Consider the following 111,013-nt stretch of genomic DNA (forward strand, 5'->3'; position numbering starts at 1 on the left):
GTACTGCAGGGGGGACCCTGTGGGAGAGTAGGACGCCGCCGAACAAATATTGCGAAAACCCCCGTACCGTTAATTCGGTACGGGGGTTTTCTGCGTTTAGGCTCAGTGGTATGCGCTATGACCTCGTGATCTTCGACAACGACGGTGTCCTCGTCGACAGTGAGCCGATCTCCAACAGGCTCCTGGCCAGCTATCTCACCGAGCTCGGGCACCCGACCTCCTACGAGGAGTCCCTCCGTGACTACATGGGCTCCGCGATGCACCGCGTCCACGATCTCGTCGAGGAGCGGACCGGGCAGCGGTTGCCGGACGACTTCGACGATGTCTTCCACGCCCGCGTGTTCGCCGCGTTCGAGCGGGAGTTGAAGCCGGTCGCCGGGGCCGTCGACCTGCTGGAGAGGCTGGTCGCGGACGGGGTGCCGTACTGCGTGGCCTCGTCCGGGAGCCATGAGCGGATTCGGGTGGGGCATCGGACGACGGGGCTGGACGAGTGGTTCGAGGAGGAGTGGGTGTTCAGCTCCGAGGACGTGGGGCGGGGGAAGCCCGCGCCGGATCTCTTCCTGTACGCGGCCGAGCGGATGGGTGTCGCGCCGGAGCGGTGTGTCGTCGTAGAGGACAGTCCGCTTGGGGTGCAGGCGGCTGTTGCTGCTGGGATGGATGTGTATGGGTTCACTGCCATGACTCCTGCTGAGCGGCTCTCCGGGGTCACTCAACTCTTTGGTGACATGGGGCAGTTGGCTGACCTGTTGGAATGACCTCGGGCAGCATCGGGGCGCTGACATTTGTCATGCCGAGGTCCGGACGATCGGTTCTACTGGTGGGTCGGGGCCTCGCGGCAAGCTGAGGGCATGACGACGAACACGGGCTCCATGAAGAAGAACTTCGGGCCGCTCCTCGCGGATGTGGCGGTGCCGATCGGGTCGTACTACCTGCTGAAGAGCGGGTTCGGGATGGGCACGGTGGCGGCGCTGGGGTGGAGCAGTGTCGTGCCGGCGGTGCGGACCGTGTGGGGGGTCGTCGCGGAGCGGACGGTCAACGCGTTCGCCGTGCTCATCCTCTTCGTGAACGTCGTCGGGCTGCTGCTCAGCCTCGTGGCCGGTGATCCGCGGCTGATGCTCGCGAAGGACAGTGGGATCAGCAGTGTCGTGGGGATCGGGATCCTCGTGTCCGTGATGATGGGTAAGCCGATGATGACCGCCGGGATGAAGCCCTTCCTGGTGAAGGGCAACCCGGAGCGGGAGGCCGCGTTCGAGCGGCTGTTGAGCGGGTCGGTGGCCTTTCGGCGGGCCGAACGGCGGTTCTCGCTGGTGTGGGGTGTGATGCTGCTCGCGGAGTGCGTCGCGCGGGTGGTCGGCGTGTACACGCTGCCCGTGGACACCATGGTGTGGCTCGGCACGGTCGTGATGATCGGCACGATCGCCGTGACGTCCGTGGTCAGTGGCGGTGTCGCCGTCGGGCCGATGGCGGAGATGATCGACGCGGAGCTGAAGGCCGGGGACGCCCCCGTACCTGCGGTGATGCCCTCGCTGGTCGCCGCTCGGTAAAGCTGAGCAGAATTCATCTTTGGCTGGATCTACCCACGAGTACGCCGGGGCCCTTACGCTCGCCGCCATGACAGATGTGCTGCGGCGCGGTAGGGCCTCTTTGGCGTTCAGCTTCTTCGCTCAGGGCGCCACCTTCGCGCTGCTCGTGACACGCATCCCGGCGATCCAGGACCGGTACGGGGTCTCGGACGGACTGCTGCCCGTCTTCCTGGCCGCCGTGCCGATCCTCGCCGGGGTCGGGAGCGTGACCACCGAGCAACTCGTGAAGCGAATACGGCCCAGCGTGCTGCTGCGCTGGTCCCAGCCCGTCGTCCTCCTGGCGCTGCTCGGGGTCGGGGCGGGCGACAGCATGGCCGAACTGGCCGTCGCCCTGGGCGCGTTCGGGCTCGGGGTGGGTGCGCTGGATGCCTCGATGAACATGCTCGGGGTGAGCCTTCAGCGGACGTACGGGCGAAGCATCATGCTCAGTTTCCATGCCGCGTACAGCCTGGGCGGGATCGTGGGGGCCTCGCTGGCCTGGGCCGGGGCGCACTGGCATCTCGCGTTGTGGGTGTCGTATCTGCCGGTCGTGGTGGTGTTGTTGCCCGCCGCGCTGGTGGGGAGTCGGTGGTACGTCGACGGGGGTGCGCCGGGGAGCGAGGTGGAGGGCGCGGAGGCTGGGCCGCTTGTTTTCAAGTTGCTGCTGCCGTTGTGTCTGGTGATGACCTTCGCCTATATCGGGGACTCGACCGTCTCCAACTGGAGTGCGAAGTATCTGAAGGACGTGCTGGGGAGTTCGGAGCAGGTGGCGACTGTTCCGTACAACGTCTACATGGTGATGTGCCTGGTCGGGCGGGGGATCGGGGACCTGGGCGTGCGGCGGTTCGGGGCGGTGGCGGTGGTGCGGCTGGGGGCTGTGGTGGCCGCGGTGGGGTTCGCCGTGGTGGCCGTGGCGCCGGGGGCCGGGGTCGGGATGCTCGGGTTCACGTTGCTGGGGCTCGGGTTGTGTGTGCTGGTGCCGCAGACCTTTGCTGCGGCCGGGCGGTTGTTCCCGGGGGCTTCGGATACGGCCATCGCGCGGCTCAATGTGTTCAATTACGTGGGGTTTCTGATCGGTTCGCCGTTGGTGGGGGCGCTGGGCGATGCCTGGAGTTATCGCGGGGCGATGCTCGTGCCGATGGTGTTGGTGCTGGTGACGTTGGTGTACGCCCGCTCGTTCGCGCCGCAGGCGGGCCGGTACGGTGACGGGCATGAGCGGGCGCGCACAGCTGATGTGGGACGAGGCAGTAACGGGCTATGACTTCGGCCGGGACCATCCGATGGACCCGGTCCGGCTCGCCCTGACCCGGAGACTCGTCGACGCCTTCGGGCTGGATGAGGTTGTGGACGTGGTGGCGGCCAAGGCCGCTGGTGATTCGACGTTGCGGCTGGTCCATCGGGAGGACTACGTCGAGGCGGTGAAGGCGGCCTCGGCTGATCCGGAGTCGGCCGACGGGGCGTATGGGCTGGGCACGATGGATGATCCTGCCTTTGCCGGGATGCATGAGGTGTCGGCGCTGATCGCCGGGCAGTCGGTGGGGGCGGCGGAAGCTGTGTGGGGCGGGGACGCTCTGCATGCCGTGAACTTCTCGGGTGGGCTGCATCATGCGATGCCTGGGGCTGCTTCCGGGTTCTGTATTTACAACGACGCCTCGTTGGCCATTGCCCGGCTGTTGGAGCTCGGGGCCGAGCGGGTCGCGTACGTCGATGTGGATGTGCATCACGGGGACGGGGTCCAGGCCGCGTTCTGGGAGGACCCGCGGGTGTTGACGATCTCCCTGCATGAGCATCCTCGGACGTTGTTCCCGCAGACCGGGTGGCCGGAGGAGACCGGGGCCGGGAAGGGGGAGGGCTCCGCGGTCAATGTGGCGTTGCCTGCCGGGACCGGGGACGCGGGGTGGTTGCGGGCGTTTCACGCTGTCGTACCGGAGTTGATCGCGGATTTTCGGCCGCAGGTGCTGGTTTCGCAGCATGGGGCCGATACGCATTTCGAGGATCCGCTTGCTCATCTTGCGGTGTCGTTGGATGCGCAGCGGGCTGTGCAGGTGGCGTGTCATGAGCTTGCGCACGAGTACGCCGACGGGAAGTGGGTCGCGCTGGGTGGGGGTGGTTATGCCGTGGTGGAGGTGGTGCCGCGGTCGTGGACGCATCTCGTCGCGATCGCTGCGGGGCGGGAGATCGCGCCGGAGGCGGTGATTCCTGAGGGGTGGCGGCAGGAAGTGTTTGCTCGGACGCGGGAGTTGGGGCCGCAGCGGATGACTGATGGGCGGTGGCCTGTGGCGTACGCCGAGTGGGAGTCGGGGTACGACCCCGCGGATCGGCTTGACCAGGCTGTTCTGGCTACTCGGCGGGCGGTGTTTCCGTTGCGGGGGTTGTTGGCGTAGGTCTGCGGGGGATGTGCGGGTGGGTGGGGGTGGGTGTCGCGGGGATTTTTCGCCCCCGCCGCCCCTACCCGTCCCATCCCTGGGGGCTGCGCCCCCAGACCCCCGCTTCGGCCTGGACGGCCTCGTCCTCAAACGGCTGGATAGTGCCGGCCTGCGTTGAAGAGGCGCCGCCTGTGTCAGGTCATGCCGGGCTGGCTGGAATTGCCGGCCTGCGTTGAAGAGGCGCCGCCCGTATCAAGTCACGCCGGGCGGCGCTGAGTTGTGGCCGCCGGGGACGGCTGGTCAAACCGCCCCCGGCGTTCATGCGTCAGCCCGCCCGGCGTTCTTGCGTCAGGACCCCGGCGTTCGTGTGTCAGTCTCCCCGGCGTTCTTGCGTCTGGCCTCCCGGGTCTCGTGCGTCAGTCCGCCCGAATTTCGTGCGTCAGTCTCCCCGGCGTTCTTGGGTCAGTCCCCCCGGATTTCGTGCGTCCGTCTCCCCGGCGTTCGTCCGTCAGCCGCAGTGGCCCGAGTCCTCTGCCGACGCGTTGCCGATCGTGCCTCCCCAGGCGATGCAGGAGTCGCGGCCGTCGACGTAGACCGGGCCGGCGTAGCTCGTGTACGTACCGGAGTCGACGGACGGGTCGTCCGAGTTGCCTAGGGCGTCCAGGGTCACCGCCATGTTGATCCTGGTGCCGACGGCGTTGCGGACGGTCACGGCGCAGTTCTTGCCGGTGGACTCGTTCCAGGTGACGAAGACCTTGCCGGAGTTGCCGACCGGCGTGGAGTCGATGACCTTGTAGCCGGTGCCGCAGGCGCCGTTGTAGGTGGCGGCGGCTGCCGCCTTGGTCGTGGTTGCCGCCGATGCCGGGGCCGTGGCGGCCGCCGTGCCGGCGAGGGCCAGGACGGTGAGTGCGGCGGCGGTTGTCGTGCGACGGGACAGCTTCATCATGGTGTTCCCCCAGGTGGTGATGTGTCGGTCAACTCGCTTGGGACGGTTGGTCGTTCCGCCCCACGCAAGGTGAGACCCGGGGAGCCGTACGACAGTTGTGGTCCGTTGTGTCACCGTCCTGTCACCGGTGTTACGCCAACCGCGCGGTGTTTCCGGGGTTCCGGCCGTGGCCGGGGCCGCCGTCCGTCACCATCACCCTCGTGTTGAGCACCGGCGCCCTCCGCGCCCATCTGCTGGCCGCGCGGCTGGCCGGGCCCGTGGCCACCTCGCGGGAGGAGAGTCTGCGGAGTTATCGCGCCTTCGCCGCGCGGGACCCCCGGGTGCTGATCGGACTCGATCCCGAATGGACGTGGGGGGAGAGGGACTTGATCGGGTTGATGGCGGACAAGTGTGGGGTTTCGGCCGACCCGACGCACACTTCCGGGCATGATGTGATCGATCCCGAGCGGACGTTGATCGCTTTGGACGCCTTCGCCGATCGGTTGGGGGAGGTAGCGGAGCGGAGTGGGGCCGTGCTTCTCGGGACCGGGCATCCGCATCGACTGCTCGGGTTCTACGCCGCGTTGGCGGACGCCTTGTCGGCGGCGGGATGTGCTGTTCTCACCCCTGCGCAGGGTCTCTCTGTCGACATAACGACCCGGTTCGGTCTACGCACGTACAACCTTGACTACGTACACGGCGTCGCGCTCGTCCGCGAACCGGGCCCCGAACGCTCCGGTCGTGAGCCCGGCGCACACACGCACTCGCCGCTGCCGGTTCGTACCGTGCTGGGTGCGGCGGCGGAGGCCGGCGGGGCGCTTCCGGAGCTGGTGATCGGGGACCACGGATGGGTCTGCGGGGCAGGTCAGCTGGGGTTTGAGGCTATTGGGTTGGCCGATACGGACGACCCCGCGCTCTTCGTGGGGGAGGCCGAGGGGTCGGTGTCCGTCGTCGTTCCACTTGATGACGCCGTGCGGTCCGCTTACTACCGGCCGCTTACCCGCTACGTACTCAATCGAGCGTGTCTGTCACAGTAGGCCGCCGATGGCCGCCGATGGGTGCACCTCTTCCCCACTCGCATCACACGCCCCTACATTGGGGAGTGAGCACGCAACGACGAAGAGTCACCGGAAGGGGAAGCCGGTGACCGTCGAGTGCGGAAGGTTCAGGTGTGTCATGGCTGCAGCTGGCGAGAGGCCTCTGAACGAGGTTCAGTTCCTTACCGTGGCGGAGGTCGCCTCGGTGATGCGAGTGTCGAAGATGACCGTGTACCGGTTGGTGCACAGCGGTCATCTGCCCGCTATCCGGGTGGGGCGGTCCTTCCGCGTCCCCGAGCAAGCGGTACACGAGTACCTTCGCGAGAGTTATGTGGGGGTGGAGACAGCCTGAGGCGATACCTCGATTACGACCTCAGCGCTCGGACGGGTAGGCTGGCCCCTTGTAGGTCGTATGGGCCCATGATGCCCAGCACCGAGTGATGAGAAGTGAGCGAGGGTAGTCGTGGGCTCTGTTATCAAGAAGCGGCGCAAGCGGATGGCTAAGAAGAAGCACCGCAAGCTGCTGAAGCGCACGCGCGTGCAGCGTCGTAACAAGAAGTAGGCGACGCGGCGCCGCGAGAGCGTCTCCTGTGGCCCCCCACCGAATTCGGTGGGGGGCCACAGTTTTGTTCCGGACTTCCGTCGGTCAGGCGGTCATGCGGTCATCACAGCGCAACACCTAACCGCTAGGTTGGCCGCACACGGGTAACTCAGAAGGAAGGCGCTGATCTTGGGGAAGGTCGTGCTCGTGACCGGAGTGGCCCGTCAGCTGGGGGGCCGGTTCGTACGTCGGATCCAGCGGGATCCGCGGGTCGACCGGGTGATCGCCGTGGACGCGGTTCCGCCCGGGCACCATCTCGGGGGCGCGGAGTTCATCCAGGCCGACATCCGGCAGCCCACCATCGCGCGGGTGCTCGCCGAGTCGGGCGCCGACACGGTCGTCCACATGGACGTGACGGGCACCGCCCTGGGCAGCGGCAGCCGGACCACGGTCAAGGAGACCAACGTCATCGGCACCATGCAGCTGCTCGGCGCCTGCCAGAAGTCACCGGTCGTCAAGCGCCTGGTGGTGAAGTCCAGCACGAACGTCTACGGCTCCGCCCCGCGCGACCCGGCCGTCTTCACCGAGGGCACCCCGCCGAAGTCCCTGCCGAGCGGCGGCTTCGCGAAGGACACCGTCGAGGTCGAGGGCTACGTCCGCGGCTTCGCCCGCCGCCGCCCCGACGTCGCCGTGTGCGTGCTCCGCTTCGCCAACATCCTTGGTCCTACGGCCGATTCACCGCTCGCGTCGTACTTCTCGCTGCCGGTCCTGCCGACCGTGTTCGGCTACGACCCGCGGCTGCAGTTCGTGCACGAGGACGACGTGATCGACGTCCTGCGGATCGCCTCGCACGACCCGGAGCGGGGCACGCTCAACAGCGGCACCTTCAACATCGCCGGGGACGGCGTCCTGCTGCTCTCCCAGTGCTCGCGGCGCCTGGGCCGCCCGACCGTGCCGCTGCTGCTGCCGGCGGTCACCTGGGCCGGTTCCCTGGTGCGTACGCTGGGCATGACGGACTTCTCCCCGGAGCAGATCCGGCTGCTCACCCACGGCCGGGTCGTGTCGACGGTGCAGATGCGCGAGACGCTGGGGTACAAGCCGAGGTACACGACCGCCGAGACCTTCGCGGACTTCGCGCGCAGCCAGGGCCCGGGGCTGCTGCCGCCGGAGGTCCTCGCGGGGGCCGTCGACCGGATCGCCGCGCTGTCCCGGCCGGACAGCGGCCACCCCCCGACGCCGAGCGCCAACTGAGGAGCGCATCAACGATGGCGGATGCCAAGGTCATTCCGTTCGACGACGACCGGTCCCGCGCCAACGGCGTGCAGCGGCCGCAGCGGCGCCGGAGCACGGGGAACCGGCGCAAGAACGGCGAGCCCGCGCTGGTCCGTGAGGTCCAGTCCCTGCCGGGGCGGGACTTCGCGCAGGATGATGTTCCTGTGACGCGTGAGGAACATGAGCCGGAGAAGCCGCAGGCCGAGGAGATCCAGAGCCTCCAGAGCGCCCTGGAACGCCGGGTCGCCCACGGCCTGTCGTTCCTGCGGCGCCGGCTCACCGGGGACTACGAGGTCGACGACTTCGGCTACGACGAGGAGCTCACCGACGAGGTCCTGATGCCGGCGCTGCGCCCGCTGTACGAGAAGTACTTCCGGGTCGAGGTCAAGGGCATCGAGAACATCCCGGCGGAGGGCGGCGCGCTGATCGTCGCCAACCACTCCGGGACGCTGCCGCTGGACGGCGTGATGATGCAGATCGCCGTCCACGACAACCACCCGGCGGGGCGGCACCTGCGGCTCCTCGCGGCGGACCTCGTCTTCATGCTCCCGGTGGTCAACGAACTCGCCCGCAAGGCCGGTCACACCCTTGCCTGTGCGGAGGATGCCGAACGGCTGCTGGGGCGGGGGGAGTTGGTCGGTGTGATGCCGGAGGGCTTCAAGGGGATCGGCAAGCCGTTCAGTGAGCGCTACAAGCTCCAGCGGTTCGGGCGGGGCGGGTTCGTCTCCACCGCGTTGCGCAAGGGGACGCCGATCATTCCGTGCTCGATCGTCGGGGCCGAGGAGATCTACCCGATGATCGGCAACTCGAAGACGTTGGCCCGGGTTCTGGGGTTCCCGTACTTTCCGATCACGCCTACGTTCCCCTGGCTGGGGCCGCTGGGTGCGATCCCGCTCCCGACGAAGTGGACGATCCAGTTCGGGGAGCCGATCCCTACGGATGGTTATCCGCCGGAGGCCGCCGAGGATCCGATGCTGATGTTCAACCTGACCGATCAGGTGAGGGAGCAGATTCAGCACACGTTGTACAAGTTGCTGGTGCAGCGGCGGTCGGTGTTCTTTTAGCTTGGTTCCGCAGTTTTTTGGCTGCGGGTCGGTGGGGGCTGGTCGCGCAGTTCCCCGCGCCCCTAAAAGCAAAAGACATGGGCGCCCCTCGTTGGAGGGGCGCCCATCGGGTTAGTTCGCGTCCTCGCTGTCGATGCCCAGGCCCGGCAGCAAGCCCGGCAGCAGTGGTGGCAGCGTGACGTCCGGCTCGGTGATCGATGGCTTGCTCGCGGACGGGGACTCCGTGCCGGAGGCCTTCGGGGGATCCAGGAGGCCGCCCGTGTTGCCGCCGAGGAGGCCGTCGCCGGTGGTGGCGGACGAGCTCGGGGTGCTGGAGTGGCTGGTCTCCGAGGAGCCGTCGGTCGTGCTCGGGGTCGTCGAGCGGTGGGTGTCGGTGGAGCTGCCCGGGGAGGTCCGGTCCGGAGCGCGGTGTTTGCCGGTGCCGGGGGTTGTCGCCGGGGGCTGGGGCAGCAGCGACTGGAGCGGGGCGACCTCTTCGTCTATGGCGTCGAAGACCGAGGAGACCTGGTCGCTGACGTCGCCGAGCTGGACGGGGAGGCGGTCGCGCAGGGCGCCCCAGGCCTCGCGGTGCGAGCGGGAGAACGCGGAGAGGGCCTGGATGGGGCCCAGCGAGTTCGGGTCCTGCTCGTACGCCTCGTGCAGCAGGCGGTGGCCCTCGGACGCGTCGTGCGTCATCCCGGACAGCGTGCGGCGGATCTCGCCGAGCTGCTCGTGGTCGAGGTGGCCGCCGCGGTCCCGCTCGATCAGCCGGCGTGCCTCGCTCAGGCGGTTGGACGCCTGGTCGAGGTAGGCCACACCGCGCTGGTCGTCGCCGTCGGACAGGTAGTTGAGCTTGAAGTCCTCGATGCCGCGCTTCAGGCCGTAGAGCGAGTCACCGGGCAGGGCGCCCGAGCTCGCCGCGGCCACTCCGCCGAAGGCACCCGCCGCGACCCCGACGCTCAGTCCGCCGGCCGCGAGGCCCTTGGTGAGCCGGGTGCGCGGCCGCAGCTTGCCCAGACCGGTGGCCCGGTGCGCACCCCGAGACCGGGGGGAGCGCTGCTCCGGTACCGAGGGTCCGGGTGCCTCGCCTTGCAGCATGGCCTCGAACGCGGCGACCAGCTGAGCCCGCTGGACCACCTTGACCTCGGGGTCCAGCACGGGTTTGGGCAGCTCGCCGAGACCTGCGGCGAAGGCCAGCATGCGGCCCTGCTCGGTCTGTTCCGCAGCAGCCGGGGCCGGGGCCGGTCCTTCGGACTGCTCGGCCGCCGTGCCCTGGTCGGACTGCTCCTCTTCCAGGGCCTGGGCGAAGGCGTTCGCCCGCCGGTGCGCCGATACGTTCGCGATCACTGGCGGCACCTCCTCTCGCGTCATGACGGTCGACTCCCCAGGGGGTCCTGAGGGTTGCACAGCCTGACCGCATCCACACGATCGAGTGATCGGGGAGGGTCAGGTCGTGACCACAGGGAGCCTGTATCCCGCACAACGAGTGGCGCGGCACTTGGGTTACGGACGACGGATGATCCGACCGCGAACTCAACGGACTTTCACTGAGCGCGAGTTGGGCGTTACCGAGCGTATGCCGTCAGCGGGCGTCGTCCGGGAGGAGCCGGGCGAGAGTGCGCACGGCCCGGTACTGGAGGGTCTTGATCGCACCCTCGTTCTTGCCCATCACGCGGGCGGTCTCCGCGACGGAGAGGCCCTGCAGGAAGCGGAGCGTGACGCACTCCTGCTGCTGCGGGTTGAGCCGCCGTACGGCGTCGAGCAGTGCGGCGTTCGACAGGGACTCCAGTACGGAGTCCTCGGGGGAGCGCTCGACCTCGTTGGCGTCGAGCATCTCGCCGGTGGTCACTTCCAGCCGGAAGCGGCTCGACTTGAAGTGGTCGGCTACCAGGTTGCGGGCGATTGTCACCAGCCAGGCGCCGAAGTCACGACCCTGATAGGTGAACGTGCCGATGCGGCGCAGGGCGCGCAGAAAGGTCTCGCTGGTGAGGTCCTCGGCGGTGGCTTTGCCTCCCACTCGGTAGTAGATGTACCGGTACACAGTGTCGCTGTACTGGTCGTAGAGGCGGCCGAAGGCGTCGGCTTCGCCGGCCTGGGCACGCTCCACGAGGTCCATCATCCGGGCGCTGTCGCTGTCAGCGGCCGGACGGCGTGCGGTGGCGGCGCCGGCCGAGCGCCCTCGTCTGCCAACAGCCGCGCCGCCGTCGGCCAGTGCATAGCACGGGCCTACGGGTGCGGTGGTGGCGAAGGCGGCGGGGACGGCGTACGCGGTGGGGACGAAGCCGCGCAACAGGTCTTGGACCGTTGCGCGCAGCGTAGCCAGGCCCGAGGCGTCAACCCCGACGTGTGGGTACACGGGACTCCCAGAGGCAGAGCTTCCATCACGTGCAGTACCGGAACATTCACCCGTCGTAGCGACGGAGGGGTACCGGATTGCGTCTGAGGAGAATAACGCTTCGTGCAGGCACTGCTACACCCAGTTGCTCAAATCATCGATTACGTCGCTTCTGTAACCGGTTGGCGCCCGATCAAGTACCGCAGAGTGACCGGTTGTTGATCAGAACGGTCCGAATTCAGTCAGGGACCGGGGCGTGTTGTGGCCGTGTGCAGCCAACGTGACTGGACAGGGGGTTACGCGGGTACGACCCGTGGATTGGCTGTGTTTACCGCGTCACCGGCGTCGGCGGTGCAATGCGATCGCCGCGGCCGTGCCGCCCGCCACCGCGCCCACGCCGGCCGCCGCCGGGATGCCGACCTTGGCCGCGCGGCGGGCCGTGCGGTAGTCGCGCAGCCGCCAGTCCAACTCCCGCGCGTGCTTGCGCAGCTTGGAGTCCGGGTTGATGGCGTAGGGGTGCCCGACCAGCGAGAGCATCGGGATGTCGTTGTGCGAGTCGCTGTACGCGGCGCAGCGGGACAGGTCCAGGCCCTCCGCCGCCGCCAACGCCCTTACCGCCTCCGCCTTCGCGGGGCCGTGCAGGGGTTCGCCGACCAACTTGCCCGTATAGACGCCGTCGACGGACTCCGCGACCGTGCCGAGCGCGCCGGTGAGGCCGAGGCGGCGGGCGATCACATTGGCGATCTCCACCGGGGCCGCTGTGACGAGCCACACCTTCTGACCGGCGGCCAGGTGCGCCTCGGCGAGGGCGCGGGTGCCGGGCCAGATGCGCTCGGCCATGTACTCGTCGTAGATCTCCTCGCCGATCGACTGGAGTTCGGCGACGCGGTGGCCCTTGACGATGGACAGCGCGGAGTCGCGCGCCTCCTGCATGTGCTCGGGGTCCTCGAAGCCGGCGAGCCTGAACCAGGCCTGCTGCCAGGCGAATCGGGCGAGGTCGCGGGTCTCGAAGAACTTCCGCTTGTACAGGCCCCGGCCGAAGTGGAAGATCGACGCGCCCTGCATGACGGTGTTGTCCAGGTCGAAGAACGCGGCCGCTCTGTCGTCGCCGAGGACCGGGAACTCCGGTTCCTCCGTCGCTTTTTCGTCCGCGCGGGCATCCTGTATGTCCTGCGCGTCCTGCGACGACTTGCGCGCTGCCTCCGCAGAGGCCTCGCCTGCCAACACGCTCCGCGCCGTGGCGGAGCGCCTACGGGGAGTGAGCCATCCGAGAGCGGCCATGTCGTGAGCATAGCCAGTTTGTTCGGTGGTTCCGGAGCCGAGAGGTTCGGAGGCTGTGAACTCTCCGCGACCGGGCCGTTAAAGAAGTGCACCGGTGGCGCGAGAATGGTGTGCATGAGTCATCTCGTCACCCTCATCCGCAAGCCCGGCTGTCATCTGTGCGAGGACGCGCAGCTCGTCGTGGAGAAGGTCTGCGCCGACCTCGGGGTCCCCTGGGAGGAGAAGGACATCACGGAGGACCAGCGGCTGCACGACGAGTACTGGGAGCAGATTCCGGTCGTCCTCATCGATGGGAAACAGCACACCTTCTGGCGGGTGGACGAGGCCCGCCTGCGCCGGGAACTGACCAAGTAGTTCAACGCGCACCCGAACGTCGCTTAGGATCGACGGCGGTTTGGTCTCGGGGGCGGGAATTACGAGGAGTGTGGCGGTTTTGCCCCCTGGAATACGGCTGGGACGCGTGTGCGTGACCCCGGTCACGTTGGCCGGGCAAATCGGACACCATCTTTGTGCACGCGTTCACAAAGACATAGCCTGCTTCCGACGGGGCGGTCTGGGTACGTGTGACCGCCCACAGCCCCGCTCTACCCGCAGGAGCACCGTGGCAACTGGCCGAACTCACCGACCGGCGAGCCGTAGCCGAGGGATTCCCGAGGCCACCGTCGCCCGTCTCCCGCTGTACCTCCGCGCGCTGACCGGACTCTCGGAGCGCTCGGTGCCCACGGTCTCCTCCGAGGAGCTCGCGGCCGCCGCCGGGGTCAACTCCGCGAAGCTGCGCAAGGACTTCTCGTACCTCGGTTCCTACGGCACCCGCGGTGTGGGCTACGACGTCGAGTACCTCGTCTACCAGATCTCCCGCGAGCTGGGCCTGACCCAGGACTGGCCGGTCGTGATCGTCGGTATCGGCAACCTCGGCGCCGCCCTCGCCAACTACGGCGGGTTCGCCTCCCGCGGCTTCCGGGTCGCCGCCCTCATCGACGCGGACCCGGCGATGGCCGGCAAGCCCGTCGCGGGCATCCCGGTGCAGCACTCGGACGAGCTGGAAAAGATCATCAGCGACAACGGCGTCTCCATCGGCGTCATCGCGACCCCTGCCGGTGCCGCCCAGCCGGTCTGCGACCGGCTCGTGGCCGCCGGTGTGACGTCCATCCTGAACTTCGCGCCGACCGTGCTGACCGTCCCGGACGGCGTCGACGTCCGCAAGGTCGACCTCTCGATCGAGCTGCAGATCCTCGCCTTCCACGAGCAGCGCAAAGCCGGCGAGGAGGCCGCCAACGAGGCGGCGCACCCGGCCGCCAAGCGCCGCGGCGACTCCGCCGAGCAGGGCCCTGACGGGGACGTCCCCGCCGTGATGCCGGCATGAGTCTCCTCGTCGTCGGGCTGAGCCACCGCAGCGCGCCGGTCAGTCTCCTGGAGCGGGCCACGCTGAACGCGGACGCCCAGTTCAAGCTCCTCCAGGACACGGTCGCCGCCGAACCGGCCGCCGAGGCCGCGGTGTTGGCCACCTGCAACCGCATCGAGCTCTACGCCGACGTGGACAAGTTCCACGCGGGCGTCGCGGAGTTGTCCACGCTGCTCGCCCAGCACAGCGGCGTCGGACTGGACGAGCTCACTCGTTATCTCTACGTGCACTACGAGGACCGGGCCGTCCACCACCTCTTCTCGGTGGCCTGCGGCCTCGACTCGATGGTCGTCGGCGAGGGCCAGATCCTCGGCCAGATCAAGGACTCCCTCGCCAAGGCGCAGGAACTGCACTCCGCCGGGCGGCTGTTGAACGAGCTGTTCCAGCAGGCCCTCCGCGTCGGCAAGCGCGCCCACTCGGAGACCGGCATCGACCGCGCGGGCCAGTCCCTGGTCACCTTCGGCCTTCAACAGCTCTCTTCCGGTACGGCAGTTGAGGCCTGGGCCAAGGGGAAACGCGCCCTGGTCATCGGCGCCGGTTCCATGTCGTCGCTGGCCGCCGCGACCCTCGCGCGTGCCGGGGTCGCCGAGATCGTCGTCGCCAACCGCACCTCCGACCGCGCCGAGCGGCTCGCCCAGATCATCACGGAGAGCCCCGAAACGGACGTGTCCGCCCGCGCGGTACCGATGGATTCGGTGCCGTTCGAGCTGACACGTGCCGATGTGGCCGTGTCCTGCACGGGCGCCACGGGCCTGGTCCTGACGGCCGACGCGGTCGCCGGAGCGGTCGAGGGCCGGGTCTCACCGGACGCCACCGTCGGTCGTACGGCCGTAGCGGACGTCGTGCGCGAAGAGCTTCCGCCGACCTCCGTCGGGAGTGAGGACGGGTGTCCGCTGGACCTGTCCGCGGTGCAGGGGGCGAGTGGCTTCTCCGTGATGGGGGAGGCCGCCGTGGCCGGGATGGACGCGGCGACGCTGGAGCAGCACGCGGCCTGGGTCGGCGGCAGCGCCGTCGACCGGCGCGAGGCGGCCCGGAGCACGCCCGAGGCCGAGCTCATCACCGAACTCGCCACCATGGCCGCGACCGTCGGGCGCATTCCCGAGCGGCGCAGGCCCGAGCCCGTGGCCCACATCCCGCGCCCCGCGCCGGTGTTGTCGCTCCTCGACCTCGCGATGCCGCGGGACGTCGACGCGGCCGTGCACCGGCTGGCCGGAGTGCGGCTGGTGGACATCGAGTCGCTCGCCGAGGCCTCCGCGGACGCCCCGATGGCTGCGGACGTGGACGCGGTCCGGCGTATCGTCTCCGACGAGGTCGCGGCCTTCGGGGCAGCCCAGCGGGCCGCGCACATCACGCCGACCGTGGTCGCCCTGCGCGCCATGGCCGCCGAGGTCGTCGCGGGTGAGATCGCCCGGCTCGACGGACGGCTGCCCGGCCTCGACGACAAGCACCGCGCGGAGATCACCCAGACCGTGCGACGCGTCGTCGACAAGCTGCTGCACGCGCCGACCGTACGGGTCAAGCAGCTCGCGGCCGAGCCCGGCGGCGCCGGGTACGCGGACGCGCTGCGCACCCTGTTCGACCTCGACCAGGAGACGGTGGCCTCCGTCTCCCGGGCCGTAGAAGACTCTGAGATCAGCAAGAACCGAGGGCCAGCATGAGTAGCAAGGCTTTGAGGCTCGGGACCAGGCGGAGCAGACTCGCCCTGGCCCAGTCCGGGTTGGTGGCGGACGCCGTGAGCCAGGTGACCGGACGGCCCGTCGAGCTCGTCGAGATCACCACCTACGGCGACACCTCCCGCGAGCACCTCGCCCAGATCGGCGGCACCGGGGTCTTCGTGACCGCGCTGCGGGACGCGCTGCTCGGCGGTGAGGTCGACTTCGCGGTTCATTCGCTGAAGGACCTGCCGACCACGCAGCCGGACGAGCTGGTGCTCGCCGCCGTACCGGAGCGCGAGGACCCGCGTGACGTCATCGTCGCCCGGGACGCCCTGAAGTTCACCGACCTGCCCCGCGGGGCGCGCATCGGTACGGGCTCCCCGCGGCGCACGGCCCAGCTGAACGCGTACGCGCGCAGCCACGGCCTCGACATCGAGACGGTCCCGATCCGCGGGAACATCGACACCCGCGTCGGCTTCGTCCGGGACGGTGAGCTGGACGCCGTGGTCCTGGCCGCCGCCGGACTCAGCCGGATCGGCCGCCTCGACGACGTGACCGACTTCCTGTCGGTCGACACGATTTTGCCCGCCCCCGGCCAGGGGGCCCTGGCGATCGAGTGTGCCGCGGACAACGCGGACCTGATCGCGGCTCTCGGTGAGCTCGACGACCCGTTCACGCGGGTCGCCGTGACCGCCGAAAGGTCCCTGCTCGCCGCCCTGGAGGCCGGCTGCTCCGCCCCTGTGGGCGCGCTGGCCGACCTGCTGGCCGACGGGCAGATTGTCAAGGAAATGCGCCTGCGCGGAATAGTCGGCACGACCGACGGTTCGCGTACGGTGCAGCTGTCCACCACCGGTCCCGTGCCCGAGACGCATGACCAAGCACTGGCGCTCGGTCGCGAACTCGCCGCCGAGATGCTTGCCCAGGGCGCGGCCGGTCTGATGGGGGAGCAAGCCAAGTGAGCCCCACCACTCTTCCCGCCGCCGGTCCGGAACACGGGCACGTCACCTTCCTGGGTGCCGGACCCGGAGATCCGGGACTGCTCACACTGCGCGCCGTAGAGGCGCTGGCGAACGCGGACGTTCTCGTCGCCGAGCACGAGGTGCTCGACGTCGTACGTGCGCACGCCCGACCCGGCGTAGCCGTCGTGCATCCGGATCCGGGTCCTTCTTCGGACTCGTTCCCGGGCACAGGCACGCCTCAACTAACGGTTGTTGACGGTGCGTCAACAACCGTTGGCCTACCCGCTGTGCGGGATGCGGCACATCTTGTCATGGAGGCCGCGCGGGGCGGCAGGCGGGTCGTGCGTGCGGTGTCCGGCGACCCCGGACTAGATACGTACGCCGCCGAGGAAATGCTCGCCTGTGTCGCCGCGGGTGTGCCTTTCGAGGTCGTCCCGGGTGTCGCGGCGGCCGTCGGCGTGCCCGCGTATGCCGGTGTCCCGCTGCGGGACGCGCAGGGCGCGGACGTCCGGTTCGTGGACGCCCGTACCGCGTCGGACCGGTGCTGGACGGAGGTGGGGGCGTCGGACGGCACGGTGGTCGTGTCTACGTCCCTGGACTCGGTGGCTTCGGCCGCCGGTGAGCTTGTCGCTGCGGGTCGTAAGCCTGATACGCCTATGACCGTCACAGTGGCTGGTACGACCACTCGTCAGCGGACCTGGTCCGCGACGCTCGGGACGATCGCGCAGACGCTGAAGCAGGCGAAGGTGCTGCCGTCCCCTGATGGCGGCCGGCCGGTGATAGCCGTGGTCGGTGAGCGGTCCGCCGCCGCGCAGCGCGACCAGTTGTCGTGGTTCGAGTCCAAGCCGTTGTTCGGCTGGAAGGTGCTCGTGCCGCGTACGAAGGAGCAGGCGGCTTCGCTCTCCGACCAGTTGAGGTCGTACGGGGCTGTTCCGCACGAGGTGCCTACGATCGCCGTCGAGCCGCCGCGGACGCCGCAGCAGATGGAGCGGGCGGTCAAGGGGCTCGTGACCGGACGGTACGAGTGGATCGCTTTCACCTCTGTGAACGCGGTCAAGGCCGTGCGGGAGAAGTTCGAGGAGTACGGGCTTGATGCGCGGGCGTTCGCCGGGATCAAGGTCGCCGCGGTCGGGGAGTCGACGGCCAAGGCGCTGGTTGCCTTTGGTGTGAAGCCGGATCTGGTGCCGAGTGGGGAGCAGTCCGCGGCCGGGTTGCTTGAGGACTGGCCTCCCTATGACCCCGTTTTTGATCCGATCGACCGGGTGTTCCTGCCCCGTGCGGACATCGCTACGGAGACTCTCGTCGCCGGGCTGATCGAGCTCGGGTGGGAGGTGGATGACGTGACCGCCTATCGGACCGTGCGGGCGTCGCCGCCGCCGGCGGATACGCGGGAGGCGATCAAGGGGGGCGGGTTTGACGCCGTTCTCTTCACGTCCTCTTCCACTGTGCGGAACCTGGTGGGGATCGCCGGGAAGCCGCACAACGTGACCGTGATCGCGTGTATTGGTCCTGCTACGGCGAAGACGGCCGAGGAGCATGGGCTTCGGGTGGATGTGATGGCTCCGGAGCCGTCTGTGCACAAGTTGGCCGAGGCGTTGGCGAACTTCGGGTTGCGTAGGCGGGCGGCGGCTCAGGAGGCGGGGGATCCTGTTACCCGGCCCAGTGAGCGTCGGCCTGGGGCTCGGCGGCGTCGGACGACCTGAGGGTTCGGTTGCGGTGAGTGGGGGCGGGGGTCGCGGGGATTTTTCGCCCCCGCCGCCCCTACCCGTCCCATCCCTGGGGGCTGCGCCCCCAGACCCCCGCTTCGGCCTGGACGGCCTCGTCCTCAAACGACCAGCCCCGTCATGCGGCGGATGGTCGCTGAGACGCGCTTGCACCCGGCCGACTTCATCCTCCCGGCGTTTGTGCGGGAGGGGGTCAGTGAGCCGGTGCCGATCGGGGCCATGCCCGGGGTTGTGCAGCACACCCGGGACAGTCTGAAGAAGGCCGCCGCTGAGGCTGTTGCCGCTGGGATCTCCGGGATCATGCTTTTCGGGGTGCCGGAGGAGTCCAAGAAGGATGCCCTGGGGACGGCGGGCACCGATCCCGACGGGATTCTGCAGGTGGCCCTGCGCGATGTGCGGGCCGAGGTCGGGGACGAACTGCTCGTCATGTCCGATCTGTGTCTTGATGAGACCACCGATCATGGGCATTGCGGGGTGCTGGACGAGTTCGGGCGCGTCGACAATGACGCGACCCTTGAGCGGTATGCCGAGATGGCCCAGGTGCAGGCCGATGCCGGGGCCCATGTCGTCGGGCCCAGCGGGATGATGGACGGGCAGATCGGGGTCGTCCGGGACGCGCTCGACCAGATCGGGCGGGAGGACGTGGCGATCCTCGCCTACACCGTCAAGTACGCGTCGGCGTTCTTCGGGCCGTTTCGTGAGGCGGTCGGGTCCTCGTTGAAAGGGGACCGCAAGACGTATCAGCAGGACCCGGCCAACGCGCGGGACGCGATGCGGGAGTTGGCGCTCGACCTGGAGGAGGGGGCCGACATGGTGATGGTCAAGCCGGCCGGGCCCTACCTCGACATCCTGGCCAAGGTCGCCGAGGTCTCGGACGTGCCCGTCGCCGCGTATCAGATCTCCGGCGAGTACTCGATGATCGAGGCCGCCGCCGAGAAGGGCTGGATCGACCGGGACCAGGCGATCTTCGAGGCGCTCACCGGGATCAAGCGGGCCGGGGCGCGGAACATCCTCACGTACTGGGCGGTGGAGGCGGCGCAGAAGCTGCGCTGACCCGACCGTCGAACGCCCGCTGAACATCCGTCAATTGGCAACGCTTGGAGATCGTTCCGGCGTCGGGGTGATCTCGGTTCCCTCCCTCGGTAGGGTCTGGCGTGAAATCGCTGATGGGTGTGGGGAGTTGTGTCCCGGTTGGCGGCCTTGTGTCCGGTACTTATGCGGATTTGACGCGTCCGCATCAGTGTCCTTACCTTCTGCGCCTGGCCTGATCCGTTCTGGATGGTCCGAACGTCGATCCCTGGGGGACACCATGAGCTATTTCATCGAGGCACTGAAGAAGTACGCGGTATTCAGCGGGCGCGCGCGTCGCAAGGAGTACTGGCAGTTCGGTCTCTTCTTCGCGATCATCGCCCTCGTGCTGGTCGTCCTCGCGCTCGTGACCAAGGCGCCGGCCCTCTTCGGTCTGGTGGGCCTCTACTACGTCGCCCTCCTGCTGCCCGGCCTGGGTGTCAGCGTCCGTCGTCTGCACGACATCGGCCGCTCCGGCTGGTGGCTGTTCTTCTACATCGTCCCGATCGCCGGTCCCATCACCCTGCTGGTGTTCAACTGCACGGACAGCGCCCCCGGCGCGAACGAGTACGGCCCGAACCCGAAGGAAGCCGCCGGGATCCCGGCGCACGTCTGATCGCACGGGTCGTTCTGATCGCACCCGCCACGAGGCCCGTCAGGGCGTGGCCCCCGTCGACACCGACGACGTGGGGCTCACGCCGGACGGGCCTTCGTCGCGTACGCCCATGCCGTCCTTGCATCCCGAGAGCAGCAGCAGCGCGGTGAGTACGGCCGCCGTGGTGGCCAGGACGCGGATGCGGGTGCCGGTGCGGGCGGTGCGGGCGGGCATGGGGTCCCCCTCTGGAAGCGAAGCGTCATCGGGTGCAGCTTGGGCGGTCGCGCGGGGTCCGGTCTACGGCTGTCGCCGGATTCGGGACGCCGGGACCGTCCCGGCCGCGCTGACCTGCGGGGATGTCGGTTGGTGCGGGCACGTCGCGGGACGCCGGGAAGGGCGGTGGGGGCCGTCCCCCCGGACTTGGGCACCATCAAGTCCCGGCGGGAGTTAGGTTGTTGGCCACTGCTCTTGTTGCCCTTTGAATGACCCACTCTTCTGGGAGACGCGCATGCCCGGTGACGCCCTCAGCCAAGACCCCGCCGAGCTGAGAAGGAGGATCGACACCAGCAAGGCCCACCCGGCCCGCGTCTACGACGTCTTCCTCGGCGGCAAGGACAACTACCCCGTCGACCGCGAGGCCGCGGCCGCCGCGCTCGCCGCCAACCCGCGCGGGTATCTCGACGTACGGCACAACCGCGACTTCATGCGCCGCGCCGTGACCCGGCTGTCGCAGGAGCACGGGGTGCGCCAGTTCCTCGACATCGGCACCGGGCTGCCCACCGCGGAGAACGTGCACCAGATCGCGCAGGGCATCGAGCCCGAGTCGCGGATCGTCTACGTCGACAACGACCCGGTGGTCCTCGCGCACGCCCGCGCGCTGCTCACGAGCAGTCCCGAGGGCCGTACCGACTACATCGACGCCGATCTGCGCCGCCCGGCCGACATCCTCGAACAGGCCGCCAAGACCCTCGACTTCAACGAGCCGATCGCCCTGCTGCTGGTGGCGATCCTGCACTTCGTGGAGGACGAGGAGGCGTATCCGCTGGTGCGTGAACTGGTGGACGTGCTGCCGTCCGGCAGCCACCTCGTGCTCAGTCATCTGACCGACGAGATGCACCCGATCCCGGCCCGGGCGGTCCAACGGACCTACACGGAGCGGGGGTTCACCTTCGTATTCCGGTCCAAGGACGAGGTCGAGCGGCTCTTCACCGAGACCCCGGGCGTCACCCTGGACGAGCCCGGTGTCGTCCCGGCGCACAAGTGGCACCCCGGTCCGGCGCCCGCGCCGCCGGTGGTCGAGCAGGCGTATTTCGAGAGTCTCGACGACATCGAGAAGATCACCTACCGGGACATCAACGACGTGACCGACGACGACATCAACGTCTATGGGGCGACCGGCAAGAAGGCCTGACGCCGGGGGCTCGGGGCGGGGGTGTCCGTCCGGATCGCGGAAACCTGTTTGTAGGCGGCACCTACCTTCCTACGCTGTCCGCCATGACCGTCATCGAGCCCGCCCCCGCCCCCGCCGTTCTCCCGCCGCTCGCCGCGCGCGCCCGTGCGATCGGGGGTTCGCCCGTACGGGACATCCTCGCCGTCACCGCCCGCCCCGAGGTGATCAACTTCGCGGGCGGGCTCCCGGCCCCCGAACTCTTCGACACGGCCGGTATCGCGGCCGCGTACCAGGCGGTGTTCGCGGAGACGCCCGCGCGGGCGCTGCAGTACGCGACGACCGAGGGCGAGCCGGTGCTCCGTGCCGCGCTCGCCGAGCGGAACTCGGCGCGCGGGCTGCCGACCGGTGCCGACGACCTCCTCGTCACCACCGGATCGCAGCAGGCGCTGTCGCTGCTCGCGACCGCGCTGCTGGAGCCCGGGGACGTCGTCCTCGTCGAAAGTCCCTGTTATCTGGCGGCACTTCAGGTCTTCGCGTTCGCCGGGGCGCGGGTCGTCGCCGTGCCCAGTGACTCCGCCGGGCTGGACCCCGAGGCACTGGACGAACTCGTCGTCCGGGAGCGGCCCAAGCTGCTCTACACCGTGCCGACCTTCCAGAACCCCACCGGCCGCACCCTGCCCGCCGACCGCCGGGCCGCCGTCGCCGCGGTCGCCGTGCGGCGCGGGCTGTGGATCGTGGAGGACGATCCCTATGGCGAACTCCGCTTCGAGGGCGAGCGGTTGCCGTGGATCGCGGCGCAGGAGGGTGCGGCGGACCGTACGGTGCTGCTCGGTTCCTTCTCCAAGGTGATGGCCCCGGGGCTGCGGCTCGGGTGGCTGCGCGCGCCGGCCGCCTTGCTGCGGGCCTGTGTTGTCGCCAAGCAGGCCGCCGATCTGCACACCCCGACCGTCAACCAGCTCGCCGCCGCGCGGTACTTGGCGGACAACGACCTGGACGCGCATGTGGCGCGGGTGGCCGGGGTGTACCGGGAGCGGCGGGACGCCATGCTCGGGGGTCTTGCCAACGCCCTTCCCGAGGAGTCCAGTTGGGAGCGGCCCGAGGGCGGCATGTTCCTGTGGGCGCGGCTCCCGGAGTCGTACGACACGACGGAACTGGTGTCACGCGTGCTGCGGCAGGACGTGGCCTATGTGCCGGGGGCGCCCTTCTACGCCGGGGAGCCCGACCGGTCGACGATGCGGTTGTGCTTCGTGACGCAGACGCCGGGGGAGATCCGGGAGGGGCTCAGGAGGTTGGGGGAGGGGCTGAGGGAAGGGCTGGGGGATTCCATCTCGGGGTAGTGCGCTTATGGTGGCCGAAGGTCCTTGAATCGGTGAATCCCCTTGGAAACGCGCCGAGTTGAACCCTGGGAGGAAATGCCATGGCACCGGTGCTCGTCGGACGTGAGGGTCTGCTGGCGGGAGAGCGCATCCCGATCGTCGACACCCGCGTCACCTTCGGACGCAACGCGGGGAACACGGTCGTCATCGCCAGCCCGAGCGTCTCGCGTTTCCACGCGGAGATCGTCTTCGACCAGGACGAGGGCTACGTCCTGCGCGACTGCGGCAGCAGCAACGGCACGCAGGTCAACGGGGAGGAGGTGGAGGCCCGGCTGCTGCAGCCCGGGGACGAAATCACCATCGGGGACCAGGAGTTCCGCTTCGAGGTCGCCGACGCGATGCAGACCCTGATGGCGCTCAACCTGCCCCGCTCCGTGACCCACCCGGAGGAAGAGGGTTCGCTGCTGCGGGTCACCGTCGTGGGCGGGGGTCCCGTCGGCCTCTCCATGGCCCTGCTCCTTGAGCACTTCCTCGGCGCGCAGGTGAAGATCACGGTCTACGAGGGCCGTTGGCGCAAGGACGGCCGCCGTGTCGTCTGGAAGAGCGAGGCCGAGGGCAATGTGCGGCGCCAGCAGGTGGTGACGGTGCAGAGCCGGCAGTACCTCGCGTGGCCGCAGTACGTCCAGGAGCGGCTCTTCGACCCCGAGCACTTCACCGAGATGTGGCCCTCGGGCCCGGACTCGATCGGCGACCACCACCCGCGGAACATGCGGATCGCCTACATCGAGGACACGCTGCTGGAGCTGGCGAACGAGAAGCGGGACCGAATACGGCTCATACCGGCCAAGTTCGACCCGGCGGAGCAGCGCGACGAACTCGCCAGCCAGCATGTGCTCGCCATCTGTGACGGCGGCCGGTCGCGCACCCGGGAGCACTTCGCGGCCAGGTTCGGCAAGGCGGACGAGTCGATCTACTCCCTCGACGGGGTCCATCTGCGGGACGTGGTCCTCGGGTTGCGGGTGAAGTCGGAACTCCCCGACCCCATGGCGATCCTGCTGACGGTCGCTCAGAACCGTTTCCTGCTCAACTCGTTGCGCGGCGAGGGCTTCCTCAACATGCGGCTGACCGACACCGAGTTGGGGGAGGTCATCGGCATCGACCCGGTCCGCCGGGTCTTCGAGGAGTGCATCGCCTCGCGCCCGTGCCTGATGAACCGCGACGAGCACGGCGACTTCCAGTGCGCGACCCACGGCACGCTGTTCCTGCCGGCGCTGATCAAGGGATCGCCCTTGTGGAAGCGCGTGCACGAGGGCCTACGGCTCTTCGACGTCTCCGACCAGGATCTGTCCGCGGTCACGAGCTTCCGGCTGGACATGGTGCAACGCCCGCGCTTCTCGGCCGAGTTGCTGCCGCCGACCGTCAACTCGCCCGGTACGTACGGCTTTCTGCTCGGCGACGCGGCCAACGCGATCCACTTCTGGCCGGGCCGGGGCCTCAACAGCGGCCTCGCGTCGGCGATTTCGCTGGCCCGCTCCCTCAACAGCGCCTGGAACGGCCGTCCGTTCCGCGACGCGGACTTCCTACGGCACGAAGCCGCGATGTCGATGCTCCAGTACCGGCACAAGAGCCGCGCCTGGAAGGCCATGGTCACCACCGACGACCAGGGCGTCACCTGGGCGATCAAGGACATCATCGACCACGGCATCGACGGGATCGCGGAGGAACCGGACCGCGAGGCGGACACGGCCACGCTGCTGGCCCGCATGGGTGCCATCCGCGACCGACTCGCCCCCCGCCTGGCGGGCATGCCGGACGACGAGGCGATCCTGGAGAGGCTCCAGACGCTGGAGTCCAGGACCCTGCGCATGCTCGTCCTCAGCGGCGCGTGGGACACCCTGACGATGGGCGGCGAGGAGGTCGACATCGACATCTTCTACGGCCAGGACTCGACGGCGGCGGCCGCGGCGGTGGAGGCGTTGGAGTCGGCGACGCAGCAGTGACCGGAGTTCGGCCGGTGATTTCGTAGGGTGGGGGCATGTCTGACAGTGGCGGCTTCGACCTGGACGAATACCTCGCGCACATCGGTTGGGAGGGTGAGCGGCGGGCCGACCTGGGGACGTTGCGGGGCGTGCATCTCGCGCACATGCGGGGCATCCCGTTCGAGAACCTGGACGCGCTCCGGCGTACGGCTCCCTCGCTCGAACTGCCCGATCTCATGGCCAAGTTGGTGCGCGGTCGGCGCGGTGGCTACTGCTACGAGCACAACACGCTGCTCGCCACCGCGCTGCGGGCGCTCGGCTTCGGGGTGACGTTGCTGGCGGCGCGGGTGGTCGTGGGTGCGGACCGGATGGAGAGCCGTCCGCGTACGCACATGGCGCTGCTGGTGGAGGTACCGGGGGACTCACAGCGGTACCTGGCCGATGTCGGGTTCGGGGCGATCGGGGGGTTGCTGGAGCCGGTACCGGTGGTGGTGGGCGGGGAGTTCGAGGGCGCGGGGCGCAGGCACCGGTTCGTCCAGGTGCCGCACCGGGGGCCGTTGGAACTGCTGGTGCTCCAGGCATACGGAAACGGTGCCTGGGAGCCGCAGTACGCCTTCACCCTGGAGCCCTTCGAGCACGTGGACTTCGACGTCATCAACTGGCACATCGCCACGAACCCGCGCTCCCCGTTCACCAAGGGCCTCTTCGTCCAGCGCGTCACCCCTGACCGTCATCTCCTGCTCCACGGCCGCGTGTTGACCGAGACGCGGGCCGATGGAGCTGTGAGCGAACGGGAGTTGACGGACGAGGGGGAGGTACGGCGGTTGCTGGACGAGGAGTTCGGGATCGCGGCGCCTGAGGGGATGAAGCTGCTCAGCTGATCCGGGGTGGGGGTGCCTGGCGGGTCAGTCCCACCAGAAGGACCACACCCGCTGGTTGAGCACGTCGTGCTGGGCGTACGCGCGCAGGGTCTCGTGATGGCCCTGGATGATGTTGTCGGAGCAGAAGGCGAAGTGCTCGGCGGCGACCGCCTCGGCCTCCTCCCGGGTCGTCGGCGGGGCCGCGACCGACAGCACCAACTGGTCGGAGGTGAGCGCCACGACGCGTATGCCGAAGCGGTCCTCCCAGGAGCGCAGGACGGCGCAGAGCCGGGCCACGTCCCCCTCGTAGTTGATCTGTCCGGTCCAGCCGATCGCCGCCGGGATGTCGGCGCTGCGGCGGGCCGGTACGAGGGCGAGGTGCGGTTCCTTGAGCCAAGTGCCGGTATCCGTAAGGGAGTCGGCGACCTCGGCGGCGCGGGCGTCGGGGTCGGCGGCCGACTCCGTGGCAGGTGCGAGTCCCGGCCACTCGGGGCCGTAGGGGGCGATCAACTCGTCGTACGTGGCCTGCTCGGGGTAGTGCTCGGCGAAGGAGTCCGTGCTGGGTTGGTCGGTGTCCGGGGCGAGTTCGTCCGCCGCGTACTCCTCCCAGAACTCCTCCAGGACCTCTTCGGCGTCGTGGTCCCCGGGATACGACGCCTCGTCGGGCAGCAAGTGCCATTCGTCCAGGGCGCCTTGGTCGCCGCCGAGGTCCAGCAGCACCGGGAGCAGCCCGGCGGCCCGGCGCGCGGACTGGAGAGCGTCGTAGTCCCCGGGCCTCGCCGGCTCGTCCGCACACCACAACAACGGTTCGTCCGCCGGGCCTTCGGCGGTCACGTCGATCAGACTCCCGGCGGGGAGTTCAAGCCCGAGCGACGTGCCGCTCGGGTCGGCCGCCAGCGTCGGCAGCGGGTTGGGAAGGGTCGCCATGCCGGAAACCTTAGAGGCGGGCACTGACAGCCGGGTGGGCAGTCGGGCGATCGGAGCCCGGCACGAGAGGCGGTGCCTGACGGGACCCTATTGGTGGAAGTGTGACACTTTGGCGCGGAGTGTCACACTTCTGTGGCTCAGCTTTGACTTGGCTACTACCGGGTGGCGGTGAACGCAGCCCAGGCGGTGGGGGTGAGTTGGAGCGTCGGCCCGTCGGCTTCCGGGTTCTTGGAGTCGCGGATGTGGATGGTGTGGGGGCAGGCGGCGACCTCGACGCACTGGCCGCCCTCGTCGCCGCTGTAGCTGGACTTCCGCCAGGTGTAGGCGACTTCGAGGCACGCGCCGCCCTCGTCGCTGCTGTAGCTCGACTTGAACCACTCAAGTGCGGTGCTCATTGATCTCCTAGCAGACGGTCCAGCAGGCCCCTGGACTCCTGGGGTGTCAGGGCCTGTGACCGCAGCATCGCATATTTGCGGGCCAGGATGGACACCTCATCCAGGTCGGAAACCCACTGGCTGCCGCGTTGCCCTTCGGTGTAGGCCAGGTGCTGGTGGTCCGGTGTCTCCAGGAGTGTGAAGGGGCCGTTCAGCCCGGCATGCGACGACGCGTTCATCGGCAGGAACTGGAGTGACAGGCCCGGGAGTTCGGCACACTCGCGCAGAAACCGGAGCTGCTCGCGGCGGGCCTCCGGTGTCCCGATGCCGAGGTGTAGCACCGGCTCCCAGATGACGAAGCTCATCGTCGGTGGGTTCTTGCGCTGCAGGATCTCCTGCCGCTCGATACGGCCCGCGAGCTTCGCCGCGATCTCGTCCTCGTCGTAGGCCGGAATGCGTTCCGACAGGACTGCGCGGGCATACTCGGTGGTCTGGAGCAGGCCCGGGATGACCAGCGCGTCGTACCAGGACAGGGAGATGGCCTCGCGCTCCTGCAGCATGTACTCCTCGGCGTAGAGCGGGAATTGGTCGATCTCCGGGAGGTTGTCGACGCCCGCCTCGAACGTCCCCTTCGTGTCGAGGATCCTGTCCAGCGACCTGGCGAGCGGCGGCATCAGCCGGCGCCTGCCCTGCTCGACCGACGCGATGGTCTCCTCGTCGACCAACGCCCGCTCGGCGAGCTGGCGTTGCGTCAACCCGGCGGCCATGCGGGCCGCTTTCACCTGTGCGCCCAGCAGCCGCATCGTCGAGCGGTTCTTCTTGGAGTTCATGCTGTGGTGCTCCCCACATCCACCCGTTCCGGACCCCGCACGGACCCGTACTCCGCCCGTACAAAAAGGAGTCCAGGGCTCACGCCCTGTCAACGCTAGTGACGCTACGCAACTCTTGTCCCGTGAACCTGAGGGAGAAGTTCTTCCGGCGCGAACGCCGGTCCGTTCCCGCCGCGAGGCAGTTCGCTCACGCGTATCTGGCCGAGTGGGGGCTCGCCGGGACCGAGCGCGGCGCCGATGTACTGGTGTGCGTCAGCGAGTTGGCGACCAACGCGCTGGTACACGGGGTGCCGCCGGGGCGTCAGTTCCGGCTGTTGCTGCGGTGTGACGGGTACTCGTTGCGGGTCGAGGTGCATGACAGCGGGGGTGGTGTGCCGCGGGTCGATACCCACCCTCGCGACACCGACGAGGGCGGGCGCGGGCTGCTGCTGGTCGCCGCGCTGGCCGACAAGTGGGGGGTGGGGGAACGGGACTTCGGGAAGGTGGTGTGGGCGGAGTTCGCGTGTGAGGACGGTTGGTCTTCAGGGGCTGATGAAGTCCGGGGTGAGCAGGTCTCGGTAGGGCTCGAAGATCCGGGCCGGGGAGAGCCGGCGGTCGGCGAGTCCGCCGGCGATCAGGTCGAGTGCTGCCAGTGACTCTCTGCGGATGATCAACGGCATTACTATCGCGGCCAGTTCCCGAGCGGCATGGTCGAGGGGCGGCGGCCACGCTCGGTGCAAGGCCGATATGGGGTCGGTCAGATCCTTCCCGTTGCCTTGGTACCTGCCCGGAAGCATCTCGCCGAAATACACGCGAGGCAGCTTGGTCCACAGGTGCAGCAGCAACTCGGTCTGGGCGAACGGGGGCTGGGGCAGCGCGCCGAGGAGTAGCCAGCCGAGGCCGTTCTCCTCGGTCGGCCACTCGCGGGCGACGGCCTGGATCACGAGGTTGTTGTGCACGCTCAGGTGTGCGCCCTGGGCAAGTTGTTCCCGCAGGTAGTCCGTGACATCCGCGCGCGGTCGTCGGACGAACGCGGCGATCCCCGATCGCACCATCGGCTGACCGCCTCGGCGCGATCGAGGGCCGCGTCCACGTCATCGCCGTAGGCACTCTGCGGGGCGAGTTCTTCCGTACCCGGCCCCGGAAGCTGTGCGGTCCCCCGCTCGCGGCGGATCTCCCGGGTGCGGGTCATGACCTCCGCGAGCAGGGCGGTGGCCAGTTGCCGGTCCCGGTCCGTGCGTGCCAGTTGTGAGCTGGTCCGGTCATGCCGGTCGACGGTGCGGGTCAGTTCGGAGTCGATGCTCCGGAGGCGCGGCAGGTCGGGCGGGACCGCCCCCATGGTCAACTCCCGTTCCCGCGCGAGGTGTTCCACCTCGCCGGCGAGTACGACCACCCACACGGACAGCACGGACGCGAGGGCAGAGCGCTTTCACGGTGACGCCCGCGACCTCCATACGCCTCCGCAGGAATTTGGCGAGGGCCGTGTACTCCTCCGTGTCCGCCCGCACCGGGCCGAACTTCCGACCCGGCCGACCGGACGACTGCTGCTCGACCATCTGTCTCCTGGTTCCGGTGGTCCATATGTCCATGGACAAAGGGCATTGTCCGGCAACGCAGGCCCCGTGGTCAGGCGCTTCCGCATCGCGGTTGAGGACAAATCGCCGGGCTGCGCACGCTGCTCGCAGCCCACCCACGGAGAAGCGAGGAACACCCCATGCCCGCGCCCCAACGCACCCGCACCCTCGACCTGTACGGAGCCTGGCTGGGCATCGGACGCGGCGGGCGGGAGGGGTGAGTCCGGGGCGGGCTGAACAGTGCCCGGCGGAACCATGAACTCCGCAAACCGGGGCACAACCCTCCACCCGCACCGGCGGTCACCCGTGATGCCCGGAATCCCCTGCTTCACACGGAGGTTGTGCCATGCCCGCTCCCCGTTCGCTCCGTATCAGCCGCAGGACCCTGCGCGCGGCGTCGGCCCTGAGCCTGGCCGTCGGTGCCGCGCTCGCCGTGACGGTCGCGCTGCCCGCCACCGCCGGAGCCGCGACCGCGTCGGCGACCGTGACGAAGACCGGCGACGGGCGGCTCGTGTACACGGCGGCGTCCGGCCAGACCAACAAGGTGAGCGTCAGGGCGACTTCGAAGGACGGCGTCCACATCGGCTACGTCATCGACGACGTGGTCCCGGTCGCCATCGCGGCCGGCGTCCCCTGCACCCACCCCGCCGCCGGTGACCTCACCAGGATCTCCTGCGAGGTCACCGGCAGGACGAGCGGCAACCCGTACGCCGTCCTCCTGATGTCCCTCGGCGACGGCAACGACACCGTCGCCTACGACAACGCCACCGGCCAGGTCCGCAACTCGGCCCTGCTGAGCCTGGGTTCGGGCAACGACAAGGCGACCGACACGGGCAAGGTCGACGGCAACGAGATCGACGGCGAAGCGGGCGACGACACCATCACGGCCGGCACGAACGCGCTCGTCTTCGGCGACGCCGGCAACGACACGATCCACATCGGCGCCCGGTCCTACGCGTCGGGCTGGACCGGTACCGACACCCTCTACGCCACCGGCGACGGCAGCCGCGTGGACGCGGGCGCGGGCAACGACCTCGTCTACGGCGGCCCGGGCCGCCAGGAGCTGTACGGCGAGGCCGGCAACGACAGGATCAGCAGCGGCACCGGAAACGACCTCCTGTACGGCGGCACCGGCAACGACACCGTGTACGGCAGCGTCGGCGACGACACGATCTACGGCAACGAGGGCGACGACACCCTGTACGGGAACAGCGGCGCCGACACGATCTACGGCAACAGCGGCAACGACCGCCTGTACGGCGGCACGGGCCGCGACACGCTCTCGGGCGGGCCGGGGCGGAACGTCGTACACCAGGACTGACCCGAGCCGAACTCCCTTACGTCCCCGGCTTCCCCAACTTCCGCCGCACCCGCCGTACTTGACGGTTGTCGGCGACGGAGTCGAGGAGGCGCCGCCCGCTCCCGGCCTCGTACGCCGGGCCCTCCAGGCGGAGCACGGTGCCGTCGCGGACGACCGCGTACGCGAGCGGCCCGGCCGTCTTCGGGAGGGATACCGGGTGGCGGCCGGAGGGGAGCTTCAGGCGGGCCGGGAGGCGGAGTTGGGCCGTGGCGGTATCGGTACCGGTATTGGGGAGCAGCTCGGCGTTCACCGCGAGCGTCGCCACGGTGACCTTCACGCGGGCCGGGGCGGAGTCCGCCGTGGCCGCCAGGTACGGCAGGGGGAGCGAACTCCCCTCGCCTCGCTCGGAGTTGGTCGCGGCGACCGCCGCCGTGTCGGGGCCGAGCTTGCGCTGGCGCTGGTCGATGTCGAGGGCGAGCTGGCCCTTGACCGTCCAGTACGGCAGCGCGAGCCGGCCACCCGTCAGCGCCGGGCCCGCCGCCGGGCCGTCGCCCGTCACGCGCACCATCCGGTCCACGCCCAGCAGCTGGACGTACGCCCACACGTCGTGCACGCCCCGCTCCAGCGGACGCCCGCCCGCCAACCGGTCGGGGTCCAGGGACAGTTGACCGGAGGCGATCACCTGCGAACGGCCGTCGCCGAGCGGTCGTAGGCGCAGCTCCAGGTCGCCCTCCGGATACCACCAGTCCTCGCGGTCACGGTCCTTGACCACCAACTCCGCGTAGGCCAGGCGGAACGGATCGGGGACCTCCCAGCCGCCCTCCGCCCCCGGCACGCCTGCCAGCAACTCCGGGTCCAGGTACTGCTTCCCGTCCCGCTCGACGAGAACGAGCGGCTCGCCGTCCCCGCGCAGCAGCTCCAGCGCGACGTCGGCGACCAACCGGCCGTTCTCCCACCGCAGTTCACCGACCTCGCTCCGGGCCTTCACCTCACGGACGCGCTCCGCGAGGGCGACAGCACCGTCGAAGTCACCGGCCTCCAGCAGCGTGGCACGCAGGCGGGACACCGCGGGGAGGCCTTCTCGTACGGCGGCGGGGAACTCCTCGAGCGCCACCTCCCTCGCCGCCTCGAAACGCTGCCGCTGCTCGGCCGGGTCCTCGCGCAGGATCTCCGGCTCGCGGGTGCGGGAGAGGATCTCCACGTGGTAGAGGCGGTGGAGGAGGCGGTTCTGGAGTGCGTCGATGTCGTCGGACGCGGGTGTGGCGTCCTTGAACTGACGGACGATCGTGCGGGTGTTGGGCCAGAAACCGTGCTTCGGGTTGAAACGGTGCTGGGTGTTGTTGCCGCCGTCGTCCCGCTTCATCCAGTAATAGACGGGATAGTCGGCGAGGATCGAAATGCGCTCCGCCTTCAGATAGGCGGCGCTGACGAAGGCGAGGTCCTCAAGGATCCACGGCCCCTCGGGAAAGCGGAGCCCGTTTTCCTCGAGGAACGCGCGCCGGAACATCTTGTGCGGCGACATGCTCTGCATCAGCTCGTCGTTCTCGATCGTGCAGGCGTCCACCGTGCGCCGGAACAACCGCCGGGGCCGCACCATCGTGCTGGACATCTTGCCGAGGACGACGTCCGCGTCGTTCCGCTTCGCGTGCTCGTACAGCCGCTCCAGGGCCTCGGGCCCGAGCGTGTCGTCGTGGTCGACGAACTGGATGTACTCGCCCTTCGCGTGCCGCATGCCGAGGTTCCGGGGCGCGCCCGGCCAGCCCGAGTTCGGCCGGGTGCGCACCTGGACGTTGGGAGCCCCGGCGGCGATCTTCTCCAGGCGGCTCAGCGTGTCGTCGGTCGAGCCGTCGTCGACGTAGATGACCTCGTACTCGTCGGCGGGCAGGCTCTGACCCAGCAGGGACGGCGCGCACTCGTCGACGTACTTCCCGGTGTTGTAGACGGGAACGATCACGCTGACTTTGACTCTCGGCATTCCACGGACCTTACCCGGAGGGCCGACGCGGGGTGGGGTGACCGATACGGTTCTCGCGGACCCGGGGGCCAAGTCGACGTCGACGGTGGCGGTTCCGATGAGGTGGTGATCGTTCTGACCGGCGAGGAATCGTGGTAACTCGTGAAGCGCGAGGTCAGATGCCGGAGACCGTGGTGCACATCGCACTTCCGTCGACGAGCACATTGGTGTCGTAGGACGCGCTTCCCTCGATCTTGAACGACGTCCCTCCGGCGATCTTCGCGGTGAGTGTGCCGATCGTGCCGTCCTTCGCGGTCTCCTCGACCGCGGGGGCGTGCTCCTGCGTCAGTCGCAGACGTACCTCTCGGCCGGCTTCGCTCTGGCTGTCCCCCGAGGCGAATTGGAGAGTGATGGTGCTGCACGTGGTCGAGGCCATGCCCATCACGATTTTCCAGCCCGTGCCATGATCGTTCGGGTTTGTCTCTCCGACGTAGTCGAAGGTGTGCTCCCCCACGCTGACGGTCCTCGGGTTGTTGAAGCCGCCGCAGTCGAACACGTCGTTGTTCGACTGGCAGAGGGTCCAGAGGGACACGCTTTCCGGACGGCTGGGCCGGGTCGGGGTGTCGTCGGTCGACGGGGCGCCGTCCGTCGGGTCGTCCTGTGTGGCCGATCCGGAGTCGGGGCTGTCGGTCGTGGCTTCGGTGGAGGGCGTTTCGCTGTCGGCCGGCGTGCTCGCGTCCGACGAATCCCGGGAGTCGCTGGAAGCCGAGGCGGCGGAGCCAACCACGTTGTGGCCGTTGTGACTACCGCAAATGGCCTGGTCGTGACAGACGTTGTCCGTGCAGCCGGCCGTGGTCGGGGCCATCAGGCAGACTGCCACGATCGCGGCAGCAGCTAACCGGCGGCTCACTTCTTCCCGTTGCTGTTGCCGTTGCCGACGGTGTTCCCGTCGTTGTCCTCACCGCAGACCGCCGGGCCGTGGCAGCTGATGTCCCGGCCGCCGCCGTCGTCCGGAGCCACGGCCTTCCACGCTCCGAAACCGGCTGCGGCAACTGCGGCCAACACGGCCAGCGCCTTGATCCAGACAGCTTGTCGCTGTGCGCCGTTCATCTGCTGCGGCATGTGTGGCTCCAGGACGGAAGAGGTGCGGGAGATCACCGTGATGGTCGATTACCGCCAGATTTACCAGTCGTTGCGCATTCCTCCGCACGATTTCAAACCAGGAACGCAGAAAGCGGAAAATGATCAGCCGCACCGCCCGCAGAGCTTCATCAGACGAACGGGCGCCCACTACGACATCCGCCTAGACGGGATCACGTCGGCGTCTTAGCCGTGGCCGGGCCGGACTCGCGGACTCGTGAGAGCGCGAGGTCAGTGCACCCGTCCCTCGAAGCACTCCTTCGCGCCCGGCGCCGCCCCCGTTTTCGCCGCAGGCTGGAAACAAGCCCGCACCACCGTCCCCGGCCCCGTCACCGCCATCAGCGTGTAGACGTACGACTCCGCGTCCACGGCGTTGCCCACCTCCGCGCCGTGCGCCGCCCCCGGCCGCCCCGGCACGCTCATCTCGATGCGGTCGCCGATGCGGCCGCCCCAGGTGCGGGCCCAGGTCGTGCCGCAGACTCGGCTGTGGCGGAGTTCCATCCAGGCTCCGGTGGCCGTCCGGTGCCGGGCGACGGTGTCCGGCTGGGCCGCGCAGCGCATGGCCATCGGGCTGCGGCCCTCGCAGGCCGCGCCGTGGCAGCCCGGGCCGGCGGGGGTGGCCGTGGTGGCGGCGGTGGGGGAGAGGGGTTCGGACGCGCGGGAGTCGGGGAGCAGGAGCAGGGCGAGGACCACGGCGGTCACGGCCACGGCGCAGACGGACGCGAGGACCGCGAGGGTTACGACGCCGCGTTGCTCCGGGACCGGGGGCGGGGGAGGGGGTGGGGAGGTGGGCGTCAGGGGTGCCGCTGTCGCCGCTGGTGGTCGGTCTTGGCTGGTCGCCGCCCGCCCGCTCGCCTCCGCCTCCGCGAGCTCCCACAGCGCCACGCACCGGCCCACCGGTTCGCCCGCGAGGCGGCACAGCTCCTCCACCGCCTCCCTCGGGGGCAGCGTCTTGCCGTTGAGGTACCGCTCCCAGGACGACTTGCTGTACGGCGTCTTCGCGGCGAGGCCCGCCAGGCTCAGGCCGGTCGCCGACCTCAACTCCCGCATCGCCGCGGCCAGTTGGTTCATCCCCTGAGGGCCTTCCAGGTGTGCGGGCCGACCATGCCGTCCACGACGAGACCGGACCGCTTCTGGAACTGCTTGACCGCGTGTTCCGTCAGCGGGCCGAAGATCCCGTCGATACCGCCCGGCGAGATCCCCGCCCTGCGCAGCAGACACTGCGCCTCGGCGACATCGGGCCCGGCGTTGCCCACGGCCAGATTCTCCTGCTGGGTACGGCTGTTGCCCGCGTACCAGAGGCCGTCGGTCCGCTGGATCCGGCAGGGGTACGGCGACGCGGCCGTCGGCGCGGCGAGCGGGGCCGCCGATCGGGTCGTGGCCGTACTCGAAGCCCCGGGGCCGCCGCTGCTGTTGGCGTCCATGATGCGGACCGTCACCAGCACCGCCGACGAGACCGCCAGGACGAGGGTCACCGAGCCCGCCACGATCGCGATACGCAGGGCGCGTCGCTCGGGGGACCGGGGAGCCGGCTCCGGTGACGGCAAGTGGCTTGCCACCAGGGGCTGTTCGGGCATGGCCGTCCAGCCCTCCGCGGCCACCTCCCGCAGTGCCAGCAGACGGGCGGGGTCCTCGCCGCAGACCCGGGCCAGGGCCGCCAGCGCCTCCGCCGGCGGCAGGGAACGGGCGCCCAGATACCGCTCCCAGGACTTCGCGCTGTACCCCGTCCGCGCAGCCAACTGCCGGATGCTCAGGCCGCTGTGGTCCTTCAGGCGGCGCAGGCGTACCACCAACTGCCGTACCCGCGGATCCAGTTCCGCGGGCAGCACTTTCCAACGCGACATGTGTTCCCCCCACTTCGCGTTCAGGGGCCGGGGTCAGCGGTCCCTGCCGCGTCGCATTCTGCATCACTGACACCGCATCGCACGGCTATTCGGTTCCAGCGCGCGGAGGGAATCGGCCATGGTCCGCGAGGGGCCGTCAGGCGTCCCGTCCCGCCGTCCCCGCTGTCGGTGTCCCCGCAGGTCGGAGGCGGTGACGTCCCGTCGAGACGTCACTTCGGCGGCGACTGTGGCGGGGCGGCCCGGGCGGACCGCAGTCTCGTTCCAGCACGACGACCGACTACCTGAAAGAGGAACGCATGCGACCGAATGTCGTGGCCAGGACCCTCGTCAGCCTCACCGCCGTCGCCGGTATCGCGGTCGGGGGCGTCGCGTTCGCCGCCCCCAGCTTCGCCGCGCCGGCCGCCTCCGTACAGGCGTCCGACGTCTCGATCCAGGCGGTGCAGAACTTCGGCCTCTCCACCGCCGAGGCGAAGAAGGTGCAGAACTGGCTGCACACGTACTGGGGTTACACCGACACCATCGACGGCCAGCTCGGCCCGAACAGCTGGAAGGCGTTCCAGCGCAACCTCCAGACCTACTGGGGCTACACCGGCGCCATCGACGGCGACCCCGGTGTCAACACCATCAAGGCGCTCCAGCGGCTCCTGCAGAACTGGGGCTACACCGGCGCGATCGACGGCGACGCGGGCTCCGGCACCCGGGCCGCGTTCAAGAACTTCGCCAACGGCATCTGAGCCGAGGGCGGTTGAGCCGGCGGCCTTTGACGGCAAGGACCTCTGACGGCAAGGGCCGTTCATGAAGGTGGCCCGTCCTCTCGGGGGAGAGGGCGGGCCACCTTCACACGTGCGTGCTGAACACCCTTGTAGCTGCAGCTGCAGCTGTAGTTACAGCTTCTCGGGTGTCCTGATGCCCAGCAGTGCCATCCCCCGCTGCAGCGTCCGCGCCGTCAAGTCCACCAGGAACAGGCGGTTCTCGACGACCTCCGGGGCGTTGTCCGGGGACAGTACGTGGCACTGGTCGTAGAACGTCGTGAGCGTAGAGGCCAGTTGGTACAGGTACGCCGTCAGCTTGTGCGGGGCGTACTCCCTGGCGGCCTCCGCCACCACCTCGCTGAACTGGTCCAGGTGGAGGCCCAACGAGCGCTCCGCCGGGGCCAGTTCCAGCTCCGGGTGGGCCTGCGGGTGGAACTCGCCGGCCTTGCGGAGGATGGACTGGATGCGGGCGTAGGCGTACTGGAGGTACACCGCCGTGTCGCCGTTCAGGGAGACCATCTGGTCCAGGTCGAACTTGTAGTCACGGACCGCGGACGTCGACAGGTCGGCGTACTTCACCGCGCCGATGCCCACGTAGCGGCCGTTGTCGATGATCTCCTGCTCGGTCAGGCCGACCTTCTCCGCCTTGTCCCGGACGACCGCCGTGGCGCGCTGTACCGCCTCGTCGAGGAGGTCCTCCAGCTTCACCGACACGCCCTCACGCGTCTTGAACGGCTTGCCGTCCTTGCCGAGGATCGTGCCGAAGGCCAACTGGTACGCCGTGACGTCGTCGTTGAGCCAGCCGGCCCGGCGGGCGGTCTCGAAGACCATCTTGAAGTGGAGGGACTGGCGGACGTCCACGACGTAGAGGAGCGAGGTCGCCTTGAGGTTGAAGACCCTGTCCCTGATCGCCGACAGGTCCGTCGCCGCGTAGCCGTAGCCGCCGTCGGACTTGCGGACGATCAGCGGGACGCGGTTGCCGTCCGGGCCCTTGATGTCGTCGAAGAACACGCACAGCGCGCCGTCCGAGATCTCCGCGACGCCGGACTCCTCCAGGAGGCGGCAGGTCTCGTCCAGCATGTCGTTGTAACCCGACTCGCCGACGATGTCCGCGTCCCGGATCTCCATGTCCAGCTTCTCGAAGACGGAGAAGAAGTAGATCTTCGACTCGTCCACGAACTTCTGCCACGCGGCGAGGGTTTGCGGGTCGCCCGCCTGGAGGTCCACGACCCTGCGGCGGGCCCGGGTCTTGAACTCCTCGTCGGAGTCGAAGAGTTTGCGCGCGGCCTTGTAGAGACGGTCGAGGTTCGACATCGCCTCCTCGCCGGTGACCTGCGCGTCGGCGTGGTCCAACTCGCCCGGGTGCTCGTCCAGATACTGGATGAGCATGCCGAACTGCGTTCCCCAGTCGCCGATGTGGTGCCGGCGGACCACCGACTCGCCGGTGAACTCCAGGAGTTGGACGACCGCGTCGCCGATCACCGCGGAGCGGAGGTGGCCTACGTGCATCTCCTTCGCCACGTTCGGTTGGGCGTAGTCGATGACCGTCGTGCCGGGGTGGGGGGCGAGGGGTACGCCGAGCCGCGCCGTGTCGTCGGCGTAGCGGGCGGCCAGGGTCTCGGTGATCGCGCGGTCGGTGATCGTCACGTTCAGGAAGCCGGGGCCGGAGACCTCGATGTCCTTGATCACGTCGCCGGTCTCCACGTTCGCGACGACCTGTGTCGCCAGCTCCCGGGGGTTGGCCTTGGCCTTCTTCGCCAGGGCGAGGATGCCGTTCGCCTGGAAGTCGGCTCGGTCGCTCCGTCGCAGCAGGGGGTCCGCGGCGGCCTCCGGCAGGGTTGCCGTGAGGGCGTTCGCGAGGCGCTGGTGGACTAGGTCGGTGAGCGACGTGACCGAGGTCATGGGGTGGGAGCCGTTCTCCTGGTGGGTTTGGTAGACACCCTCAGTATCCCACGGGGGGTAAAGCGAGTTTCTCGGGCGCGGGCCCGGCGGGGGCTGGCCGCGCAGTTCCCCGCGCCCCTTGAGGGCCTCGGGCCTCGCGGCTCTTGAAGGTGGCGGGGGTGTCGTCCAGGCCTCAGCCGCTGCGGGCCCGGTGGGGGCTGGTCGCGCAGTTCCCCGCGCCCCTGGGAGGCGGCTGCGCCGCCGTCCAGGCCTTGGGCCTCGCGGGTCTTGAAGGTGGCGGGGGTGTCGTCCAGGTCTCAGCCGCTGCGGGCCCGGTGGGGGCTGGCCGCGCAGTTCCCCGCGCCCCTTGGAGGCGGCTGCGCCGCCGTCCAAGCCTCGCACCCCTCCACCCCGCGAACCCTGACGCCCTTAAGGGGCGCGGGGAACTGCGCGACAAGCACCCACCGGACCCGCACCCTGCCCACAACCGAAACCACCCACCCCAAACCCACCCCCACCCACGGTCACGCGCTTGGAAAAGGCGTTTTCGTGGAAGTGAGGTCGCCTGGGACAATGAGACGGTCAGTCGTGCGACCGTACCGGCTGCCCGTGCAGAACTGTCAGAAAAAGAGGACGTGCCGATCGTGGCTCAGAGCACCGAGACCACCGACTGGGTCTCCCGTTTCGCGGATGAGGTCATCGAGGAGTCGGAGCGTCGGGCCCCGGGCAAACCGGTCGTCGTCGCGTCCGGACTGTCCCCCTCCGGCCCCATCCACCTCGGCAACCTCCGCGAGGTCATGACCCCGCACCTCGTCGCCGACGAGATCCGCCGCCGGGGCCACGAGGTCCGCCACCTCATCTCCTGGGACGACTACGACCGCTACCGCAAGGTGCCGAACGGGGTCGAGGGGGTCGACGCCGGCTGGGCCGAGCACATCGGCAAGCCGCTGACCTCCGTACCGGCCCCGAAGGGTTCCGCCTACCCGAACTGGGCCGAGCACTTCAAGGCCGCCATGGTCGCCTCCCTCGCCGAGCTGGGCGTGGAGTTCGACGGGATCAGCCAGACCGCCCAGTACACCTCCGGCGTGTACCGCGAGCAGATCCTGCACGCCATGAAGCACCGCGGCGACATCGACGCGATCCTGGAGCAGTACCGCACCAAGAAGGCCCCGCCGAAGAAGCAGCAGTCGCAGAAGCCCGTCGACGACGCCGAGCTGGAGGCCGAGGCCGGGTCCGGCGCGGCCGAGGAGGACGACGGCAGCTCCGGTTCCGCCGGGTACTTCCCGTACAAGCCCTTCTGCGGCAGCTGCGGCAAGGACCTCACCACCGTCACGGCCTACGACGACGACACCACCGAGCTGACCTACGTCTGCACGGAGGACGGCTTCACCGAGACCGTCCTGCTGAGTGAGTTCAACCGGGGCAAGCTGGTCTGGAAGGTCGACTGGCCCATGCGCTGGGCCTACGAAGGCGTCATCTTCGAGCCGAGCGGTGTCGACCACTCCTCCCCGGGCTCCTCCTTCCAGGTCGGCGGGCAGATCGTCGGGATCTTCGGCGGCGAGCGGCCCATCGGGCCCATGTACGCCTTCGTCGGCATCAGCGGCATGGCCAAGATGTCCAGCAGCAAGGGCGGGGTCCCCACCCCGGCCGACGCGCTCCAGATCATGGAACCGCAGCTCCTGCGCTGGCTCTACGCCCGCCGCCGCCCCAACCAGTCCTTCAAGATCGCCTTCGACCAGGAGATCCAGCGCCTCTACGACGAGTGGGACAAGCTGGACGGGAAGGTCGCGGAGGGGGCAGCCCTGCCCGCCGACCTCGCCGCGCACTCCCGTGCCGTGCGCACCGCCGCCGGTGAGCTGCCCCGCACGCCCCGCCCGATGCCGTACCGGACCCTCGCGTCCGTCGCCGACATCACCGCCGGAGCCGAGGACCAGACGCTGCGCATCCTCAGCGAACTCGACCCGGCCGACCCCCTGTCCACCCTCGACGAGGTCCGCCCCCGGCTCGACAAGGCCGAGGCCTGGATCAACACGCACGTCCCCGCCGACCAGCGGACCATCGTGCGCGACGAACCCGACACCGAACTCCTCAAGTCCCTCGACGAGCCCTCCCAGCAGTCGCTACGGCTGCTGCGCGACGGCCTCGCCGACCACTGGTCCCTGGACGGCCTGAGCCACCTCGTCTACGGCGTCCCCAAGGTCCAGGCCGGCTTCTCCGCCGACGCGACCGCCAAGGAACTCCCGCCGGAGATCAAGACCGCCCAGCGGACGTTCTTCGCCCTCCTCTACCACCTGCTCGTGAGCCGCGACACCGGGCCGCGTCTGCCCACGCTGCTGCTGGCTGTTGGACAGGAGCGGGTGCGGAGGCTGCTGGGGGAGTAGCACCCCGGCCAGTCGGATCTACGACGATGAGGGCGCCCCGAGCCGACCAGCTCGGGGCGCCCTCATCGTCGTAGGAGATCGGACCGGGACCGCTTACGCGATGTGGTCCTCCTGGAGTTCCGCCGTGTGGCGGTTGGTGAAGCGCTTGGCCATGCGGTCGGCGTCGCGGTGCGGGAGCGTGATGCCGTAGGTGGCCTCGACGTCGTCGCGGAACTGGCCGCCCGTCGGGTAGCTGCCGTCTATCGACTTCTTGAAGATGAGGTAGTAGTCGTCCTCGGACGGCTCCGTGCCGCCGCCCGCGCCCAGTTCACGGGTACGGCCGGGACCCGCCGGGATCGGGAACGTGCCGGTGTCCTCCGGCGAGGGCTCCGGCTCGGGGAGCGGCGGCTCCTCGAACTGCTGCTGGGGGAAGGCCTGTTGCTGCGGGAACGGCTGCTGTTGCTGCTCGAACCGCTGCTGCTCCTCCTCGTACTGCTGGAACTGCTCGGCCTGCTGCTGCTCCGCGTACCACTGGCGGTAGGCCGAGTCCGGGTCGTACGTCGGGTCGTAGCCGCCCTGGTACGCCACCGTCTGCGGGTCACGCGAGTGCAGCCACGGGTTCTGCGGCTCGGCCTGGTCCCGCGACTGCTCGTGCCGCTCGTTGCCCTCGGCGGCCGGGAGTTGCTCGCGGACTGGCGTCGGGGTGTTCTGGACGGCCGGTGGCGTCGGCTGCTCCTGCTCGCGGACCGGCTCCAACTGCGGGGCCGGGGGCAGCAGTACGGGCTCGATGCCCGCCGCCGCGAGGCCCGAGGGGGCCGTCTCCGCGAGGGGGACGCCGTAGCGCGCCAGGCGCAGCGGCATCATCGACTCCACCGGGGCCTTGCGGCGCCAGGCGCGGCCGAAGCGGGAGTGCAGGCGGGCCTGGTAGACGAGGCGGTCCTGCTCCAGCTTGATGACCTGCTCGTAGGAGCGCAGCTCCCAGAGCTTCATCCGGCGCCAGAGCAGGAACGTGGGGACGGGGGAGAGCAGCCAGCGGGTGAGGCGGACGCCCTCCATGTGCTTGTCGGCCGTGATGTCGGCGATCCGGCCGATCGCGTGCCGGGCCGCCTCCACCGAGACCACGAACAGGATCGGGATCACCGCGTGCATACCGACCCCGAGCGGGTCGGGCCAGGCCGCGGCGCCGTTGAACGCGATCGTCGCGACCGTCAGCAGCCAGGCCGTCTGGCGCAGCAGCGGGAAGGGGATCCTGATCCAGGTCAGGAGCAGGTCGAGGGCGAGCAGGACACAGATACCCGCGTCGATGCCGATCGGGAAGACATACGCGAAGTTCCCGAAGCCCTTCTTCAGGGCGAGCTCGCGCACCGCGGCGTACGAACCGGCGAAGCCGATACCGGCGATGACGACCGCACCGGAGACGACCACACCGATGAGTACCCGGTGCATACGTGTGAGCTGAATGGGTGCGGACACCCGGACTCCCCTCCCCTTACATGTTGTTGCGCGCAACAGGGTGGCACATGTGTGCGGCGTCCCGGGTGCCGGACTGTCAGGAGCCCGGTCCGCGAAGGGGCCGGGCTCCGTCAAAGGGCCTTGCTGACCTGCGAGTTGAGGCCGGCAAATGGACCGGATGTGAAATGTGCGGTCAGCTCTTGTCCGCGGCGGAAGAGGCGGAGGAGGAAGCGGTGGCCGCCGGGGCCTTCGCGTCCGACTTCGCCGCCGACTTGGAGGCGGACGGGGAGGCGGACTTGGCGGGCGACTTGGACGGGGACTTCGAGGGCGTGCTGCTCGCCCCGCCCGAGCCGGAGCCCGAACTCCCGCCCGCGCCCGTGCCGTTGGCCGACGTGACCGCCGCCACCGCCTCCTTCACGGCCTTCTCCGCCGCCTTCGTCAGCGTGTCCGCGCTCGGGGCCTTCTCGCCCGCGAGGCCCGCGCCGTTGTAGTCGATCGTGACGACCACGTTCTCGACCCGCGCCACCACCGTCTGCTGCTTGAAGGCGCCTTCCTTCTTCTTCAGGTCGTAGCGCACCGCCGTCGCCTCGGCGCCCGCGCCCGCGACCGGCTCCGACTTGGCGTTCTTCGCGCCGGTGACGGACTGCGCCTCCTGCACCTGCTTCGCGTAGTACGCGGCGGCCAGCTTGTCGCCCTCGCCCTGCGTCTGCGAGGAGTCGAACCGCAGCAACGACACGTTCAGCCAGCGGAACTGCGAACCCTTGACCCCGTTGTTGTCCAGGCTCGTCCAGGAGCAACTGCCGCGCGACGCCGTGTCGCTGGAGGTGCCCTCCTTGCCCGACTTGGCACCCTTCGGCACCAGCTCGGTCAACGTCTTCTTCGACAGCACCGCACACGGCTCGGGCAGCTTCTGGTACGCCGCCGCCTGCACCGTCGGAGCGGCGGTCGCGTCGGCCGACGTCGTCGCGCCGGGGCCGGTCGTGTCCTTGCCCGCGCCGTCGTCGGAGCCGGAGTCCGAGGAGCAGCCGGCCGCGATCAGCATCACCGGGACGGCGGCCGCGCAGACAAGGAGGCGGCTCAGACGCGTCGCCCGCTGCTGGTCACTGTGCTCTCGCTGTGCTGCTTGATGCATGGTTCCTTCACTCATGACGCTCGTGGTTCCTGCCGTCGGATCGGGTCCGAGGGGCCACGGTACGCGGTGAGTCAGCTGTGCGGTCTCCGTTCACGGCCTTTGCGCGACCCCGCGAACGGCCCTCCCGAACGCCCTAACCGTTGAGCGAGTCGGCCAGCTGCGCGGCCAGTTTCCGCGCCCTGTCCTGCATCTTCTGGCTGTCCGGCACGACACCGACCGTCGCCGGCTGCTCCTCGTACTCGATGGTCACAATGACGTTGGACGTGCGAAACACCACAGTCACCGTGCGCTGCTGAGCCGTCGATCCGGAACTGCTCAACGCGTCGTCGAGGAACGCCTCGTCGCCCAGACCGGAGAGGGTGCGGGGTTCGAGACCGGTGGGGGAGGCGGTGGCGGAGGGGGAGGCCGACGTCGAGCCGGAGGCGGACGCGGAGGACGAGGACGAGGGGGTGGCGGAGGGCGACGCGGAGTCCGAAGCCGACGCCGAGTCGGACGCCGACGCGGAGTTCGACTCCGTGTCCGACGCCGTGGCGCTCGCCGTCGGCTCCGGGAGATCCGCCGCCGTCTCCTTCGTCGCGAAGATCGCCTGCGCCTGGCTGTCGTCGCTCACGGCGTTCTCGTAGGACACCACCCGCTCGAAGTCGACCAGGAGATGGTCGGTCGCGTCCGTGGACTCGACCTTCCAACGGCAGCCGACCTTGCGGTCCGTGTCGTACGTCAGCGTCGCGTCGCCCGCGTACGCCGCCTCGCGCTGCTCCGCGTCGGCGATCTGCTTGATGCCGGGGAGCAGGGTGTCCAGGGTGCCGTGCCCGACCACGCCGCAGGGCTCCGGAAGCGTGCGGTACTTGCCCGGCTGGGCCACCGCGGTCGCCGTGCCGGCCTCGCCCGGGTTCGCGTCGTCCGTCGTACCGCTGTCGGCCGAGCCGCTCGAGCAGCCGGCCAGCAGCGCCACGAGGAGCGCGGCGGTGCCGGGTACGTACGCCTTCCGCTGCACGGTCGGGCTCCTCTCGACAGGGTGTCGGGTGGGTGTTCGGATCGGTGTCGGGCGTGGGGTGCCGGCTGTGTTCGACGCCCCTCGACCCCTTGAACGATCCAGGGTCTGCCAGTGTCCCCGCTGGTTAATCGCTTGCCGCACCGGGGGACCCCCTGGAGACAATGTCTATCGCACGTACAGCCGTTGACGCCGGTCCACTGTCCCTTTCGTTGACCTTGGCGCCGGTTTTGCGATGTATGACTTTTGACTTTTTTTGATGGTTTCCGGGGGAATGAGGACGATATGTCGTACGTGGAGATGCCGGGCGCGAAGGTACCGATCCGCATGTGGACCGACCCGGCGTCGGTCGAGGAGGGCGCACTCCAGCAGCTGCGCAACGTCGCGACCCTGCCGTGGATCAAGGGCCTGGCGGTCATGCCGGACGTGCACTACGGGAAGGGCGCGACGGTCGGTTCGGTCATCGCGATGCGGGGCGCGGTGTGCCCGGCGGCGGTGGGGGTCGACATCGGCTGCGGGATGTCCGCGGTGAAGACGTCACTCACGGCGAACGATCTTCCCGGCGATCTGTCGCGGCTGCGGTCGAAGATCGAGCAGGCGATTCCGGTGGGGCGGGGGATGCATGACAGTCCGGTCGACCCCGGGCGACTGCACGGGCTGGCCACCGGCGGGTGGGACGACTTCTGGGGGCGGTTCGACGGGGTCGCGGATGCGGTGAAGTTCCGGGAGGACCGGGCCACGAAGCAGATGGGGACGCTCGGCGGAGGGAATCACTATATCGAACTCTTGTTCGATACTGAAGGGGCGGTATGGCTCACGCTTCACTCCGGTTCCCGGAACATCGGCAAGGAACTGGCCGAGCATCACATCGGCGTGGCCCAGAAGCTCGCGCACAACCAGGGCCTGGTCGACCGTGACCTCGCCGTCTTCATCGCGGACACTCCGCAGATGGCGGCGTACCGCAACGACCTGTTCTGGGCGCAGGAGTACGCGAAGTACAACCGCACGATCATGATGGCGCTTCTGAAAGACGTGATCCACAAGGAGTTCAAGAAGGCGAAGCCGACCTTCGAGTCGGAGATTTCCTGCCACCACAACTACGTGGCGGAGGAGAGGTACGAGGGCATGGACATGCTGGTTACTCGTAAGGGCGCGATCCGGGCAGGCTCCGGCGAGTACGGGATCATTCCCGGCTCGATGGGCACCAGCTCTTACATCGTGAAGGGTCTCGGCAACGAGAAGGCCTTCAACTCGGCCTCGCACGGGGCGGGTCGGCGCATGAGCCGCAACGCGGCGAAGCGGCACTTCACCGTGCGGGACCTGGAGGAGCAGACGCGGGGCGTGGAGTGCCGCAAGGACTCCGGTGTGTTGGACGAGATCCCGGGTGCCTACAAGAACATCGATCAGGTGATGGTGCAGCAGCGGGATCTTGTCGAGGTCGTGGCGAAGCTGAAGCAGTTCATCTGTGTGAAGGGCTAGGTGCGGGGATGGGCGCGGCGATCGTAGGCCGCGCCCATCGTGCGTCGCTCAGTCCGGCAGTGGCACTAGGCCGTGCAGCAGCTTCCAGCGGCGCGTTTGGCAAGGGCTGTTGGAGTAACCCAGTTCGGCGGCCGCAGCGGCGATGGTCGGTGCCGACAGCAGGATTCGGTCCATCTCAGGTGTCCACTGGATAGGTGGAGGCCTACGTTCCATGCTTGCGGGGCGAATCCAGGAAGCAAGCGACTGGGCGGCGCTGTGCTTACGCTCCAGTGAGATACAGCCCGGGTAGTAGAGCTGGGCTGCCAGCGCCTGGGCGCTCTCCTTCGTGTAAAGGATGTTGTAGATGGCGTCTCGGGTGTTCCGCTTGAGCGTGCGCTCCGATTCCGTGATCTGCTGAGCGTACGAGCACAGACAGGCGCCGATGGCGGTGCTGGCTGTCGTCAGGGAGACGAACGGCAGGCCCTGGCTCGTGTATCCCAGCGATCCGTCTGCGTCGATGATTCCTCGTAGGTAGTCGCGCTTCGAGAACTCGCTTGTGGGCGGGGCAATGCACATTGACTTGCGACCGTAAGGCAGTCCGAGTTCATTGATCCTGGTCCTGGCCTCAAGGGAGCAGACGGTCCAGACCGCAGAGTGCGCGGACTCGGCGAAGTTGGTCGTTCGGGTGCGTTCGGTAATGCTGCTGTAGTACGGCGTCAGCTTCTGGAACTCCCGAAGCAGTTCGACGTCCCGCGCGTTGAGTTCGACGCTCAGACGGCCCTTCTGCCCAGTGCCCTGGTGCAGATGCCCGTCCGCCTGCAAGAACCCGAACATGTAGGCGTACTCAGGGACTGTCAGGTCCATGAACCGGTGAGCGATAGGCTCGCAATCAGCCACAGGGAAGCCCTACTTCCGTGCTGGTCAGGCCCTCGTTCGGGATTGCCGTCCCGGGCGGGGGCCGTCGTGTTGATGTTGTGGCGCGAGCCTAGGTCGACTGTTCGAGCGCCGCGCGGGTGATCGACACGGTTCACCCATGTGGGCTAACCAAGGGGGATGCGGAAAGTCAAGGTGGCGGCCGCTCTGAGATCGCTCTGGGGTCTCTCTGATGCCGCTGTGAATTCGCGTCCTATTGCTGTGAATTCCAGCCAACGTCGCACGTCAAAATGCATACGCCATTCGCGAAAGCATTGATTGCACGCGCCCCTCATTGTTGCCCTCGAAATTCACTGTGATGCTGCCCGGCAGTTGGTCCCACCCCCACCCGCAGCGTCTCGGAGGACAGCACATGCGTGAACAACTGCAGAATCAGGGCGAGTTGAGCCGGCGGACCGTCGTGGCCGCCGGTGCGGTCACCGCCCTCGCGGCGACCGCCCTCGGTACTGCCACCTCCGCGCAGGCCGCGACGAAGGCCGTCGGCGGGCTGAAGGTCGGTGTCGGGAAGGCCGCGTTCACGCCCGGTGCCTCGCTGCTGCCGCTGGACAACTTCACCGCCGTGCACGACGACCTCAACGTCCGTGTCCTGCTGGTGGAGTCCGGGTCCCGGCGGATCGCGCTGGCCGTGCTGGACCTGACCTCGATCAGCGCGGAGGCGGTCGGGTTGATGCGGGACGCGATCACCGCGGCCTCCGGCGTGACCGCCGCGAACATCATGGTCACCGTCACGCACTGCTTCTCCGCGCCGCATGTGCAGGCGAGTTCGTCCTCGGCCGGGGCCGCCGCGTACGTCCAGAACATCGTCGCCGCCACCAGGTCCGCCGTCGCCGACGCCGTGAAGAACCTCCAGGACGCCGAGGTCGGCTACGGCTCCGGTCGAGTTGACGTCAACGTGAACCGCAACGTCCTCACCGCCGACGGCTATTGGCTCGGCGTGAACGAGCAACTGCCCTCGGACAAGGGCGTGTACGTCGCCCGCTTCAACGACCTCGACGGCAACCCGATCGCCGTGCTCACCAACTACAACGTGCAGTCCTGCGTGATGCAGGACTCGGTCATGGCCGACGGCACCCTGCCGATCTCCGCCGACCTCGCCGGCGCGGCCGTAGCGCATGTCGAGACGCAGTACCCCGGCGCCGTCGGCTTCTGGCTGGTGGGCGCGTGCGGGGACCAGTTCCCGGCGTACCGGTCGAAGCGGTACACGATCGACAAGGACAAGGGCTGGACCTACGGCGTCGATCTGCACGACGCCGGGTTCGCGCTGCTGACCGCGCAGGGCGAGCGGCTCGGGAACGAGATCGTGCGGGTGGCGCAGGGGATCAGCAAGTACGAGAGCGGTAAGCAGGTTGTGGTGCGGCTCGTCACCGACGACATCACGACGACCCAGGTCACCGGGCCGCAGGCCAGCGCGCCCACCAAGTCCGTCACCTTCACCCCGACCGGCACCGCCCAGGTACCGCTCTGGGTCTTCCAGGTCGGCAAGGGCGTCTTCGCGGGCGTGGAGCCGGAGTTGTCGACCACGACCGCGAACGCGATCCGTGAGAACTCGTCCTTCTCCAGCACGTTCGTCATGTCGATGTTCGAGGGCGGCGCCAAGAACATGCCCGACAAATGGAATTTCGACCACGTCACCTATGAGGCGGTCGACGGTTTCTACATCAAGGGCACCGCCGAGAAGGCCGTGGCGCGAATCGATCGCCTCATCAAGTCCCTGAACTGAGTCGAGGGGATGAGCGAAATGGCCACAAGGCGTGCATTTTTAGGGCGGGTTCTGGGAATGGCGGCGGTTGCCACCACGGGCCTGGCCGCTTGTGAATCGCATTCGGCGGGCAGCGGGGGCGGCGGGGGTGCTGGTGGACATATGAAAAGCGCCACCGCGATCACCGAGGTCTACGGCGACGGCCAGAAATTCATCGCGGTCGCCGTCGAGTACGACACCGAGATCGACACGTCCAAGCTCTCGGTCTCCTCCTTCGAGGTCGAGGGCCGTACGGTCACCCGTGTCTACGCCAACACCCGCGCGGCGACGGCCGATCGGGGCACCGACGGCACGTACGTCATCGTCGAACTGTCCGCCGACGACGAGGGCGCGCTGCTGTGGGGAGGCGTGGGGTCGGGCGGGGGCGCGCCGGGGACCGCTCAGCCGTCGGCCTCGGCCGGGCCCTCGGCGTCCACAGCCTCCACAAGCAGCCCCTACGTCATCCCCGGTCCGCAGGTGGGCTCGACGGGCGGACCGGCCACCATCAGGGCGGCGAAGGGCGTCGTCACCCAGGTCGGCACCGTCACGGCCAGTGGCGGCACCGGTTACGCCGGCGGCGAGGCCAAGGTCGGTACCAGCAGGACGGTGAACCTGATCGTCGACGACTTCGAGCAGTTCACGTACAAGGACTCGAAGACCGGCAGGTCGCTGCCGTACAGCCTCTACATCCCCAAGGGCTACGACCGGAGCAAGTCCTATCCGCTCGTCCTCTTCATGCACGACGCGAGCCTGATCACCACCACGGTGCGGGCGACGCTGGTGCAGGGCCTGGGCGCGGTGTGCTGGGCATCCCCCGAGGACCAGGCGAAGCGCCCGGCGTTCGTGCTGGCGCCGCAGTACCCGGAGGTGGTCGTCGGCGACGACTACAAGCCGACGGCACTCTTCGACACCACGGTCGACCTGGTCAGGTCGCTGACCGCCGAGTACAGCATCGACACCGATCGCCTGTACTCCACCGGCCAGTCCATGGGCGCGATGATGACCGTCGGCCTGAACATCAAGTACCCCGACCTGTTCGCGGCCTCCTGGGTGGTCGCCGGCCAGTGGCCCTCCGCCCAGGCCGCGCCGCTGGCGGAGAAGAACCTCTGGGTCACCGTCTCGCAGGGCGACACCAAGGCCTATCCCGGCGAGAACGCCATCATGGCCGTCATCGAGAAGGCCGGGACGAAGGTCAGCCGCGCGGTCTGGGACGGCCAGTCCAGTGCGACGGAGTTCGCCGCGGACGTGAAGGCCATGGCGGCCAAGGGCACGACGGTCAACTACGCCTCGTTCAAGAAGGGTTCGACCCTGGCCGGAGGACTGGCGAACGCGCACGGCGTCGAGCACAACTCGACCTGGCCGATCGCCTACACCATCGAGGGCATCCGGGAGTGGATCTTCGCGCGGCGGAAGACCGGCTAGCGGAGACCTGGAGGCTCAACTGCCGGGCCGCGCCTACTTGTTCGGGGCGTGCATCACCGCGTAGATCATCACGAACGCGACGAGGTGGATGCCGAAGAGGAAGTAGCCGAGGAAGTACCAGACCTTGCGTTCGTTCCTGGTCTCCTCGGCCAACCGGCGCTTGTCCAGGGCCTGTTGGGAGTTGTCCGGGCCGGCCGGACTGTTCGGGCCGGCCGGGTCGCCCTCCGCGTCGGGCATCACAGCTCCCGGTGGACCTTGGTGTTCGAGGCCTGGGCGCGGGGGCGGACGACGAGGAGGTCGATGTTGACGTGGCTGGGGCGGGTGACCGCCCAGGTGATGGTGTCGGCCACGTCGTCCGCCGTGAGGGGCTCGGCGACGCCCGCGTAGACCTTCGCCGCCTTCTCCGCGTCGCCGCCGAAGCGGGTCAGCGCGAACTCGTCCGTCTTGACCATGCCGGGCGCGACCTCGATGACCCGCACCGGGGTGCCGACGATCTCCAGGCGCAGGGTCTCGGCGAGGACGTGGGCGCCGTGCTTGGCGGCGACATAGCCCGCGCCGCCCTCGTACGTGCCGTGTCCGGCCGTGGAGGAGACGACCACGACCGTGCCGTCGCCGCTCGCGGTGAGGGCGGGGAGCAGGGCCTGGGTGATGTTCAGGGTGCCGAGGACGTTCGTCTCGTACATCGTGCGCCAGTCGGCGGGGTCGCCGGTCGCGACGGGGTCGGCGCCGAGCGCGCCGCCCGCGTTGTTGATCAGCACGCCGATCTTCTTGAAGGCGGTCGCGAACTCGTCGACGGCGGCACGGTCGGTGACGTCGAGGGCGTACGCCGTGGCCTGGCCGCCGTTCGCGGTGATCTCCTCGGCGAGCGCCTCGATCCGGTCCTTGCGGCGGGCGGTGAGGACGACACGGTAACCGGCCGCGGCGAGCTGCCGGGCCGTGGCGGCGCCGATGCCACCGCTCGCCCCGGTGACGACCGCGATACGGGAGGCGGCGGACGGTGCGGCGGTGGCCATGGGCTGCTCCTGGTGACGGTTCGACGGGATCGTACGTACGACTCCGTCCAGGATAGGCGGGCCCGGTTCCGGGTCAGTTCCCCCTGGGCGCCCACATGATCACGGCCATCCCGGCCAGGCAGATCAGGGCGCCGGTGATGTCCCAGCGGTCGGGGCGGTAGCCGTCCGCGACCGCGCCCCAGGCCAGTGAACCGGCGACGAAGATCCCGCCGTAGGCCGCGAGGATGCGGCCGAAGTGGGCGTCGGGCTGGAAGGTGGCGACGAAGCCGTAGACGCCGAGGGCCATGATGCCGCCGCCGATCCAGAGCCAGCCGCGGTGTTCGCGCACCCCCTGCCAGACCAGCCAGGCGCCGCCGATCTCGAAGACGGCGGCGACGACGAAGAGGGCTGCGGAGCGGAGCACGAGCATGGGCGTCATCAGATCACGCGGGTGTCACCTGATGGACGGCGCCTGTCGCCCGCTCCGCGTGGGATACATCCGTACGACCACGGTGGCGTGGTGCAAGGGCGCGGCGTACTGAGGAGCGGATCGCATGCGGGTACTAGGGGTACTACGGACTCTCGCTGTAGGGGGTGCCGCGCTGGCGGTGATGGGGGCGGCCCCGGGGCACCCGGACATCCCCGGTCCGGAGGCGGATCTCGCCTACCACGGCTCCGCCACCATGACCGGCGGCCGGGTCGACGTGCGGTTCACCCCGCGCAACCACGGTCCGGCCGCGGTGCCCGACGCGACCGTACGGCTGCGCTGGTCGAAGCCGCTCGCGGACGCGCAGACGCTGCCGCAGGGGTGCGCGCGGTCGGGGGAGCGGGTGGTGGTGTGCCGGACGGGGGCGCTGGCCGCGGACGCGGTGGGCGAGCGGATCGAGGTGCGGGTACGGCTGCGGGACGCGTCCTCCGAGGTGCTGCTGGAGCTGGACACGGTGTGGGGCGGGGGCGCGGTGGACGGGAACCGGGCCAACGACCAGCAGCGGGTGCTCGTCCTGGACACCGGTGACACCTACTACTTCTGAGCCACACCCGTAGGACCGAGGAGCCACGCCCGCGACCACGTCGTACGATCTCGATCTCCGCACGGCACGGACGGCACGTGCGGAACGGCACAGGCGACGAGGGGTACGAGATGTCCGGGAACGCGCGGGCGCGGCTGCTGGACGAGTTGTCCTCCGTATCGCGCCGGTACATGGCGTCGTACGCCCTGTTCAACCAGGCCGTCGCCGACCGGCTCGGGCTGCACCCCACCGATCTGCAGTGTCTGAACCTGCTCACGCTGGAGGCCGGGCCCGTCACCACGGGCCGGGTCGCCGAGCTGACCGGGCTGACGACCGGGTCGGCGACGCGGCTGGTGGACCGGCTGGAGCGGGCCGGGTACGTCGTCCGGGAGCGGGACGCGGAGGACCGGCGGCGGGTGCTGGTGGCGACCGTGCCGGAGAAGATCACCGAGTTCGGGCGCATGTGGAACCGGCTCGGCGGCGGCTGGTTCACCCTCTTCGACGAGCTCGGCGACGCCGAACTCGCCGTGATCGTCGGGCACATGAGGCGGACGGTGGAGTTCAGCGGCCAGCAGATCGCGCGGCTGCGGGCGGGGGACGTGTAGCTCCGGGCGTGCCGAAAACCCGTTGAGCGGCGCCGTCGCGCGCCGTTATCGTCCTGCCGAATCCAGTCGTCTGGGTGAGGACGTGCCCTTGTACACCGTGTGAGACCCCCCGAGTGCTGATCTGTCGCGCGTCGCGCCTGTGCGCCGCGCCCCTTTCTGCTGCGGACTTCTCACTGGAACCGGTGTACTTCTGTGCTCGCGACCTGGTTTGTCATGCCCACCCGCCTTCCCCTTGTCCTCCGCCGTTGCCACGCGTGCGCGTCCGAACGCTTCCGGGCGCACGGCAAGTTCCGCGTCAACGCCCACCACAAGCTCATCGACGCCTGGCTCCTCGCGCTCTGCGCCGGCTGCGGGGACACCACGAGAATCACGGTCCTGGAGCGGGCGAACGTGCGCTCCGTACGCCCCGGACTGCTGGACCGGCTGCACGCCAACGACCCTTCCCTGGCAGCCGAGTTGCTCCAGGATCCGGTGCTGCGGCGCCGTAACCGCATCGCCCTCGACTGGGACGGCGCCTGGCGTCTCGACACCGGCGGCACGGAGCACCTGGACCGCGAGGTGATCGACGTGTCGGTGCGTTTCGCGGCGCGGATACCCCTGCGGCCGGTGCGGCTGATCGCCGAGGGGTGCGGTCTGTCGCGGGCCGAGGTCGGGAGGCTGATGACGGAGGGGAGTCTCGTGTCGGCGGTCCGGCTGGACGCCAGACTCACCGGCGACTTCACCTTCACGCTCAAGCGCTGAGGGCTCAGCGCTTCTCGTGAGCGGGGGCCTGCCCCGAGGGACCCCTAGGGGCAGGCTCCACCTCGCGTCTCCACCCGGAAATCCACCCGTGGGTCCGGGAGCTTTCCCGGCTTCGGCGGGAGAGTCGGACTCAGGAAAACGCGAGGCGGGGACACCGCCGGAGACCGAGGAGTGCGACGTCATGACGGACATGGAGCAGGCGCTGACGATCAGCGGGGGCATCTTCGCGGTGATGATGCTGACGCAGTACGGGCGCCGGAAGTACGACCTGCACAAGGTGCTGATGCCGATCGGCACGGTGTCGGCGGTCGGGTACTTCTATCTGAGGGGGCTGCCCACCCAGCACGTCGACGTGATCGTCTATCTCGTGGGCGCCGCGATCGGACTGGCCTGCGGAGTCGTCGCCACGCTCACGACCGGCGTGGAGCGCGACCCGGCCTCGGGCCGCGTCCACACCCGCTGCGGCGCGGGGTTCGTGGCGATCTGGACGGCGGTGGTCGCCCTGCGCGTCGCGTTCATCTACCTCGCCGAGCACAACACCTGGTTCCGCGACCACCTCGGCACGTTCATGGCCGAGCACCAGATAGTCCAGGACGCCATCGCCCCGTTCTTCGTCATCATGGCGCTGGCCATGGTCCTCACCCGGGTGTTCCTGCTGCTGGCCCGCGTGCGCTTCCTGGCACCGGCCGGGGCCGCCCTCAGCCAGGGGTCTTCACCAGTCCGTGGATGAACGCGTACTTCACGGCATGCGCCCGGTCCCGCAGATGCGCCTTGGAGAAGAGGTTGTTGATATGGGTCTTCACCGTGGCCTCGCTCACCACCAGCCGCTCGGCGATGCCCCGGTTGGTCAGTCCCTCGCCGATCAGCGTGAGGACCTCGACCTCCCGGGGTGTGAGGTCCGGGGCGAGTCCGGTGCCCGGCCGTTCGACGGGGGCGCCGCCCCGCGCGGCGGCCGCGACGAGCCGGTCCCGTACGGCGGGGTCGAGCACGGACTGCCCGGCCGCCGCGGCCCGCACCGCGCGGGTGATGTCCTGCCGGCCGGACTCCTTGGTGAGGTAGCCGCGGGCACCGGCACCGAGCGCGGCGAGGATGTACTCCTCGTCGGCGAAGGTGGTGAGCACGACGACGGCGACCTGCGGGAAGCGCTCGGTGAGCAGCCGGGTGGCCTCGACCCCGTCCATCCGCGGCATGTTGAGATCCATCAGGATCACATCCGGGGAGTACGCCTCGGCGGCGAGCACGGCTTCCCCGCCGTCCTTCGCCGTCGCCACGACCTCCACGCCGGGCTGCAGATCCAGTACGGTCGCCAGCGCCTCGCGGACGGCGGTCTGGTCGTCGGCGACGACCACCCGCACGACGGCCTGTTGCTCGCCCGGTACGGAAGGTTCCCGCTCGCCCTGTCGCCCGTCGCTCATCCCGGGATCACCACGCGCACCAGCCATCCTCCTGAGTCGTCGCCGTCCACGATCGGCCCGGCCGTGACCGTGCCGCCCACCAGGTCGAGCCGCTCGCGCATCCCGACCAGCCCCATCCCGCTCCCGGCACCGGCCAACGGCCGCGAACCCTCCGGCGGAGCGGAGTTGACCACCTCGAAGACGGTCTCGTCCGGGAGGTGCTCCCGTCGCTCCACGTACTCCAGGCGCATGCGGACCGGGGCGCCGGGCGCGTACTTGTGCGCGTTGGTCAGCGCCTCCTGGGCGCAGCGCACGATCACCTGGGTGAGGCGGACGGGCAGTTCACGCTCCGGCCCGTCGACGGTCAGCGTACCGGCGTCGGACACGGAGCCGAGCATGGACCGCAAGGTCTCCACCAGCGGCAGCGCGTCCTCGCGCAGGTCCCCGACCGTGCGCTGCACCTCGGTCAGTCCCGAGCGCACCAGGCTCTGCGCGCGCTGGGCCGCCTGCCGGGCCCGCTCGACGTCACCGGACTCCAACAGCGCGTCGGTGACCTCCAGTTGCATGTTCACCCCGGCCAGCGAGTGGGCCAGTACGTCGTGCACGTCCCGGGCGATGCGGGCCCGCTCGGCGAGTGCCTCGGCCCGCGCCTCGGCCCGTGCGGCCAGCTCCGCCTGCTCGGCGGCGGCTCGGGCGGAGCGCAGTGCGTCGGTGTGGGAGCGGTTGGAGATGCCGACCAGCACGCTGACACCGGTGAAGGCGCCCACGATCCACGAGGTGCCGTGGCCGCCCCACGGCAGCAGCAGCACACCCGCGCACAGGACGCTGGTGCATGCCGCGAAGGGCAGCGAGCGGCGGCTGTCGAGGCGGTATCCGGCGTGCCCGGTGACGAAGTACGCGAACAGGGCCGACGCCCCGGAGCGGTCCAGCGCCAGCAGCGCGGCGGCCCCGGCCGACCAGACGCACAGCACCGCGAACTGTGGCCCCGGCGCGAGCCGTCCCTCCGGGATCAGCCGCGTGCACGTCATCAGCGAGACCAGGACGAGCAGACACAGCACGGCGAGCCCGGTCCCGGAGAACCCGATGGGCCGCACCGCGATCGCGCCGACGACGATCGCGGCGACGGTGCCGAAGACCTGGATGGGGTTGTTGTCCGCCGTGAACCACCGGGTCACGGCCTGAGTTCGGTTCACCGCGGCTCTCTTCCCACTGTCGTCCGGCCGCAGCGAAAGCTACCAGCGTGCGGGTCCACCCCGGCCCGTCGGCGCTCAGTGACCATGGTCCGCCGGCGCCGAGCGCGGCAGCAGCCGTACGAGACACAGGCACAGGGCGACGGCCGCGCCGACCACGCCGAGGCTCACGAGGAGTGCATGGGTCGTACCCCCGTCAACTGCCTTGAAATACACGGTGGTCACGGCCGCCGCGCCGATCGCGTTGGCCAGTTGCTGCACCGCGTTGAGCGAGCCGCTGGCGCTGCCCGCCTCGGCCGGTTCGATGTCGCCGATGGTGACGTCGTAGATCGTGCCGAAGCAGGTGCCCATGCCGAGACCGACGAGGAGGAGGGGCGGCACGAGAGGCCAACCCCCGGTCTTGGTACCGGAGTTGGCGACCAGTGCGGTGAGGTAGCCGCAGCCCGCCAGGATGATCAGCAGGCCGGTGGCGGCGAGGCGGCGGCCGTGGCGGTGGACGAGCCGGTAGCAGGCGATCGAGGCGACGACGATGCCGGCGGAGAGCGGGACGAGGCCGAGGGCGGTGCCGGCGGGGGAGCGGCCGAGGCCTTGCTGGAAGTAGAGGGAGATGACGTAGAGGAGTCCGGCGACGGCGGCGAAGGCGACGACGCCGAGGAGGAGGCCGGCGGTGAAGCCGCGGTTGTGGAGGAGGGAGGGGGGGATGAGTGGTTCGGGTGCGGTGCGTTGGCGGTGGCAGAACCCGGCGAAGAGGGCGAGGCCGAGCAGCAGGAGGGCGGGCGCGGGGCCGGTCCAGCCGTGCTCGGAGCCGTAGATGATGCCGCCGAGCAGGCCGAGCATGGCGCCCGCGATCAGGGCGGAGCCGGGGCCGTCGACGGGGGCGGTGCCGTCGCCGGTGTCCTGGGGGAGGAGGCGCAGGGCGGCGAGGAGGGCGGCGCCGCCGAGGAGGAGGTTGATGAGGAACATGGGGCGCCAGCCGAGGCCGCCGAGATCGGCGTCGACGAGGAACCCGGCGAGGATCGGCCCGCCCACCGCCGACAGCCCCATCACCGGCCCGAACAGGCTGAACGCCTTGCCGATCTGGTCCCGCGGCCAGCTCGCGCCGAGGATGCCGAAGCCCTGCGGGATGAGCAGCGCACCGAAGGCGCCCTGCGCGAGCCGGGCGACGACCAGGAAGACGGGGCCGGGAGCGAGCCCGCAGGCGATCGAGGCGACGACGAACCCCGCGAGCCCGGCGAGGAAGACCCGCCGCCGTCCGTACCGGTCGCCGAGCCGGCCGCCGGGGACGAGGAGGACGCCGAGGGCGAGGGCGTAGGAGGCGCCGAGCCACTGGACGAGGGCGGGGCCGCCGCCGAGGTCTCTTGCGATGGTCGGGGCGGCGATGTTGGTGATCGTCGAGTCGAGGAGGTCGAGGACGTCGGCGGCGAGGATGACGGCGAGGATCGCCCAGCGGGTGCGGGCGGGGAGGGGAGGTTTTTCGGGGTGGTTGGGGTGTTCGGGGCGCTCGGGGTGTTCGGGGCCTTCGGGCTCGCCGGGGTCTCCGGGGCCCTCGGGTTCGCCGGGTTCGCCGGGGCCTTCGGGCTCTCCGGAATTGTTTGCGTCGCGCATTGTCTGTGTCACGCAGATAAATGTGTGTGAGGAGCCCCTCGCCGGTCAACCGGATTAACGCGATGGGTTGGTCAGGGCGCGCTCTGGACTCCCTGTACGCCCTGGACGCCCTGCGCGTACGCCGTCGGTGTCACCCCGACCGTCGCCGTGAAGTCCCGGACCAGGTGGGCCTGGTCGGCGTAGCCGAGGTCGGCGGCCAGGCCCGCCCAGTCCACGGGTTCCTCGGCGCCCGCCCGCTCCAGGGCCTCGTGGATGCGGTAGCGCAGGATGACCCACTTCGGGCCGACGCCGACGTACGCGGCGAAGAGGCGTTGCAGCAGCCGTACGGACAGGCCTTCCGCGTGGGCGAAGTCGGTCACGCGGCGGATCGTGCGGTCGGTGCGGATGCGGTCGACCAGGGTGGTCGCGAGGTCGGCCTGCGGGTCGGGCCGGGGGGTGAGGGCGAGGAGGAAGGTGTCGAGGGCGGCGACGCGGGCGGTCTCGTCGGGGAGGTCGAGGACCGTGGCGGGGTCGATGTCCGGGAACACGTCGGGTTGCCGGACCCGCTGCCCGGTCCAGTCGGACACCGGGCGGTCCGGGGCGACGGAACGGAAGGCGCCGGGGCGGAACTTGATGCCGCAGACCCGCCCCCGCCCCTCCAGTTTCTGGGCGAAGAGGCCGTTCGGGATGCCCGCGATCTCGACGAAGGCGTCCTCGTCGGCGAGGCGCTGGAAGACGATGTGCACGGCCGGGTGCGGGACGACGTGGGAGACGTAGGGCTCGGTCAGGTCCCAGTCGATCAGCCAGTAGTGCTCGATGTAGGGGCGGAGGGGTTCGGCGGGTTCGGGGCGGCGGAAGCGCACGCGGGCGAGGAGTTCGGCGGGGTCGACGATTCCTCGGGTGTCGCGGTGCGGGACGGCCATGTACGGATCGTAGAACCGCCCACTGACAGTGCGCGGAATATGTGTGAGGGGGGTGGCCGTTGGAGGGTATAGTTGAATAATCAACAACCTGGAGGGTGAACGACCATGCAGTTCGGGATCTTCAGCGTCGGCGACGTCACACCGGACCCGACCACCGGACGGACGCCGACCGAGCGTGAGCGCATCAAGGCCATGGTCGCCATCGCGCTGAAGGCCGAGGAGGTCGGGCTCGACGTCTTCGCGACCGGTGAGCACCACAACCCGCCGTTCGTGCCCTCGTCGCCCACCACGATGCTCGGCTACATCGCGGCGCGGACGGAGAAGCTGATCCTCTCCACCTCCACCACCCTCATCACCACCAACGACCCGGTGAAGATCGCGGAGGACTTCGCGATGCTCCAGCACCTGGCCGACGGCCGGGTCGACCTGATGATGGGCCGTGGCAACACCGGCCCGGTGTATCCGTGGTTCGGCCAGGACATCCGCCAGGGCATCAACCTCGCCATCGAGAACTACGCCCTGCTCCGTCGCCTGTGGCGCGAGGACGTAGTGAACTGGGAGGGCAAGTTCCGCTCCCCGCTGCAGGGCTTCACGTCGACGCCGCGTCCGCTGGACGACGTACCGCCGTTCGTCTGGCACGGCTCGATCCGCTCGCCCGAGATCGCCGAGCAGGCCGCCTTCTACGGCGACGGCTTCTTCCACAACAACATCTTCTGGCCGGCCGACCACACCAAGCGGATGGTCGAGCTGTACCGGGAGCGGTACGCGCACTACGGCCACGGCACGCCGGAGCAGGCGATCGTCGGGCTGGGCGGCCAGGTCTTCATGCGGCGCAACTCCCAGGACGCGATCCGCGAGTTCCGCCCGTACTTCGACAACGCTCCGGTCTACGGACACGGGCCCTCCCTGGAGGACTTCACCGACCAGACCCCGCTGACGGTCGGTTCCCCGGAGGAGGTCATCGAGAAGACCCTCGCGTTCCGGGAGTACGCCGGTGACTACCAGCGCCAGCTGTTCCTGCTGGACCACGCCGGGCTGCCGCTCAAGACGGTCCTGGAGCAGCTGGACCTGCTGGGCGAGGAGGTCGTACCGGTGCTCCGCAAGGAGTTCGCGGCGAACCGTCCGGCGGATGTGCCGGACGCGCCGACCCACGAGTCCCTCAAGTCCGCCAAGTCCGCTCAGGAGGTGAGCGTCGCATGAAGCTCGTAGTCGTCTCGGCGGGGCTGAGTGTCCCGTCGTCCACGAGGTTGCTGGCCGACCGGCTGGCGAACGCCACGGCGGGCGTCGCGCCGGCGGAGACAGAGGTCGTGGAGCTGCGCGACCTCGCCGTCGAGATCGCCCACAACCTCACCAACGGCTTCCCCGGCAAGAAGCTCGCGGCCGCCCTCGACGCGGTCGCCGAGGCCGACGGACTGATCGCCGTCACGCCGGTGTTCTCGGCGTCGTACAGCGGACTGTTCAAGTCCTTCTTCGATGTGCTGGACAAGGACGCGCTGGTCGGCAAGCCGGTACTCATCGCGGCGACCGGCGGCAGCGCCCGCCACTCCCTGGTACTGGAACACGCCCTCCGTCCCCTCTTCGCCTACCTCCGAGCCGTGGTCGTCCCGACCGGGGTCTACGCCGCCTCGGAGGACTGGGGCGCGGAGGGCCTGCCGGGGCGGATCGAACGGGCGGCGGGGGAGCTGGCAACTCTGATGCAGGGCTTGTCGACAACGCGCCCGGCGAGCGAGCCGACGGTCGTACCGTTCGCGGACCAGCTAGCGGCGCTCAATATCAGCCCGTCCGGCGTTTGAGGACGAGGCCCCTTCAGGGCCGATGGGGGTCTGGGGGCGCAGCCCCCAGGGACGGTCACCCCGACGCACCCGACCGTGAGAAGACGGTAGGAGGACACCCCGGGTTGCGCCCACCTCGGTGAGAGCCAGGTAAAAAGGGTGATCGTAGACCTGCCCCCACCGGTCAACCGCCGGAGGCCTTGGCACACTGGGTGCCGTGCCCCAGACTGTGCTGCTCGCCGAAGACGACCGTGCCATCCGTCATGCCCTGGAGCGGGCCCTGACCCTGGAGGGCTACCAGGTGACCGCGGTCGCCGACGGTGTCGAGGCGCTCGCGCAGGCCCACCGCACCCCACCGGACGTGCTGCTTCTCGACGTGATGATGCCCGGCATCGACGGCCTCCAGGTCTGCCGGGTACTGCGCGCCGAGGGCGACCGCACCCCGATCCTCATGCTGACGGCACTCGTGGAGACCGCCGACCGCATCGCGGGCCTGGACGCGGGCGCCGACGACTACGTCGTGAAGCCCTTCGACGTGGAAGAGGTCTTCGCGAGGCTGCGCGCCCTGCTCCGCCGCACCAGCCCGGTCCCGGCGAACGGCGTCCCCGGCGCGACCACCGCCTCCGGCGCCGCCACGGACGTACTACGGGACGGCCCGCAGTCGGCATACGCGACCACGCCCGCCGACAAGCAGATCACCGCGGCCGGCCTCCGCATGGACCTCCAGGCCCGCCGCGTCTGGCGCGACGAGCGTGAACTGGAGCTGACCCGGACCGAGTTCGAGCTCCTCGAACTGCTCGTGCGCAACGCGGGCATCGTCCTGGACCACTCCACGATCTACGACCGCATCTGGGGCTACGACTTCGGCCCCGGCTCCAAGAACCTCGCCGTCTACGTCGGCTACCTGCGCCGCAAGCTCGACGAGCCCGGCGCGCCGCAGCTGATCCACACGGTGCGTGGCGTGGGTTACGTGCTGCGGGAGGACTGAGTGGGCCGCCTGCGGCGGTTCGTGGCCACCAGGCGACCCAGACTGGTTTCACTCCGCACCACGTTCGTGCTGTCCTTCGCGGCGGTGACCGCGGTGGTCACGCTGCTCGTCGGCGTGCTGTCCTACGGCGCCGCGGCCCGGCTGGTCCGGGTCGACCAGGAGTCCGTGTTCGACCAGGTCGTCCAGGATCTGCAGGACGAGGTGCGGACGCACCAGATGACGACCGAGGACTTCTCCTCCTCCGCGCCAGGTCACGACATCGTGCGGCCGGCCCGTACGGATGTGCAGGTGCTCGGGCGGGACGGAGGGGTCCTCGACAGCGGGAGCCCGGCGCTGCCCGTCACCGGCGACGACCGGGCGATCGCGGGCGAGCGGATCGCCGGGAAGACGGTGGAGCACAAGGACGTCGCCGTCGGCGAGGACGTGTACCGCATCGCGACCGTCTCGCTCGGCGCCGGGCGGGGCGCGGTGCAGGTCGCGCAGGAGTTCAGCGACACGGAGGATCTGCTGCGGGCGCTGCAGCAGCGGACGTTCGTGCTGATGGCGGCGGTGGTCGTGCTGGCCGGGCTGTGCGGCTGGTGGCTGGCGCGGCGCATCACGCGCCGCCTCATCATCCTCACCGCCGCCGCCGAGGACGTGGCCCGCACGCGTCGGCTCGGCGTCCAGGTCCCGGTCACCGGCTACGACGAGGTGGGCCGCCTGGGCCGGGCCTTCGACCGGATGCTCGGGCGCCTCGCGCAGTCGGAGGAGGACCAGCGCCGCCTGATCCAGGACGCGGGCCACGAACTCCGCACCCCGCTGACTTCTCTCCGTACGAACATCTCCCTGCTGCGGCGGATCGACGAGCTGCCGCCCGCCACGCGCGAGGAACTGGTCGCCGACCTCTCGCTGGAGGCCCGCGAACTCACCGACCTGGTCAACGAGTTGGTGGACCTGGCGGCGGGCCAGTCCGACACCGAACCGCCCCAGCAGGTCGACCTCGCCGACATCGCGGAGGACGTGGCGGGTCTCGCCCGTCGCCGCACCGGCCGTGACATCACCGTCCGCGCGAGCGGCGACACGACGACCGACGGCCGCCCCGGCATGCTCCAGCGCGCGATCTCCAACCTCGTCGAGAACGCGGCCAAGTTCGACCGCGCGGGCCAGACCCCGATCGAGATCTCGATCTCGGGCCCGGCCCGCCCGGGTACGGTCCGCGTCGAAGTCCTCGACCGCGGCCCCGGAGTCTCCGAAACCGACCTCTTCCGCATCTTCGACCGCTTCTACCGCGCCGCCGACGCCCGTTCCCTCCCCGGCTCGGGCCTCGGCCTCTCGATCGTCCGCGAGGTGGCGCTGGCGCACGGCGGAGCACCGTTCGCGCTACGACGGGACGGCGGCGGGTCGGTGATCGGGTTCACGGTCGGGGGTGTCGCGGAACCGAGGACGGGACCCGGGACACGCGGCCGGGGCTGAGGAACTGACGCGCCCGGGGCGGGAGTCGACCGGCCGCCGGGTCAGCCGTTGGAGGCCGTACGCCCGAAGCAGCGCTCCAGCTCGTTCAGGTCGTAGAACTTGCTGCCCTTCGAGACGGGACGGCAGCCGGCCTTGAACGCTGTCTCCTTCTCGTTGTAGAGCATCCGCACGAGGTAGGTGCTGCCCTTGCGGAACACGTCCCACTGGATGTTGGAGCCGAGCGGCGCGACGGCCGCTCCCCGCCACGGGTTGCTGCCGTAGGTGTACGGCTTGGCGGTGGTGACGCCCTTCGTACTCCCCGGCAGGCCCATCAGCGCGGCCAGCGGGATGATCTCCTCGGCGTGGGTGAAGCGGAGTTCGGCGCCCAGGTCGCTCGTGCCGTCGCGCTTGGCCTCGGCCTTCTTGAAGAAGTCGTCGAGCAGGACGTTCGCCATCTTGTACGTGATGTCACTGTCCGCGAAGCCCGGCCCCTTCTCGTAGAAGTCCTCGGCGTCGGAGATGTACCCGAACCAGTCGGCGTCGCCCGCCGAGATGTACCGGTCCATGCCCCAGCCCTTGCCGCCCGGGCTCTCCTCGCTCATCGCGGGGGCGATGGCGTACAGGTTGTAGACGGCGGTGGCGGCCTCGACGTCGGTCCCGATCGACGCGAACTCGCCCGCCGTGATCCGGTCCACGAACGCCGGCTTGAACAGCTTCTTCAGTACGTCACGTGCCGCGCGGTGGGTCTTCGGCTGGTCGGTGACTGCCTTGAGGGTGGCCGCGAGGCGCTTGTCGTTGGCGATGTAGTCGCGGTAGGCGGCCCCGCCGTCGGCCTTGTGGAAGTACAGGAGGTCCTTGTCGGTACGGGTCGCGCCGATGAGGGAGGTCAGGTCGGGGTCGGTCTGCGCGAGCGCGGCGCCGTAGAGATTGGCACTGTCGACGGCACGCCCCTGCCCCGAACTGACGACATCGATGGGCTCCTTGTTCTCCGCGATCGACGCGAAGAGGGTCGGCAGCCGCTTCGCCATCCGTACGGCGGTGTCGTGGATCTCCTCCTTGCCGCGCGCGCTGAGGTCGCCGTACCCGACGGCACTCATGGCGGCTTCGAGCGCCTGCGCCTTGGGCCCGAACTCCAGCCCCTTCGCGGTGAGTTGGCCCTCGGCCTGCGCCTTGTCGAGCAGCGCGAGGATCAGATCGCCGTCCGAACTGTCGGTCGCGGAACGGGACCCGTGCCGCGACACGTTCTCGGTGAACACGGGGGTGAAACCGGCCGGGACCTTCTGGTACGAGCGGGAGTTCTGCTCCGGCTGGTACACGGCCTTGGTGCCGTAGCTGTCGGTGTGGGCGTTGCCGTTGCCGGGGGCGGCCTGGGCGGCGAACGGGGTGGCCAGCAGCGCGGATATGCCGAGGACCAGGGCGGGAGTGACACGTCTCATGAGGCGCATGTTTCGCGGGAGACGTGAACGGCAGGTGCACTGGGGGTGACTCCGAGGGCCTGGCTTTCGCGGCGTTTTGGCGGTGCTTTGTCGGCGCTTGTCGGCTGTGCGGGGGGTTGCTGGAGGCTGGGGGTAAATCTAACCGCTGTCCGCTCAGGTGACCGGTTAGAAATAACCACAGCCTGCGGGGAGTAGGCATGTTGTTCGGGCGCGTGGGTTCACGGGCGCAGTGTGCCGTCGGCCGGCGCGAACAGGTGGGCCATCGCCTGCCAGAGAGGCATCACGCGGGGGGTGGTGTGCGGAGTTCGCCGGGAGGGGGACGGCTGGGCGGCGCGGGCGGCCTTCGTGAGGGAGACGGCGGTGTGAGGCATGTCGGTTTCCTTCCGGCGAGTCGTTGACTTCGGCCTTGGCCTTTGACCTTGGCCTTGTGAGATCAACGATGCCGTCGCCGGGCCGCCGCCACGAGGGGGTGGGCTACCTGGTTGGGGGTGCAGCTGGCACCACCATCACGCCGTGCCGTGCAGAATGCACCGCATGTTCGGACCCGCCGCGCTCCAACGCCTGTCCCTGCCCGAGGAGTTCGCCCTGTTGTCGTACGGGGAGAACGGCAGGGTGCCCAACTCCGGTCAGACGGCGGCCGGTTGTGCGGCGGCGGAGCTGGGTGAACTGGCCCTGCGCAGACGGCTGTTGGTCAGGCCGCGGAAGACCAGAAAGCTGGGCGTCGAGATCTACCAGCTCCGCGGTGAGATCGAACTGTCGCCCAACACGGCCCGCACAGGCCTGGCTTGGGCGGACGACCTGCTGTCCGCGTTAGGGGCCCGCGCAGCCGGCCTCGCTCCCCGCCCTCTGACGGTGACCCGCTGGCTCAGGGAGCGCGGGCGGGAAGCGCTGGCATTCCACACAGATGCCCTCACCGAGCGAGGGGTGCTGCGCCACCGCCCCGGCACGCTCCTCACCAGAACCCGACATCACCCGGACCCGGTCCTCCGTACCGCCCTGCTCAACGGTGTCCGCGCCGTCCGTGCCGAACAGGTGCCGCTCGACGAACACATGCTGTTCCTCTGCGACTTGCTGGACGGCGCCGGGCTCACGAAGGACTTCGGGCTCACCCTGACCCGCCCGCAACGCCTCGAACGCGCCCGCGGCATCGGCGCGGCGGGCGCCCTCCCGGAAACCCTGCGGGACACGAGCACCGTGCTGGGCTTCTCGTTGCCGGGCCGGGAGGGCAGGACGATCACGATCGGGGACTGACTGCTGGGCGCCGGTGGCTAGTTGTCCTTGCGGGCCACCCCGCCGTAGATGCCGATCGGCGCGGCGCCGGGGGCCGGGGGCTCCTCGGGGCGCCAGTGGGTGACGCGGACCAGGCCCGGGTCGACGAGGGTGAAGTCGCCGAAGAAGTCCAGGACTTGGGCGTGCGTGCGGAGGTTGAGGGTGGCGGTGGCCCGGTTGTAGACGGAGGCCGCGTCGTGGCGGCCGTCCTCGTGGACGTCGCCCGTGGCGTGCGACAGCACGAGGTAGGAACCGGCCGGCAGCGCGTCGCGCAGGGTGGCGACGATGCCGTAGGGGTCGTCGCCGTCGTCGGACAGGAAGTGGACGACGGCGACGAGCAGGACCGCGACCGGCTGGTCGAAGTCGATGGCCTTGCGGACCTCGGGGTGGTCGAGGATCGAGCGGGGGTCGCGCAGGTCGGCCAGGATGACGGAGGTGTCGGTGTCCTCCATGAGGGCCATCGAGTGCGTGCTGACGATCGGGTCGTTGTCGACGTAGACGATCCGCGTGTCCGGGGCGATGGCGTGCGCGATCTGGTGCACGTTCGGCTCGGTGGGCAGGCCGGTGCCGATGTCGAGGATCTGGCGCACCCCGCCCTCCTCGACGACGTGCCGGACGGCCCGGTGCATGAAGCGCCGGTTGGCCCGCACGCCCTCCCGCACCTCCGGCGCCGCCTTGATGAACTGCTCGGCGGCCTCCCGGTCGACCTCGTAGTTGTCCTTGCCGCCGAGGAAGTAGTCGTACATCCGGGCCGGGTGGGGCTTGCTGGTGTCGATGATCAGTGGCTGCGCGCCACTGCCGTCCCCGCTGGGAGAGGTCATGAGGCCAGGCTCCGTCTTGAAGAGTCGCTGTCAGATCATCATCCTGACACGCCTGCCGCCGGGGTCAGGGCCACACCGGGCAATACGGTTCCCGAAGTTCCCGTCGGTCGTAGGGCGACTTCCGCGAGACCGTCAGGCCGACGCCCCGGGGGATGGCGCGAGTGCCGTGATCTCGCCGGAGCCCCGCTCGATCAGCCGGGTCGGGATGGTGACGGCGCGGGTGGGTGACCGGTCGTCGTCCAGTCTGCGGAAGAGCATCTCGGCGGCTGTCCTGCCCAGTTGCTCGACGTCCTGGGCGATGACGGAGATCCCCGGGCTGAGGAGGTCGGCCAGGGGGAAGTCGTCGAAGCCCACGTGGGCGACGGTGTTCTGCAGGCCGAGGGCGCGCAGGGCTCGTACGGCTCCGATGGTGACGAGGTTCTGGCTGGTGAACAGGGCGGTGGGCGGGTTCGGCAGCGCCAGGAGCTGCCGGGTCGCGGCGATCGCGGATTCCTCGCTGGCCCCCGCGTGCCGGACGATCCCGTCGTCGTACTCGATGTGCCCGACTTCCAGGGCGTGCCGGTAGCCGTCGAAGCGCTGGGCGGCGGTGGAGATGGTCGCGCGGTCGCCGAGGTAGGCGATGCGGCGGTGGCCGGCCTTCAGCAGGTGGTTGACGGCGGTGAGGGCGCCCTGCCGGTTGTCGGAGACGACGGTGTCCGCGTCGAGCAGGCTGGGCTCGCGGTCGACGAAGACCATGCGGGTGCCCGACCGCTGCTCGCTGATCAGATAGCTGTGGTCACGGCCGGCCGGCACGATCACCAGGCCGTCGACCCGCCGGTCGATCAGAGCGCGGGCCAACTCCCGTTCCCGCGCCGGGTCTTCGTCCAGGCTGCCGACCAGCACGAGCACTCCGCGCTCGCGCGCCACGTTCTCGACGGTGCGGCTCAGGGCCGCCGAGAAGGGGTTCGCCGAGTCCTCGACGAGCATCCCGATCGTGGCCGTACGGCCGTCCCCGCGGCGCAGGCTGCTGGCGGTCAGGTTCGGCCGGTAGCCCAGTTTGTCGGCCGCGTCACGCACCCGGGCGACGATGGCCGGATCGACGGTGGGCACCTCGTTGACCACGCGGGAGACCGTCTTGATGGCGACGCCTGCCAGTGCCGCCACCTCACGCATGGTGGGGCGGCTGCGCGGGGACGGCGACGGCGGCTCGCCCAGGGTCATCGTTGTCTCCAACTGATTCCGCGTTACCGACTCGTTGCCGACGCATGTTTACCAGTGTCTTGACGCGCTCGTCCATACGGGCCCACTATCCCGTCGAGTCAACGTTGTCTCAGCGTCGACCAAGGGCCGGCTCGAAAGGGATCACGCCATGAACCTCTCCTCCACCCAGATATCCGGCCTCCGCAGTCGGCGCACCCGGGCGGCAGCCGTCGGCGTCACCATCTGCCTCGGCGCCACCCTCGCGGCCTGCGGTTCCTCCGACTCGGGCTCCTCGTCGTCCGGCAGCGGGAAGGTGGGTGTGTCACTGATCCTGAAGACGCTGAGCAACCCGTACTTCGTGAGCATGGAGAAGGACGCCAAGACGCAGGCCACCAAGGACAAGGTGAGCCTCACGGTCGCGGCGGGCACGTCGGACGGCGACACCCAGACCCAGATCACCGCCATCGACAACGCCGTCTCGCGCGGCGACAAGGGCATCCTGATCACCACCAACGGCGACGCGGTGAACACCGCGCTGAAGCGTGCCAAGCAGGCCGGCCTCTTCGTGATCGCCCTGGACACCGCGCCCAACCCGGCGAACGTCGCGGACATCACCTACGCCACCGACAACGAGCAGGCGGGCAAGCTCGACGGCCAGTACGCGGCGGCGGCCCTGAACGGCAAGCCCGCGGTCATCGCCATGCTCGACCTGTTCAACAACCAGGTCGTCTCGGTGGACATCGACCGCGACCACGGCTTCCTGGAGGGCATGGGCATCGACCCGGGCAGCAAGACCGAGAACGGCAAGGAGGCCAAGTCCGGGAAGTACACCGGCGGTTCGGGCGGCACGTACAAGATCGCCTGTCACCAGCCGACCCAGGGCGCCATCGACGGCGGACGCACCGCGATGGAGAACTGCCTGTCGGCCAACCCGGACATCAACGTGGTCTACGCGATCAACGAACCGGCGGGCGAGGGCGCGTACAACGCGCTGAAGGCGGCGAACAAGGAGAAGAGCGTCGCGATCTACGCGATCGACGGCAGCTGCTCGGGCCTGAAGAACGTCACCAGCGGCAAGTTCGCGGCCGACGCCGTGCAGTACCCGGGGAAGATGGCGGCCCTCGGCGTCAGCTCCATCGCGAAACTGGCCCGCGGCGGCAGCAAGCCCAGCGTCACCAACGGCAAGTCGTTCTACGACACCGGCACGGCGCTGGTCGCCGCGAAGGCCCTCGGCGGGCTGACGGTCCAGTCGCCGACGCAGGCCGCTTCCGCGTGCTGGGGGAGCTGATCCGGTCGGCCGGGTGGGCTGCCCCGTACAAGTACCGGCAGCCCACGCGCATCACACGAGCCCACCAGTCGTATGAAGGCCCGCACGAGGGACAGAACCGGAAGGACCCCCTGTGACCACCCACGTGGACAGTGAAGCCACACCGGCGCCGGCGGAGGACTTCCTCAACCGGCCCGCCACGCCGGCCCAGCGCATCCAGTCGGTGCTGCACCGTCAGCCCGCCCTCAGCCCGGCGATCGTCCTGGTGCTCGCCGCCATCGTGTTCTCCCTCGTCAACGACCGCTTCTACGCGCTGCAGAACCTGTCGCTCGTCGCCCAACAGGTGGCCGTCATCGGCTCGTTGGCCGTAGGCCAGACCGTCATCATCCTCACGGCCGGCATCGACCTGTCCATCGGCGCGGTCATGGTGCTGGCCTCGCTGCTGATGTCGAAGCTCGTCGCGGACAACGGCGTGCCGGGCGTGCTCGCCCTGCTCGCGGGAGCGGCCGTAGCCATCGCCGCGCAGGCCGTCAACGGGCTGCTGGTGACGAAGATCAAGCTGCCGCCGTTCATCGTCACGCTCGGCACCCTCAGCATCTTCACCGCCATCACGCTCATCTACGCCAAGGGCCAGACCGTCTCGCTGCAGCCCGGCAACATCCTCATGTGGAGCGCGGACACGGTCTCCATAGGGCAGTTGAACCTGACCACCGGCGTCCTGCTCATGATCGCCCTGTACGCGGTGATCGGCTACGCGCTGCGCTACACCGCCTGGGGCCGCCACCTGTACGCCGTCGGCGACGACATCGAGGCCGCCCGCCTCGCCGGCATCTCCGTCAACCGGGTGCTGCTGAGCGCGTATGTGGTCGGCGGGTTCGCCATCGCGGTGGGCGCCTGGATCCTGGTCGGCCGGGTCGGCGGCGGCGACCCGAACAGCGGCCTCAACGCCAACCTGCAGTCCATCACCGCCGTCGTCATCGGCGGCACCAGTCTGTTCGGCGGACGGGGCGTGGTGCTCGGCTCGCTGATCGGCGCGCTCATCGTCCAGGTCTTCGTCAACGGTCTGGCGCTGGCCGGGATCGACCCCAACTACCAAGTCCTGACGGTCGGCGTGCTGGTGATCGCGGCTGTCTCCGTCGACCAGTGGATAAGGAGTGTGAAGTCATGACGACTGCCCCCGCCACCACCCCCGCCCCTGTTCTTGAGGCCAAGGGCTTGGTCAAGGTCTTCGGCCGGGTCGTCGGCCTGAACGACGTCGACCTCACCCTCTACCCCGGCGAGGTCCTCGCCGTCATCGGCGACAACGGCGCCGGCAAGTCCACCCTGATCAAGTGCCTCTCCGGGGCGCTCGTCCCGGACCAGGGCAGCATCCTGGTCGACGGCACCGAGGTGAACTTCAAACGCCCGCAGGACGCCCGCGAGGCCGGCATCGAGACCGTCTACCAGACCCTCGCCGTGGCCCCGGCGCTGGACATCGCGAGCAACCTGTTCCTCGCCCGCGAGATACGCCGCAAGGGTGTGCTCGGCTCGGTGTTCCGCATGCTCGACACCGGCGAGATGAAGCGTCAGGCGGCCGACCACATCAAGCGGTTGGGCATCAGCACCCTGCAGAACATCAACCAGGCCGTGGAGACACTCTCCGGCGGCCAGCGCCAGTCGGTGGCCGTGGCCCGGGCGGGCGCGTTCGGCGGCCGGGTCGTCATCCTCGACGAACCCACCGCCGCGCTGGGCGTCCGCGAGACCGGCCAGGTCCTCAAACTCGTCCGCGACCTGCGCGACCAGGGCCTCGGCGTCATCCTGATCAGCCACAACATGCCCAACGTCTTCGACGTGGCCGACCGCATCCACATCCAGCGCCTCGGCGGCCGCGCCGGGGTCATCACCCCGCAGTCCCACTCGATGGAGGACGCGGTGGCCATCATGACGGGGGCGAAGAAGCTTGTTCCGGAAGCCGGGTGACGGGGCGTGGCGGGGGTGAGGAGGCTCGTTCCGGAGGTCGGGTGACGGGCCGTGGCGAGGGTGAAGAAGCTGCTCCCGGAAGTCGGGTGGCAGACAGGGGCGCCACGGCCGACACGTACCGGATCACCGAAGGCCGCCTCGGCGACGAACCCACCGTGACCGTCTCCGCACCGGACGGCTCCGTGCGCGTAGTCCTCGCCCTGCGCGGGGCGACGCTGCTGAGCTGGCAGGTCGCACGCGGAGCGGCCGGCCAGCCCACCGAACTGACCGAACTGACGGACGGCTATCGCGACGAGGCGGAACTGCTCTCGCAGGACGGCGTACGGGCGGGCCTGCTCGCCCCGTTCTCCAACCGTGTCGCCGACGGCCGCTACCACTACGGCGGCCGCGACCACGACCTGCTCCCCGGCCGCGTCGGGGACCGCACGGTCTACCACGGCTTCGCGCGCGAGGCGCCGTTCCGGCTCGTCGGGGCCACCACGACGGCCGACTCCGCGCGGCTGCTGCTGCGCAGCACGAGCATCAGACCGGACAGGCACCCCGGTTACCCCTTCGCGCTCGACCTCGACGTGGAGTACACGATCGGCCGCCGCGAGCTGGGCATCGCGATCAGGGCGACGAACGTAGGGGAGACCACGGCCCCCTACGCATCGGGCTGGCACCCCTACTTCACTCTCTCCCGCCCCGTCGACGACCTGGTCCTGCAGATCCCCGCCCACACCTTGATCCGCACCGATGCCTCCCTCATCCCCCTGCCCGGAAAGGAGGCCCTGCTGCCCCTGGACCGCTGCCCCGACCTGGACTTCCGTACGCCCAGGAGGCTCGGCGACGCGGTCATCGACGCCTGCTTCGCGGACCTGGCCCCCGGACCCGGCGGCCGGACCGAGACGGTACTGGGCGACCCCGCGACCGGAGCCGAACTCCGGGTGTGGCAGCACGGCGGCTACCTGCACGTCTTCACCGGTGACACCCTGGCCCGCGACCGGCGCGCCTCCATCGCCCTGGAACCCGTCGAGGCCCCCACCGACGCCTACAACCGCCCCGAACACGCCAACACCCTGTCCCTGGAGCCGGGTCGGCAGCGGGAGTTCCGCTTCGGGGTCACGTACCGGCCCTCGACGCGCTGAGCTGTCGCCCGAGGGCCCCTACCGGGACATGCTCCTACCGGGACATGCAAAAGGCGGGGTCCGAGAACCCCGCCCACACACCACGAACCCTCACCTCACGGCCACACCAGGCAATAAGGCTGATGCCCCGCCTCATGCAACCGATGGCTGAAGTCCTGCCACTCGTGCAGCAGTTGGTACACATTGAACGCGTCCCGAGGCCCACCCCGGTCCGGCACCGTCGACCAGATGAACGCCGCCGCGCCGACCGCCTCCTCGCCGATTCCGCGGAGCGGGTCGACGACCGTCATCGGGAGTTTGACGACGGCGTAGTCGGGGTGGAGGACGACCAGTTCCAGCGGGGGCACCTTGTTGAGCGGGACGCCCTCGATGCCGGTGAGGACCATCGCGGCCATCGTCTCCGGCTTGATCTTGGTGAACATGCCGTTCATCCCGAGCTCGTCGCCGCCGAGTTCCTCGGGGCGCATCGAGATCGGGACGCGGGCCGCGGTCGCGCCGTCGGGCGCGCCGAAGTATTTGTACGTCACCCCCACCCGACCACCATTCCTGCTCCCCGCCCGCAACTGATCGATCCGACGTTCGATACGTCGCTCATCCCGATCCGACTCACCCGAAACCGAACCCGATCCCGATCCCGAACCAGATCCCATGCCGGGTCCCGATCCCGATCCCGAACTCGCGCCCGCACCGGGACCCAGGCCCGATCCGGGCCCGCCCCGCCGTGCCTCGGCGGCTTCCTCCTCGTCGCGCCGGTGCTTCCCCCGCCGGGCACGCCGAGGACCCAGGTCGTCAGTCCCCTCGCCCAGTCCGCCACCGCGATGCATATCTCCACCCGACTGCTTTTCCAGGACGCGTGACCCTCGCCGCGCAACCCGATCATCGTGTCAGTGACCTCCCCCACGGCCGCCCGCCGAAACGTGCGCTGAAACACCTGTCCGCAGGATCTGCGCAAGCCCTGAACACCGTCGCCCGCATGAGCTGTGTGTGTCTGTGTGTATCAGGTCCCAGTCTCGCAGACGGGTGGGGGCCCCTGCCCGGTCTCCCGCCGCCTACCCTGAGGAGGTCACTGAGTCGCCGGAGCCCAAGAACAGCGGGAAGTCCCGGAAGTCCCAGAAGTCCGAGAAGCCGGAGAAGTCGCAGGTCATGACCGAAACGCCCAGCGGAACCAGCGAAACGCCCAGCGGAGGGGCGAGCGGAGCGCCGCACGCCCTGCCCTATCCCTACGACGCCCCCGTCTCGCAGGCTCTCTTCGACCGTGCGTCGGTCGTCACACCCGGCGGCGTGAACTCCCCGGTGCGCGCCTTCCGCGCCGTCGGCGGCACGCCCCGGTTCATGGTCTCCGGCAACGGCCCCTATCTGACGGACGCGGACGGGCGCGAGTACGTCGACCTCGTCTGCTCCTGGGGTCCCATGATCCTCGGGCACTCGCAGCCCGAGGTCATCGCCGCCGTCCACGACGCCGTCTCGCGCGGCACCTCCTTCGGCACCCCCGGCGAGGGCGAGGTCGCGCTCGCCGAGGAGATCGTCGCCCGCGTCGAGCCCGTGCAGCAGGTGCGGCTCGTCAGCAGCGGTACCGAGGCGACCATGTCCGCCATCCGGCTCGCCCGCGGGTTCACCGGGCGGCCCAAGGTCATCAAGTTCGCCGGGTGTTACCACGGTCACGTCGACGCCCTTCTCGCCGCCGCGGGCAGTGGCGTTGCCACCTTCGCGCTGCCCGACACCCCCGGCGTCACCGGCGCCCAGGCCGGCGACACGATCGTCCTGCCGTACAACGACCTCGAAGCCGTCAACGAGGCCTTCCACCGGCATCCCGGTGAGATCGCCTGCGTCATCACGGAGGCCTCGCCCGGGAACATGGGCGTCGTGCCGCCCGTCGCCGGGTTCAACCAGGGGCTGAAGGACGCCTGCCGTAAGAACGGTGCCCTCTTCATCTCCGACGAGGTCATGACCGGGTTCCGGACCAGCAGGGCCGGGTGGTTCGGGATCGACGGGGTCACTCCCGATCTCATGACCTTCGGCAAGGTGATGGGCGGCGGTTTCCCCGCCGCCGCGTTCGGCGGGCGCGCCGACATCATGGCCCACCTCGCCCCCGCCGGGCCCGTCTACCAGGCCGGCACCCTCTCCGGTAACCCGGTCGCGACCGCCGCCGGCCTCGCCCAGCTGCGGCTCCTCGACGACGCGGCCTACGACACGATCGACGCCGTGTCCGCGCAGATCCAGTCGCTCGTCACCGAGGCGCTCACCAAGGAAGGCGTCGCGCACCGGATCCAGAACGCCTCCAACATGTTCTCCGTGTTCTTCACCGACCGGAGCGTGCGCAACTACGAGGACGCCAAGGCGCAGGAGTCGTACCGCTTCACCGCGTTCTTCCACTCGATGCTGGCGAGCGGGGTCTATCTGCCGCCCTCGTCCTTCGAGTCCTGGTTCGTGTCCACGGCCCACGACGAAGGGGCCATCCAGCGGATCGCCGACGCCCTCCCGGCGGCGGCCCGAGCGGCGGCGGAGGCCACCCGATGACCAGCAGTGACACCGACATCACCGTCGTCCATGTGATGCGGCACGGCGAAGTCGCCAACCCGGAAGGGGTGTTGTACGGCCGCCTGCCCGGCTACCACCTCTCCGAGCTGGGCCGGCAGATGGCCGACCGGGTCGCCGAGCACCTCTCCTCCCGCGATGTCACCCACGTCGTCGCCTCCCCGCTGGAGCGCGCGCAGGAGACCGCCACGCCGATCGCCAAGGCGCACGGGCTCGACCTCGGGACCGACGGGCGGCTCATCGAGGCCGACAACGTCTTCCAGGGCAAGACCTTCGGGGTCGGCGACGGCGCGCTGAAGAAGCCCGACAACTGGAAGTACCTCGTCAACCCGTTCAAGCCGTCGTGGGGCGAGCCCTACGTCGACCAGGTCGTCCGCATGGTGGCCGCGCTGGACGCCGCCAAGGACGCCGCGCGCGGTCACGAGGCGGTGCTGGTCAGCCATCAGCTGCCGATCTGGATCGTGCGGTCGTACGTCGAGCGGCGGCGGCTGTGGCACGACCCGCGCAAGCGGCAGTGCACGCTCGCGTCGCTGACGACCTTCACGTACCGCGGCGACAAGATCGTGTCCGTCGGCTACACCGAGCCGGCCCGCGATCTCGTCCCGGCCCATCTCCTCGCCGGCGCGAAGCCCGTCAAGGGCAAGGACAAAGCGTTCGGCGCCTGACAAACACGGGGTGACCACTCGTCAGGGGCAGGGCTCGTGACAGCTCTGTGACATTTGTTTCGCAACCCACATCGTTCACGGCGAACTTTCTTGTCCGTCGCGTCCTCTCACAGGTAGACCACAGAGGACGCGACGGATGGGGAAGCAATGCGGAGTCTCACTCGACGAGGAGCGCTCGGAGTCGGTGCGGGCGCCGCGGCGGCCGTAGGACTCGCGGGGTGCGGGACGCTCGGCTCGGACGGGTCGAAGTCCTCCTCGGGCGGTTCCGGGAAGGGCTCCTCCGGCGGTCCCACCAAGTCCATGGAGCCCCGGGCCAAGCCCATCGGTGACGGCTCCACCTCCTTCACCGGCGCCCAGCCCAAGCAGCCCACCAAGCCCGTGCCGCTGGAGCCGGGGCAGACCCCGCCGCAGTTCGTGATCTTCTCCTGGGACGGCGCGGGCGAGGTGGGCAACGGCCTGTTCCCGCGCTTCCTCGACCTCGCCAAGCAGCACGGCGCGAGCATGACCTTCTTCCTCTCCGGCATCTATCTGCTGCCCGAGTCGAAGAAGCGCCTGTACAACCCGCCGAACAACCCGCGCGGCGCCTCCGACATCGGCTACCTCACCGACGAACACGTCAAGGCGACCCTGACCAACGTCCGCCGCGCGTGGCTCGAAGGCCACGAGATAGGCACCCACTTCAACGGCCATTTCTGCTCCGGCTACGGCACGGTCGGCAACTGGACGCCCCAGCAGTGGCGCAGCGAGATCGACCAGGCCAAGTCCTTCGTCAAGGAGTGGCGCACCAACACCGGCTGGCACGACCTGCCGTCCCTGCCCTTCGACTACGAGAAGGAGCTCGTCGGCGGCCGCACCCCCTGCCTGCTGGGCCAGGACAACCTGCTGCCCACCGCCCGCTCGCTGGGCTGGCGCTACGACGCCTCCTCGCCCGGCGGCCGCCAGGTCTGGCCCGTGAAGCGCAACGGCGTCTGGGACTACCCCCTCCAGGCGGTCCCCTTCCCCGGGCACAGCTTCGAGGTCCTCTCGATGGACTACAACATGCTGGCCAACCAGTCGGTCAACTCCACCAACGCGCCCGCCTACAACTACCCGGGCTGGCGTACCCAGGCCGCGCAGGCCTACATCTCCGGCTTCCAGCGCGCGTACGAGTCCAACCGCGCCCCCTTCTTCATCGGCAACCACTTCGAGCACTGGAACGGCGGCATCTACATGGACGCCGTCGAGCAGGCCTTCAAGCACATCGCCCAGCTGAAGGAGAAGGGCGAGGACGTACGGCTCGTCTCCTTCAAGCAGTTCACCGACTGGATCGACGTGCAGAAGCCCGAGGTGCTGGCCCAGTTGCGCACCCTCGATGTCGGCCAGGCACCGGCCGGCGGCTGGAAGTCCTTCCTGGCCGCGAGCCCGAGCAGTTCCTCGTCGGCCACCGGAAGCGCTGCCTGAAACGTCGCCTGAAATGCGGGTTTCCGCCCGTGAGGGGGGCGCGCAAGATCCCCAGAACGGGCATGCGAAACTTTTCACATGAGTGCCGCCAGCCGCGCCCGTAGCCGCGCCGTCCTGTCGACCGCCGGTGTAGCCGTCGCCGCGTTGGTGCTGTCCGCGTGCAGTTCCGGAGGCACCTCCGGAGGTTCGGGCAACACCAACTTCATCACCGGCTCCGACGGCATCGCGACCGTCAAGAAGGGCGACCGCCAGGCCGCCCCCGACCTGTCCGGCAAGACCATCGACGGCAAGACCCTGAGCACCGCCGACTACAAGGGCAAGGTCCTCGTCGTCAACGTGTGGGGCTCCTGGTGCTCCCCGTGCCGCGCCGAGGCGGACAACCTCGTCCAGGTCGCGAAGGCCACCGCGGACAAGGACGTCCAGTTCGTCGGCCTCAACACCCGTGACACCAGCACCGAACCGGCCGTCGCCTTCGAGAAGAAGTACGCCGTCCCGTACCCGAGTCTCTACGACCCGACGGGCCGGCTGATGCTCCGCTTCAAGAAGGGCACGCTCAACCCGCAGGCCATCCCCTCCACGATCGTCATCGACCGGGACGGCAAGATCGCGGCGCGGGCCCTCCAGGCACTCAGCGAGGACAAGCTCCGCGAGATGCTCGACCCGGTCATCGCGGAGAAGTGAGCTGACGTGCTGCTTGCCGCCGCATCCACGGGCCTGAACCACACGGTCTACGACGGGGCCCTGCTGCTCGCGCTGCCGATCGCCGTGCTCGGCGGACTCGTCTCCTTCTTCTCCCCGTGCGTCCTGCCGCTCGTCCCCGGCTACCTCTCCTACGTCACCGGCGTCAGCGGCACCGACCTGGGCGAGGCCCGGCGCGGCCGGATGGTCGCGGGTGCCTCCCTGTTCGTCCTCGGTTTCACCGTCGTGTTCGTGTCGGGCGGGGCGCTGTTCGGGTACTTCGGGCAGACGCTGCAGGAGAACCAGGACGTCCTGTCCAAGACGCTGGGCGTGCTCATGATCCTCATGGGCGTGTTCTTCATGGGGATGATGCCCTGGCTGACCCAGCGTGAGTTCCGCTTCCACAAGCGGCCGACGACCGGCTTGATAGGCGCTCCGCTGCTGGGTGCGCTGTTCGGTATCGGCTGGACGCCGTGCGTCGGCCCCACCCTCGCGTCCGTGCAGGCGCTCTCCATGACCCAGGCGGGTGCCGGTCGCGGCGCCATACTGACCGTCGCGTACTGTCTCGGCCTGGGTGTCCCCTTCGTCCTCACCGCGGTCGCGTTCCGCAAGGCGCTCGGTGCCTTCGGCTGGGTCAAGCGCCACTATGTCTGGGTGATGCGCGTCGGCGGCACCATGATGATCGTGACCGGCGTGCTGCTGCTCACCGGCGCCTGGGACGCGCTGGTGCAGGACATGCAGGGCTGGTCCGACGGCTTCACTGTAGGGATCTGATCGATGAGCAAGACGACCGCCGACTCGCCCGCCGAGACGCCCCGGGCCGACCCCTCCGGCGACGACCAGGACCTCGGCGCCGCCGGCTCCCAGCTCTCCACGGCCCCCGTCGAGACCGCCATGCCCGGCTCCTTCGGCGGCAGCCGCAGGCCCGGCCTCACCGGCTGGCTCGTCTGGACCGGTCGTGAAGTGCTCGGCTGGGCGCGCTGGTTCTGGCGGCAGCTGACCTCGATGCGGGTCGCGCTGATGCTGCTGTTCCTGCTGTCGCTCGGCGCGGTCCCCGGCTCGCTGATCCCGCAGTCCGGCACCGACGCGCTGAAGGTCTCCGAGTTCCAGGACGCGCACAAGACGCTCGGCCCGATCTACCAGAAGCTCGGCCTCTTCCACGTCTACGGCTCGGCCTGGTTCGGCGCGATCTACGTCCTCCTCTTCGTCTCCCTCATCGGCTGCATCATCCCGCGCACCTGGCAGTTCGTCGGCCAGCTCCGCGGCCGCCCGCCGGGTGCGCCCAAGCGCCTCAACCGCCTTCCCGCGTACGCCACTTGGCGCACCGCCGCCGAGCCGGACGAGGTCCGCGAGGTCGCCCTCGCGACCCTGCGGAAGCGCCGCTTCCGCGCGCACGTCGACGGGGACGCCGTAGCCGCCGAGAAGGGCTACCTCCGCGAGACGGGCAACCTCCTCTTCCACCTCGCGCTGATCGTGATGCTGATCGCCTTTGCCTGGGGCCAGCTCTTCAAGTCCGAGGGCGACAAGCTGATCGTCGAGGGCGACGGCTTCTCCAACACCCTCACCCAGTACGACGACTTCAAGTCCGGCAACCTCTTCAGCGACGACGACCTCGTGCCCTTCAGCTTCAACCTGAAGAACTTCATCGGCACCTACGAGCGCACCGGCCCCAACCGCGGCACCCCGAGCACCTTCCAGGCCGACATCACCTACAGCCTCGGCGCGTACGGCAAGTCCGAGAAGCACACGATCAAGGTCAACGAGCCGCTGGAGATCGGCGACTCGAAGGTCTACCTCGTCAGCCACGGCTACGCCCCGGTCGTCACCGTCCGGGACGGCAAGGGCAACGTGGTCTTCCACCAGGCCGTGCCGATGCTGCCGATCGACTCCAACGTCACCTCGCAGGGCGCGATCAAGGTCCTCGACGGCTACAAGAACGCCCAGGGCGTCGCCGAACAGCTCGGTTTCGCCGCCCTGTTCGTGCCGACCTACGCCAAGGGCAGCGGCACGATGTTCTCCCAGTACCCCGGGCTCGACTACCCGGTGCTCAACGTGACCGGCTACCACGGTGACCTCGGCGTCAACTCGGGCATCCCGCAGAACGTGTACCAGCTGAACACCAAGGGCCTGAAGCAGTTCAAGACCGCCAAGGGCGCCATCCTCAAGTCGCAGCTGCTGCCCGGCGAGACGATGAAGCTGCCGAACGGCGCCGGGTCGATCACCTTCGACAAGCAGATCAAGGAGTGGGCGGGCTTCCAGGTCGTCCAGCAGCCCGGCACCACCTGGGCCCTGGCCGGCGCGCTCACCGCGATCGTCGGTCTGGCCGGCTCCCTGTTCATCCAGCGCCGCCGCGTCTGGGTGCGGGCTGCGCGCGGCGCCGACGGAGTGACGGTCGTCGAAATGGCCGGCCTCGGCCGCAGCGAGTCCGCGAAACTCCCCGAGGAACTCGGCGACCTGGCCGCACTGGTGCACGACCGGGCCCCGACGAAGACGGACGGTGGCTCGGCCAAGTCCGAGACCGGCTCGGCCAAGTCCGACATCGGCTCGGCGAAGTCCGACCAGGGGGCGACGAAGTCCGACCGGGGCTCGGTGAAGACGGACGGTGGCTCGGCCAAGTCCGACACCGGCCCGCCCGCGCTCGCCACCGGCTCGACGAAGTCCGACCAGGGGCTGACGAAGTCCGACCGGGGCTCGGCGAAGACCGACGAGGGCTCGGCCAAGTCCAAGACCGGCTCGGCGAAGGCAGACGATGACTCGCCCAAGTCCAAGACCGGCTCGGCGAAGACCGAGGCAGGCTCGCCCACGTCCGGGACCGGCTCGGCGAAGTCCGGCCAGGGCTCGGCGAAGACCGATGAGGCCCCGCTGAAGACGGACAGGGGCTCGGCCAAGTCCAAGACCGGCTCGCCGACGCCCGCCACCGGCTCGCCGACGCCCGCCACCGGCTCGCCGACGCCCGCCACCAGCTCGCCCAAGCCAGCCACCGGCCCGACGAAGACCGACGACGCCCCGAAGACCGCAGACGCCACGAAGACCGACGACGACCCCAAGACCCCCACCACCTCCGACGCCGACACCCACGACTCCGACTCCGGCGTCGAACCGCCCGTACCCGCCGAAGGGGCTGAGAAGTGACTCTCGCCGCCGCAACCGACATCGCCTCCGTGACCAATCTGGCCGCCGCGACCAACGAGCACCTGGCCAACCTCAGCAACACGCTGATCTACTCCTCGATGGCCGTCTACACCCTGGCCTTCTTCGCGTACATCGCCGAATGGACCTTCGGCAGCCGCAGCAAGATCGGCCGTACGGCCGCCGCGCTGACCGGTGCCGAGGCGAAGAAGGCGGCCGCGCCCGCCGTCACCGTGCAGAACGCCGGCGGCACCACCGTGCTGGAGCGGCCGAAGGTCGTCGTCCGGGCCGCGTCAGGCTCGCGCGACGTGCCGGACGGTCCCGGCGCGCACGGCGGGGACGAACAGGGCGACCTCTACGGCCGTATCGCCGTGTCCCTCACGGTCCTCGCGTTCCTCGTGGAGCTCAGCGGCGTCCTCGCCCGCGCGGCCTCCGTGGAGCGGGCGCCCTGGGGCAACATGTACGAGTTCAACATCACCTTCTCCACGGTCGCCGTCGGCGTGTACCTCACGCTGCTGCTGCTCAAGAAGAACGTGCGCTGGCTCGGCCTGTTCCTGGTCACGACGGTCCTCCTCGATCTCGGCATCGCCGTCACTGTCTTGTACACCGCCAGCGATCAATTGGTTCCCGCCCTCCACTCGTACTGGCTGTACATCCACGTCTCGACGGCGATCATCTGCGGCGCGGTCTTCTACGTGGGCGCCGTGGGCACGCTGCTCTACCTCTTCAAGGACAGCTACGAGAGCAAGCTCGCGAACGGCGGCAAGCCCGGCGCCTTCGCCACCTCCGTCATGGAGCGGCTGCCCGCCTCGGCGAACCTCGACAAGTTCTCCTACCGCGTCAACGCGGCCGTCTTCCCGCTGTGGACGTTCACGATCATCGCGGGCTCGATCTGGGCCGAGTCGGCCTGGGGCCGCTACTGGGGCTGGGACCCGAAGGAGACCTGGGCGTTCATCACCTGGGTCGCCTACGCCTGCTACCTGCACGCCCGCGCCACCGCCGGCTGGAAGGGCCGCAAGGCCGCCTACCTGGCCCTGATCGCCTTCGGCTGCTGGATCTTCAACTACTACGGCGTCAACATCTTCGTCGGCGGCAAGCACTCCTACGCCGGCGTGTAAGCCGCACCCCGAAGCAGTAACCCGAACCCGCAACTCCCTTACGGCACAGGCCGGTTCCGTGTGACATGGGTCACCGGAACCGGCCTTCGTCGTCCGGACAGGTAGAGGGGTGTGGATACGAATCTGCGGTTGAGGAAACGCATCCGCGCGGGGGACCACGACGCCTTCGGCGAGCTCTTCGACGCGTACGCACGCTCCGTCTACAACCACGCCTTCCGGCTCACGGGGGACTGGGCGCAGGCCGAGGACATCGTGTCGCTGACCTTCCTGGACGCCTGGCGCCTGCGCGGCAAGCTCGACGAGGAGGGCGGTTCGCTCCAGCCCTGGCTGCTCGGCATCGCCACCAACGTCACGCGCAACACCCGCCGCGCCGCCCGAAGACACGCGGCCGCCGTCTCCCGGCTGCCCCGTGACGAGGTCGAGCGCGACTTCGCCGACGAGGTCGCCGCCCGCCTCGACGACACCGCCGAACTCGCCCTCGTACGCGCCGCGTTGGCCACCCTGCGGCGCGCCGAGCGCGAGGTGCTCGCCCTGTGCGTGTGGTCCGGCCTCGACTACCAGGCCGCCGCCGAGGCGCTCGGGGTACCGGTGGGGACCGTACGGTCGCGCCTCTCGCGGGCGCGCGCAAAGCTCGCGAAACATCTCAAAAGTATGGAACTCCCCCTGCGGGACGGACAGATGAAAGGTGACCGTGGCAGTGCGGTCGGGCCCCTGAGGGAGGAAAAGCGATGAACCAGCTCCCGGACCTTCCCGAGAGAGACCTTCCGCCGGGCCGTCACCGACTCCTCAAGGAGCATCTGATGACCGAGATCCGGCACGAGACCGCAGCCGTCCAGGAGGGCGCGCCCGCTCCCCGGCGGAACAAGTGGCTGCGGCCCGCGCTCGCCGCGACCGCCGTCGCCACCGCCGCGGCCGTGACCTTCGTGGTGCTGCCTTCGTCCGGCTCCTCGCCGGCGCCCGCGAAGCCGCCCCGGAAGTCGACGGTCGCGCTCCTGGAGGACATCGCGCTGGCGGCCGAGCACGAGAAGTCCTACGGCACGGTCCGCGACGACCAGTTCGTGTACGTGGACAGCAAGGTGTCGTACGCGAACTCCGGGGAGGGGACGAAGACCCGGATCGATCCACCGCACCGGCAGGAGGTGTGGATGTCGGTGGACGGCCTGCACGTCGGGCTGGTGCGGCAGGCGGGCATGGGGGCGCACTCCGTCCCGGTCGACGTGAAGCCGGGCAAGGCCGGCTGGGACGTCTCGTCCTTCTACAACCACGTGAGGACGCTGCCGACCGACGCCGACGCGATGTACGACTACCTGGCCACGACCGCCCCGAAGTACGGCGGTGACGACAAGAACCAGGCCATGTTCGTGCTGGTCGGCGATCTCCTCCGCGATTCCGTCGTGCCGCCGAAGCAGAGCGCGGCGCTGTTCCGGGCGGTGGCCAGGATTCCCGGAGTGACGACGGTCGAGGGGGTGAAGGACGCCGCCGGGCGCCCCGGTGTCGCCATCGCCCGGACCGACCCCTTCAACCCGCTCCGGGACGAGTGGATCTTCGATGCGAAGACCTACGAGTTCCTGGGCGAGCGCGAGGTGGCCACCAAGGACAACGCCGGCGTGAAGAAGGGCACGGTCACCGCCGACACCGCCGTCCTGCGCCGGGCGATCGTCGACAAGGCGGGCGAACGGCCGTAGGGGACAAGGGCGTTCAGGCCGGAGGCAGGCAGTCCTTCGCGGGCGGCCTGTCCTCCGGCCAGGCGATCTTCACGAAGCGGGAGCCGCCCTGCGGGGTGAGTTCCACTATCGGTACGGCCTTGTCGTACGGGTTGCCGTGGACGTCCAGGCAGATCCAGCCGCTCGCGCCGTTCACCCGCAACGACCCCTTCACCTGGGGCCATTGGAGGCCGACGTCGGCCAGCGGCGGGATCTTCTGCTGGTCGGGGGTGGCCTCGCGGATGCCGTGGACGGCGAGGCGCATCGCGTCGTAGGCGATGATCGCCTGGCCGTCGTCGAGGGAGACCGGGCCGATCGGGCCGACGGGGGAGGTCTTGGCGGTGGCGAGGAGTTTGTCGAGGTCCTGAGTGTCCTGGGGTGAACCGCCGGTCGCCGGGGGCTTGTTGGTCCAGGCGGCGGGGTGGGCGAGGGCGGTGTAGCGGACGGCGACGCCGTGCTGGAGGGCCGTCCGGTCGAGCTTCTTGTCGCCGGTGAGGTACGAGCCCTCGTCGCCGGTGAGCACGGTGAAGGTGCGGGACTGGCAGCCTCGGCGGCCCAACGCGTTGATGAACTGGCGGAGTTGGGTGTGCCGTCCGGCGAAGAACACGGTGTTCAGCTTGGCGTCCGTGTCGCAGATGAGGTCGGTGATCTGCCGGAAGGTGTTGGGCGTACTGCCTTCCTGGCTCCGGTCGGCGGGCGGGGTGAACGGCCAGGAGCCGTACGGCGAGCCCTTCAGCAGGGTGGCGAAGGCCTGTTGGAGCGTCTTCGTGTACGGGTCGCCGGGCTTGTCGTAGACCAGCAGGGCCCGGTCGGCCGTCACCTTGGCGTAGGCGGCGAGGGCGCGGGCCTCGTCGGTGTTGGTGGGGGAGACGCGGGCGAGCCCGGGGTAAGGGTCCTTGCCCTGCTGGCCGTTGGCGAGGTCGTCGGCGGTGATGGAGGTGCCGATCACCGGGACGCCGAGCCGGGTCAGCTTCGCCACGGCCTTCTTGTTGTTGTCGGTGCTGGTCCCTATGCCGGTGACCGCGCGGAGCCGGTCGGACGAGGTCGTCATCGTCACTATCCGGTCGACGGTCCGCTCCCAATAGGCGCCCGTGGCACCGGGGTTGGCGAGCACCAGCCGGATGTACGGGGTCTCGCCGTTGTCGTCGTGGTTGGCCTGGTACTGGGCGAGATAGGCGCCCTGCAACTCGTGCCGTACGTCGTTCATGGTGTCGGCGTCGGTCGCGGTGAACGGCTCGAAGAGCGCGACGGTGACGTACGTGCCCGCCTTGAGCGAGCGGTTCTCGCGGGCCACCGACCTGATGGTGTCGGCGAATTGGCGCTGCCCGAAGTCGAAGGACGAGGTCGACACCCCCACGCACTCACCGCTGTCCTCGGGCCGTGCCACCCCGGCCGCGCAGGACCGGTCGTCGTGCAGCAGGGTGCGGGTCAGCTGGACCAGCCCGAAGACCAGCACGGCGGCGACCACGAGGGCCGTGTAGCGGTAGATCGGGATCGTCCGGATCCGCTGGAGAAGTTCGTGCGGCCACGCTCTCATCGCCCGCCCCCGTCTCGGTCGTCGCCGGCCGGAACCCTCAACGGGCGCCCGGCCAGGGCCTGTTCGGGCCACTGCTGGGCGGCCCGCCAGAGCGGTTCGCTGCCCGCGGGCCAGATGTTCGACAACTGCTCCAGATCGAAGTGCATCCGCCCCGCGACCTCCTCGTCCGGCAGCACCAGCGGGTCGGTCACCTGCCACACCGCGTGCAGCAGCCGCCGTACCGTCAGATGAAGAGTCGGGTCCACGCCGGGCGGTGGGTCCTCCTCGGCGTCCGTGCGGGCGAGCGCGACGGCCTTGCGGTGGTCGCCGGGGGCGCCGATGTCCCGGCCGTGCGGATCGTGCGCGTGGTAGTAGGGCGCGGCGGTGACGAACAGCAGCGTCTCCAGCCAGGCGTACGGCGTGATGGTGCGGAAGGTGGTGCGCAGGTAGGCGACCGCGTCCGCCGTGTCGCCCAGGGCGAGTTCGTGGTGCAGGCGGTAGCGGGCGCGGGCCGGGGTGTCCGGGTTGCCGGGCAGGCCGTCGTAGTGCGAGAGCAGTGAGCGGTGGACGGCGCGCCAGCGGCCGTGGTCGGCGTCGTCGAGGTGGAGGCGGAGGAGGAGCAGGGTGCGGAGGAAGGGGTCGCCGACGAAGTAGCCCTCGGCCGGGGGGAGTCCCTCGGCGGTGAGCTGGGTGCGCAGGCGGTTCACCCCGGCCGCCCCGAAACTGTCCCCGAGCCGGGCCTCGGCCAGTGCGCGTGCCGAGTCGCCGTCGTGCGCGGTGGCGAGCACGGCCAGTTCTTCCGCGAGCCCCGGCGGCACCAGCCGGTCGAGCAACTCCCGGTACACGGGCCGCCGTTCGTGCTCCGCGTCCCCGTCCGGCTTCAGCCCGGCGGTCAGCAGCTCGCCCGGACTGACGGCTCCCGCGGGCCGGTTCTGCCGTACGGCCTGCCCCAGCACCGCCGCCCCCAGCGGACTGCCGGCCGTCAACCGGTGGATGGCGTACGGCAGTTGGGGCGGCACCTCGACACGCGTAGAACCGTCGGCGTCGGTGGCGCACACGTCGGCGATGACGCGCCGCGCCTCCTCGGGCGTCAGTGCGGGCAGGGTCACCACCAGGGCCCGGGACGAGGGCGAGGCCCCCGGCACCCAGCCGCTCGCGCGGGCCACCTCCGGGAGCGGATGCCGTACGGTGTCCGGCAGTTCGGGGTGACGGCGGCCGCGCAGAGCGGCGAAGAAGACCACCTGGTCACCGGTGCCGTCGGCACGCTCTCTCAGGACGGCCTTCATCAGCCCGGGACCGGGCCCGGACTGCACGTTGTCGACGAGCACAACCGGCCGCCCCACCCGGCGCATCCGCTCCCACCGGCGCCGGTAGGTGTCGCTCAGGTCGGCCAACAGGGCGCGCAGCAGCCAGCGTTCGGCGTCCGCGCGGGAGGTGCCGTCGGCGCGGAAGTCGCGGGCGATCTCGATCAGCCCGCGCTTGGCGTCACCGCTCGCGCCCGGGTAGGCGCTGTACCAGTCCGCGCCCGCCTTCAGCAGTCCGTTCGGCGTCCACACGAGGTCGAAGAGGGTGTCCAGGGTCGCCTCGATGACGGCCTGGCCGACCGGCCCCGTACCGGACAGATTGGCGATCAGCCGGGACGCGACCTTGCCGGCCCAGCCCTGCGCGATCACCGCCCAGCGCCGCGCCGGGTCGCTCAGCAGCAGGATGCGGCGGGCCTCCTCGCGGGCGCTGTCCTCGTCCCGCGTGCCCCAGCCGGTGGCGCAGACGGCGAGCAACCCGGCCTCCAGACGCGGGAAGTCGATGCTCCCGGCGCCGTGCACCACGGGTTCGCGCAGCTGCTCCGCGACGGTCGCCAGTGCCTGCCACACCGGCGACCAGGTGGCGGCGGGCCGCCCGTCCGGCAGCCGGGTCAGCCGGTCGGCCTCGCAGTCGATCAGTGCGACCGGCGTGTGCCCGCGGTACGCGCTCCGCAACTCGGCCAGCGCCATGCTCTTGCCGAGCCCGCGCGCGCCCGCGAGCACCACGAAGGGCGGTTCCGGGTGTTCGTACGGCGAGGTGAGCAGCTCGTACGGCCGCAGGCCGATCAGGCGTGAGGCGAGACCGGGCGGCTGTGCCTCGAACAGCGCCCCGCGTCCATGCAGCCCTCTTCCCACCGCATCTCCCCCTGAGCGGTCGCCTGGCACCGGAACCTGTCTATCAACACCAGGGTAAATAGGGGGAGTTGTTTCGTACTAGGGCGCGTGGTGTCCGTTGCGTTACGAAAATGTCGGAACGGGAGCCTTGGTTCAGTCGACGGTGATCGAGTCCAGCTTCTCCCGCAGATAGACATGCGAGTCGACGGCGTCGTACGCCACCCGCCCGACCGGCGCGGGCACGGACTCCACGCGAGTGCCCGGGGTGCACTCGCCGAAGTACACGAGCGACATCAGCTCCTCGGCGGGCGCGTCGGCGGGCGGCGGCAGCACGCGGTGCCGCCCGGACCGCCAGCGGTCCCCGGTCCAACGGGCCATCAGATCACCGATGTTGATGGTGAACGCCTCCGGGTCGAACGGCGCGTCCTCCCACCCGCCCTCGTCGGTGAAGACCTGAAGTCCCCCCTTCCCGGCCTGCCGGTCGAGGATCGTCACCGTCCCGAAGTCGGTGTGCGGCCCGATCCGGAACTGCCCCGGCTCCGGCTCCCCGACGACCTCGACCCCCGGGTACCAGTTGATGTTGAACCCGTACGTCGGATGGTCCATGTGCTGGGAGAAGAAGTCGGGTTCGAGCCCGAGCGCGACCCCGAGCAGCGACAGCAGCTGCTTCTCCAGCTCGCCCATCCGGTCGAGGTACTCCTCGCAGAGCGCCTGCAGTTCGGGGATCTCCGTCGGCCACACGTTGGGCGCGTACCACTCGGCGTTGATCACCGGGTCCTCGAAGGGCTTGTGCGTGGCGAAGGTCAGCGACTCCTTCAGATCGGGCGGGGTCTCGGTCCCCTCCGAGTACCCGTTGGCCTCGGCCCCGGGCCCGAGCCAGCCCCGCCCGCCGACCTTGGCGGAGTAGGCCTCTTTCACGTCGACTGGGAGGGCGAAGAAGGCGCGCGAGGCCTCCCGGATCCGGGACCGCAGACCCGGGTCCACCCCATGCCCGGTGACGAGCAGGAACCCGGCCGTCTGGAGGGCGTCGTCGACGGTGCGGGCGATGTCTTTCCGCGCCTGCTCGTCACCGGAGATCCAGGGCCGTAGATCGATCGTGGGGATGCGGGGCTCAGTCACCGATGTCCTCGTTCCAGAGTGCCGGGTTGTTCTTGATGAAGTCGCGCATCAGCGAGGTGCACTCGGGGTCGTCGAGGAGGACGATCTCCACACCGTGCTCGGCGAGCCAGTCGTGCCCGCCGTGGAAGGTCGCCGCCTCGCCGACGACGACCCGCGAGATCCCGAACTGCCGCACCAGCCCGGAGCAGTACCAGCAGGGGGAGAGGGTCGTGACCATGGTCGTCCCTCGGTACGACCGCTGCCGCCCCGCCGCCCGGAACGCGGCCGTCTCCGCGTGCATCGAGGGGTCGTCGTCCTGGACGCGCCGGTTGTGGCCGCGGCCCAGCAGGGTGCCGTCGGCGCCGTAGAGCGCGGCGCCGATCGGGATGCCGCCCTCGGCGAGCCCGGCGCGGGCCTCCGCGACGGCGGTGGCCAGCCAGGTCCGTGCCTGTGCCTGATCGATGCGGTTCATGGGTCCCACTCTCCTGTGGCCGAAACACGAGGGCAACGTGCGGAAAGTACTCTCCCCGCAACCCGTACCCGGACGAACTGTCAGCGCCCCTGGAGGTGCCCGTGCCCGCACTCACCCTCCGTGAGGTCCTGGCCCTCGACCCGGTCCGTGCCACCGAGCCCCAGCTCCTGGCGGGCGAGGCCGCGCTCGACCGCCCCGTGCGCTGGGTCCATTCCAGCGAGGTCTACGAGGGCGCGAACTTCCTCGACGGCGGCGAACTCCTCCTCACCAACGGCTTCGGCCTCACCGACACGGACGCGGAGATCCGCCGCCGCTACGTCCGCGAGCTGGCGGCCCGGGGCGCGTCCGGCCTGGCGGTGGAGATCGGCCGCTCGCTCCCGACGATGCCGGAGGAGGTCACGGACGAGGCCCGCCGCCTGGGCCTTCCCCTGCTCGCCCTCCACCGGGTCGTCCCCTTCGTGCGGATCACCGAGGCGGCCAACCGGGCGATCGTGGCCCGGGGCCTCTCCGGCCGCTCGGTGGTCCGCCCATGGGGCGACGACCACACGGCCGCCCTCCTGGCCGACCTGGCGGACCGCGCCGCGCTGAACCAGCCCGAGGTCGAGGCGCGGTCCGCCCTCGCCGGCTTCCACCCCGGCCCGGGCGCCCGCCTGATCGGGGTCTCCGTGCACGGCGCGCGCGAGGTGACGGCGGTGGACCGGGCGGTACGGCTGCTGGGCGGCGCGAGTGTGCTGCGGGCGGCGTTCCCGGGCGACGTCCTGGCCCTGCTCGCGCTTCCGGGGTCCGTCGCGGGCGACCCCATCCGCGCGGTCCAGGAGGCGTTCCGTACGGCCGCCGACCCCGGCCTGACGGTCGCGGTCGGGCACGCGGTCGAGGCCGGGAGCGGGTGGCTGCGCTGGAGCGACACGTTGCGGGCGGCCCGTACGACGCTGGAGCTGGCGCTGACGGTCCCGGCGGCCGAACCCGCCGTCCCCGAGGGCCCGTTGGTGACCTCGGCACGAGCGCTGGCCCTGGAACGGGAGCTGACGCGCGGCGGCGTCGACGCGAACCGGGACCGGTTGTCCCGTCTGGTCCAGCACGCGCTGGGCCCGTTGCTCGCGTGGGAGGCGGCGCACCCGAGCGACCTGGTGCGGACGCTGGAGGTGCACCTGCGCCACGGCTGCTCGCCGACGCGGACGGCGGCCTTGTTGCACATCGGCCGCCAGTCCCTCTACCAGCGCCTGGAACGCATCGAGTCGTTGCTCGGTCTGGAGATCGACGACCCGGACCTGCTGGGGGAGTTGCTGGCGGCGGTGTGCGCGCATCGGGTGGTGCGGGGGATGGGGGCGGCGCAGGTGCGGGGGTTGCGGACGGTGGCGTGAGGAGGGCCGGCCGGGGGCGGTGTGCTCATCGGTCGGCGCTGCCGGGCGGTACGACCCATTCGGCGGGCTGTCCCGTCAGGGAAGCGATCATGTCGAAATCGCCGTCGTAGTGGAGAATCGTCCGCCGGTTCAGCTCTGCTGTGGCGGCGATCAGCAGGTCGGGCAGGGACAGGGCGCGGTGGAAGCCGGCATTGAGGGCATGGCGCTGGACCTCGAGGGCGCGGGCGAAGGCGTCGTCGTCCGTGCTGAGGTAGTCGAAGGCGTGGAGCCAGGTGCTGATCCGCGTGGCCTCGGAACTGTCCCGTGCCGAATGGATCATCTCGTACTCGGTGGGCCGGCACACCGCGAGCAGGTAGCGCTCGTGGAGCGGTTTGAGGACTTCCTTGACGCTCGGTTTCGTCCAGCGGGCGAGGGCGGACTTGTCGATCACGTAGCGGTCCTGCATCAGGCGGCGCGGCCTCCGTCGCGGTCGCCATGGCGCGTGAGGGAGCCGTCGGCGTTGCGTGGGCCGGTGCTCTCGACGATCTCGCTGAAGTCGAGTTCGCCGGCGTCCATCGCGTCGAAGAACTCCTGCCGCAGGTGTCGTTTGACGGCGTCCTCCATGGCGAGGCGTACGGCCTTGGCCTTCGTCTTGGTCCCGAAGATGCGCATGGCCTCGGTGACCATCTCCTCGTCGAGGTCGATGACGGTTCGTGCCATGCGGAGGGTCCTTTCGCCGACGATGCCAATCGGCAGAACGATACCATTATTCACGGCGCAGTGATATCGTTTTGGTGAAGCTCCTCTGAGGAGGTGGCCGTGGGAGTCACTTCGGGTTCGCGGCGACCGATCGCGAGATCCTGCTCATGGTTCAACTCCCTTGACGCACCTGCGCGTTCGGACCGCCGCCGAACAGCACGTCCGTGACCCGGGCGGCGAATCGCCAGCCGTCCCCGGTCCGCACGTAGCGGCCGGTCTCCTCGGTGACGGCGAACGGCGTGGTGCCGCCCGTGCCGTCGTCCATGTACACGGTCAGGACGCACACGCCCTCGGCCGTGTCGTCGCAGGTGTGGGTGAAGAGGGTGTTGGTGTGCACGTGCCGTGTCCGCGCGGCCGGGCGTTCGGCGCCCCATGTGCGGATCGCGTCCCGGCCGCGCAGTGCCGCTCCACCGAGGCGCATCTCACCGTCCTCGGTGAACAGCTCCCACACGGTGTCCGCGCGCCCGTGGTCGATGCGCCACGCGGTCTCGGTGAGGAGTTGCGTCAGGGCGAAGTGGTCGGTGGCGCTTGCTGGTTGACGTGTCACGACGCCTCCGGTCGTAGGCTCGGGTGGGGTTCCGGCGGGCCGCCGAGGACATGGCGCCGGGAGCGGGGGCGGCTGCCGTCTACGTCGGTGACGTCGAAGTACGCGCCGAGTTCGGCGCCGATCACCGCGCGTCCCGAGAAAGCCATCAGCTCGTCGGAGGCGTAGAGCGCCGCGATCACGCGCCCGGTGAAGTACGGCGACTCGCGCGGCGGGAGCGCGGCGCGCTGCTCCGGCGTCAGGGTCAGCGACCGCAGATGGGCGCGGGCGCGTTCGGTGTCGACGCCGCCCATCCAGATCGACAGCGCGGCGACACCGTACGGGTACAGCTCCTTCGCCATGTCGGCGGCCATCTTGTCGGCGCCGGCCTTCTGCGCGCCGTACGCGGGACCCTGGTGGTACGAGACGGCGCCGTAGTGGCCGGTGTTGACGATCAGTCCGCGGCCGCCCGCGATGAGCAGCGGTGCGGCGTGCCAGGCGGCGACGTAGTGCGAGCGCAGGCCTACGGTCAGCGGGGCGACGGTGGACAGCGGGCGCTCCCAGAAGCCGCCCGGCGCCGGGGCGGCGAACATCGCGGCGTTGTTCACCAGGATGTCGAGCCGTCCGTGCTCGGACCGCACCCGCGCGAACAGCTCCGCGACCGCGCCGTCGTCCGCGTGGTCGACGACGACGGGGACGCCGGTGCCGCCCGCCCGGGTGACTTCCCCGGCGGTCTCGCGCACGGACCCGCCGTACGGCGAGTCCCCGCCGCCCTGCGACCGCCCGGTCACATAGACCGTGGCGCCGGTGGCGCCGAGCGCCTCGGCAATGCCCTTCCCCGCGCCTCTGCTGGCGCCGGTGACCACGGCGACGACTTCCTTGCCGGAGCGCGTCACGGCATGCCTCCTCACGGTGAAAAGCAGCGGTGAACTGCGAGAACAGTAATCGGACAGGCTGTCCGTTTACCTGTTTCGACGATATGGACACCGTGTCCGGTTGTCAAATAGAGTCGTTCCATGAACGCAACCCCCCAGCCCTCGACCCGGCGCGCGGATGCCGTGCGCAACCGCTCGGCACTGCTCGCGGCCGGCGGACGCGTGTTCGCCCGCCGCGGTGTGGAGGTGCCGATGGAGGAGGTCGCGCAGGAGGCGGGCGTGGGCCGCGGCACCCTCTACCGGCATTTCCCGAGCCGCCAGCACCTCCTCGGCGCCCTCATGGAGGAACAGGCAGCCCACCTCGCCGCCGAGGCCCGCCGCCTGCTGGCCGAGGGTCCGGTCTGGGACGGCGTCGTCGCCTGGCTGCGCCTCTACGACGAGAGCCTCGCCCGCTACCGTGGCGCCAGCGACCACGTCGGCGCCGGTCTCGACGGCGCCTCCCCGCTGGCCGGCGCCTGCCGCCCCATGCGGGCCGCCTTCGCCGAACTCCTCGACCGTGCGCGCGAGGTGGATCTCGTACGGCCCGACATCACCGCCGAGCAGGCCCTGGCACTGGTCGCCGCCCTTCCCAAGGACGCCGCGACGGGAAGCGCGCAGGCGCCCTTTCTCGACATCGTGACCCAGGGGCTGCGGGCCTGACGCCGGCCCTGGGGGCTGGGGCCCTGCGTACGGCCCTCACCCTCAGCGCAGGGTGACGCGGCTCGGGCCGTTGAACGGGGCGTAGGACGTGACCGTGTTGGGGGTGCGCAGGGTGGCGTCCTTGGTGAACAGGTCGCGTGCGGCGGGGAAGGAGACGTCGCCGCTGACCACCAGGGCGACGCGGTCGTAGAACTCCTGGGTGGGGCCGGTGAGTTGGCCTCCGGGTTCGCCGCCCTCTTCTTCCTCGCCCCAGACGTCCCACAGGAGCGTCTCCACCTTGTTCAGCGCGGCCAGGTCGAGGCGGATGTTGCCGGCGACGAACCACTCGCCCCAGAAGGGGCCTTCGTGCGGAGGGTGGAGGCCGAAGGTCTCCTGGTCGGCCCTGCCCTCCTGGATCGCCTGCCAGGCCTCGCCCGCGACGAGGAAACGGTCTCGGGGTACGTCCATCGGGTCGAAGTCCGCGTTCCAGTGGGCGGTGACGGTCGGATCGGTGAGCTGGGAGTCGGCGAGGAGCCAGCCGCGGTCGTCGGTCCAGTACTCGGTGACGACGTGGTCGCCGTGGAAGAGCTGGGAGGCGTCGGTGCCGGGCGCGTTGAAGTAGTCGGCGAAGCCGGAGCGGATGCGGGCCGGGATGCCGAGGTGGCGCAGGAACGAGCAGTGCAGGAGCGAGAAGTCCCGGCACACTCCGACGAACCGGTCGCCGGGTTCGCGTGGCTGGGTGAGTGGGGCGGGGTTGCGGTCGACCACGATCCGCAGAATGTCGTCGATGTAGCGGGTCTCGGCGTCGTTGTGGAGGCGGTCGGTGGGGTGGGTGTGGTCGTAGAAGCCGTCTTCGAGGCGGTGGATGAGCAAGTCGCGGGTGATGCGGGCGAGTTGGGTCGGGTCGCGGGGGAGGTCCGCGTAGTGGTGGGCGAGGGTGCCGGGAGTGGAGTACGTGCTCTGGGTGGCGTAGAAGGCGAGGTCCGCGGTGAGGGGCATGGCACCCGACCGTGTCAAAATTCGCCCTGGATTGTCCAGAGTTACTTCAGCTCGGGTTCGCGGCGACCGAGCGCCAGATGCGTTCCGGGAGGACGCGGGCGGCCTCGTCGAGGTCGAGTTCGACGTCGTCGATGCCGGAGAGCCAGCGGCGGACCACGCCGACCAGCGGGCCCAGGACGAGGGACTCCAGCAGGGGCAGCGGCAGTGGGGCCAACTCGCCCGAATCCACGTGGGATTGGACCCAGGTGGCGAACACCGAGAGTCTGGCCTCCTGGGAGTCGCGGAGTTCTCTGGCCTGGATCATGTTCCGCTGGTCGGTTCTGGCGGAGTGCAACAGCAGGGCGGCGTCCCGGTGTTCGCGGACGAAGGTGAGATGCGTCCGTACGATCGCGCGGATGCCGGTGCGGGCGGTGCGGGTCGCCTGGAGCGCGGTGATCAACTCACCCAGCAGTCGGCTCAGCCAGCGCTCCGTCAGGGCGTCGACCAGGCCGTCCAGGCTGCCGAAGTGGTGGTACAGGCTGCCGAGGCTGACACCGCTGGCCTTCGTCACGGCGTTCACGGTCAGGCCCTGCTCGCCCTGCTCCGCGAACAGGCGCAGCGCGGCGTCGAGGAGCAGGTCTGCGGTGACCTCGCCGCGTTGTTGCTTGGGGCTCATGCGGGGCAGCCTATTGGGAACTCGGTTCTAGAGTGAATTTCTAGAGCAGATTTCTGGAATCCTCTTCCGGTCTGGTCATCCGGCGGTCCAGACTTGGCGGTGGCCGGGCCCGCGTCCGTCCGTCTCGGGGGATACGGATGGCCGTGGGTCCGGTGGGCTTTGTGTGGGGGTGCATAGGATCGGCCGCATGGCGCTGCGTCCCGTTCAGGTGAATATCAAGGCCGTTGACGTTTTGGCGGTCGGGCGGTTCTGGGGGGAGGCGCTCGGCTGGAGTGTCTTCAGCCCTGGTGTGACCACGTACGTCGGGCCGGGTGGCGGCCTCGTCTGGCCGGAGCCGGTCGGTCTCGGTATCGATGTCGTGCCGGTTCCGGAAGTGAAGACGCCGACGAAGAACCGGCTGCACCTTGATCTCGCCACCACTTCTGCTGCCCACCAGGCGGAGTTGGTCGCGCGTCTACGGTCGCTCGGCGCGGCGCCCGTCGATGTGGGGCAGGGGGATGTGCCGTGGACGGTCCTTGCGGACCCTGAAGGCAACGAGTTCTGTGTGCTGGAACCCCGGGAGATCTATCGGGACACCGGGCCGATCGCTGCGGTGGTCGTCGATTGCTTGGATCCTCGGGTCATGGCGCGGTTCTGGGGCGAGGTGTTGGACTGGGCTGTTCTTGAAGTGTCCGACGACCAGGCCTCGTTGCGTTCCGCCGAGGGTGTCGGGCCGTACTTGGAGTTCCTGCGCGTGCCTGGAGTGAAGGCCGTGCCTGATCGCGTCCATCTTGATCTGATGCCGTATCCCGGTGACGACGAGGAGGCGGAGGTGGGGCGGGTGAAGGGGCTTGGGGCGAGCGATCTGGATCTCGGGCAGGGTGATGTTCCGTGGACGTGTCTGACTGATCCGGAAGGTCACGAGTTTTGCGTTCTGGCGCTGTCCTGACCACTCGCTTCTTGGCCAGTGTCGGGCTTCCGCGGCCCGAGTAAAGGGCGCTCCCTGCGGTCGCGTCGGCTTCGCCGATTCCGCTTCGCTCCACCCTTGACTAGGGCCGCTCCAGCCCGTTTGAGAAGCGAGCGAGTGGCCCGGAGGAATGGGGGGCCAGGTAGGAATCCCCTTGCCTGAACTGTGTTGCCGGCCGGTGTGGAGGGGGCGCGTTCGCGTCTCGCCAGCACGCCGCCTCGGCTCAGCGGCCAGCGGTGGGTGAGGGGTGAGGGGTGCTGGAGGCTGTGGGTAAAACTAACCACCGTCGTGTGCTTTGAGCGGTTAGGAAATGCCCCGGCCTCCAGAGGGTGCAGGGCCGGAACGGGGCGGGGAGGGGCGTCTGTTGCTTGCGGTGGGCGGTGGAGGTGCGGTGCCGTACAACCGTCTGTGTGTGCCGTAGGTCTTCTGGTGGGTGCCGGCGACCGGTATCCATCGGAGGGGGAACTCATGGGGACGTACCGTCGGAGAATGTGCCGTACCTGGCCGGGTGCCGCAGCGGCTCTTGTTGTTGGTGGGGTGTTGCTGCCTGCGGCGGGCGCGCAGGCCGCGGAAGTGACGCGGGCGGCCCAGGGTAGTGCCACCGCGGTTGTCGTCGGTGGCGACCATGTCGTCTATACCGCGGCCAGCGGACAGACGAACAAGGTCTTCTACTGGATCTCTGGCTATTCCTCGGACGGTACCGGCCGGGAAGAGCTTCAAATCGGTATCGACGACATCGTGCCGATCGCCGCGGGGCCCGGGTGCGAGCATCCCGGCGCGGATACCGAGTACCCCGGCGACCCGACCAAGGTGACCTGCACGTTCTCTGACGATTCCGCCGCCCCGAGAGCCTATCCGCGGGCGATATTGAACCTCGGTGACGGCAACGACACGTCGTTGAGCAACTTCCCCGACCGCCGCTTCGACGTCTACGGCGGCCCGGGCAACGACACGTTGAACGGAACCCGGTACACCTCGAACGGTCACCCGAACCCGGCCGGTCTCGGCTTCGAGAACCTCCACGGTGGCCCCGGGGACGACCGGTTGACCAATGGCCGTGACATGTACGGCGACGACGGCAATGACACCCTCACGGCGGGCAACAACATTTGGGGTGGCAACGGCAACGACACCATTACCGGAACCGCTGCCGTCAACTCCCTGGACGGCGGGTCCGGCAGTGACACCATCCAGGGAGCGGGCGGAAGGGACTACATCTACGGCCGGGCCGGGAACGACCACCTCTATGGCGGCACTGGTGACGACGACGTCTACGGCAACAGCGGGAACGACGTGATCTACGGCAACAGCGGCAACGACACCATCGTGGGCGGCCCGGGCAACGACGTTCTCTCCGGCGGCCCCGGCAGTAACCGCGTAGTCGGTTAGTCGGCCGACCGCTCGGCGTCAACTTCGGGGGTTCTGGCGTACGTTGAAGGGTGATTACAGTGGGTGGTCGGGCTGATACTTTGCGTTTATGAAGTTCAGGCTGACCTATGACGTGGCCGGTGCTCCCGACGAGTTCTTCGCCTGGTTACTCGATCCGCGGCGTGAAGAGGACTTGTACAAGGGCGAGTTGAGGTACCGGAGCTATGAGACGGCCGGGCGGCGCGAGAGCGAGGAGCGGGTCGTGCGGCGGGCCTGGTTCCAGCGAGGGGGGCAACTGCCCGGTCCAGTGGCCCAGTTGTTCGGTCCCGGCTTCAGTGAGACCGAGGACGGGACCTTCGAGAAGGCCGACCGGCTGTGGACCTGGAGGGTCACGCCGAGCAGCCTGGCCGACAAGATCCGTCACGAAGGCAGCCTGTGGGCCGAAGCCGTCGACGGCGTCCGTACCCGCCTCCGGGTGGAGTTGACCTTCGACGCGAAGATCTTCTCCGTCGGCGGCCTGCTGGAGACCGCCACGGAGAAGAACCTGCGTGAGGAGTGGGACCGTACCGTCGTGCTCTACAACCGTCAGACCTCGGCCTGAGCGGCCGCGGGCGCCGAGGTCCGTCCGGCGAGGCGGGTGAACACCACGTACAGCACCGCGCTCAGCACGAACCCCACGATCGGCGTGCTGTCGCCGAAGGACGGCCAGTGCTTCGGGACGTAGCCGACGTAGTCCTCCTGGTTGGAGAAGAGGGGGACCGAGACCGCTACGCCGATCAACAGGGCTGCCAGGCCTGGCCAGTTGGTGAAGGTGGGGTCGGTCAGGCGGGGGGCCAGTTGCTCCGTTGTCGTCGTGCCGCGTGACTGGTACCAGCGTTCCACCAGGACCACGCCCAGCCACGGTGCCACCCAGTACGCGATCACCAGCAGGAACGCCTCGTACGCCGAACCCGCGTCGGACAGGGACGCCCACGCCGCCGCCGTACCGGCCACGCCTGAGACCACCACCAGGACGCTGCGGTTCAGCCACGCGGGGAGTTTCAGGCCGAGCGCCGTGAGGGAGATCGCGCCGGAGTAGACGTTCAGGGCGTTCGCCGAGATCGCGCCGAGGATGATCGCGAGCAGGACCAAGTTGGCGAGCCAGGACGGGAGATGGCCGGTGAAGGCCGCCGTCGGGGTCGCGTCCTTGGGGGCCAGGAGCGTGGCCGAGGCCGCGCCCATCACCGCCACGAACGTCACCGACACGAACAGGCCCAGCGCCGGGTACAGGATCGTCTTGAACTTGTTCGCCGTGCGGGGGAGGTAGCGCGCGTAGTCCGTGGCGTACGGGTTCCAGCCCGCCGCGTAACCCCACGCCGCGCTGAGGGCGAGCAGGAAGCCGCCCACGCCGCCGCCCGTGCCGCCCCCGCCGAGGTGCGCGTCCTTGAAGGTCCAGACGCCGGCCAGCAGGAAGATCACCGCGAGCGCCGGGAACGCGTACTTCTCGAAGGTGTGCACGAAGTTGTGGCCGATGAAGCCGATGAGGATTTCCGCCACTACTACGAGCAACAGCGAGGGCAGGGGACGTAGACCTGTGAGCGTGTTGAGTGCGAACGCCGCGCTCACGCTGTTCACCGCGAACCAACCGACGCCCGCCACAAGGCCGTTGGCCGCCGACGGGATGATGTTGCCGCGGAAGCCGAAGGAGAAGCGGCCGATCACCATCTGCGGGACGCCGAAGCGCGGGCCGTCCAGGGAGAGGAAGCCCTGCGTGATCGCGCCGAGGCCCGTGCCCAGGACGATCGCCGCGGTCGCCTGCCAGAAGCTCAGGCCGAAGAAGAGGACCGAGATCACGCCGATGTAGACGGTCGCGAACTCGATGTTCGGGGAGGCCCAGGTCCAGAGGAGCTGGAGCGGGCTGCCGTGGCGTTCGGCGTCGGGGATGGGCTCGGCACCGGCCGTCTCTACGGCGATGACCTTGTCACCGTATTCGGGGGCGAGGGTGCCGGTCGATTCGGCGGGAGCAGTCGTCATGCGAGGTAAGTGTCCGGTTCCTGCCGGTCCGGGCCCAGAGGCGCATTGTCCGTACCGGGCCGCTCACCGGCGTACAACCTGCACGTATCACTCGGCCTTGGGGTCGTCCTTGAGGTCGTCCTTGTTCAGGGACTTCAGGAACTCGGGGTTGTCGTCCGGCGCGATCCACTGGCCCGGCGCTGTCGTCGCCCCGGCTGCCGTACGGCGCGGCCTGCCCGCGATCAGCCACGCGACCGGGCCCACCAGCACCTCGCCGAAGAGCAGGATCACGAACACCCACGCCAGCTTCGGCATGCCGCGCACGTCCTCCTCGGGCGTGTTCAGGCAGTCCACGAAGGCGTAGATCCACAGGGCCAGGACCAGCAGGAAGGGCAGATACCTGAGCATGGCGGCGAGATTCTCCTGATGGGTGAGACGGCCCCGGTGACGGGGTCAGGTTAGCGGGTGGCCGATACTTGGACACATGGCTTACGACGATCTTCGCTCCCTGCTCAGGGCACTCGAGCGCGAGGGAGACCTCAAGCGCATCAAGGCCGAGGTGGACCCCTATCTGGAGGTCGGGGAGATCGTCGACCGGGTGCAGAAGGCCGGTGGACCCGCCCTCCTCTTCGAGAGCGTCCGCGGATCGAGCATGCCCCTCGCCATGAACGTCTTCGGGACCGACCGGCGGCTGCTGAAGGCGCTCGGGCTGAAGTCGTACGGCGACATCTCCGACAAGATCGGCGGGCTGCTGCGGCCCGAACTGCCGCAGGGGTTCGTGGGCGTGCGGGACGCCTTCGGGAAGCTCGGGTCGATGACCCACGTACCGCCGAAGAAGGTCAAGGAAGCGCCGGTGCAGGAGGTGGTGCTCACGGGTGACGACGTCGACCTCGACATGCTGCCCGCGCTCTTCACCTGGCCGCAGGACGGCGGGTCCTTCTTCAACCTCGGGCTCACGCACACGAAGGACCCGGAGAGCGGGATCCGCAATCTCGGGCTGTACCGGCTCCAGCGCCACGACAAGCGCACCATCGGCATGCACTGGCAGATCCACAAGGACAGCCGGAACCACTATCAGGTGGCCGCGCGGCGCGGGGAGCGGCTGCCGGTCGCGATCGCCTTCGGGTGTCCGCCCGCCGTGACCTACGCCTCCACCGCGCCCCTTCCCGGTGACATCGACGAATACCTCTTCGCCGGGTTCATCGCGGGCAAGCGGATCGAGATGGTCGACTGCAAGACCGTGCCGTTGCAGGTGCCGGCGCAGGCCGAGGTCGTCATCGAGGGGTGGCTGGAGCCCGGCGAGATGCTGCCTGAGGGGCCGTTCGGGGACCACACCGGGTTCTACACACCGCAGGAACCCTTCCCCGCGCTGACCATCGACTGCGTCACGATGCGGAAGCGGCCGTTGCTTCAGTCGATCGTCGTAGGGCGGCCTCCGACGGAGGACGGACCGCTGGGACGGGCGACCGAGCGCTTCTTCCTCCCCCTGCTGAAGATCATCGTGCCGGACATCGTGGACTACCACCTGCCCGAAGCGGGCGGATTCCACAACTGCGCGATCGTCTCCATCGACAAGAAGTACCCGAAGCACGCGCAGAAGGTGATGCACGCGGTCTGGGGTGCGCACATGATGTCCCTGACCAAGCTGATCGTCGTCGTCGACTCCGACTGCGATGTCCACGATCTGCACGAGGTCGCGTGGCGGGCGCTCGGCAACACGGACTACGCCCGCGATCTCTCGGTCGTGGAAGGACCCGTCGATCATCTCGACCATGCCTCCTACCAGCAGTTCTGGGGCGGCAAGGCGGGGATCGACGCGACGAGGAAGTGGCCCGAGGAGGGCTACACGCGGGACGGCGGCTGGCCCGAGATGGTGCTGTCCGACCCGGAGACGGCGGCGAAGGTCGACCGCCGGTGGAAGGAGTACGGACTGTGAGCAGCGCGTCTGCCGCGATCCCGCAGCCGGGGCGCACCAAGGCGTTCCTACGCCTCGTCATGATCGAGCACTCCGTCTTCGCCCTGCCCTTCGCCTACATCGCCGCGCTGACCGCGATGTACGAGATGGACGAGAACATCCACTGGGGGCGGCTGCTCCTGGTCACCATCTGCATGGTGGGGCTGCGGACGTTCGCGATGGCGGTCAACCGGATCATCGACCGCGAGATCGACGCCCGTAACCCGCGCACCGCGCACCGCGAACTGGTCACCGGCGCGATGTCGGTGAGGCACGCGTGGACGGGCGCGCTCGTCGCCGTCGTCGTCTTCCTGGGCTCGGCGGCGCTCCTCAACCCCCTGTGCCTGGCGCTGGCGCCCATCGCGGTGATCCCGATGGTGGTCTATCCGTACGGCAAGCGGTTCACGAACTTCCCGCAGGCCATCCTCGGTCTCGCCCAGGCGATGGGCCCGGTCGGCGGCTGGCTGGCGATCACCGGCGAGTGGTCCTGGGACGCGGTGATCCTCGGTCTCGCCGTCGGCATCTGGATCGGCGGCTTCGACCTGATCTACGCCTGCCAGGACATCGAGACCGACCGCGAGATCGGCGTCATGTCGGTCCCGGCGCGCTTCGGCATCCCGGCGTCGATCTGGGGCGCGCGCGTCTGCCACGCCATCACGACCGCCCTCCTCGCCTGGTACGGCGCGGCCACCGGCGCCGGTGCCTTCTTCTGGTTCGGCCTGCTGATCGTCGCGGGCGCGTTCGTGTACGAGCACTCGATCGTGCGGCCGCATGATCTCTCGCGGTTGAACCGGGCGTTCTTCAGCGTCAACGGGTTCATCGGGATCGCGTTGTTCGTGTGTGCGCTGCTGGATCTGCTGGTGCGGGGGCTCACCGTCTAAGCGGCGGCAAGTTGAGTCCTCACGATGTCAGTGCGGTCCTCGGGGTGGGCCTGCGGCGGAACACGAACGCCGCCCCCACCCCCGCCACCAGCCCGATCAGGTGCGCCTGCCAGCTGACCCCGGACTGGGTCGGTGCCAGGCCGAACAGGATCGAACCGCCCCACACCGCGCCGATCAGCAGGCCCACGACGATGCCCAGCGGTCGGCGTTCCGCGAAACCGCTCACCAGCAGGAAGCCGAAGAGGCCGAAGATCAGGCCCGACGCGCCCGCCGTGTTCGTGTGGGCCGGGGATATGAGCCACACCCCGAGGCCGTCCGCGACGATGATCAGCGCGCTGACCGCGGCGAACCGGCGGATGCCGCCCAGCGCGGCCAGGAAACCGAACACCAGCAGCGGCACGCTGTTCGCGGCGACATGCGCGAAGCCGAAGTGGATGAACGCGGCCGGGACGATGTCGATCAGCTCGGACGGCTCGCGCGGGACGATCCCGAAGCCGTCGAGAGCGTGGCCGCTGATCACGTCCACCACTTCGAGCAGCCACAACAGCGCGACCCAGCCCACCATCAGCTTGGCCGCGGCCTTCGCGCGGTCGCCCTGCGACCACTCCAACTCCGTACCGGACATGGCACCCCCCACAGTCCACGCGTCCTCACAGAAGAACGCCCCGGCACCCTTGGCCGGTTCCCGCCCCGCGACGCCAGCTAGGCTCGGTGTCGTGAACCCAGTCAAGCCAGGAGAGACGCCGCGTACGCCTTGGATCGTAGGGGTGTCCGGCGCTTCCGGCACCCCATACGCGGCTGCCGTCCTGCGCGCGCTCCTCGACGCCGGCGAGAGCGTCGACCTCGTGGTGTCCCGCGCGTCCCGGCTCACGCTCCTCGACGAGACGGGGATCGCCTACCGGGACGCCCACTGGCAGGACGACCTGCGGGAATGGCTGGCCCGCGGCGCCGACGGCAAGCCCGGCACCTTCGAGCCCGCCCTCGACGCCGTACGGCACTGGAGCGCGGGCGACCTCGCGGCGGGGCCGTCCTCGGGGTCGTACCCCTCGAAGGGGATGATCGTCGTGCCCGCGTCGACCGCGTGCGTCGCCGGGATCGCCCTCGGGCTGAGCAAGGACCTGTTGCAGCGGGCGGCGAGCGTCACCCTCAAGGAGCGGCGGAAGCTGGTGGTCGCCGTACGCGAGACGCCGTTGAACGGGCAGACGCTGCGGCACCTCGTGACCCTGGACGACCTGGGGGCGGCCGTGGTGCCCGCCTCGCCCGGGTTCTACGCCGGGGCCACCCACATCCAGGACCTGGTGGACTTCGTCGCCGGGCGGGTCCTGGACTCGGCTGGCGTCGAGCACGATCTGTACCGGCGCTGGAAGGGCGACCTCGGCGCCGGCTTCCGCACCACCGACTGACGTACGGCACCAACTGACGTACAGCACCCACTTATTCATCGTCATCAATCGTCATCACCGGAAGGCAATCGATCGCATGGACGCGGTGGACAGGCAGCTCATCCAGGCCCTGAGAGAGAACGGCCGGGCCTCCTACGCGGAGCTGGGGCGCCTCGTCGGCCTGTCGGGACCCAGTGTCACCGACCGCATCAACCGGCTGGAGGCGGCCGGTGTCATCACCGGTTACCGCGCGACCGTCGACTCGGCCTCCCTCGGCCTCGGCGTCATCGCCCTGATCGGCATCTCGCTCTCCGACGCCGCCGACCACGAGGACGTCGCGCGCCGCATGAAGGACCTCGGCGAGATCGAGGACTGCTGGTTCATCGCGGGCGAGGACTCGTTCATGCTGAAGGTGCGGGCACCGGACGTGGACGGCCTGGAGAAGACCATCCGGCGGCTCAGCGGGACCAAGGGCGTCTCCCGCACCCGTACGACGATCGTCCTCTCCACGAAGTGGGAGAACCGGGTCGGAGAGCTGCCCGAAGAGGCGTAGAGACGTAGGCGTACCGTTTAGCAAGCTGTCTTAGGAAGAGGTATGGGCATGGATGTCGGGCTCAAGCGCGAGCTGGAGCAGAAGGTCCGCTCCGGTGAGCGGCTGTCCCGTGAGGACGGCATCGCGCTGTACGAGTCGGACGACCTGGCCTGGCTGGGCGGACTCGCGCACGAGGTGCGGACGCGGAAGAACGGCGATGTCGTCCACTTCAACGTCAACCGCCACCTGAACATGACCAACGTGTGCACCGCGTCCTGCGCCTACTGCTCGTTCCAGCGCAAGCCGGGCGAGAAGGACGCGTACACGATGCGCATCGAGGAGGCCGTCCGGCTCGCGAAGGCGATGCAGGGCGAGAACCTCACCGAGCTGCACATCGTCAACGGCCTGCACCCGAACCTCCCCTGGCGCTACTACCCCCGGTCGCTGAGCGAGCTGAAGAAGGCCCTCCCGGAGGTCTCCCTCAAGGCCTTCACGGCCACCGAGATCCACCACTTCGAGACCATCTCCGGGCTGAGCGCGAGCGAGATCCTCGACGAGCTGATCGAGGCCGGGCTCGAATCCCTCACCGGCGGCGGTGCGGAGATCTTCGACTGGGAGGTCCGCCAGCACATCGTGGACCACCGCACGCACTGGGAAGACTGGTCGCGCATCCACCGCCTGGCGCACGAGAAGGGTCTCAAGACCCCGTGCACCATGCTCTACGGCCACATCGAGGAGCCGCGCCACCGCGTGGACCACGTGCTGCGGCTGCGCGAGCTCCAGGACGAGACCGGCGGTTTCCAGGTCTTCATCCCGCTGCGCTACCAGCACGACTTCGTCGACATGAAGGACGGCAAGGTCCGCAACCGCCTTCAAGCGCGGACCCAAATGGCCACGGGCGCCGAGGCGTTGAAGACCTTCGCGGTGTCCCGTCTCCTCTTCGACAACGTCCCGCACGTCAAGGTCTTCTGGGTCATGCACGGCGTCCAGACCGCCCAACTCGCCCTCCAGCACGGCGCGGACGACATGGACGGCTCGGTCGTCGAGTACAAGATCACGCACGACGCCGACAACTACGGCACCCCGAACAAGCTCACCCGCGACGACCTCCTCGACCTGATCCGCGACGCCGGTTTCCAGCCGGTCGAGCGGAACACGCGCTACGAGATCATCCGCGAGTACGACGGCCCGGACCCGGCGCGGCGCGAGTCGCCACAGCCGATGCGAGTCTGAACGGAACGATGGCGCTCACTTTCGAACTGGACCCCGCGATAACCCCCGCCCTGCGCGAGGAGATCCTCACCCTCTGGGCGGACGTCTCCAACGCGGGGGGCTCGGTCGGCTTCGTCGCACCGGTGACGGCCGACGAGATACGGCCCGAACTGGTCCGGCACTTCGTCGCCATGGCGGAGGGCCGCACCCGGCTGCTGGTCGGCCGGGACGAGACGGGCACGGTCGCCGCGACCGTGTTCCTCGCGTTCAACACCCACCGCCTGATGCTGCACTGGCTGTGGCTCTACACGGTGATGGTCCACCCCCGCCACCAGGGCAAGGGCTACGGCCGCGACCTCCTCGCCGCCGCCGAGCAGGCCGCCCGCGGCCTCGACGGCATCGAGGCGATCCGCCTCACCTGCCGGGGCGGCCACGGCCTGGAGCGGTTCTACGGCTCCTGCGGCTACAAGGAGGTCGGGCGGGTGCCCGGCGCGATCCGGGTCGCCCCCGGGGACGACCGGGACGACATCTTCATGTTGCTGCCGCTGCTGTGACCCCCCTGCAAGATCCGTGCGACACCGTGCTTCACTGATTGATGCCCTTGTCCCGAATCGGAAGAGTGGATTGAGATGTTCCGCTACACACTGTGGCGCCTCGGAGTCTTCGCGGGCTGCCTCGGCGTCGTCTGGGGCCTCGTCTATCTCGGCGTCTTCCCGCGCGGCTTCGGCGAGTCCAACGGCATGTGGATCGTGCTGCTGGCGCTGGTGATCTCGGCGCCGATCAGCTTCGTGGTGCTGCGCGGGGTGCGGGACCGGGCCTCGGTGCAGATCGTCGAGCGGGTCGACCGGATGAAGGCCAACCTGGACGCCAACCGCAGCCAGGAGGACGAGACGGTGGACGCAGCCCAGCCGGCCGCCCAGCCGACGTCCCACCCGCAGGGCCAGACTTCCTGACACCTGGGTCCAACTACCCTTGCCCCCATGGGTGCCGTGAAGACCAAGCGCATGCCGCGGGCGGTCCGTGAGCAGCAGATGCTCGACGCCGCCGTGCAGACCTTCGGGCAGCGCGGGTACATGGCCGCGTCGATGGACGAGATAGCCGAACTCGCGGGCGTGTCCAAGCCGTTGGTGTATCTCTACCTGAACTCGAAGGAAGACCTGTTCACCGCGTGCATCCGGCGCGAGGGCCAGGCGCTCACCGAGGCGGTACGGGCCGGTGTGGACACCGGGTCGCCCGCCGATCGCCAACTCTGGGACGGGCTGCGGGCGTTCTTCACGCACACCGCGCAACACCCGGACGGCTGGGCCGTGTTGCACCTCCAGTCCCGCACCCACGGCGAGCCCTTCGCGGCCGAGGTGGCGGCGATGCGCGCCGAACTCGTCGCGTTCGTCACCGAGTTGATCGCGGCGGCCGCCCGCGAGGCGCACCGCGACCCGGACCTCCCCGAGCACGAGGTCGCCGGTCTGGCCGAGGCCTTGGTCGGCGCCGCCGAGTCCCTGGCGGCCTGGTCGAACGCGACCCCGGGCGTCACCGCCAAGCAGGCGGCGGCGACGCTGATGAACTTCGCGTGGGCGGGGCTGGGGCAGTTGATGGAGGGGCGGCCGTGGACGCCGTAGCGCTCATCAGCTCATGGCCGTAGCGCTCGTCCGCTCATAAAGGGAGCGGTCGGACGAGCCCCTCCACATGCGTGCGCTCCCCGCTCCGCAGCTGGAAACGGCCGCCCTCCGCCGCGTACTCCACCACCCCCGGCAGCAGCACCGGCGCCCTGAACTCGGCCCGCACGTAAGCGGCTTCGGGCGTCCCGTGCGCCGCCAGGCACCGCGCCGCCGTCCACATGCCATGGGCGATCGCGCGCGGGAAGCCGAAGAGGCGGGCGGTGAGCGGGGAGAGGTGGATGGGGTTGCGGTCGCCGGACGCGGAGCCGTAGCGCCGGCCGACGTCCTCGGCGAGGCGCCACTCGGCGATCGTGGGCAACGCGGCCTGCGCGCCGGGGACTTCGGGCGCGTGCGCGGGTGTGTCGGCGCGCTGGTGCCGGGCGAGATACGTGCTCCGCGATTCCCATACGACCTTGCCGCCGCCCCCGCCGACACCCTCGCCCCCGACCCGCATCTCCGTCGTGACCGTCGCCTCCGTGCCACGCCGATGCGGGGTCAACTCTTCGACATAGACGGTGAGTTCGTGGTCCCCTGTGGCCGGTACCGCCGCATGTCGGGTGATCTCCACCGACGTGTGGACCAGACCGAGGAGGGGGAGCGGGAAGGCCCGGCAGCTCATCAGGCGCATGGCCAGCGGGAAGGCGAGGACGTGGGGATACGTGATCGGGAGGGCGTCGTCTCCGGTGGCGAAGCCGCAGACGCGTTCGTAGGCGGCCAGTTTCGCCAGGTCGACGCGGACGCCGGGCAGGACCAGGCGGGTGCGGGGGAACCGGGCGTCGGGGCGGGGCCGTTTGAAGGGGGAGAGGAGGGCGCCGCGGAGGAGGAGCGGGGTGAGTGCGGGGGTGTCGGTGAGAGGCGGATAGGGGTTGGCCATGTCCCACTCCCGGGTGGCTTCCTGGGCGGCTCTTTTCGGCTTACTTCGCAGTAAGGTTACCGCAGGTAAGGCCAAGTGGGGCGAGCCGGGCGGTCCATGGCGGGTACATGGGTGACGCAGAGGTGACGCAGGGCTGACGCACGGCTGACAAAGCGCCCTGAACCCGCCGAGGTTGCACAGGCCCGGCTCCGTACCACCCCCGAACCCGCACGAAGCCCCCACGAGGGCCCCGTACGATCTTCGACCTAACCCGAGGTAACACCCCGGCCGCGGGCCGGGATGAACGCCTCGGTACGCACCATGCGTACCTAATGCAGCAGAGCGGTACAAGCTGCACGCCACAGGAGCTGCCATGTCCCTCGTCTATCCGTCCGGCTACGACTACGACGGCGCGCCCGTGCTCGTCGAGCCCGAGATCCGGCGGCTGGACGGCGTGGTGCGGGAGGTGTCCGTACCGCCGTTGGTGCCGCCGGCGACCCACGGCTCGCTCGCCGACCTGCCGTTCGAGAACGCGGCGGCGGCGCCGGAGCACGTGGTCCTCAGCAGGCAGGACGAGGACGGCAGTTGGCGTGATGTGACGGCGACGGAGTTCGCCGAGCAGGTGCAGGCCGTCGCCAAGGGGATGATCGCGGAGGGGCTCGCGCCGGGTGACCGGATCGCGGTCATGGCGCGGACGTCGTACGAGTGGACGCTCCTCGACTTCGCCGCGTGGGCGGCCGGTCTGGTGACCGTGCCGGTGTACCCGACCTCCTCCCTCTTCCAGATCCGGTGGATCCTCCAGGACTCGGGCGCGGTGGCGATGGCCGCCGAGACGGTCGCGCAGGCGGCGGCGCTGGGTCCGGAGACACCGCGGCTGCCCGATCTGCGGCACATGTGGGTCTTCGAGAAGGGCCACCTGGACCGGCTGGCCGAGCTCGGCCGGACCGTCCCGGACCAGGAAGTCTCCGTACGGCGTGGGGTGTTGCTGCCCGACACGCTCGCCACCGTCATCTACACCTCGGGTACTACGGGTCGCCCCAAGGGCTGCGCGATCACCCACGGCAACTTCCTCGCGGAGATCGACAACGCGATCGAACTCCTCTACGGCGTCTTCAAGAACAAGGCGGACGAGGAACCCTCCACGCTCCTCTTCCTCCCCTACTCCCACGTCTTCGGCCGCATGGTCGCGGTCGCCTGCATCCGCGCCCGCGTCCGCCTCGGCCACGCCGCGAGCCTCAAGTCCGAGGACCTCCTCGCCGACTTGGCGAGTTTCCAGCCGACCTTCCTGCTGGCCATCCCGTACATGCTGGAGAAGGTCTTCAACAACGCCCGGGCGAAGGCGGAGAAGGGCGGCCGCGGCAAGGTCTTCGACCGCGCGACCAGCGTCGCCCGCCGCTACGGCGAGGCGCTGGAGGCCCGCCAGTCCGGCAAGGGACCTGGCCCGAGCCGCCCGTTGAAGACCGCCCGCGCCTTCTACGACCCGCTCGTCTACCGGAAGATCCGCAACGCCCTTGGCGGCAAGCTCCGTTACGTCATCTGCGGCGGCTCCCCGCTGGGCCGCCGCCTCGCCGCGTTCTACGCCGGCGCGGGCATCGAGATCTTCGAGGGTTACGGCCTGACCGAGACGACGGCGGCGGCCACCTGCACCCCGCCGCTCAAACCCCGGCTGGGGACGGTGGGTTGGCCCATGCCGGGGACGAAGGTACGCATCGCGTCGGACGGCGAGATCCTGCTCGCCGGCGGCCAGGTCTTCCGGGGTTACTGGGATCCGCACGGCGACGGGGTGATCCCCGCGTCTCAGGACGGCTGGTTCGCGACCGGCGACATCGGCCGCCTCGACGACGAGGGCTACCTCACCATCACCGGCCGCAAGAAGGAGATCCTGATCACCGCGGGCGGCAAGAACGTGGCCCCGGCCCCCCTGGAGAACTGGCTCCGCTCCCACCCGCTGGTGGCCCAGTGCATGGTCGTCGGCGACCGCCGCCCCTACGTCGCCGCCCTCATCACCCTCGACCTCGAAGGCATCACCCACTGGCGCCAGATGAACGGCAAACACCCGGTCCCCGCCGAACTCCTGGTCAACGACGAGGAGTTGATCGGCGTCCTGCAACGCGCCGTCGACGACGCCAACAAGCTGGTCTCCCGCCCCGAGTCCATCCGCCGCTTCAGCATCCTGCCCGTGGACTTCACGGAGGCGGCGGGCCATCTGACACCGTCGATGAAGCTGCGCCGGGAGTTCGTCATGCAGGAGTTCGCGAAGGACATCGAGGCGCTGTACGCGAACTAACCCCCGTTCAGGGTGATTTGGTGCGGACCTGGTCATTGACTTCCCAAGACCCCCGCGCGACATTCCCAGCCCATTCCCCGTCGGGCTGGAGCGGCCATGACCACGAGCGCGGACGGACAGGTACAACTCCCCGGTAGAAGACGTGTGTTGGCCGGTGGTGCGGTTGCGGCGCTCGGTGTCGTCGCCGGGGTGCAGCACTCCGCCCGCGCCGCCGATCTTCCCCTCCTCGGCACCTACGACGTCGTGGTGATCGGCGCGGGGGCGGCCGGGATGACCGCCGCGTTGACCGCCGCGCGGCAGGGCCTGAGCTGTGTGGTGGTGGAGAAGGCGCCGACGTTCGGGGGATCGGCGGCGCGTTCGGGGGCGGGGATCTGGATCCCCAACAACCCGGTGATCCTGGCGGCCGGAGTCCCCGACACCCCCGCCAAAGCAGCCACTTACCTCTCCGCGGTCGTCGGCGCCGACGTCCCCGCCGACCGCCAGCAGTCCTTCCTCGCCCACGGCCCCGCGATGATCTCCTTCGTGATGGCGAACAGCCCGCTGCGCTTCCGCTGGATGGAGGGATACAGCGACTACTACCCGGAGTTGCCGGGCGGCCTCCCCAACGGCCGTTCCATAGAACCCGATCAGCTCGACGGCAACATCCTCGGCACCGAACTCGCTCACCTCAACCCGCCCTACCTGGCGGTCCCTTCGGGCATGGTCGTCTTCAGCGCCGACTACAAATGGCTCGACCTGGCCGCGGTGAGCGTCAAGGGCGCGGCCGTCGCGACCGAGTGCCTGGCCCGGGGGACGAAGGCGGCCCTGCTCGGCCAGAAGCCGCTCACGATGGGCCAGTCCCTCGCCGCCGGTCTGCGCGCGGGGCTGCAGTCCGCGCAGGTGCCGGTGTGGCTCAACACCCCGCTCACCGAACTGTACTTGGAGGGCGGTGCCGTCACCGGCGCGGTCGTCACGAGGGCCGGAGCCACCGGTCTTGTACGCGCCCGGCGTGGAGTCGTGGTCGGCTCCGGCGGCTTCGAGCACAACGCGGCGATGCGCGCCCAGTACCAGCGCCAGCCCATCGGCACGGACTGGACGGTGGGCGCGAAGGAGAACACCGGCGACGGCATCCAGGCGGGCCAACGCGCGGGCGCCGCCCTGGCGTTGATGGACGACGCCTGGTGGGGACCGGCCATCCCGTTCCCCGGCGACCCGTACTTCTGCCTCGCCGAACGCACCCTCCCCGGCGGCCTGTTGGTCAACCAGGCCGGTTCCCGCTTCGTCAACGAGGCCGCGCCGTACAGCGACGTCGTCCACACCATGTACGACCGCGACCCGGCCGCCCCCGACATCCCGGCCTGGCTGATCGTCGACCAGAACTACCGCAACCGGTACCTGTTCCGGGACGTGCTGCCGACGTTCACGTTCCCCGACGACTGGTACAGCTCCGGCGCGGCGTACAAGGCGTGGACGCTGGACGCGCTGGCGACGTCGATCGGCGTGCCCGCGGCCGCCCTCCGGACCACGGTCACCCGCTTCAACTCCCTTGCGGCGAACGGCAAGGACCCGGACTTCGGACGCGGTGACAGCGCCTACGACCACTACTACACGGACCCGTCCGTCCTCCCCAACTCCTGCCTGGCTCCCCTGTGGCTGGCCCCGTACTACGCCTTCCGCATCGTCCCCGGCGACCTCGGCACGAAGGGCGGCATGCGGACGGACGCGCGGGCGCGGGTGCTGCGGGCGGACGGTTCGGTGATCCCCGGTCTGTACGCGGCCGGGAACGCGAGCGCGGCGGTGATGGGGCACAGCTACGCGGGCGCGGGCTCGACGATCGGTCCGGCGATGACGTTCGGGTATGTGGCGGCGCTGGATCTGGCGGGGGCGTTGTAGACAGCGGGTCGTAGCGGTCGTAGGGCTGCCGGTTCGGCCTGGTCATCACCCGGTCAAGGGATGGCCAGGTCGGGACCAAGCGGCCGTATGCATTGCGCATGCAACGGGCTCGCAGGGCTGACATAGCCGGATTTGGGCGTTGGTCCCGTGGCTACTGTGATGGCGCGAACGCGTCCACAGGGACCACGAAGACCTACGGGGAAGAGGAGACGGCGGTGGGGGAGCCGAACCGTTCACGCCTTCTTGACTACACGCGGGGGCCCGCGGCGGCGGGGGTGCCCGAGGTGCGTCGGTCGAGTCTGCTCGACTATGCCGAGGCGGCGCCCCGGCCCGGTCCGGCAGCCGACGGACGGCCCGGACCCCGGCCGGGTGTCCCGTCGTACGAGACGCCTGTCTTCGTGCCCGCGCATCCCCGGTATGTCGACGCGGTGGACGACGACGGCCGGGCGGTGCGGGTGCCGTTCGTCGTCTACGAGTTGTTCGAGCATCCGGCGCACCGCACCGCGGCCTACGCGTTCAGCACGGTGGAGAAGCTCGTGGCCGCGTTGGGGGAGGCCCAGCCGTGGGTCGGGACGTCGATCGGGCCGCTGGCCGAGGCGATGGGCGAGCGGGGCGGGACCGTCGTTCTCGACCCCAACGTCGTTCCGGGGCAGGCCAATTGGCGTCCGGCCGACCTGGCCGCCTACGCACGGGAGGTGCGCTGATGTCTGCCGACTTCAAGG

General features: G+C 69.6%; 112 protein-coding genes and 1 pseudogene (1 of these 113 cut by a window edge). 67 read left to right on the forward strand and 46 right to left on the reverse strand.

Annotation, left to right across the window (positions count from 1 at the left end):
- Positions 1 to 110: 110 nt before the first annotated feature.
- The 4 genes from OO69_RS21715 (at position 111) to OO69_RS21730 (ending at position 3,946) form a co-directional block, all read left to right on the forward strand.
- A complete protein-coding gene (locus OO69_RS21715; protein WP_033282402.1) occupies positions 111 to 755 on the forward strand; it encodes an HAD family hydrolase in 645 nt (214 codons plus the stop codon).
- A gap of 93 nt (positions 756 to 848) precedes the next feature.
- Positions 849 to 1,544 carry a VC0807 family protein gene (locus OO69_RS21720; protein WP_033282403.1) on the forward strand — a complete coding sequence of 232 codons (696 nt, stop codon included), beginning with the start codon at positions 849 to 851 and terminating at the stop codon, positions 1,542 to 1,544.
- A 67-nt stretch (positions 1,545 to 1,611) separates the two neighbouring features.
- On the forward strand, positions 1,612 to 2,823 hold the full coding sequence (locus OO69_RS21725) for an MFS transporter (protein ID WP_033282404.1): 1,212 nt from the start codon (positions 1,612 to 1,614) through the stop codon (positions 2,821 to 2,823).
- Positions 2,774 to 3,946 carry an acetoin utilization protein AcuC gene (locus OO69_RS21730; protein ID WP_033282405.1) on the forward strand — a complete coding sequence of 391 codons (1,173 nt, stop codon included), beginning with the start codon at positions 2,774 to 2,776 and terminating at the stop codon, positions 3,944 to 3,946. Before OO69_RS21725 ends, OO69_RS21730 begins: the two co-directional genes overlap by 50 nt.
- A 490-nt stretch (positions 3,947 to 4,436) precedes the next feature.
- Here the strand turns inward: OO69_RS21730 and OO69_RS21735 are convergent, their stop codons facing one another.
- Positions 4,437 to 4,871 carry a hypothetical protein gene (locus tag OO69_RS21735; protein WP_063744456.1) on the reverse strand — a complete coding sequence of 145 codons (435 nt, stop codon included), beginning with the start codon at positions 4,869 to 4,871 and terminating at the stop codon, positions 4,437 to 4,439.
- 203 nt (positions 4,872 to 5,074) lie between these two features.
- On the opposite strand from OO69_RS21735, the gene OO69_RS21740 reads away from it, so the two are divergent.
- The 5 genes from OO69_RS21740 (at position 5,075) to OO69_RS21755 (ending at position 8,767) form a co-directional block, all read left to right on the forward strand.
- Positions 5,075 to 5,890, forward strand: coding sequence for a phosphatase (locus OO69_RS21740; RefSeq protein WP_033282569.1), 816 nt, complete (start codon positions 5,075 to 5,077; stop codon positions 5,888 to 5,890).
- A gap of 139 nt (positions 5,891 to 6,029) precedes the next feature.
- The gene (locus OO69_RS21745; protein ID WP_004984898.1) at positions 6,030 to 6,242 is read left to right on the forward strand and encodes a helix-turn-helix domain-containing protein; all 213 of its coding nucleotides are present in this window, start codon (positions 6,030 to 6,032) and stop codon (positions 6,240 to 6,242) included.
- 111 nt (positions 6,243 to 6,353) lie between these two features.
- Positions 6,354 to 6,452, forward strand: a complete 99-nt coding sequence (locus OO69_RS50265) for a 30S ribosomal protein bS22 (RefSeq protein WP_003948845.1) — start codon at positions 6,354 to 6,356, stop codon at positions 6,450 to 6,452.
- A 168-nt stretch (positions 6,453 to 6,620) separates the two neighbouring features.
- Entirely contained in the window at positions 6,621 to 7,682 is a 1,062-nt protein-coding gene (locus tag OO69_RS21750; RefSeq protein WP_033282406.1) for an NAD-dependent epimerase/dehydratase family protein, read from the forward strand.
- Between the two features lie 14 nt (positions 7,683 to 7,696).
- Complete coding sequence (locus OO69_RS21755; protein ID WP_033282407.1) at positions 7,697 to 8,767, forward strand: lysophospholipid acyltransferase family protein; 1,071 nt, start codon at positions 7,697 to 7,699, stop codon at positions 8,765 to 8,767.
- A gap of 111 nt (positions 8,768 to 8,878) precedes the next feature.
- On the opposite strand, the gene OO69_RS21760 is transcribed toward OO69_RS21755, so the two are convergent.
- The 3 genes from OO69_RS21760 to OO69_RS21770 form a co-directional block, all read right to left on the reverse strand.
- Positions 8,879 to 10,093 (reverse strand): DUF5667 domain-containing protein, encoded by a 1,215-nt coding sequence (locus OO69_RS21760; RefSeq protein ID WP_033282408.1) that lies wholly within the window; start codon positions 10,091 to 10,093, stop codon positions 8,879 to 8,881.
- 235 nt (positions 10,094 to 10,328) lie between these two features.
- Positions 10,329 to 11,102, reverse strand: a complete 774-nt coding sequence (locus tag OO69_RS21765; protein ID WP_026151088.1) for an ECF subfamily RNA polymerase sigma factor, BldN family — start codon at positions 11,100 to 11,102, stop codon at positions 10,329 to 10,331.
- A gap of 315 nt (positions 11,103 to 11,417) precedes the next feature.
- Positions 11,418 to 12,362, reverse strand: a complete 945-nt coding sequence (locus OO69_RS21770; protein ID WP_051801142.1) for an HAD family hydrolase — start codon at positions 12,360 to 12,362, stop codon at positions 11,418 to 11,420.
- 105 nt (positions 12,363 to 12,467) lie between these two features.
- Here OO69_RS21770 and OO69_RS21775 point away from each other — a divergent pair, with 105 nt between their 5' ends.
- From OO69_RS21775 to OO69_RS21805, 7 genes are all read left to right on the forward strand, one after another.
- On the forward strand, positions 12,468 to 12,716 hold the full coding sequence (locus tag OO69_RS21775; protein WP_033282409.1) for a glutaredoxin family protein: 249 nt from the start codon (positions 12,468 to 12,470) through the stop codon (positions 12,714 to 12,716).
- A gap of 247 nt (positions 12,717 to 12,963) precedes the next feature.
- On the forward strand, positions 12,964 to 13,725 hold the full coding sequence (locus tag OO69_RS21780) for a redox-sensing transcriptional repressor Rex (protein ID WP_033282410.1): 762 nt from the start codon (positions 12,964 to 12,966) through the stop codon (positions 13,723 to 13,725).
- The gene (locus OO69_RS21785) at positions 13,722 to 15,422 is read left to right on the forward strand and encodes a glutamyl-tRNA reductase (protein WP_033282411.1); all 1,701 of its coding nucleotides are present in this window, start codon (positions 13,722 to 13,724) and stop codon (positions 15,420 to 15,422) included. Before OO69_RS21780 ends, OO69_RS21785 begins: the two co-directional genes overlap by 4 nt.
- Positions 15,419 to 16,378: a hydroxymethylbilane synthase gene (hemC, locus tag OO69_RS21790; RefSeq protein ID WP_078652518.1), complete on the forward strand. Its 960-nt coding sequence runs from the start codon at positions 15,419 to 15,421 to the stop codon at positions 16,376 to 16,378. The genes OO69_RS21785 and hemC overlap by 4 nt, the downstream gene beginning before the upstream one ends.
- Complete coding sequence (locus OO69_RS21795; protein WP_078652519.1) at positions 16,375 to 18,081, forward strand: uroporphyrinogen-III synthase; 1,707 nt, start codon at positions 16,375 to 16,377, stop codon at positions 18,079 to 18,081. Before hemC ends, OO69_RS21795 begins: the two co-directional genes overlap by 4 nt.
- A gap of 141 nt (positions 18,082 to 18,222) precedes the next feature.
- A complete protein-coding gene (gene hemB, locus OO69_RS21800) occupies positions 18,223 to 19,155 on the forward strand; it encodes a porphobilinogen synthase (protein ID WP_033282414.1) in 933 nt (310 codons plus the stop codon).
- Positions 19,156 to 19,411: 256 nt separating this feature from the next.
- The gene (locus OO69_RS21805; RefSeq protein WP_033282415.1) at positions 19,412 to 19,786 is read left to right on the forward strand and encodes a DUF805 domain-containing protein; all 375 of its coding nucleotides are present in this window, start codon (positions 19,412 to 19,414) and stop codon (positions 19,784 to 19,786) included.
- A gap of 39 nt (positions 19,787 to 19,825) precedes the next feature.
- Here the strand turns inward: OO69_RS21805 and OO69_RS52535 are convergent, their stop codons facing one another.
- Positions 19,826 to 19,999, reverse strand: coding sequence for a hypothetical protein (locus tag OO69_RS52535; protein ID WP_199810998.1), 174 nt, complete (start codon positions 19,997 to 19,999; stop codon positions 19,826 to 19,828).
- A gap of 274 nt (positions 20,000 to 20,273) precedes the next feature.
- Between OO69_RS52535 and OO69_RS21810 the strand changes: the two genes are divergently transcribed.
- The 4 genes from OO69_RS21810 to OO69_RS21825 all read left to right on the forward strand — a co-directional run bounded on the left by OO69_RS21810 (position 20,274) and on the right by OO69_RS21825 (position 25,331).
- Complete coding sequence (locus OO69_RS21810; protein ID WP_033282416.1) at positions 20,274 to 21,176, forward strand: SAM-dependent methyltransferase; 903 nt, start codon at positions 20,274 to 20,276, stop codon at positions 21,174 to 21,176.
- Between the two features lie 83 nt (positions 21,177 to 21,259).
- The gene (locus OO69_RS21815) at positions 21,260 to 22,492 is read left to right on the forward strand and encodes a PLP-dependent aminotransferase family protein (RefSeq protein ID WP_033282417.1); all 1,233 of its coding nucleotides are present in this window, start codon (positions 21,260 to 21,262) and stop codon (positions 22,490 to 22,492) included.
- 80 nt (positions 22,493 to 22,572) lie between these two features.
- On the forward strand, positions 22,573 to 24,471 hold the full coding sequence (locus OO69_RS21820; RefSeq protein ID WP_033282418.1) for an FHA domain-containing protein: 1,899 nt from the start codon (positions 22,573 to 22,575) through the stop codon (positions 24,469 to 24,471).
- Positions 24,472 to 24,506: 35 nt separating this feature from the next.
- Positions 24,507 to 25,331, forward strand: a complete 825-nt coding sequence (locus OO69_RS21825) for an arylamine N-acetyltransferase family protein (protein ID WP_033282419.1) — start codon at positions 24,507 to 24,509, stop codon at positions 25,329 to 25,331.
- A 24-nt stretch (positions 25,332 to 25,355) separates the two neighbouring features.
- Here OO69_RS21825 and OO69_RS21830 read toward each other — a convergent pair whose 3' ends face one another.
- The 3 genes from OO69_RS21830 to OO69_RS21840 form a co-directional block, all read right to left on the reverse strand.
- On the reverse strand, positions 25,356 to 26,237 hold the full coding sequence (locus OO69_RS21830; protein WP_033282420.1) for a DUF4253 domain-containing protein: 882 nt from the start codon (positions 26,235 to 26,237) through the stop codon (positions 25,356 to 25,358).
- A 155-nt stretch (positions 26,238 to 26,392) separates the two neighbouring features.
- Entirely contained in the window at positions 26,393 to 26,632 is a 240-nt protein-coding gene (locus tag OO69_RS21835; protein ID WP_033282421.1) for a DUF397 domain-containing protein, read from the reverse strand.
- Entirely contained in the window at positions 26,629 to 27,441 is an 813-nt protein-coding gene (locus OO69_RS21840) for a helix-turn-helix domain-containing protein (protein ID WP_033282422.1), read from the reverse strand. The genes OO69_RS21835 and OO69_RS21840 overlap by 4 nt, the downstream gene beginning before the upstream one ends.
- 122 nt (positions 27,442 to 27,563) lie before the next feature.
- Between OO69_RS21840 and OO69_RS50270 the strand changes: the two are divergent.
- Positions 27,564 to 27,944: pseudogene (locus tag OO69_RS50270) on the forward strand (ATP-binding protein); the annotation flags it as partial.
- A gap of 18 nt (positions 27,945 to 27,962) precedes the next feature.
- Here OO69_RS50270 and OO69_RS51965 read toward each other — a convergent pair.
- Both OO69_RS51965 and OO69_RS21850 read right to left on the reverse strand, forming a co-directional pair.
- Positions 27,963 to 28,379 carry a hypothetical protein gene (locus OO69_RS51965; RefSeq protein ID WP_033282423.1) on the reverse strand — a complete coding sequence of 139 codons (417 nt, stop codon included), beginning with the start codon at positions 28,377 to 28,379 and terminating at the stop codon, positions 27,963 to 27,965.
- Between the two features lie 2 nt (positions 28,380 to 28,381).
- Positions 28,382 to 28,828 (reverse strand): hypothetical protein, encoded by a 447-nt coding sequence (locus tag OO69_RS21850; protein ID WP_033282424.1) that lies wholly within the window; start codon positions 28,826 to 28,828, stop codon positions 28,382 to 28,384.
- 512 nt (positions 28,829 to 29,340) lie between these two features.
- On the opposite strand from OO69_RS21850, the gene OO69_RS21855 reads away from it, so the two are divergent.
- Positions 29,341 to 30,315, forward strand: coding sequence for a calcium-binding protein (locus tag OO69_RS21855; RefSeq protein WP_051801143.1), 975 nt, complete (start codon positions 29,341 to 29,343; stop codon positions 30,313 to 30,315).
- A 16-nt stretch (positions 30,316 to 30,331) separates the two neighbouring features.
- Here OO69_RS21855 and OO69_RS21860 read toward each other — a convergent pair whose 3' ends face one another.
- The 3 genes from OO69_RS21860 to OO69_RS21870 all read right to left on the reverse strand — a co-directional run bounded on the left by OO69_RS21860 (position 30,332) and on the right by OO69_RS21870 (position 33,370).
- Entirely contained in the window at positions 30,332 to 32,269 is a 1,938-nt protein-coding gene (locus tag OO69_RS21860) for a glycosyltransferase family 2 protein (RefSeq protein WP_033282425.1), read from the reverse strand.
- A gap of 154 nt (positions 32,270 to 32,423) precedes the next feature.
- Positions 32,424 to 33,113 (reverse strand): hypothetical protein, encoded by a 690-nt coding sequence (locus OO69_RS21865; protein ID WP_158713409.1) that lies wholly within the window; start codon positions 33,111 to 33,113, stop codon positions 32,424 to 32,426.
- Between the two features lie 41 nt (positions 33,114 to 33,154).
- Positions 33,155 to 33,370, reverse strand: a complete 216-nt coding sequence (locus tag OO69_RS21870) for a hypothetical protein (RefSeq protein ID WP_033282427.1) — start codon at positions 33,368 to 33,370, stop codon at positions 33,155 to 33,157.
- 22 nt (positions 33,371 to 33,392) lie between these two features.
- Here OO69_RS21870 and OO69_RS21875 point away from each other — a divergent pair, with 22 nt between their 5' ends.
- Entirely contained in the window at positions 33,393 to 33,578 is a 186-nt protein-coding gene (locus OO69_RS21875; protein ID WP_033282428.1) for a hypothetical protein, read from the forward strand.
- A 41-nt stretch (positions 33,579 to 33,619) separates the two neighbouring features.
- Here OO69_RS21875 and OO69_RS21880 read toward each other — a convergent pair whose 3' ends face one another.
- Together OO69_RS21880 and OO69_RS21885 are read right to left on the reverse strand one after the other, a co-directional pair.
- On the reverse strand, positions 33,620 to 34,459 hold the full coding sequence (locus OO69_RS21880; protein ID WP_033282429.1) for a helix-turn-helix domain-containing protein: 840 nt from the start codon (positions 34,457 to 34,459) through the stop codon (positions 33,620 to 33,622).
- Positions 34,456 to 35,232: a peptidoglycan-binding protein gene (locus tag OO69_RS21885; protein WP_033282430.1), complete on the reverse strand. Its 777-nt coding sequence runs from the start codon at positions 35,230 to 35,232 to the stop codon at positions 34,456 to 34,458. Before OO69_RS21885 ends, OO69_RS21880 begins: the two co-directional genes overlap by 4 nt.
- A gap of 296 nt (positions 35,233 to 35,528) precedes the next feature.
- Here OO69_RS21885 and OO69_RS21890 point away from each other — a divergent pair, with 296 nt between their 5' ends.
- Positions 35,529 to 35,966 (forward strand): peptidoglycan-binding domain-containing protein, encoded by a 438-nt coding sequence (locus OO69_RS21890; RefSeq protein WP_033282431.1) that lies wholly within the window; start codon positions 35,529 to 35,531, stop codon positions 35,964 to 35,966.
- Positions 35,967 to 36,116: 150 nt separating this feature from the next.
- Here the strand turns inward: OO69_RS21890 and argS are convergent, their stop codons facing one another.
- Complete coding sequence (argS, locus tag OO69_RS21895; protein WP_033282432.1) at positions 36,117 to 37,886, reverse strand: arginine--tRNA ligase; 1,770 nt, start codon at positions 37,884 to 37,886, stop codon at positions 36,117 to 36,119.
- 614 nt (positions 37,887 to 38,500) lie between these two features.
- Between argS and lysS the strand changes: the two genes are divergently transcribed.
- The gene (gene lysS, locus OO69_RS21900; RefSeq protein ID WP_033282433.1) at positions 38,501 to 40,246 is read left to right on the forward strand and encodes a lysine--tRNA ligase; all 1,746 of its coding nucleotides are present in this window, start codon (positions 38,501 to 38,503) and stop codon (positions 40,244 to 40,246) included.
- 93 nt (positions 40,247 to 40,339) lie between these two features.
- On the opposite strand, the gene OO69_RS21905 is transcribed toward lysS, so the two are convergent.
- The 3 genes from OO69_RS21905 to OO69_RS52540 all read right to left on the reverse strand — a co-directional run bounded on the left by OO69_RS21905 (position 40,340) and on the right by OO69_RS52540 (position 43,803).
- Entirely contained in the window at positions 40,340 to 41,671 is a 1,332-nt protein-coding gene (locus tag OO69_RS21905) for a DUF2637 domain-containing protein (RefSeq protein ID WP_033282434.1), read from the reverse strand.
- A 199-nt stretch (positions 41,672 to 41,870) separates the two neighbouring features.
- The gene (locus OO69_RS21910) at positions 41,871 to 42,809 is read right to left on the reverse strand and encodes a DUF3558 family protein (RefSeq protein WP_234444497.1); all 939 of its coding nucleotides are present in this window, start codon (positions 42,807 to 42,809) and stop codon (positions 41,871 to 41,873) included.
- Between the two features lie 133 nt (positions 42,810 to 42,942).
- Complete coding sequence (locus OO69_RS52540) at positions 42,943 to 43,803, reverse strand: hypothetical protein (protein WP_033282436.1); 861 nt, start codon at positions 43,801 to 43,803, stop codon at positions 42,943 to 42,945.
- Between the two features lie 282 nt (positions 43,804 to 44,085).
- Here OO69_RS52540 and OO69_RS21920 point away from each other — a divergent pair, with 282 nt between their 5' ends.
- Positions 44,086 to 45,279 carry an RtcB family protein gene (locus tag OO69_RS21920; protein ID WP_033282437.1) on the forward strand — a complete coding sequence of 398 codons (1,194 nt, stop codon included), beginning with the start codon at positions 44,086 to 44,088 and terminating at the stop codon, positions 45,277 to 45,279.
- Positions 45,280 to 45,327: 48 nt separating this feature from the next.
- Here OO69_RS21920 and OO69_RS21925 read toward each other — a convergent pair whose 3' ends face one another.
- On the reverse strand, positions 45,328 to 46,122 hold the full coding sequence (locus OO69_RS21925) for a hypothetical protein (RefSeq protein ID WP_199810999.1): 795 nt from the start codon (positions 46,120 to 46,122) through the stop codon (positions 45,328 to 45,330).
- Between the two features lie 421 nt (positions 46,123 to 46,543).
- Between OO69_RS21925 and OO69_RS21930 the strand changes: the two genes are divergently transcribed.
- Together OO69_RS21930 and OO69_RS21935 are read left to right on the forward strand one after the other, a co-directional pair.
- On the forward strand, positions 46,544 to 47,911 hold the full coding sequence (locus OO69_RS21930) for a hypothetical protein (RefSeq protein WP_033282439.1): 1,368 nt from the start codon (positions 46,544 to 46,546) through the stop codon (positions 47,909 to 47,911).
- Positions 47,912 to 48,052: 141 nt separating this feature from the next.
- Entirely contained in the window at positions 48,053 to 49,351 is a 1,299-nt protein-coding gene (locus OO69_RS21935) for a PHB depolymerase family esterase (protein WP_234444498.1), read from the forward strand.
- Positions 49,352 to 49,384: 33 nt separating this feature from the next.
- Here the strand turns inward: OO69_RS21935 and OO69_RS21940 are convergent, their stop codons facing one another.
- The 3 genes from OO69_RS21940 to OO69_RS21950 form a co-directional block, all read right to left on the reverse strand.
- Positions 49,385 to 49,588, reverse strand: coding sequence for a hypothetical protein (locus tag OO69_RS21940; RefSeq protein ID WP_033282441.1), 204 nt, complete (start codon positions 49,586 to 49,588; stop codon positions 49,385 to 49,387).
- The gene (locus OO69_RS21945) at positions 49,588 to 50,364 is read right to left on the reverse strand and encodes an SDR family NAD(P)-dependent oxidoreductase (RefSeq protein ID WP_033282442.1); all 777 of its coding nucleotides are present in this window, start codon (positions 50,362 to 50,364) and stop codon (positions 49,588 to 49,590) included. The genes OO69_RS21940 and OO69_RS21945 overlap by 1 nt, the downstream gene beginning before the upstream one ends.
- Positions 50,365 to 50,437: 73 nt before the next feature.
- Complete coding sequence (locus tag OO69_RS21950) at positions 50,438 to 50,773, reverse strand: YnfA family protein (protein WP_026151077.1); 336 nt, start codon at positions 50,771 to 50,773, stop codon at positions 50,438 to 50,440.
- Positions 50,774 to 50,897: 124 nt separating this feature from the next.
- On the opposite strand from OO69_RS21950, the gene OO69_RS21955 reads away from it, so the two are divergent.
- From OO69_RS21955 to OO69_RS21970, 4 genes are all read left to right on the forward strand, one after another.
- Positions 50,898 to 51,374, forward strand: coding sequence for a hypothetical protein (locus OO69_RS21955; protein WP_033282443.1), 477 nt, complete (start codon positions 50,898 to 50,900; stop codon positions 51,372 to 51,374).
- Between the two features lie 110 nt (positions 51,375 to 51,484).
- Entirely contained in the window at positions 51,485 to 51,958 is a 474-nt protein-coding gene (locus OO69_RS21960; RefSeq protein ID WP_033282572.1) for a MarR family winged helix-turn-helix transcriptional regulator, read from the forward strand.
- A 213-nt stretch (positions 51,959 to 52,171) separates the two neighbouring features.
- Positions 52,172 to 52,699: a DUF1062 domain-containing protein gene (locus OO69_RS21965; protein ID WP_033282444.1), complete on the forward strand. Its 528-nt coding sequence runs from the start codon at positions 52,172 to 52,174 to the stop codon at positions 52,697 to 52,699.
- Between the two features lie 181 nt (positions 52,700 to 52,880).
- On the forward strand, positions 52,881 to 53,429 hold the full coding sequence (locus OO69_RS21970; RefSeq protein ID WP_033282445.1) for a hypothetical protein: 549 nt from the start codon (positions 52,881 to 52,883) through the stop codon (positions 53,427 to 53,429).
- Here OO69_RS21970 and OO69_RS21975 read toward each other — a convergent pair.
- The 4 genes from OO69_RS21975 to OO69_RS21990 all read right to left on the reverse strand — a co-directional run bounded on the left by OO69_RS21975 (position 53,398) and on the right by OO69_RS21990 (position 57,790).
- On the reverse strand, positions 53,398 to 54,114 hold the full coding sequence (locus OO69_RS21975) for a response regulator (RefSeq protein WP_051801145.1): 717 nt from the start codon (positions 54,112 to 54,114) through the stop codon (positions 53,398 to 53,400). The genes OO69_RS21970 and OO69_RS21975 overlap by 32 nt on opposite strands.
- The gene (locus OO69_RS21980) at positions 54,111 to 55,286 is read right to left on the reverse strand and encodes a sensor histidine kinase (protein WP_078652522.1); all 1,176 of its coding nucleotides are present in this window, start codon (positions 55,284 to 55,286) and stop codon (positions 54,111 to 54,113) included. The genes OO69_RS21975 and OO69_RS21980 overlap by 4 nt, the downstream gene beginning before the upstream one ends.
- Before the next feature lie 75 nt (positions 55,287 to 55,361).
- Complete coding sequence (locus OO69_RS21985; RefSeq protein ID WP_234444499.1) at positions 55,362 to 56,900, reverse strand: MFS transporter; 1,539 nt, start codon at positions 56,898 to 56,900, stop codon at positions 55,362 to 55,364.
- A gap of 59 nt (positions 56,901 to 56,959) precedes the next feature.
- Positions 56,960 to 57,790 (reverse strand): helix-turn-helix domain-containing protein, encoded by an 831-nt coding sequence (locus OO69_RS21990; RefSeq protein ID WP_033282446.1) that lies wholly within the window; start codon positions 57,788 to 57,790, stop codon positions 56,960 to 56,962.
- 105 nt (positions 57,791 to 57,895) lie between these two features.
- Between OO69_RS21990 and OO69_RS21995 the strand changes: the two genes are divergently transcribed.
- The 4 genes from OO69_RS21995 to OO69_RS22010 all read left to right on the forward strand — a co-directional run bounded on the left by OO69_RS21995 (position 57,896) and on the right by OO69_RS22010 (position 62,002).
- Positions 57,896 to 58,990, forward strand: coding sequence for an LLM class flavin-dependent oxidoreductase (locus OO69_RS21995; protein ID WP_033282447.1), 1,095 nt, complete (start codon positions 57,896 to 57,898; stop codon positions 58,988 to 58,990).
- Entirely contained in the window at positions 58,987 to 59,583 is a 597-nt protein-coding gene (locus OO69_RS22000; RefSeq protein WP_033282448.1) for an FMN reductase, read from the forward strand. The genes OO69_RS21995 and OO69_RS22000 overlap by 4 nt, the downstream gene beginning before the upstream one ends.
- A 196-nt stretch (positions 59,584 to 59,779) precedes the next feature.
- Positions 59,780 to 60,550, forward strand: coding sequence for a response regulator transcription factor (locus OO69_RS22005; protein ID WP_078652524.1), 771 nt, complete (start codon positions 59,780 to 59,782; stop codon positions 60,548 to 60,550).
- A complete protein-coding gene (locus OO69_RS22010; protein ID WP_033282450.1) occupies positions 60,551 to 62,002 on the forward strand; it encodes a sensor histidine kinase in 1,452 nt (483 codons plus the stop codon).
- Positions 62,003 to 62,043: 41 nt separating this feature from the next.
- On the opposite strand, the gene OO69_RS22015 is transcribed toward OO69_RS22010, so the two are convergent.
- Together OO69_RS22015 and OO69_RS51970 are read right to left on the reverse strand one after the other, a co-directional pair.
- On the reverse strand, positions 62,044 to 63,417 hold the full coding sequence (locus OO69_RS22015) for a histidine-type phosphatase (protein WP_033282576.1): 1,374 nt from the start codon (positions 63,415 to 63,417) through the stop codon (positions 62,044 to 62,046).
- Positions 63,418 to 63,635: 218 nt separating this feature from the next.
- Entirely contained in the window at positions 63,636 to 63,788 is a 153-nt protein-coding gene (locus tag OO69_RS51970; RefSeq protein WP_158713410.1) for a hypothetical protein, read from the reverse strand.
- 163 nt (positions 63,789 to 63,951) lie between these two features.
- On the opposite strand from OO69_RS51970, the gene OO69_RS22020 reads away from it, so the two are divergent.
- Complete coding sequence (locus OO69_RS22020) at positions 63,952 to 64,668, forward strand: GPP34 family phosphoprotein (RefSeq protein ID WP_234444500.1); 717 nt, start codon at positions 63,952 to 63,954, stop codon at positions 64,666 to 64,668.
- A gap of 17 nt (positions 64,669 to 64,685) precedes the next feature.
- Here the strand turns inward: OO69_RS22020 and OO69_RS22025 are convergent, their stop codons facing one another.
- Together OO69_RS22025 and OO69_RS22030 are read right to left on the reverse strand one after the other, a co-directional pair.
- Positions 64,686 to 65,507 carry an SAM-dependent methyltransferase gene (locus tag OO69_RS22025; protein WP_033282452.1) on the reverse strand — a complete coding sequence of 274 codons (822 nt, stop codon included), beginning with the start codon at positions 65,505 to 65,507 and terminating at the stop codon, positions 64,686 to 64,688.
- Between the two features lie 132 nt (positions 65,508 to 65,639).
- Entirely contained in the window at positions 65,640 to 66,707 is a 1,068-nt protein-coding gene (locus OO69_RS22030; RefSeq protein WP_033282453.1) for a LacI family DNA-binding transcriptional regulator, read from the reverse strand.
- Between the two features lie 148 nt (positions 66,708 to 66,855).
- Here OO69_RS22030 and OO69_RS22035 point away from each other — a divergent pair, with 148 nt between their 5' ends.
- From OO69_RS22035 to OO69_RS22050, 4 genes are all read left to right on the forward strand, one after another.
- A complete protein-coding gene (locus tag OO69_RS22035; RefSeq protein ID WP_051801146.1) occupies positions 66,856 to 67,974 on the forward strand; it encodes a substrate-binding domain-containing protein in 1,119 nt (372 codons plus the stop codon).
- Positions 67,975 to 68,086: 112 nt separating this feature from the next.
- Positions 68,087 to 69,121, forward strand: coding sequence for an ABC transporter permease (locus OO69_RS22040; RefSeq protein ID WP_051801147.1), 1,035 nt, complete (start codon positions 68,087 to 68,089; stop codon positions 69,119 to 69,121).
- Positions 69,118 to 69,912, forward strand: coding sequence for an ATP-binding cassette domain-containing protein (locus OO69_RS22045; protein ID WP_033282454.1), 795 nt, complete (start codon positions 69,118 to 69,120; stop codon positions 69,910 to 69,912). Before OO69_RS22040 ends, OO69_RS22045 begins: the two co-directional genes overlap by 4 nt.
- A gap of 86 nt (positions 69,913 to 69,998) precedes the next feature.
- Positions 69,999 to 71,039 (forward strand): aldose 1-epimerase, encoded by a 1,041-nt coding sequence (locus OO69_RS22050; protein ID WP_051801148.1) that lies wholly within the window; start codon positions 69,999 to 70,001, stop codon positions 71,037 to 71,039.
- A 95-nt stretch (positions 71,040 to 71,134) separates the two neighbouring features.
- Here the strand turns inward: OO69_RS22050 and OO69_RS22055 are convergent, their stop codons facing one another.
- Entirely contained in the window at positions 71,135 to 71,572 is a 438-nt protein-coding gene (locus OO69_RS22055; protein ID WP_019061278.1) for a hypothetical protein, read from the reverse strand.
- Between the two features lie 676 nt (positions 71,573 to 72,248).
- Between OO69_RS22055 and hemL the strand changes: the two genes are divergently transcribed.
- The 9 genes from hemL (at position 72,249) to OO69_RS22100 (ending at position 82,289) form a co-directional block, all read left to right on the forward strand.
- Positions 72,249 to 73,556 (forward strand): glutamate-1-semialdehyde 2,1-aminomutase, encoded by a 1,308-nt coding sequence (gene hemL / locus OO69_RS22060; RefSeq protein WP_033282580.1) that lies wholly within the window; start codon positions 72,249 to 72,251, stop codon positions 73,554 to 73,556.
- Positions 73,553 to 74,239: a histidine phosphatase family protein gene (locus tag OO69_RS22065; protein ID WP_033282455.1), complete on the forward strand. Its 687-nt coding sequence runs from the start codon at positions 73,553 to 73,555 to the stop codon at positions 74,237 to 74,239. Before hemL ends, OO69_RS22065 begins: the two co-directional genes overlap by 4 nt.
- A gap of 147 nt (positions 74,240 to 74,386) precedes the next feature.
- Positions 74,387 to 75,679: a lipoprotein gene (locus OO69_RS22070; RefSeq protein WP_033282456.1), complete on the forward strand. Its 1,293-nt coding sequence runs from the start codon at positions 74,387 to 74,389 to the stop codon at positions 75,677 to 75,679.
- Positions 75,680 to 75,757: 78 nt separating this feature from the next.
- Positions 75,758 to 76,360: a TlpA family protein disulfide reductase gene (locus OO69_RS22075; protein WP_033282457.1), complete on the forward strand. Its 603-nt coding sequence runs from the start codon at positions 75,758 to 75,760 to the stop codon at positions 76,358 to 76,360.
- 9 nt (positions 76,361 to 76,369) lie between these two features.
- Positions 76,370 to 77,131, forward strand: a complete 762-nt coding sequence (locus OO69_RS22080; RefSeq protein ID WP_033282581.1) for a cytochrome c biogenesis CcdA family protein — start codon at positions 76,370 to 76,372, stop codon at positions 77,129 to 77,131.
- A 3-nt stretch (positions 77,132 to 77,134) separates the two neighbouring features.
- Positions 77,135 to 79,489, forward strand: a complete 2,355-nt coding sequence (locus tag OO69_RS22085) for a cytochrome c biogenesis protein ResB (RefSeq protein WP_420707896.1) — start codon at positions 77,135 to 77,137, stop codon at positions 79,487 to 79,489.
- The gene (gene ccsB, locus OO69_RS22090; protein WP_033282458.1) at positions 79,486 to 80,604 is read left to right on the forward strand and encodes a c-type cytochrome biogenesis protein CcsB; all 1,119 of its coding nucleotides are present in this window, start codon (positions 79,486 to 79,488) and stop codon (positions 80,602 to 80,604) included. The genes OO69_RS22085 and ccsB overlap by 4 nt, the downstream gene beginning before the upstream one ends.
- Before the next feature lie 129 nt (positions 80,605 to 80,733).
- A complete protein-coding gene (locus OO69_RS22095; RefSeq protein ID WP_033282583.1) occupies positions 80,734 to 81,336 on the forward strand; it encodes an RNA polymerase sigma factor in 603 nt (200 codons plus the stop codon).
- A gap of 68 nt (positions 81,337 to 81,404) precedes the next feature.
- The gene (locus OO69_RS22100) at positions 81,405 to 82,289 is read left to right on the forward strand and encodes a CU044_5270 family protein (protein WP_234444501.1); all 885 of its coding nucleotides are present in this window, start codon (positions 81,405 to 81,407) and stop codon (positions 82,287 to 82,289) included.
- A 13-nt stretch (positions 82,290 to 82,302) separates the two neighbouring features.
- On the opposite strand, the gene OO69_RS22105 is transcribed toward OO69_RS22100, so the two are convergent.
- The 4 genes from OO69_RS22105 to OO69_RS22120 form a co-directional block, all read right to left on the reverse strand.
- Positions 82,303 to 83,844, reverse strand: coding sequence for an ABC transporter substrate-binding protein (locus tag OO69_RS22105; RefSeq protein WP_033282460.1), 1,542 nt, complete (start codon positions 83,842 to 83,844; stop codon positions 82,303 to 82,305).
- Entirely contained in the window at positions 83,841 to 85,979 is a 2,139-nt protein-coding gene (locus tag OO69_RS22110) for a hypothetical protein (RefSeq protein ID WP_033282461.1), read from the reverse strand. Before OO69_RS22110 ends, OO69_RS22105 begins: the two co-directional genes overlap by 4 nt.
- A 132-nt stretch (positions 85,980 to 86,111) precedes the next feature.
- Complete coding sequence (locus OO69_RS22115) at positions 86,112 to 87,077, reverse strand: isopenicillin N synthase family dioxygenase (protein ID WP_033282462.1); 966 nt, start codon at positions 87,075 to 87,077, stop codon at positions 86,112 to 86,114.
- Positions 87,070 to 87,528, reverse strand: coding sequence for a nucleoside deaminase (locus OO69_RS22120; RefSeq protein ID WP_033282463.1), 459 nt, complete (start codon positions 87,526 to 87,528; stop codon positions 87,070 to 87,072). Before OO69_RS22120 ends, OO69_RS22115 begins: the two co-directional genes overlap by 8 nt.
- A gap of 101 nt (positions 87,529 to 87,629) precedes the next feature.
- On the opposite strand from OO69_RS22120, the gene OO69_RS53555 reads away from it, so the two are divergent.
- The gene (locus OO69_RS53555) at positions 87,630 to 88,889 is read left to right on the forward strand and encodes a PucR family transcriptional regulator (protein ID WP_033282464.1); all 1,260 of its coding nucleotides are present in this window, start codon (positions 87,630 to 87,632) and stop codon (positions 88,887 to 88,889) included.
- Between the two features lie 25 nt (positions 88,890 to 88,914).
- On the opposite strand, the gene OO69_RS22130 is transcribed toward OO69_RS53555, so the two are convergent.
- The 4 genes from OO69_RS22130 to OO69_RS22145 form a co-directional block, all read right to left on the reverse strand.
- On the reverse strand, positions 88,915 to 89,334 hold the full coding sequence (locus OO69_RS22130; RefSeq protein ID WP_033282465.1) for a PIN domain nuclease: 420 nt from the start codon (positions 89,332 to 89,334) through the stop codon (positions 88,915 to 88,917).
- Positions 89,334 to 89,588, reverse strand: coding sequence for a type II toxin-antitoxin system VapB family antitoxin (locus tag OO69_RS22135; RefSeq protein WP_033282466.1), 255 nt, complete (start codon positions 89,586 to 89,588; stop codon positions 89,334 to 89,336). The genes OO69_RS22130 and OO69_RS22135 overlap by 1 nt, the downstream gene beginning before the upstream one ends.
- Before the next feature lie 151 nt (positions 89,589 to 89,739).
- Positions 89,740 to 90,174 carry a nuclear transport factor 2 family protein gene (locus tag OO69_RS49500; protein WP_051801149.1) on the reverse strand — a complete coding sequence of 145 codons (435 nt, stop codon included), beginning with the start codon at positions 90,172 to 90,174 and terminating at the stop codon, positions 89,740 to 89,742.
- Entirely contained in the window at positions 90,171 to 91,046 is an 876-nt protein-coding gene (locus OO69_RS22145) for an SDR family NAD(P)-dependent oxidoreductase (RefSeq protein ID WP_033282467.1), read from the reverse strand. The genes OO69_RS49500 and OO69_RS22145 overlap by 4 nt, the downstream gene beginning before the upstream one ends.
- Positions 91,047 to 91,166: 120 nt before the next feature.
- On the opposite strand from OO69_RS22145, the gene OO69_RS22150 reads away from it, so the two are divergent.
- Positions 91,167 to 91,724: a TetR/AcrR family transcriptional regulator gene (locus OO69_RS22150; protein WP_033282468.1), complete on the forward strand. Its 558-nt coding sequence runs from the start codon at positions 91,167 to 91,169 to the stop codon at positions 91,722 to 91,724.
- A gap of 42 nt (positions 91,725 to 91,766) precedes the next feature.
- Here the strand turns inward: OO69_RS22150 and OO69_RS22155 are convergent, their stop codons facing one another.
- Together OO69_RS22155 and OO69_RS22160 are read right to left on the reverse strand one after the other, a co-directional pair.
- A complete protein-coding gene (locus tag OO69_RS22155) occupies positions 91,767 to 92,702 on the reverse strand; it encodes a transglutaminase-like domain-containing protein (protein WP_033282469.1) in 936 nt (311 codons plus the stop codon).
- Positions 92,703 to 92,748: 46 nt separating this feature from the next.
- Entirely contained in the window at positions 92,749 to 93,357 is a 609-nt protein-coding gene (locus OO69_RS22160; RefSeq protein WP_033282470.1) for a TetR/AcrR family transcriptional regulator, read from the reverse strand.
- A gap of 187 nt (positions 93,358 to 93,544) precedes the next feature.
- On the opposite strand from OO69_RS22160, the gene OO69_RS22165 reads away from it, so the two are divergent.
- From OO69_RS22165 to OO69_RS22175, 3 genes are all read left to right on the forward strand, one after another.
- A complete protein-coding gene (locus OO69_RS22165; protein WP_033282471.1) occupies positions 93,545 to 94,285 on the forward strand; it encodes a VOC family protein in 741 nt (246 codons plus the stop codon).
- A 507-nt stretch (positions 94,286 to 94,792) separates the two neighbouring features.
- Positions 94,793 to 95,692 (forward strand): calcium-binding protein, encoded by a 900-nt coding sequence (locus OO69_RS22170; protein ID WP_078652526.1) that lies wholly within the window; start codon positions 94,793 to 94,795, stop codon positions 95,690 to 95,692.
- A gap of 88 nt (positions 95,693 to 95,780) precedes the next feature.
- Positions 95,781 to 96,272 (forward strand): DUF2505 family protein, encoded by a 492-nt coding sequence (locus OO69_RS22175; RefSeq protein ID WP_033282472.1) that lies wholly within the window; start codon positions 95,781 to 95,783, stop codon positions 96,270 to 96,272.
- On the opposite strand, the gene OO69_RS22180 is transcribed toward OO69_RS22175, so the two are convergent.
- Positions 96,257 to 97,684 carry a purine-cytosine permease family protein gene (locus OO69_RS22180; RefSeq protein ID WP_033282473.1) on the reverse strand — a complete coding sequence of 476 codons (1,428 nt, stop codon included), beginning with the start codon at positions 97,682 to 97,684 and terminating at the stop codon, positions 96,257 to 96,259. The two genes, OO69_RS22175 and OO69_RS22180, sit on opposite strands and share 16 nt — an antisense overlap.
- 87 nt (positions 97,685 to 97,771) lie before the next feature.
- A complete protein-coding gene (locus OO69_RS22185) occupies positions 97,772 to 98,071 on the reverse strand; it encodes a PLD nuclease N-terminal domain-containing protein (RefSeq protein WP_033282474.1) in 300 nt (99 codons plus the stop codon).
- Between the two features lie 76 nt (positions 98,072 to 98,147).
- Between OO69_RS22185 and OO69_RS22190 the strand changes: the two genes are divergently transcribed.
- Both OO69_RS22190 and mqnP read left to right on the forward strand, forming a co-directional pair.
- A complete protein-coding gene (locus OO69_RS22190; protein WP_033282475.1) occupies positions 98,148 to 99,599 on the forward strand; it encodes a menaquinone biosynthesis decarboxylase in 1,452 nt (483 codons plus the stop codon).
- A complete protein-coding gene (gene mqnP / locus OO69_RS22195) occupies positions 99,596 to 100,498 on the forward strand; it encodes a menaquinone biosynthesis prenyltransferase MqnP (protein ID WP_033282476.1) in 903 nt (300 codons plus the stop codon). Before OO69_RS22190 ends, mqnP begins: the two co-directional genes overlap by 4 nt.
- Positions 100,499 to 100,517: 19 nt before the next feature.
- On the opposite strand, the gene OO69_RS22200 is transcribed toward mqnP, so the two are convergent.
- Complete coding sequence (locus tag OO69_RS22200) at positions 100,518 to 101,123, reverse strand: rhomboid family intramembrane serine protease (RefSeq protein ID WP_033282477.1); 606 nt, start codon at positions 101,121 to 101,123, stop codon at positions 100,518 to 100,520.
- A gap of 142 nt (positions 101,124 to 101,265) precedes the next feature.
- On the opposite strand from OO69_RS22200, the gene OO69_RS22205 reads away from it, so the two are divergent.
- From OO69_RS22205 to OO69_RS22230, 6 genes are all read left to right on the forward strand, one after another.
- Complete coding sequence (locus OO69_RS22205) at positions 101,266 to 101,901, forward strand: UbiX family flavin prenyltransferase (RefSeq protein ID WP_033282478.1); 636 nt, start codon at positions 101,266 to 101,268, stop codon at positions 101,899 to 101,901.
- Positions 101,902 to 101,977: 76 nt separating this feature from the next.
- The gene (locus tag OO69_RS22210; protein WP_019061245.1) at positions 101,978 to 102,433 is read left to right on the forward strand and encodes an Lrp/AsnC family transcriptional regulator; all 456 of its coding nucleotides are present in this window, start codon (positions 101,978 to 101,980) and stop codon (positions 102,431 to 102,433) included.
- Between the two features lie 48 nt (positions 102,434 to 102,481).
- The gene (mqnE, locus tag OO69_RS22215; RefSeq protein WP_019061244.1) at positions 102,482 to 103,645 is read left to right on the forward strand and encodes an aminofutalosine synthase MqnE; all 1,164 of its coding nucleotides are present in this window, start codon (positions 102,482 to 102,484) and stop codon (positions 103,643 to 103,645) included.
- A gap of 8 nt (positions 103,646 to 103,653) precedes the next feature.
- Positions 103,654 to 104,178, forward strand: coding sequence for a GNAT family N-acetyltransferase (locus OO69_RS22220; protein WP_033282479.1), 525 nt, complete (start codon positions 103,654 to 103,656; stop codon positions 104,176 to 104,178).
- Positions 104,179 to 104,253: 75 nt separating this feature from the next.
- Positions 104,254 to 104,577, forward strand: coding sequence for a DUF4229 domain-containing protein (locus tag OO69_RS22225; protein WP_033282480.1), 324 nt, complete (start codon positions 104,254 to 104,256; stop codon positions 104,575 to 104,577).
- 27 nt (positions 104,578 to 104,604) lie between these two features.
- On the forward strand, positions 104,605 to 105,240 hold the full coding sequence (locus OO69_RS22230) for a TetR/AcrR family transcriptional regulator (RefSeq protein ID WP_033282481.1): 636 nt from the start codon (positions 104,605 to 104,607) through the stop codon (positions 105,238 to 105,240).
- Between the two features lie 34 nt (positions 105,241 to 105,274).
- Here OO69_RS22230 and OO69_RS22235 read toward each other — a convergent pair whose 3' ends face one another.
- The gene (locus OO69_RS22235) at positions 105,275 to 106,153 is read right to left on the reverse strand and encodes a MaoC family dehydratase (protein ID WP_033282482.1); all 879 of its coding nucleotides are present in this window, start codon (positions 106,151 to 106,153) and stop codon (positions 105,275 to 105,277) included.
- 352 nt (positions 106,154 to 106,505) lie between these two features.
- Between OO69_RS22235 and OO69_RS22240 the strand changes: the two genes are divergently transcribed.
- The 4 genes from OO69_RS22240 to OO69_RS22255 all read left to right on the forward strand — a co-directional run.
- A complete protein-coding gene (locus tag OO69_RS22240; RefSeq protein WP_033282483.1) occupies positions 106,506 to 108,419 on the forward strand; it encodes an AMP-dependent synthetase/ligase in 1,914 nt (637 codons plus the stop codon).
- 96 nt (positions 108,420 to 108,515) lie between these two features.
- Complete coding sequence (kstD, locus tag OO69_RS22245) at positions 108,516 to 110,291, forward strand: 3-oxosteroid 1-dehydrogenase (protein WP_051801152.1); 1,776 nt, start codon at positions 108,516 to 108,518, stop codon at positions 110,289 to 110,291.
- Between the two features lie 215 nt (positions 110,292 to 110,506).
- Positions 110,507 to 110,995, forward strand: coding sequence for an SAV_915 family protein (locus OO69_RS53055; RefSeq protein ID WP_234444502.1), 489 nt, complete (start codon positions 110,507 to 110,509; stop codon positions 110,993 to 110,995).
- Positions 110,995 to 111,013 carry the 5' end (the start) of a DUF6317 family protein gene (locus OO69_RS22255; protein ID WP_033282485.1) on the forward strand. 284 nt of this gene lie beyond the right edge of the window, so the window shows 19 of its 303 coding nt (coding positions 1-19); the start codon lies at positions 110,995 to 110,997; the stop codon falls past the right edge of the window. Before OO69_RS53055 ends, OO69_RS22255 begins: the two co-directional genes overlap by 1 nt.

The sequence above is a fragment of the Streptomyces sp. NRRL F-525 genome, from assembly GCF_000716605.1.
Lineage (GTDB): Bacteria > Actinomycetota > Actinomycetes > Streptomycetales > Streptomycetaceae > Streptomyces.

What these genes read in the sequence shown, in the direction of transcription:
- hemB (WP_033282414.1), top strand. Translation starts at nt 18,223, where the DNA reads ATGCGGCGGATGGTCGCTGAGACGCGCTTGCACCCGGCCGACTTCATC.
- OO69_RS22235 (WP_033282482.1), bottom strand. Translation starts at nt 106,153, where the DNA reads ATGGCCAACCCCTATCCGCCTCTCACCGACACCCCCGCACTCACCCCG.
- OO69_RS21725 (WP_033282404.1), top strand. Translation starts at nt 1,612, where the DNA reads ATGACAGATGTGCTGCGGCGCGGTAGGGCCTCTTTGGCGTTCAGCTTC.
- OO69_RS21885 (WP_033282430.1), bottom strand. Translation starts at nt 35,232, where the DNA reads ATGTCGCGTTGGAAAGTGCTGCCCGCGGAACTGGATCCGCGGGTACGG.
- OO69_RS21730 (WP_033282405.1), top strand. Translation starts at nt 2,774, where the DNA reads ATGAGCGGGCGCGCACAGCTGATGTGGGACGAGGCAGTAACGGGCTAT.
- hemC (WP_078652518.1), top strand. Translation starts at nt 15,419, where the DNA reads ATGAGTAGCAAGGCTTTGAGGCTCGGGACCAGGCGGAGCAGACTCGCC.
- OO69_RS22165 (WP_033282471.1), top strand. Translation starts at nt 93,545, where the DNA reads ATGGCGCTGCGTCCCGTTCAGGTGAATATCAAGGCCGTTGACGTTTTG.
- OO69_RS21855 (WP_051801143.1), top strand. Translation starts at nt 29,341, where the DNA reads ATGCCCGCTCCCCGTTCGCTCCGTATCAGCCGCAGGACCCTGCGCGCG.
- OO69_RS21835 (WP_033282421.1), bottom strand. Translation starts at nt 26,632, where the DNA reads ATGAGCACCGCACTTGAGTGGTTCAAGTCGAGCTACAGCAGCGACGAG.
- OO69_RS22130 (WP_033282465.1), bottom strand. Translation starts at nt 89,334, where the DNA reads ATGCAGGACCGCTACGTGATCGACAAGTCCGCCCTCGCCCGCTGGACG.
- OO69_RS21965 (WP_033282444.1), top strand. Translation starts at nt 52,172, where the DNA reads ATGCCCACCCGCCTTCCCCTTGTCCTCCGCCGTTGCCACGCGTGCGCG.
- OO69_RS22120 (WP_033282463.1), bottom strand. Translation starts at nt 87,528, where the DNA reads ATGAACCGCATCGATCAGGCACAGGCACGGACCTGGCTGGCCACCGCC.
- OO69_RS21910 (WP_234444497.1), bottom strand. Translation starts at nt 42,809, where the DNA reads ATGCATCAAGCAGCACAGCGAGAGCACAGTGACCAGCAGCGGGCGACG.
- OO69_RS22155 (WP_033282469.1), bottom strand. Translation starts at nt 92,702, where the DNA reads ATGCCCCTCACCGCGGACCTCGCCTTCTACGCCACCCAGAGCACGTAC.
- OO69_RS22075 (WP_033282457.1), top strand. Translation starts at nt 75,758, where the DNA reads ATGAGTGCCGCCAGCCGCGCCCGTAGCCGCGCCGTCCTGTCGACCGCC.
- OO69_RS21720 (WP_033282403.1), top strand. Translation starts at nt 849, where the DNA reads ATGACGACGAACACGGGCTCCATGAAGAAGAACTTCGGGCCGCTCCTC.
- OO69_RS21825 (WP_033282419.1), top strand. Translation starts at nt 24,507, where the DNA reads ATGTCTGACAGTGGCGGCTTCGACCTGGACGAATACCTCGCGCACATC.
- OO69_RS21920 (WP_033282437.1), top strand. Translation starts at nt 44,086, where the DNA reads ATGTCGTACGTGGAGATGCCGGGCGCGAAGGTACCGATCCGCATGTGG.
- OO69_RS21810 (WP_033282416.1), top strand. Translation starts at nt 20,274, where the DNA reads ATGCCCGGTGACGCCCTCAGCCAAGACCCCGCCGAGCTGAGAAGGAGG.
- OO69_RS21940 (WP_033282441.1), bottom strand. Translation starts at nt 49,588, where the DNA reads ATGCCCGACGCGGAGGGCGACCCGGCCGGCCCGAACAGTCCGGCCGGC.
- OO69_RS21935 (WP_234444498.1), top strand. Translation starts at nt 48,053, where the DNA reads ATGAAAAGCGCCACCGCGATCACCGAGGTCTACGGCGACGGCCAGAAA.
- OO69_RS22015 (WP_033282576.1), bottom strand. Translation starts at nt 63,417, where the DNA reads ATGAGACGTGTCACTCCCGCCCTGGTCCTCGGCATATCCGCGCTGCTG.
- OO69_RS21950 (WP_026151077.1), bottom strand. Translation starts at nt 50,773, where the DNA reads ATGCTCGTGCTCCGCTCCGCAGCCCTCTTCGTCGTCGCCGCCGTCTTC.
- OO69_RS21880 (WP_033282429.1), bottom strand. Translation starts at nt 34,459, where the DNA reads ATGAACCAACTGGCCGCGGCGATGCGGGAGTTGAGGTCGGCGACCGGC.
- OO69_RS51970 (WP_158713410.1), bottom strand. Translation starts at nt 63,788, where the DNA reads ATGCCTCACACCGCCGTCTCCCTCACGAAGGCCGCCCGCGCCGCCCAG.
- OO69_RS22085 (WP_420707896.1), top strand. Translation starts at nt 77,135, where the DNA reads ATGAGCAAGACGACCGCCGACTCGCCCGCCGAGACGCCCCGGGCCGAC.
- OO69_RS22240 (WP_033282483.1), top strand. Translation starts at nt 106,506, where the DNA reads ATGTCCCTCGTCTATCCGTCCGGCTACGACTACGACGGCGCGCCCGTG.
- OO69_RS21815 (WP_033282417.1), top strand. Translation starts at nt 21,260, where the DNA reads ATGACCGTCATCGAGCCCGCCCCCGCCCCCGCCGTTCTCCCGCCGCTC.
- OO69_RS22045 (WP_033282454.1), top strand. Translation starts at nt 69,118, where the DNA reads ATGACGACTGCCCCCGCCACCACCCCCGCCCCTGTTCTTGAGGCCAAG.
- OO69_RS22000 (WP_033282448.1), top strand. Translation starts at nt 58,987, where the DNA reads ATGAAGCTCGTAGTCGTCTCGGCGGGGCTGAGTGTCCCGTCGTCCACG.
- OO69_RS22065 (WP_033282455.1), top strand. Translation starts at nt 73,553, where the DNA reads ATGACCAGCAGTGACACCGACATCACCGTCGTCCATGTGATGCGGCAC.
- OO69_RS22135 (WP_033282466.1), bottom strand. Translation starts at nt 89,588, where the DNA reads ATGGCACGAACCGTCATCGACCTCGACGAGGAGATGGTCACCGAGGCC.
- OO69_RS21830 (WP_033282420.1), bottom strand. Translation starts at nt 26,237, where the DNA reads ATGGCGACCCTTCCCAACCCGCTGCCGACGCTGGCGGCCGACCCGAGC.
- OO69_RS21735 (WP_063744456.1), bottom strand. Translation starts at nt 4,871, where the DNA reads ATGAAGCTGTCCCGTCGCACGACAACCGCCGCCGCACTCACCGTCCTG.
- OO69_RS22175 (WP_033282472.1), top strand. Translation starts at nt 95,781, where the DNA reads ATGAAGTTCAGGCTGACCTATGACGTGGCCGGTGCTCCCGACGAGTTC.
- OO69_RS22070 (WP_033282456.1), top strand. Translation starts at nt 74,387, where the DNA reads ATGCGGAGTCTCACTCGACGAGGAGCGCTCGGAGTCGGTGCGGGCGCC.
- OO69_RS21925 (WP_199810999.1), bottom strand. Translation starts at nt 46,122, where the DNA reads ATGGACCTGACAGTCCCTGAGTACGCCTACATGTTCGGGTTCTTGCAG.
- OO69_RS22035 (WP_051801146.1), top strand. Translation starts at nt 66,856, where the DNA reads ATGAACCTCTCCTCCACCCAGATATCCGGCCTCCGCAGTCGGCGCACC.
- OO69_RS22020 (WP_234444500.1), top strand. Translation starts at nt 63,952, where the DNA reads ATGTTCGGACCCGCCGCGCTCCAACGCCTGTCCCTGCCCGAGGAGTTC.
- OO69_RS22030 (WP_033282453.1), bottom strand. Translation starts at nt 66,707, where the DNA reads ATGACCCTGGGCGAGCCGCCGTCGCCGTCCCCGCGCAGCCGCCCCACC.
- OO69_RS21745 (WP_004984898.1), top strand. Translation starts at nt 6,030, where the DNA reads ATGGCTGCAGCTGGCGAGAGGCCTCTGAACGAGGTTCAGTTCCTTACC.
- OO69_RS21995 (WP_033282447.1), top strand. Translation starts at nt 57,896, where the DNA reads ATGCAGTTCGGGATCTTCAGCGTCGGCGACGTCACACCGGACCCGACC.
- OO69_RS21715 (WP_033282402.1), top strand. Translation starts at nt 111, where the DNA reads ATGCGCTATGACCTCGTGATCTTCGACAACGACGGTGTCCTCGTCGAC.
- OO69_RS21865 (WP_158713409.1), bottom strand. Translation starts at nt 33,113, where the DNA reads ATGGCCCCGACCACGGCCGGCTGCACGGACAACGTCTGTCACGACCAG.
- kstD (WP_051801152.1), top strand. Translation starts at nt 108,516, where the DNA reads ATGACCACGAGCGCGGACGGACAGGTACAACTCCCCGGTAGAAGACGT.
- mqnE (WP_019061244.1), top strand. Translation starts at nt 102,482, where the DNA reads ATGGATGTCGGGCTCAAGCGCGAGCTGGAGCAGAAGGTCCGCTCCGGT.
- OO69_RS22230 (WP_033282481.1), top strand. Translation starts at nt 104,605, where the DNA reads ATGGGTGCCGTGAAGACCAAGCGCATGCCGCGGGCGGTCCGTGAGCAG.
- OO69_RS21820 (WP_033282418.1), top strand. Translation starts at nt 22,573, where the DNA reads ATGGCACCGGTGCTCGTCGGACGTGAGGGTCTGCTGGCGGGAGAGCGC.
- OO69_RS52535 (WP_199810998.1), bottom strand. Translation starts at nt 19,999, where the DNA reads ATGCCCGCCCGCACCGCCCGCACCGGCACCCGCATCCGCGTCCTGGCC.
- OO69_RS21955 (WP_033282443.1), top strand. Translation starts at nt 50,898, where the DNA reads ATGCGGGTACTAGGGGTACTACGGACTCTCGCTGTAGGGGGTGCCGCG.
- OO69_RS21945 (WP_033282442.1), bottom strand. Translation starts at nt 50,364, where the DNA reads ATGGCCACCGCCGCACCGTCCGCCGCCTCCCGTATCGCGGTCGTCACC.
- OO69_RS22190 (WP_033282475.1), top strand. Translation starts at nt 98,148, where the DNA reads ATGGCTTACGACGATCTTCGCTCCCTGCTCAGGGCACTCGAGCGCGAG.
- OO69_RS22180 (WP_033282473.1), bottom strand. Translation starts at nt 97,684, where the DNA reads ATGACGACTGCTCCCGCCGAATCGACCGGCACCCTCGCCCCCGAATAC.
- OO69_RS21975 (WP_051801145.1), bottom strand. Translation starts at nt 54,114, where the DNA reads ATGAGCGACGGGCGACAGGGCGAGCGGGAACCTTCCGTACCGGGCGAG.
- OO69_RS21905 (WP_033282434.1), bottom strand. Translation starts at nt 41,671, where the DNA reads ATGCACCGGGTACTCATCGGTGTGGTCGTCTCCGGTGCGGTCGTCATC.
- OO69_RS21990 (WP_033282446.1), bottom strand. Translation starts at nt 57,790, where the DNA reads ATGGCCGTCCCGCACCGCGACACCCGAGGAATCGTCGACCCCGCCGAA.
- OO69_RS22220 (WP_033282479.1), top strand. Translation starts at nt 103,654, where the DNA reads ATGGCGCTCACTTTCGAACTGGACCCCGCGATAACCCCCGCCCTGCGC.
- argS (WP_033282432.1), bottom strand. Translation starts at nt 37,886, where the DNA reads ATGACCTCGGTCACGTCGCTCACCGACCTAGTCCACCAGCGCCTCGCG.
- OO69_RS21840 (WP_033282422.1), bottom strand. Translation starts at nt 27,441, where the DNA reads ATGAACTCCAAGAAGAACCGCTCGACGATGCGGCTGCTGGGCGCACAG.
- OO69_RS22025 (WP_033282452.1), bottom strand. Translation starts at nt 65,507, where the DNA reads ATGACCTCTCCCAGCGGGGACGGCAGTGGCGCGCAGCCACTGATCATC.
- OO69_RS22170 (WP_078652526.1), top strand. Translation starts at nt 94,793, where the DNA reads ATGTGCCGTACCTGGCCGGGTGCCGCAGCGGCTCTTGTTGTTGGTGGG.
- OO69_RS21805 (WP_033282415.1), top strand. Translation starts at nt 19,412, where the DNA reads ATGAGCTATTTCATCGAGGCACTGAAGAAGTACGCGGTATTCAGCGGG.
- OO69_RS21775 (WP_033282409.1), top strand. Translation starts at nt 12,468, where the DNA reads ATGGTGTGCATGAGTCATCTCGTCACCCTCATCCGCAAGCCCGGCTGT.
- OO69_RS22150 (WP_033282468.1), top strand. Translation starts at nt 91,167, where the DNA reads ATGAACGCAACCCCCCAGCCCTCGACCCGGCGCGCGGATGCCGTGCGC.
- OO69_RS21755 (WP_033282407.1), top strand. Translation starts at nt 7,697, where the DNA reads ATGGCGGATGCCAAGGTCATTCCGTTCGACGACGACCGGTCCCGCGCC.
- OO69_RS22210 (WP_019061245.1), top strand. Translation starts at nt 101,978, where the DNA reads ATGGACGCGGTGGACAGGCAGCTCATCCAGGCCCTGAGAGAGAACGGC.
- OO69_RS21860 (WP_033282425.1), bottom strand. Translation starts at nt 32,269, where the DNA reads ATGCCGAGAGTCAAAGTCAGCGTGATCGTTCCCGTCTACAACACCGGG.
- OO69_RS21970 (WP_033282445.1), top strand. Translation starts at nt 52,881, where the DNA reads ATGACGGACATGGAGCAGGCGCTGACGATCAGCGGGGGCATCTTCGCG.
- OO69_RS22100 (WP_234444501.1), top strand. Translation starts at nt 81,405, where the DNA reads ATGACCGAGATCCGGCACGAGACCGCAGCCGTCCAGGAGGGCGCGCCC.
- OO69_RS21890 (WP_033282431.1), top strand. Translation starts at nt 35,529, where the DNA reads ATGCGACCGAATGTCGTGGCCAGGACCCTCGTCAGCCTCACCGCCGTC.
- OO69_RS21960 (WP_033282572.1), top strand. Translation starts at nt 51,485, where the DNA reads ATGTCCGGGAACGCGCGGGCGCGGCTGCTGGACGAGTTGTCCTCCGTA.
- OO69_RS21785 (WP_033282411.1), top strand. Translation starts at nt 13,722, where the DNA reads ATGAGTCTCCTCGTCGTCGGGCTGAGCCACCGCAGCGCGCCGGTCAGT.
- OO69_RS21770 (WP_051801142.1), bottom strand. Translation starts at nt 12,362, where the DNA reads ATGGCCGCTCTCGGATGGCTCACTCCCCGTAGGCGCTCCGCCACGGCG.
- OO69_RS22160 (WP_033282470.1), bottom strand. Translation starts at nt 93,357, where the DNA reads ATGAGCCCCAAGCAACAACGCGGCGAGGTCACCGCAGACCTGCTCCTC.
- OO69_RS22225 (WP_033282480.1), top strand. Translation starts at nt 104,254, where the DNA reads ATGTTCCGCTACACACTGTGGCGCCTCGGAGTCTTCGCGGGCTGCCTC.
- OO69_RS21870 (WP_033282427.1), bottom strand. Translation starts at nt 33,370, where the DNA reads ATGCCGCAGCAGATGAACGGCGCACAGCGACAAGCTGTCTGGATCAAG.
- OO69_RS22200 (WP_033282477.1), bottom strand. Translation starts at nt 101,123, where the DNA reads ATGTCCGGTACGGAGTTGGAGTGGTCGCAGGGCGACCGCGCGAAGGCC.
- OO69_RS22185 (WP_033282474.1), bottom strand. Translation starts at nt 98,071, where the DNA reads ATGCTCAGGTATCTGCCCTTCCTGCTGGTCCTGGCCCTGTGGATCTAC.
- OO69_RS22105 (WP_033282460.1), bottom strand. Translation starts at nt 83,844, where the DNA reads ATGAGAGCGTGGCCGCACGAACTTCTCCAGCGGATCCGGACGATCCCG.
- OO69_RS21930 (WP_033282439.1), top strand. Translation starts at nt 46,544, where the DNA reads ATGCGTGAACAACTGCAGAATCAGGGCGAGTTGAGCCGGCGGACCGTC.